Source organism: Candidatus Binatia bacterium, from assembly GCA_023150935.1.
In the GTDB taxonomy this organism is placed as follows: domain Bacteria; phylum Desulfobacterota; class Binatia; order HRBIN30; family HRBIN30; genus JAKLJW01.
In genome coordinates, this window is record JAKLJW010000002.1 from 57,032 (window position 1) to 172,374 (window position 115,343).

The following is a 115,343-nucleotide window of genomic DNA, read 5'->3' on the forward strand; positions in this document are numbered from 1 at the left end:
CGATCTCGCGCAGACATGGGCCCTCGGCTACGCGTATGGGATCGAGTTCCTCGAACTTACCAAGGGCGAGGCCGCGGAGCTCGACGCGCCGGGCGACAACACCTGGAGCCTCCACGGCAACGCCATTCTCAGCCGCTGGCCTCTCGTTGCGCCACGCGTGGTTCGACTGCCCGTGCACTGCACCTGGGCCGAAGGTACACAGGCGCGCGTCGGCGGCCGCATGGCGCTCCTCGCCGAGATCGAAACGGCGGCCGGCGACGTTACCCTGGCGTCAGTCCATCTCGAGAACCGCACCACTCCGGCGGGCCGGCGGGAACAGATGGAGGCCGTGCTGGCGTCGATTCCCGCCGGTGCGCCGGCGATCGTCGGGGGCGACCTCAACACGGCGACCGTGGACGGAGGTCGCGACGAAGAGATCTTCTCGATTCCCGACCTCCTGAAGCGCGACCCTGCACGGTTGCGCCACCCGGAACCGTACGAGCCGCTGTTCGCGTCGGTCAGGGAGGCCGGCTTTCTCGTCGACGAAGTCAACGCCCCCGATATCCCCACCTGCGTACCGTTCGGCATTCGCGACCCCGCGTACTGGCTCAAACTCGACTGGCTTTTCACTCGCGGGGTGGTGCCGCGTACGGATCGCATGGCGCCGTCGGTTGTTGTCGCTGCCGTCGGGGATCTGCGCGTCTCCGATCACGACTGCATCGTCGCCGACCTGGAGCTAACCGCAATCGGGAAGTAACTTCACCAGAACCAGCGCGGTACGCTGGTCGTGTAGTCGGCGTACGCCGAACCGAACAACCGCCGCAACGTCGGCTCTTCGTACAAAACCACGAAGCTCTGGAACACGATTCCCATCGCCGCCGCGTATAGCAGCAGCCAGGCCGACGCGAAAAACATCGCCTCTGCCGCGATCATGCAGAACACGGCGACGTAGAGCGGATTGCGCGTCACCCGATAGAGCCCACGGACCACCAGCTCTTGCGGCGGATCGACCGGCGCCGGCGTACCACGCCCCACCACCATAAAGTCGTACACGCACCAGACGTAGATACCCACCGCGGTCACCGCCGGAACAACCGCCAGCACCTGCAACCACCCGACGGCGGGAATCGCGTCACCCCCGGTCCAGACCAGTATCCGCCACGGCAACAACCCCACCACGGTGCCCGGTGCCAGCACGGTGAAGATCACGTTCTTGAGAAGCAACCACATCCCGGTGCCCTTCATGCCACGCCCGTGGGTTACGCGACAACAGATACCCGTCTACCCAAGTCCGGCGCTAACAGATGTCCGCATGCCCGTAAGCCGTCACCCCCGCGAAGCTTGTCCCGGCGAAAGCCGGGAGCGGGGGGTCCAGGAAACCACAGCCCACCTGGATTCCCGCTTTCGAGTCTGTCGATAAGCGGCCAAACCCGGCTTCGACAAGCTCAGCCTGAGCGGTGGTGGAATTGATCTCATTGGGCTTTCCCCGCTCACCCTGACTTAACGATTTACGAGTTTGCGCGCACGGCGCGAAGGAATCGGATGGGGAGGGCGAGGCTCCTGGCGAGCCGTCGTCAGGCCGCTGCGGCTCGGCGGGAGCCTCGCCCTCCCAAAGGCATGGCTGATGGGGCCATTGGGTTGCGGGTGGCCGCCCGCGCTAAGGCGGTGGAACGCGGACCCAGGCTCACAGTTGACGGCGCAGCGTCTCGACGATCCGCGCTCGGCGGTCGCTGCCGCGGCCGTCGAGGCTGACGACGAAGCGCACCGTCCCGTGCCGCGCGGTGTCGAGATAGCCCACGACGGAACGCGCCGCCTGCAGCGTGCCGGTCTTGTGCCGCACGCCGTCGACTTCCTTCAGCAGGTCTCGGTACGGCGCAAACAGATCGAGCAACGCCGCCATGGCCGGCGCGGTGGCGCGGTTGTCGTACGACAGACCCGAGCCTTCGACGACCTCGATCCCGTCGAGCTCGGGGTGCGCGGCGAGCAACTCCCGCGCCGCCACGGCGCTCTTCTCCAGCGACGCAGGCGCTCCCTCCGCCTTCGCGCCCACCGCGAGGAAGACCTGGTTGGCGACGAAGTTATTCGAATGCTCGAGCAACGCGCGACAGACCGCGGCCAGGGTGCGGCTGTTGTGGTGCACGTAAAACGGCGCCGCAGAGGGCGCGGCCCGCTGCCCCGTCGCCTTACCCACCGTGACTCCCGCGGCGCGCAGCTTGGCCGCAATGACCTCCGCGGCGTAACGGGCGGCGTCACCGTTGCGGTGACCGAGATTGAAGCGCAGCGTACCGTCGATCTTGCGCTCGCCCGCCAGCGTCAGCGCCAGCGGTGTCAGCGGCGTTTGCGGCTCGGTGGAGCGGATCGCTCCCCCGCGGCGATCGAGCACGATGGTGTTGAAGTTCACCGCCGTGGCCGAATTCGGCGCGTCGTACGGATTGGCAGAACCGCCGACTCCGGGAATGACGATGGCCGGAGCAAAGAACGAGTCGTCGACGGCAATCCCGGCCAGGCTCCGCGCGCCGAGCCGAGCCCGGAGCGCGGCCGCGACCGCGTCCAGCTCTTCCGATACCAGGAAAGGATCGCCCCGCCCGCGTACAACCATAGTGTCGCCTTCGAGGAAGAACTCGGTGGTGAACCGGTGGTCCATGCCGAGCCGCCGGGCTGCCAGCAGGGTCGTGAATACCTTGATGGTCGATGCCGGGATGAACGATCGGTCGCCGTTGTGGTCGACCACGACCCGACCGCCGCTATCCACGACGTAGACAATCTCGCTCGGGCCCAAGGGTGCACCGAAGTCGACGCGGCGGTCGGCGCGGGCCGCCCGCCAGCCGCCGAACGCCAGCACCAGCGCAAACGCGACGGTCGCAACAACGATCTCGCCGGCCCAACGGCAATCCGCGTTCGTTGCTCGGTAACCCATTCGCGTACTCGATAAGCACCTATCGCACCCTGGTGTCGAGCGGGCAAGACGACAACGGGCGGTTTGGCGCGACGGCGGACTGTGGTACTGCCAGAGACGGCCGGCGAGCGGCCGGCACTCGATCGACCGAGGAGGATCGTGACCATGTCAGGGTTGAAGGAGAAGTTCGAAACCGCTCAACAGGACGTACAGAAACTGTCAGAGCGGCCGGATAACGACACCCTGCTCGCGCTCTACGCGCTCTTCAAGCAAGCGACCGCCGGAGACGTAAAGGGCAAGCGACCGGGTTTCATGGATTTCGTCGGCCGCGCGAAGTTCGACGCCTGGGCCGCCAGAAAGGGCACCACCGCCGACGCGGCAATGCAGGCCTATGTCGATCTCGTCGCCAAACTCCGCAAGGGTGCGTGAGTGGCGGACCTGCGTGACCGTCTCTGTCCTGGAGGGAGATATGCGCGGTAGTTGCCTGTGCGGCGCCGTGACCTACGAAACCGCCGCCCCGGTCGAGCGGCTCGGCCACTGCCATTGCGGCATGTGTCGCAAGGCGCACGGCGCGGCGTTCGCGACCTACGGGCGCGTTCCCACAGGAGCGTTCCGGTTCACCGCCGGCGAGAGCCGCGTGAAGCGATACCAGTCGTCCACCCCGGTAACGCGATCGTTTTGTGCCGACTGTGGATCGAACCTGACCTTCGCCTACTCGGCGTTGCCCGACGTTCTCTGGGTCGCCGCCGGCTCGTTCGATGAAGACCCGGGGGTGCGACCGCTATGGCACGGCTTTGTGGCCTCGAAGGCACCGTGGCATGAGATCAGCGACGACTTGAAACAGTTCCCGGAGTTCCCGGAAGCCGGGGCGTATTGAGCGCTCCCGGTGTCCGTGCGTCCCGCGAGCGAGTCCGTAGCTCGGCTCCCCCATCGAATGAGATCCTGTCTCTTACCCGCATTCTGCCGTCAAACGACCCGCGTTCTGACCTGGTCGCGGGTTCTAACGACGAGGTGCTCGTGACCACAGGCGAACGGACTACGGATCACGCCGCTCTCTCCGAGACCGAAACTCAGTTGCGCGTCTTTACGAGCCGCCTGCCGGGCTTTTTCTGGACGACCGACACCGAGATGCGGCTCACCCTGCGCCTCGGCCGAGACATGGAACCCATCGATGCCCAGAACGAGGAAGTTCTGGGCCGGCACATCGGCGACTTCATAGGAACCAGGGACGAGAGTGCTCCCTGCCTAGCGGCGCATCGACGGGCCCTGGGTGGCGAGATGGCGACGTACGAGCAGGAATGGGAAGGGCGGTGTTACAGTGCCCAGGTCGAGCCGTTGCGCAGCGAGGACGGCAGCATTACGGGGGTTATCGGGGTGGCGTTCGATATCACCGAGCGCAAACAGGCGGAACAGGCGCTGCAAGCGGCAAGGGCGGAACTGGAAACTCATGTCGCACACGCTCTGCGTGTCAGCACCCTGGGCGAGATGGCGGCGGGCCTGGCCCACGAGATCAACCAGCCTCTGTCGGCGATCGTCAACTACGCCCGCGGCTGTGTGACGCGTTTGCGCTCCGGCATGGCCGAGCGAGAGGATCTCCTGTTCGCGATCGAGCAGATTGCGGCGCAAGCGTTGCGCGGCGGCGAGATCGTCCGGCGCTACCGGCGCTTCCTGCGGGCGGGTACCGCGCACCGCGAACCGGTGAACGTCAACACCGTCGTCGAGAACGTCGTCCGATTCATGCAAACGGAAGCGCAGGCGGACGGGGCAGTAATCAGGCTCGCTCTCGCGGAGCAGTTGCCGGCCGTGCCGGGCGACGGCGTACAACTCGAACAGGTGGTACTGAATCTGACCCGCAACGGCCTGGAAGCCATGCGGGACGGCAGTCCGGCAGAGCTGTGGATTCGCACCTCCGTCGACGCCTCGGAGATCGCGGTAGCCGTGGAAGACCGCGGCCGGGGTGTACCGCAAGACCTGCAAGAGCGCATTTTCGACGCTTTCTTCACCACCAAACCCGACGGTCTCGGCATGGGCTTGTCGATATGCCGTACCATCGTTGAAGCGCACGGCGGCCGTTTGTCGGCAACCGCGAATCCGGAAGGCGGCACGACCTTCCGGTTCACTTTGCCGCTGCCCAGGAACGGCGATGCCGGAGGCACCCGCGGCGTTGCCGAGGATGGCGCCGCGTCCGCGCCCACCGGGTAGACCGTCACAGGGTTTTGCCGCCTTACCTCTGTGGCCGGCGCGGCCCGGTTATCTCCTTGCCTCGATAACAAGCCGAATCGACAAGCCGGGTCTTTCCCGCGCGCGATACCGGAACTTCCCAGAGCCGCAAAACCCCTCGTCGGCATGGTCACGGACAAAGGCGGACAGCGAAGACCGGGCGGGCTGGTATGGCATTCGCATGAGCGAGTGCGGGGTTGGGCTGTTGCGACCGGCGGCGAGACCTCAAAGGGGTGTCAAGGAGAACGAACGCGGTTAGCGGCGCGGCAAAGCGCCAGCGGAGAAAGGAGCCGATGTATGTTGAAACGTGTCTTGTCGATAGCAGTTCTCGGGCTCACGTTGCTCGGCCCGGGGGCGTGGGCGGTCGACAATCCCGCCGACCAGGATCCGTTTCACGGATTCATCAGCCCGGTGTCCAACCCGACGATCTTCGAGGATCCCAGGTCGCTGACCGAAGTGCGGCCGATCTTCGTCTACCACCAGATTCCCAGCACCTTCCCTGTAGCCAATCTCGGCGGCGGCGATGCGTACGTCGTGGCGGCGCAGCTCCGGCTGGCGATCACGGACCGTTTCAGCTTCATCGCCACCAAGGACGGCTACACGTGGGTGAATCTGCAGAACCGACAACTGCGCCAGGCGGTGGCTGCGGCCAATCACGGATCGTCCAACGGCTGGGCGAACCTGGCGTTCGGGTTCAAGGGCACGCTGTGGCAGCACGCCGACGAGGACAATCTGGTGATGGTGTCGGCGGGACTGCGATACGAGGCCCCGGCGGGTAACAAGTCCGTCTGGCAGGGCTACGGCAAGGGTTTGTTGAACCCGTTCCTGTCGGCGATGTGGGGCAATGACCGGCTGCACCTGATGGCGTATACCGGGCCGCGACTGGCGCTTTCCGGGTTGAACTCGAGCTTCTACGACCTGTCGGTTCACGCCGACTATCGGTTCGAGAGCTTCTTCCCGCTGGTCGAAGTGAACTGGGTGCAATGCCTGACGGGCGGCAACGGCGGCATTCCGCTTTCCGCGGTGGTCGACGGCGAGGGCTTCGACTTCTTCAACTTCGGAGCGACGGAGGCCGGCGGTACCGGGGTCGCGACCATGGCGCTCGGTGCCCGGTGGCGGGTGACGGATCACAAGGCGCTGTGGCGGCCTATCGAGCTGGCCGACCGCGTCGGGTTCATCGACCTGGGTGCGAGCGTCGAGTTCCCGCTGACGTCGCAGAAGTGGTTGTTCGACTGGCGGGTCACGACGGACCTGATCTTCCGCATCGAGCCCGGTGCGTTGTTGGTGTTCTGAGCGGTGGCGGGCGGCGTAGCGCCGCGCCGGTCTCGTCCCGCACGCCCGCCGCCGGTCATGCCCTGGCATGGCCGGCGGCGGGGTGTGCAATCGAAGAATGCCCGGCGGATCAGGTGCCGGCGGTTCTCGCGGCGTTGAGCGCCGCTTGCAGCTTTTCCTCTTGTTCGTGGCTCAGCGAAGTCTGCACGACCTTGCCCCCCGTTCCGCGCAGTTCGGCGAGCACCTTGTCCGGAGTCGCCTTGCGCACCAGGACAAACAGCGCCGAAGAGCCGGCCTTCAGGTTCTCGGCGATTCCCTTCATGAACTTGTCGTCGAGGCCCACATCGGTAAGTGCCCCGGCCACCGCACCCGACGCTGCGCCGACCGCGAGGCCGAGAAGCGGACTGAGGAAGATGAGACCGATCAGGGTGCCCCAGAAGCCGCCGGTCGCCGCTCCCGCCGCCGTGAGGTTGTATACCTGGTGCAACTTCACCTTGCCTTCTTTGTCCTTGGTCGCAACCACAGCGTCGGCGAGATCGACAAGGTACTCCTTCTGCATCTTCAGCAGTTGCAGGCGGACTTCCTGCGCCTTGAACTCGTCTTCGTAGCCAATCACCACAAGGTCAGCCATCTCGCTCCTCCATCATGATTTCGGTTTGTACCGCACGACACGACGCGGTTGCCTCAACGGTACTAGACGAAGGGGCGGTTCGGAAGAGGTCCACCAACCGCGGCCGCCCGAAAGGACGAAGTCGCTTTCCCGGTCTCGAAAGGGGGCTACGGGGATCGATCCGTGCCCCGGGGCTCGGCGACCTGGCGCAGCAGTTGCCGCGCCTGCAGGTCGTCAGGTCGCAGGGCCACGAGGCGTTCGGCATAGCGGCGGGCGGCCGTCAGGTCGCCGCGGTCGCGGCCGATCGTGGTTAGCGCGTAGAGAAGCTGCCGGTCGCCGGGAAAGCGCTCGTGAGCGGCGTTCAGGACGGCGATGCCCCGGGTCGAGTTGCCGCTCGAATTGAGCGCGACCCCGTATACGTACGCATAGATCGGATCGTTCGGAGCCAGCTCCGCGGCACGTCCGAGTTCGACGCCGGCTTCGTCGTACTGTTGCCGGCGGACCAGAGTCAGACCGAGGGCATGGTGCAACTCCGCCGAGTCGGGCGCCTGTGCGAGTCCGCGACGCAGCACGGCTTCAGCCTCCGCCTCGCGCCCGAGAGTGCGCCAGAGGTCGGCGAGGTTGACGTACGCAGGGACGAACTGGGGTTCGATGCGCATCGCAGCTTCGTATTCGGTGCGAGCGGCGTCGTGTTTCCCGAGGTCGGCGGCAAGCAGGCCGAGGTTCAGGCGTGCGTCCGGTCGGTCGGCGTTCTCGGTCAGCACGGAACGGTACTCATCGAGGGCGCGCGCGCGGGCCGCTCGATGAGCCTGCGGCAGCGCCGTCTCGGGCGCGGCGGCGAGTGTCGCGGCGGTTGCGGTGCGCACGGCGCGGCGGGGATCGTCGAGCAAGGGCGCGAGGACGCGGAGACGCTCGGGTGCGGGCAGCATCGCCGATGCGTCGACGGTGGCCAACCGCACCAGTGGATCGGGGTCGCCGGCAGCGCGAGCAATCGCGGCGGCGGTGCGCGGGCCGGGGTAACGCGGCAGCAGGCTTACCGCGGTGGCGCGCACTATCGCCGGCAGGCTGGAGTCGGCGCCGAGGAGATCGAGAAGCGCCGCCTCGCCATCGGCTCGATAGCGGCGCGCTGCCTGAATCGCCTGCCCGTAATGCGGTTCGCGCCGCTTCGGTTCTCCGTACCACCTGACGATCGCGCTCGCCGCCCACGCCGGCTCGCGGTCGCGATGGCAGTCGGTGCAGGTGTCCGGGCCGCCGGTCTGTTGCGCGAGGTCGGGGCGCGGAACGCGAAAGCTGTGATCGCGGCGCTCGTCGACCGTCATGAACGTGCGAGCCGGCATATGGCAGGCCACGCAGCGCGCCCCGCCCGACTCGGGAAGATGGTGGTGATGCGCCGGCGTCGCAAAGCGCCCGGGCTCGTGACACCGTGCACAAACCGCGTCCCCGACGGCCCGCAGCCGGGCACTGTGCGGGTCGTGGCAGTCCGCGCAGGTGACACCGGCGCCGTACATCCGACTCTGCAGGAACGAGCCGTATTCGTAGACCTCGTCCTGCACCTGTCCGTCGGCGAAATACAGACCCTCCTCGAGGAGTACGGGACGATGGCTATCGAGAAACGGCTCGCCCGGTCGATAAGCATCCGTGAGCGTGGTGCGACGGGAATGGCAGGCCGCGCAGGTTTCGATCTCGGCCCGGGAGTGTCGCGGTATCGAACGTCGTGCCGTGCCGCTACTCCGGTCGGCGATCCACGTCTGGGAGCCGTCGCTGCCGAAGTCGACGACGAGGCCCTTACTGGCGCTCGCGACCGGCGAAGGGCCCGCACTTCGGGCAGCTTCGGCCCAGCGCACGTGTTCGGCAGCGGGACCGTGACACCCTTCGCAGCCGACATTCGGTTCGATCCAGGTCGTGGCGTAACCGTCGTGAGCGGCCTCGTAACCCTTGCGCAGCCCGGTGACATGGCACTCGGCGCAGCGGTCGTTCCAGTTCTGCGCCGGCCGAGTCCAGTGCAGGATGTCGCCATGGTCGACATGTTCGTCGCCGTAGAGATGAAACCAGCGCTTGCCGTGAGTGTCCCAGGCGACGGACAGAGCCTGCAGTCGGCCCGCGGCCAGGGGCAGCAGGTATTGCTGCAAGGGGTCGACGCCGAAGGTGTACGGCACGGGAAAGTCCTGCGTTGCGCCGCCGGGCCCGGCGGTACGAACCGCGAGGGTATCTCCGGCACGCATGAAGTGCGTGACGTCGGCGGCGCCGCGAAAGACCGCGCCACCGAAATCGCCGCGCACCGTGTCGGGGGTAGCGGGCTCCATCGCATGGCGGTGATCCGAGGTCAGCCACGCGTCGTAGACCGCGCCGTGGCAGGGGCGGCAGGCGGCACTGCCGGCGTAAGCGGAATCGCTGCGACGACCGGGAGGTCGCGGCGGCCCGGCAAGGACCGGCCCACCAGCAAGCACGAGAGCGAAAGCGAGCGACGGGAATAGACGACCGGAGACGGCGAGAACAACAGGATTCGGATGTCCACCGGAACGACGACTTCCCGTCATGATCGACTTCCCGAACCGGCTAAGTACTCCGGTTCATTAGTCCGGCGACGTATTCCGTTCGTCCCGAGTAGCGCCATCTTTTCGGCGGCGTATCGAGGGGCGGGGCCGCAAAGCCGCTCGCCAGGCTGCCCCTCGATACGCCCCTGAGAAAACGGGGCTACTCGGGGCGAACGGGAAGCGTCGTACGGAATACGTCGCCGTAATTGTGCCCATCACTACTAAGGCGGATTGCTCGTAAACCTCGATACGGCCCCTAAGAGGACGGGGTCCACCCTGGGGCGAACGGGTGGGGTTACTCACGCTCAGCCGGTTGCGTGCCCCTGCATCGCCGCCAGCCGCGCCAGTGCCGCGTCCAGCCTCGCCATGGTGCGGTCCTTGCCCAGCACTTCGAGCACTTCGAAGATCCCCGGGCTCACGGCGCCGCCGGTCATCGCGACACGCACCGGCTGCGCCAGCTTGCCAAGCCCGAGCCCGAACTGCGCCATCACAGTTTCGAAGACGCCTTTGATCGGGTCGTGGCTCCATGCGCCGAGATCGGCCAGACCCGCTCGCAACGCCGTCAACGGCTCGCGAACCTCGGCCTTCAGGTGCTTCGTCACCGCCGCCGGGTCCATCGTCAGTTCGTCGACGAAGTAGCACGTCGCCGCCTCGACGATCTCTACTAGCGTCTTACCGCGCTCCTGCACGGTGACCATTGCCCGCGCCAGCCACGCGTCGTCGCCGCGAATCGTCCAGCCCTTTGCCGTCACGTGGGGCTTCACTGCTTCTGCCAGCGCCTCCGGCGACAGCGCCTTGAGGTACTGGAAGTTGACCCACTCGGCCTTCTCCTGGTTGTAGACGCCGGCGGCGGTGCCGACGCTGTCGAGCGAGAACTTCTCGATCAGCTCGGCGCGCGTGAACAGCTCCTGATCGCCGTGCGACCACCCTAGCCGCACGAGGTAGTTCACCAGCGCGTCCGGCAGGTAGCCCATGTCGCGATACGCCATCACCGACGTCGCCCCGTGCCGCTTGCTCAGCCGCGACCGGTCGAGTCCGAGAATCAACGGAATGTGGGCGAACGCCGGCACCTCGAAGCCGAGGGCGCGGTACATCTGAATCTGCTTCGGCGTGTTGGTGAGATGATCCTCGCCGCGGACGATGTGCGTCACCGCCATCGCCGCATCGTCGACGACGGCGCAGAAGTTGTACGTTGGCGTGCCGTCGGAGCGCACGATGATGATGTCGTCGAGTTCCTGGTTCTGGAAGACCACGTGCCCCTTGACGAGATCGGGCACGACGGTGTCGCCGTCGAGCGGGGCCGCAAAACGAATAACGGCCGGCCGCCCCGCAACGGGTTCCGACCGTTCCCGGCACGTGCGATCGTACATCGGCTTGCGACCGGCCTGCATCGCGGCCTCCCGCCGCGATTCCAGCTCTTCGGGCGTGCAGTAGCAGCGGTACGCTTTGCCCGCGCTCAGCAGGCGCTCGGCCTGGGCGGTATAGACGGTACTGCGCTGACTCTGGAAGAACGGCCCCTCGTCCCACTCCAGACGTAGCCAGGCCAGGGCATCGAGAATCGCCTGGATCGACTCTTTGGTCGAGCGCTCGCGGTCGGTGTCCTCGATGCGCAGGATGAACGCGCCCCCGTGATGGCGGGCGAACAGGTAATTGAACAGCGCCGTGCGGGCACCGCCGATGTGCAGGTAGCCGGTCGGGCTGGGGGCGAAACGGGTGCGGACGGGCGACATGGCAGTCCGAGGCGGGTAACAAGGCGGCCAGGCAGTGTCAACGTTCCAGTGATGAGCGCGGCCACAAGACCCACCGCGCCTTCACCCCGATTACGCCGGTTGCAGCCCGGCGAACTTGAGCAACAGTTTCTTTACGCCCACGGACTGGAACGTCACCGTTGCCTTGCGGCTCTCGCCGCTGCCTTCGAGTGCGCGCACCACACCGACGCCGAACGCCGCGTGGCGCACCCGGGCACCGACCCGCAGGCCGTCCTCGCCATCGTACACCACACGCACGTCGTTGTCCTCGGGCTCGGCGTGTACCGGTTTGAGCGACGGACCCGTCAACACGGTCCGCTGCGCCCGCAGTTCGTGCAGCAGGTTCGGCGGAATTTCATCCACGAAGCGGCTGCGCGGGTTGAACTGCGCGTCGCCGAACACGCGCCGCCGGCGCGCGTGGGTCAGGTGCAGCCGCTGCATCGCCCGCGTCATGCCGACGTAACAGAGACGCCGTTCCTCCTCGATATCGTCGTCCGCGACCCGCGCGTGCGGAAACAACCCCTCCTCCATCGCGGTCATGAACACCACCGGGAACTCCAGGCCCTTGGCGGCGTGCAGGGTCATCAACGTCACCCGGTCCGCACCCGTGTCGTAGGCGTCGAGATCGGTCACCAGCGCCACTTCCTCGAGGTACTCCTGCAACGTTTTGCCCGCCGCCGCCTGTTCGGCCATGCCGGCGAGCAACTGCTCGAGGTTCTGCACGCGGTCCTTGCCGGTATCGCTGGTGTCCTCGCGCAGCATTTCCCCGTATCCGCTGTCGGCCACGATTCGCGCCGCCAGTTCGGGAAACGGCACCGCATCGACCGCCGCGCGCAGTCCGTCCATCAGCGCCACGAAGGCGCGCACCTTGTCGAGAGCCTGCGTCTTGAGGACCCCGCGCGCCACCGCCAGACCGCACGCCGGGAGGAAACCGCCCGCTTCCTCTTCGAGTGTCGCGATGCGTTCCACGGTCGTCGCACCGATGCCGCGCGCCGGCGTGTTGACGATGCGCTTCGCCGCGATCGAGTCGGCCGGGTTGAGCAGCAGCCGCAGGTACGCGAGCACGTCCTTCACCTCGGCCCGGGCGAAGAACTTCACGCCGCCGACCATGCCATAGGGAATCCGATGGCGGACGAGCGCCTCTTCGATCGGCCGCGACTGCGCGTTGGTGCGGTAGAAGACCGCCACGTCCCGCAACGCCATGCCGTGGCGGTGCAGGCGGGCGATCTCCCCGGCCACGTACCGTGCCTCCTCGAGGTCGTCGGGCAGCTCGGCGAGGACGATACGCTCGCCGCGCGGGTTCTCCGTCCATAACCGCTTGCCCTTGCGCTGCCGGTTCTGCGCCACCACGGCGCCGGCGGCTTCCAGAATCGTTTGCGTGGAGCGGTAATTCTGTTCCAGCCTGATCGCCACCGCATCGGGGTAGTCGCGTTCGAAGTCGAGGATGTTCTTGATGTCGGCGCCACGCCAGCGATAGATCGACTGGTCCTCGTCGCCGACGACGCACAGGTTGCGATAACCGGACGCCAGCAGATTGGTGAGCCGGTACTGCACCTGATTGGTGTCCTGGTACTCGTCGACGAGGACGTGCAGGAAGCGCTGCCGGTAGCGATCGAGCACGGCCGGGTGCTCCTCGAACAGGCGCACCGTCAGGAGCAACAAATCGTTGAAGTCGAGGGCGTTGTTGCGGCGCAGCTTATCCTGGTAGCGCACATACACCCGTGCCGCCCGCTCCTGCCAGACGTCGGTCGGAGTGCAATCCGCCGGTCCGATACCTTTGTTCTTCGCCGCGTCGATAAACGACCCGGCGCTGCGGGCGCTGAGGACCTGTTCCGCCACTTCCAGGTCGCGCAGGCACTCGCGCAGCAGGCGTTCCTGGTCCTGCTCGTCGTAGATGACGAAGTCGCGGGTATAGCCAAGCGCCGCGATGTCGCGGCGGAGCATGCGCACGCACGCCGAATGAAAAGTCGACACCCACGGCGGTTCCGACGAACCGAGCAGGCGTAATACCCGCTCGCGCAGTTCGGCGGCGGCCTTGTTGGTAAATGTGACCGCGAGGATCCGCCACGGCGGCACGTTGCGCGTCCCGATAAGATGCGCCACGCGGTGCGTCAGGGTTCGGGTCTTGCCGGAGCCGGCACCGGCGAGAATCAGCAATGGCCCGTCGCCGTGCTCGACGGCCTGGCGCTGCATGGGGTTGAGCGACGAGAGATCGGCGTACCTACGATCGGCGGAACGCTCGCCGTTCGTGCCGAGCGGCACCGTCTTCTCAGGCGCGGTAGAGGTCATGGGTACTCCGGGCTTCGCCGCCACCTGCGGACCGTCGTCGCCGCCAGATCCAGAGCGGCACCGCCGTGAGGAGCGGCCAGGCGGCACCGCTAGCGGCGTGCATCTCGCAGCCGCCGTCGTCTCGTGGTGCCGGGGTCGTTGAGGTCGGCGTGGGGGTTGCCGCAGGGGGCGTGGGCGTCGGGGTCGGGGCATCGAAACCGACCGGGCCGAGTTGCGCGATCGCCGATCGGTTACTGGCCTCATCGGATACCATCATCGCCAGGTGGACGGTGCGGTCCGCGAAACGCCAATCGGCGATCGTCAGCACACCCGGTCCGCCGGCGGTGGCCGCAGCGGTGACAACGGCAGGGGCCTCGGCGGCCGTGAACTCTGCGAGCGATGTGATTGGCGCGCCGGCGAACCGCACCGCAATTCTCGCCGGCATGCCGCAAAACAGGTCATCTCCGGGCGTGCGGGCTAACTCGACGCGGACCTCGGGTATGCCGTGCCACCGGCGTTGGGTGACGCGTACAACGTCCGCCGCGCTCAGTGACGCCGGCGGACGCGCGTCGGTGTGGTAATTGCCGCTGCCATGCTCGTCGTGGTGGAAACGCCGCCACGGCAGCGGGGCGCAGGCGTCTCCGAGCGTACGCCATGCGAAGAGCTGCCCTTCGCGGATGACTGCAACGACTTCCAACATACCGTCGCCGTCGAGATCGCCGACCGCGGGCGAGGCGACCATCCAGCCGCCCGTGAACTTCGGCCAGCCCGGCGCGACACGGCCGTTACCGTCGACCGCATGCAGGTCGGAGACTCCACTGCCCGCCAGGACTTCCGGCGCGCCGTCACCGGTGATGTCAGCGACACTGGCGGCACCGAAGAACATCAGGTCGTTGACGACACGCGGAAACCCCGGCCGGAAACTCCCGGTCGTCGGCCGCCCGTCGGCCGTGGTCACGTCCCATGCGCTCAGTTGCGATTCGGACGGGGTCTGCCAGGCCGCGAGCTGGTTGTCGACGAGCTTGCCCAGGCCCGCCGTCGGGGCGACCACTTGAAAGCCCCGGCCGGGCCCGTCCAATTCCGCAAACACCGGACTGCCCAGAGAACCGAAGGTTGGCGCGTCCGCCGCCGGGCTGCCCGGCCCGAGCACGTCCATGGCGAGCGTGGAGAATCGCAGACGGTTGCTGCCGAAGAAGGATTGCCCGTCGGCGGTCAGCACATACACCGGGCCGATGGCGGATCCCGTCGTCACCTCGAGTCGGCCGTCGCCGTCGACGTCGGCGAGAGCGGGCGGGCCGTTGCTGCCGGTGCCCACGAGCGGCAACAACTCTGTGGTGAGCAACGCCGTCTTCGCCGGCCAACCGCTAACGAACGCGCCCGGATTCCAGCCGCGCAGGAGTTCCGGGTCGTTGTGGGCGACTCCACCGGCGTGCACCGCGTAGACACGCGTGTTGCCGGACTGCAGGGCACCGGCCGCGCGATACAAACCGATCGTCAGATCGGTGAAGCGTACGTTCGGATCCTCGCGATAGCCCTCGTTGACGACGGCGACGACCTCGATGTCGCCGTCGCCGTCGAGGTCGCCGACGGACGGCGGGGCGATGATCTTGCTCCCGATGACCGCGTCGCTCTTGTCCGCGAGCCGCACCTCGTCGGTGACCGGATCGACCGCGGCTACCCGGGCGGGATCCTTCAATAAAACCGGCCAGCCGGGCACCGGCTCTCCCGTGTGTCGCCACGCGTACAGATGACGGTCGAAAGCGCCGGCGACAATTTCCAGCGAACCGTCCTCGGAGCCGTCGAGGTTGGCGAGCACCGCGCCTCCGCCCAGTGCACGGCCCACCCGATTGTGGCGGTTATGGCGATTCGTACGGTCCGGCACCTGCCCCTCGGGCGTCGACGGATCCCGTTCGGAGCGCCAGGCATGCGAGTATTGCGGCAGCGTCTTGACGGGAAAACCCTCGCGCCGCCGGCCGTGCCGGTCCCAGACGTAGAGCTTACCGACCAGATCGGTAGCGACCACCTCGAGCGCGCCGTCGCGATCCAGGTCGCCGGCGACGACGCCACCGAGCACCGCTGCCGGCACCGGCGTGGCGAGAGCGCCGCCGGCAAACGCCGGTGCATCCATGTGCAGTTCGAGCGGGTCGGTGGAAACCGGCCAGCCCGGAACTTCGGTTCCGTCGGCTTTGTACGCATGCACGGCGCCCTCGGAAGTGCCGAGGACGATCTCTTCGCGCCCGTCGAGATCGAGGTCGGCGGTGAGGGGTGCAGACACCCCGTCGCCGCCGAGAGGAATGGGAAAACCGGGGAGCAGGTCCGGCTCGTGGTGCAGGGCGAAGGTGCGGCGGTCTTCCCCGATCCGGCCCGCCGCGTCCATCACGCGCAGGCGGACGGTGAACGTGAAACGGTCGGGGTCGGGAGCCCCCGCCTCGTCGATCGGGGGACCGGTGGTGCCGTCGGGCATGCGGGCGGCAAGCCGGTCGAGGTCAATCGTGCCCAGAGTACCGTCGAGGGCGCGATCGCGTGCGGTCGATGCGACTTCGAGCGTGAAGTCGGTTTCGCGGGGCTGAATGCCCGGGGCGACCTCGATGGTGTAGGTGTACGATGCCGCGCGGTTGGCGGCGGCGCGTCCGCTGATCGGCAGGGTCGCGGTCTTGGTCGGGTCGATGGTCGAGAACCAGGCCGGCGCGGCAATCGACGCCTCCGGCGGAATGTGACCTGCGGCCACCCGGGCAACGGCGGCCGCGGCATTGAGACGGCCGTACCCGAAGTACTGGTCCCAGCCGGCGATCGACGGATAGCGCTGGCTCTGCCCCACGCCCGGGAAGGGACTGGATGTAAAGTAGTTTTGCGGCAGGGGCGGTTCGGCATCGGGATGGGCGTCGAAGTCGATGTCGTCGGCGGTTGCGGTGAGGATCTGTTTCGTCTCCTCCGCCGATAGCGGATACGGGGCCGGGGAGCCGTCGTCGCGCCGGTAGGTTGTCAGGACGCCCTGGTCGATGGCGTTGAGAGCGGCGGAGACCACGAGGCCGGCGACGCCGGCGCCGCGACCGGTCGCTTCGGACGAGCAGGACGACGACGGCACCGACAGGGCGATGTGGCCGCCGAAGTTCGTGCAGCCATTGAGGTAGAGGTACGATGGCGGGGTCTGCACGACGCCGGCGAGGTCGTTGAATTTGGTCACCGAATTGACCACGACGGTGTGCGCGTAGGCCGCGGGGAAGTTGTGGTGATTCGACGCTTCGTCGGCCGCCGAGGCGATAACCACGGCGCCGTTACGGTAAGCGTAGTCCACGGCCCGCTGTCCGAAGCTGGTCTGGTTGAGTGTACCGAGGGCCTCCTGGATAACGCGAGCGCCGCTGTCGACGGCGAAGACGACGCCCTGCGCAAACAGATTGACGTCGGTAACGAAGCTATCGGCGACGCGGACGGGTAGCACGAGGCAGTTCGGGCAGGTACCGAGTTCCCCGCCGTTATCGGCCTCGCCGCCGGAATCGTGCGCTTGCCCGGTCCCGTGGCCGTAACGCACTTCGTCGAGCGGGTCGTTATCGTCCTCGTAGAAGTCCCAGCCGCAGATGTCGTCGATGTAGCCGTTGTGGTCGTCGTCGGCGCCGTCGGAGAAGCGGAGGATGACGTCCTCGGGATCGACTGCACCGTTGTCGTTGAGGTCGGAGACACGACTGTCGGCGACGTGCCGTGGGCCGGCGAGATAGTCGGGCACCGTGAACAGGCCGTCGCCGTTGCGATCGTGCGGGTCGACGGGGTTGTCGCTGCCCTCGGGAACGGGCAGCTCGCCGCGATTCAGGTACAGTTTGTTAACGAGGTCGGGCAGTGGTTCGGCCCAGCGAATGCCCGAGTCGAGAACGGCGATGACGACGTCGGGGCGGCCGGTGGTGATCTGCCAGGCACGGTCGACGCTGGCGCCGCGGACGCCGAAGAGTTCCTGCGGGTTTGCATCGATGGTCGGGTCGCCGGTGGTGCCGCTGGTGAACTTCCAATCGTCGTTGAAGTCGTTGGGAACGGTCGGAGGTTCGGTCGCCGGCAGGAAGAGATAGCGGGAAAAATCGGTGGCCCCGAAGCACGGACGGTCGAGGTTCGGATCGCCACATGGTTGCGGATTCGGAGGGTAAGGCATTGCCGCACCCGCAACGCCGGTGACCAGCGCGGCAAGAGCTACGCCGGCAAGTGCGCGCCGAGACGCGGCGATCAGTCCGATTGGCATCCTTAACGCGTACCAGACGGGAGCGTTTGTGGACAATGGGGAAGTGGTGGGGCTTGGGGTGAGATGTTCATTGACTTTGGGGCTGGGACTTGGGACTTGGGGTTCGTATATGCTTCGTCTGCGTCAAGTCGCTCTGGCCGCGCGCGATCTCGAGTCGGTGGTGGACGACCTCTGCGCGGTACTCGGGATCGAGGTAGCGTATCGCGATCCGGGGGTGGGTGTTTTCGGCCTGCGCAATGCGGTCATGCCGGTCGGCGACACGTTTATCGAGGTTGTGTCGCCGGTGCAGGAGGGGACTACCGCCGGGCGCTTTCTCGATCGTCGTGGCGGGGACGGCGGGTACATGGCGATCTTTCAGTGCGACGACCTCGACGTTGCCCGCGTGCGGGTGGCGGCGGCGGGGGTAAGGATCGTTTGGAGCATAGATCTGCCCGAGGCGCGGACGATTCACCTGCACCCGCGCGACGTCGGGGGTGCGATCGTGTCGCTCGACACGATGGTGCCGCCGGCGTCGTGGCAATGGGCAGGTCCGCACTGGCGAGAGCGGGTGCGCAGCGAGGTGGCGATCGGGATCGTCGGGGCAGAGATCGAAGCCGACGACATCGAGGCGACGGCGGCGCGTTGGGCGGCGGTTCTGGGAGTCGGGGTCACGGTCGAGGGCGAGTCGCGGCGGGTGACCCTGGATGGCGGTGAAGTGCGCTTCGTGCCGGCAGCGGCGGGGCGGGGTGATGGTATGGTTACGGTCGACCTCGCGGTAGCCGATCTGGCTCGATTGTTGGGGACCGCTCGCCGCCGCGGTTTGGCAGTGACCGGCAATCGCGTTCGTATCGGTGGGGTTTCGTTCAGGGCCGTGGCCGCGGAAGCGGTTCGCCCTTGATACCGCAGGTCATCCGTGACGTGTGCGGGAGGTGGAAGGTTGCACTCTGGCAGCATCCGCCCTCGCCGGCGAACCGTCCGCGGGGCGGATCCGGAAGTGCGGTATGGGCATGAGTGGTGCTTGGCGAAAGGCAGTGCTCCGGTGGAGCGGGTTGGTTTGCGCGCTGCAGTTACTGCTACCGCAGGCGGCGGTGGCGGTGGATGTGCTGCTGCGTTGGACGGTGCCGCCCGAGCACGACCTGGCCGGATATCGTCTGTACCTTGGGAGTGAGTCGCGCGCGTACGAGACGCGGCTGGACGTCGTCCCTCAGGCTGCGACGGTGGCTGACGGCGTGGTCGGCTACGTCCTGACGGAAGGTCGCGCGGAGTTCAGGTACGCGGCCGTGACGGCGGTTAACCTGGCGGGCCTGGAGAGCGACTATTCCAACGAAAAGCACTTCTCGGAGACGGTGGAACGGTTGCCGCGGGCCGATGCGGGGCCGGACCGCTCGGTCAATATGGGCGCCGTCCTTGTTGTGGGTTCGCCGGCAGAGCCGGGCACGACCTACCTCTGGCGGCAGATTGCCGGTCCGCCCGGACTCGCTTTCGTGGCGCCGTTCGCCAGCGAGACGGAGGTTCGCGTTGCCAGTCCCGGCACGTACGAGATCGAGGTTGCTGCGGGGGACGAGCGTCAGGGGTTTGCCAGCCGTGACCGCGTGGTGGTGTCTGTGAGGAATGCGGCGACACCGACGGCCGCGCCGCAAGTGGCGACCCCAACCCCCGTGGCAACACGGAGTCCGAGTCCGGTGTCGTGGCCGCCCCCCGGGGCGAGCATGTTCGGGGAGATCTTGTATTACGGTGGCAGCGTGCCGGTCGGCGATGTGGAGGTAGAGGTTTTCGACGGGCAGTCGCCGGGATGGCCGCGGGCAGCCTCTGTGCGCACGGACGGCGCGGGACGGTTTGCCGTCTTCGGATTAGCGAGTGGAACGTGGCTGGTGCGGCCACGATCGAATGCAGGCACCGAGGGGGCGGTTACTGCACTCGATGCGGCCTACGTGTTTCAGGCGGTTGCGGGGACCCGCGAACTCAATGCGTTGCTGGAGACGGCGTGCGACACGGACGGTGACGGCTTCCTGACGGAACTCGATGGACGGTTGATTATGCAGCGGGCGGTGGGCACGCTGGCAAACCTCCCGGTGAGCGCGTTATGCGGTGGAGAGTGGCTGTTCGATCCCTTCGGCGGCGAGCCCGGAGAGGCCCTGCACGCCGGCGTGGCTCGGTATTCATGCCAATCCGGGGCGTTCCGGGTCGACACCGCCGGGCTGCCGGTCGGTCCATTGCAGTTCCGGGCCGTACCGCTGGGCGACTGCACGGGCGGTTGGCACTGGATGATCGCGGACGGGCAGTAGCGGCCGGGGGCAGAGCCCCGGCCCCGCCTGGCGGGCGCAGTTCGGGGATGCGAGCAGGGGGTATTTGCGGTATCTAGTTGGAGCAGGTGGGTTGGCACCTGGCAGGGATACCGCATGACTCACGGGGAGGATATCCGATGGTGACCGGGGAAGGGGCGTACCCACGGGTTGGTGGGTGGGTGTGATCGACCTGCGATCGGATGGGCGGGTCGCCGGCATTACGGACATCCGGGTCGCCCTCGCCGTACTACTGCTGGTGTTGGTGGGGGCGGCGCTTTACCGCAATGTTCTGCCGCTCTGGGTGGCAGATCTCTGGGTCGACGATAACTACTCGCACGGGATAATTGTGCCTTTCGTGTCGGCGTGGTTGGCTTACGACCGGCGCGACGATCTGGCCCGACTGGTCCCTCAACCAAGCTTGGTCGGCCTGGCGATCGTCCTGGGAGGGGTCGGTCTGTTGCTGGTCGGTCGGTTGGCCGCGGAACTCTTCACGATGCGTCTTTCGCTGGTGGTCGTGATCGTGGGCGTGATTGTCTCGGTTCTGGGCTGGGGATACGCCCGGATACTGGCGCTACCGCTGGGGTTCCTGCTGTTCATGGTGCCGCTGCCGGCGGTGGTGCTCAATTCCGTAACCCTGCCGTTGCAGTTCGCCGCCTCCGAGATCGCGGTAACGGCGTTGCACTGGCTGCGCTTGCCGGCCCTGCGCGAGGGCAACATCATACTGTTGCCGAACACCTCGCTGGAAGTGGTCGAAGCGTGCAGTGGGCTGCGATCGCTCATTTCGTTGGGGGCGATGGGTGTCGTTGTGGCGGTCCTGTTTCTTCGCGGCACTGGACCGCGAGTGTTGTTGGCGGCGTTGAGCGTTCCGATTGCCGTGCTGATGAACGGCGCACGAGTGGCGGGCACCGGCGTCCTGTCGTACTACTACGGTTCGGAGGTCGCCGAAGGCTTCTTCCACACGTTTTCGGGTTGGTTAGTGTTCGTCGCGGCCCTGGCGCTCCTGGCCGCGGCTGCCATGGTGGTCCGTCCATTGGACCGTACCAGTGGGTGAGGTGGCCGTGGGAGCGGTCTGGCGACACTACTGGATCACGATCGGTGTGCTGCTCGCCGCCGTACCCCTGCCGGGTTTACTGGGGCGCAACGATCCCGTCCCGTTGCGGCGCCCACTGGACTCGATGAGCGTCGAACTCGAGGGCTGGCGTGGGCGCGACGAAGCGATTGGCGAGCGCGTAGCGCAGCGACTCGGGACCCGCGACGTTCTGCTGCGCGAGTATCGAGATGCGGCGGGAAATCGGGTGTGGCTCTATGTCAGCTATTTCGCGCGCCAGCAGCAGGGCGAGCAAAGTCATTCGCCGAAGAACTGCCTGCCCGGAGCGGGTTGGCAGCCGATCGAGGATCGTCGGGTGCCGTACCCTTTCGGCGGGCCGGCGGCGGGGGAAATGAACGAGATAGTGTTCGCTAAAGGGGATCACCGGCAGCTCGTGTATTACTGGTTCAGAGAGCGCGACCGGATCGTTGCCAGCGAGTACCTGGTCCGCTGGTACATGATCGTAGATGCGGTCATGCGCCAGCGAACCGACGGGGCACTGGTGCGCGTTTCTACGCCGGTGGTTCGGAACGAGGCGGAGGCGCAAACGACGATTGCCGCGTTCATGCGAGTCGCTATGCCGGCGCTCGATGCGGTATTGCCCGAGTAGGAGAGAGGTGTGTCGACGATGACGACGGAGCTTCCGGACACGGCAAGCGACAAGGCGGTATTGCGGGGGCGCACGATGCGTGCGCTAGGGGCCGGTGTCCTCCTGGGGCTGGCGTTCCTCGGGGCGTGTGCAAGTAAGGAGCAGAGAGCCGCGGACCATGTCAGCCGAGGCCGGGAGTACCTTGCCGCGGAGAAATATCGCGAGGCGGAGATCGAGTTCCGCAATGCGCTGCAGATCGATCCGAAGGACGCGGCCGCGCACTACCAACTCGCGCGGGCCTATCTGGGCATGAACGACCTGAACAACGCGTTCGCCGAACTCCAACGCGCGCTGGCCCTGGATCCGAAGCTGCGCGACGCGAGGCTCGAGCTGGGCCGTCTTTATTTGGCCGGCGGCGACGGGAACAAGGCGGAGGAGCAAGCCCGCAATCTCATCGAGGCGAACGCCAGGGATGTCGATGCGTATCTCCTTCTGGCTACGCGATTCATGATCGAGGGCCGGACGGAAGACGCCACGAATGCCGTAAAGGAGGCGCTGGCGATAGCGCCGAACTCGGCGGCGGTGCGCCTGACCGAGGGGCGCTTGTTGGCAACGCAGGGCAAGCTCGAAGAGGCCAAGCAGGCCATGGCGCAAGCAATCGCGCTCGATCCCGACAAACTCGATGCCTACACCGCCCTGGCCATGTTCGACCGACTGCGCGGCGAGAATGCGGCCGCCGAGGAAGTGCTGAAACAGGCCATCGCGAAGTTTCCGAAGAACAGCGCGCCGTCGTTCCAGTTAGCGGAACTCTACCTCGCCGAGGCCAAATTCGACGAGGCGGAGGCGATCCTCGATCGGATGGCAAAGGACGGCCCCGACACCCTCGCGGCGAAACGGCGACTTGTCGACGTCTACCTCGAACGCGGAAAAATGCCGGAGGCCGAACGCGGCGTGACAGAACTGGTGGCGGCGAACAAGGACGACCTCGAGACGCGCTACGTCCAGGCCCGGTTGCTGGTCGCCAGGGGTGATGTGCAGAAGGCCGCGGCGGAACTCGAACAGATCCTCAAAGAGTGGCCCGGCTTCGTACGGGCCCGCTATCAGTTGGCAATCGCGCGCGTGCGCGAAAACAAGCTCGACCAGGCAGTGCAGGAGCTCACCACCTGCCTGCAATACGAACCCGGTTTTCTCGCCGGCCGCATGCTGCTGGCGAGAGTCTATTTTCAGAAGGGATCGGCCGACCTGTCGCAGGAAGAGGCCAAGCGCGTGCTCAGGGCGGCGCCGCGGAGCGTCGACATGCAGCTCATCGTAAGCGACACCGCACTCGCCCGCGGTAACTTCCCGGAGGCCCGGGCGGCGGCCGAGGCGCTGGTGCGGGACTTCCCGGACCGTGCACAGGGATACCACCGCCTCGGGCGTGCACTGGCGAGTGAAGGCAAGCACGCGGAGGCCGTCGTGCAACTCGAGCGCGCCCTCTCGTTGAGTCCAACCTCCGCGGATATTCTCGCCGACCTGATTACCGTCATGGCCGCCGAGGGCAAGTCGGAACAATTGCGCATAGATCGGGTGCGCCGGCACGTGGACGCCAATCCGGAGGTGGGCAACGCACGACTGGTGCTGGCGCAGTTGCTCCTGGCCAGCGGCGACACGGCGGGCGGAACGGCGACCCTCGAGGAGACCATCAGCCGGAACCCTGACCTGCTGGCGGCCTATTTCGTCCTTGGTTCCGTGTACGGCCAGGGTGGACAGCTACCCCAGGCCCGCGCGCAGTTCGAACGCCTCGTTCAGCGCGACCCCAAAAGCGTCGTCGCACACATGATGCTGGGCGTCATCGACGAAATGGAGGGGAAGTACGCGGACGCCGCGCAGCAGTACAAGCAGGCTCTCGACTTGCAACCGGAATTCGCTCCGGCCGCAAACAATCTCGCGTGGCACTACGCCGAGCGCGAAAACAACCTCGACATCGCTCTGGAACTGGCCCGTAAGGCGCGCGCAAAGTTGCCCGACGACCCCTACATCGCCGATACCCTGGGCTGGATCCTTTACAAACGTAACCTGTTCGGGGCGGCCATCGAACAACTCAAGGAGAGCGCCGGCAAGCTGCCCGATAATCCGGAGGTCCGCTACCACCTCGGTATGGCCTACTTGAAGAACGGAGACACGGCCAGAGCGCAGGCGGAACTGACCGCTGCCCTGGAGCAGAAGGGCCAGTTCCCGTCAGCCGACGCCGCACGCGCGGCCCTGAGTGGCATCGAGGCGGAAGAACCCAGGCCTTAGTAGTGATGGGCACAATTACGGCGACGTATTCCGTACGACGCTTCCCGTTCGCCCCGAGTAGCCCCGTTTTCTTAGGGGCGTATCCAGGGGCAGCCTGGCGAGCGGCTTTGCGGCCCCGCCCCTCGATACGCCGCCGAAAAGATGGCGCTACTCGGGACGAACGGAATACGTCGCCGGACTAATGAACCGGAGTACTTAGGAGCCAGGAGCCTGTCGGAACCTTCCTCGGCGCGCCCGCTCGGCAGCGCTTGCGACACGCTCGTGACGGGGCGGCTACGGACCCGTCACGGACGGATTGCAGTGGCTCCGCGGAGCAGAGTCGGCCCCCTTTTCAGCGGCCGGGTCGGTAGGCTACTCGATTAGCTCATGCGATTGGCGCGCCATGGCTTTCGGGTGCCGGCCATTGCCGTGGCACTCGTGCTGGTCGGGGGCGGCACCGCAGCTCGGCTGTCGGCGCAGGTTCCTCCGCCGACGTGGAGTGCCGCGTTCTCGACACCAACCGCGGACGCCGTCTTGTCGGGAGGCGCACGCAACGTGATCCTCTTCATCGGCGACGGCATGGGCGATAGCGAAATCACCATGGCGCGCAACTACCACGTGGGAGCTGCCGGGCGGTTGCACATGGACCGCCTGCCGCACACCGGCGCCATGACGACTTATGCGGTGAGCGAAGCCCAGCCGCCGCGGCCGGAATACGTTACCGATTCCGCGGCCAGTGCCACCGCCTGGGCCACCGGACGGAAGACGAGCAACGGCCGGCTTTCCACGACCACGGGAGGCGGAGAGTCGCTACCCACCATTGCCGAGATGGCCAAAGCCCACGGGCTGGGGACCGGCAACATCTCCACCGCGGAGTTGACCGACGCGACCCCCGCTGCGCTGGGAGCGCACGTCAACAGCCGCAAGTGCCAGGGACCGGCCGATATGGCGCCCTGCCCACCGTTCAGGCGAGCCACGGGCGGTCCGGGGTCGATTGCGGAACAACTCCTGGATCGCGATTTCGATGTGTTGCTCGGCGGGGGGAAACAACGGTTCGCCCAAGCCCTCGATTCGCCGGAGAGCGATGCTGCGACCGTCCTCGAGGCGGCCCGGAGGCGGGGGTACACCGTGATCGAGGACGCCTCCGGCCTGGCCGCGGCCCCACCGGAGGGTAAGGTGCTCGGGCTCTTTGCGGCGGCCGAAATGACCCCGGAATGGACCGGTCAGCCGGCCACCCGATTCCCCGGCACCGGGCCACAACGCTGCCGCACCGGGCAGCGTCCCGCCCGGCAACCCAGCCTGGCGGAGATGACCCGCGTTGCCATCGATCGGCTGCAGCGGGCTCAAGCGGGGAAACCCCGGGGATTTCTGTTGCAAGTCGAAGGGGCCTCGATCGACAAGCTGGGCCACCTCGCCGACCCCTGTGCGCAGATTGGCGAAACCGTCGCGCTGGATGCGGCGGTCGGGGTAGCATTGGACTTCGCCGCCGCGCACCCGGACACGCTGGTTATCGTTACCGGCGACCACGGCCACGCCGTACAAATTCTACCGCTGCCGGACTGGACGGATCACAGTCCGGGCCTGCTCAGCACCCTGCTGACGGCGGACGGCACCCCGATGCACGTCGCCTACGCCACCAGTGCCACCCCGGGGCGCTACCAGGAACACAGCGGCACCCAGGTGCGAGTCGCCGCCCAGGGCCCCTCCGCAGAAAGGGTCCAGGGTATTATCGACAACACCGATCTGTTCACCCTCATGCGCGACGCCCTTGGCCTCCCCGCCCCCAACGGCACGGGGGTTAGGTAGGACGGACTCACCGTTCCCGACTCTACTTCGGCCTGGCCCGATACAAGGGACCCGGGGTGGTGCCGGACAGCGCAGGTTGCACCGGCACTAAGCGTGATTATCGGACATTGCGGGTGGCGGAGAAAACCCATCGAAAGGAGCAAGACCCATGACAAACCTGACTCTCTGGAGACCGCACCGCGAACTGTTCAACCTGCAGCACGACATCGAGGAGATGTTCGACCGGTTCTTCGATGTCGACCGCGCCCGGCCCGGCGGAGGCCGGCGGACGCCGCTGATGCCGGCGATCGAGACTTTCACCCGCGATGACCGGTTGGTGGTGAGGGCCGATCTTCCCGGAATCGACCCGGCGCACGTGGAGATCGCCGTCGAAGGTACCCGCCTGACCATCAAGGGCGAGCGCAAGTGGACGTCCGAGCGGACCGCGCCCGAAGGCGGTTACAGCGAGGTGACGTACGGCAGTTTCGAACGCGCCCTGACCCTGCCCGAGGGTGTCGACCCCGAGTCGGTCGAGGCCTCGTACAAGGACGGAGTCCTCGAAGTCACGATGAAGACACCGGCGAACCTTGCTCCCCGCAAGGTCCCGATCACCGTGCACTGACCGTACGAGTTCACCCGGGCGCCCGGTGGATGCCGGGCGCCCGGGTTTTCGCGGTGGATCGGCACCGACGCCTTGACAGCCCCAGATGCGGTGGTTAATCCGGGCTCGCGTTCGGACCGGAAAGTGCCGGCCGCCTGCGGCCGGCAGGTCCGGCTTAACCGAACGAAATCTTGGTAGAAGTAATCAGGAGGTAGCAGCATGGGTATGCGTGTGCGGCCGCTGCAGGACCGGGTGATCGTCAAGCGCATTGACGAAGAGCAGAAAAGTCCGGGCGGGATAATCATTCCGGACACGGCTAAGGAGAAGCCACAGCAGGGCGAAGTGGTTGCGGCCGGCCCGGGCAAGCGCGACGAGAACGGCCACCTGCAGGCCCTCGACGTCAGGCAAGGCGACCGCGTCCTCTTCGGTAAGTACGCGGGGACGGAGATAAAACTGGAAGGAGAAGAACTGCTCATCATGCGTGAGGACGACATCCTCGGCGTTATCGAGCGCTGAACGTCCCACGTTCCACCAGGCGGCATTTGCCCCACACGTACACAGGAGGACAAACACCAATGACAGCAAAAATCGTGGCGTTCGGCGAGGACGCCCGCCGCCGCATCATGCAAGGCGTCAACACTCTGGCCGACGCCGTGACCGTAACCCTCGGCCCCAAGGGACGTAACGTCGTGATCGAGAAATCGTGGGGCGCCCCGACGGTGACCAAGGATGGCGTCACGGTCGCCAAGGAAATCCAGCTCGAAGACAAGTTCGAAAACATGGGCGCGCAGATGGTCAAGGAGGTCGCCTCGAAGACCTCCGACGTTGCCGGCGACGGTACGACCACCGCGACGGTCCTGGCCCGGGCCATCTTTACCGAGGGCTCCAAGATGGTGGCCGCCGGACACGATCCGATGACCATCAAACGGGGCATCGACAAGGCCGTCGCCAGGGCACTGGAGGAGCTCAAGAGCGTTTCCAAGTCTACCAAGGGTCGCGAGGAAATCGCCCAGGTCGGCACCGTTTCGGCCAACGGCGACACGACCATCGGGGATATCATTGCCGAGGCCATGGACAAGGTCGGCAAGGAAGGCGTGATCACCGTCGAAGAGGCCAAGAGCCTCGAAACCACCCTCGAAGTCGTCGAGGGGATGCAGTTCGACCGCGGTTATCTCTCGCCTTACTTCGTCACCGATCCCGAGCGCATGGAGACCGTGCTCGAGGATCCGTACATCCTCATTAACGAGAAGAAGATCAGCAACATGAAGGACCTGCTTCCCATTCTCGAGCAGGTTGCGAAGTCGGGCCGGCCGCTACTGCTGATCGCCGAGGACGTCGAAGGCGAGGCGTTAGCAACCCTGGTGGTCAACAAGATCCGCGGCACGCTGACCGCGGCGGCTGTAAAGGCGCCCGGATTCGGCGACCGCCGCAAGGCCATGCTGGAAGACATCGCCATCCTCACCGGCGGCCGCCTGATTGCCGAGGAACTGGGTATCCGACTCGAAAACGTCAACCTCAAGGATCTCGGCCGCTGCAAGCGCGTAGTCATCGACAAGGACAACACGACCATCATCGACGGGGCTGGCAAGAAGTCGGACATCGAGGGGCGCATCAAGCAGGTTCGCGCCCAGATCGACGAGACGACCTCCGACTACGACCGCGAAAAGCTCCAGGAGCGCCTTGCCAAGATGGTCGGCGGGGTCGCGGTCATCAAAGTCGGAGCCGCCACCGAAGTCGAGATGAAGGAGAAGAAGGCGCGTGTCGAGGATGCCATGCACGCCACGCGCGCGGCCGTCGAGGAGGGTATCGTTCCCGGCGGTGGTGTCGCTCTGGTGCGGGCCGCCGCTACCCTCGACAACCTCGAAGCGACGACCGAAGAGCGCGTCGGCGTCCAAATCGTCCGCCGCGCCATGGAGGAACCGACACGCCGCATCGCCGCAAACGCCGGTACCGACGGTTCGGTGATCCTGGACAAGGTGAAGAACGGCAAGGGCGCCTTCGGATTCAACGCGGCCAGCGAAGAATTCGGCGATCTCGTGAAGGAAGGCATCATCGATCCCACCAAGGTCGTGCGCACCGCGCTGCAGAACGCCGCCTCGGTGGCCGGCCTGCTCCTGACCACCGAGGCGGTGGTCGCGGAAAAACCGGAAAAGAAGGAGGCCGCCCCGGGCGGCGCACCCAACTACGACGACATGTAGGTCGTGCGAATCGAACGCGCGTCGCAACTGGCGCGCGTGAGAGTGTGCCGCGAGCGCCCGCCCCGGACCCCCGGGAGCGGGCGCTCGCGCTTTCGGCCTCGCCGTCGAGGGTCGCCTGGGCGCGCCCGAATTCCTTGCCGCCGAGACGGCAGATCGTAAGACTACCTCACCGTCGGAAGCGCCGCGGCGCGCAGCTTGCACCGCTCGATGTACGCGCGCCGGACCAACTGCGTGTCCTGCACGAAGTACCCCAACTCCTCGAGGAGCAACGCCTGCGGCCCGTCGCACAGAGCCTGTTCGGGCCGCGGATGGAAGTCGACCAGTACCATGTTGGCGCCGGCGATCACCCCCTGCGCCGTGACATGTTGGATGTCCAGAATACCGTCCGGCGCCACCGCCTTCTTGCCCACCGCGTGCGACGGATCGATGCATACGGGCAGACGGGTAAGTCGTCTCACCACCGGCACATGACCGAAATCGACCAGGTTGCGGTGCGGGTCGCCGAGTTGGGTCTTCATGCCGCGCAGACAGAACACGATGTTGCTGTTGCCGGCCGTGGCAACGTACTCGCAGGCGTTGAGCGACTCGTCCAGGGTGATGCCCATGCCGCGCTTGAACAGCACCGGGAACTCCCGCTGCTGACCGACTGCCTTGAGGAGTTCGAAGTTCTGCGCGTTGCGCGTGCCGATCTGCACCATCACCCCGGTGGGATGACCGGCGGCCGCCAGCGCCTCGCGAATCTCGTCGATCTGATCCTCATGGGTGATTTCCATCGCGACGATCTCGATGCCGTACTTGCCGGCCAGCTCGAACACGTACGGCAGACACGCCTTCCCGTATCCCTGAAAATCGTAGGGGCTGGTCCGCGGTTTGTACGCCCCTGCCCGCGTGGTGCGAATGCCGGCGGCCTGTAGGGCCCGAAACATCGCCTCGGTGCTCTCTCGCGAGTCGACGGCGCACAGCCCCGGAAAGACGTGGAAGTCCTCCTGACTGAACCGGATGCCGCGGTACGTGAACCCGATCGCTTCGACCTGTCCCTCGTGCCGGCCGATCGACCGGTAACGCTCGCGGATGCGAATGACCTTCTCTACCGCCGGGAACTCCTCGAATGGCTCCATCGGCATGGTGGCCGTCGATCCCAACAGGTAAACCTCGGTCAGGACGCGCGTGGCGCCCTGGATCTGGCGGGCCACTGCCGTGACGTCCGGATACCGCTCGGCCAGCCGAATGACCTGAGCCACCTCGGGCGACTCCGGCAGGATGTCGGCTTTCATTACGATGATCATAATCGGCGCCTCTTCCGCTGTGCGTACCGCGCCGGCAGGGGAGCGGCCAGCGTCAGCCGATAATGTCAAAGGCGCAACCGGGCGGCAACGGGAGGCCGCTGAGGGTCAGGGTCACGGCAAAGTCGCTGACAGTGCCTCGATACGCCGCCAGAAGAAGGCGGCTACTCGGCTCGAACGGTTCAAAACCTTGGAAACCGTTCGCCCCGAGTAGCGGCCCGTTCCTTGGGCCGCGTATCGAGGGGCCGTCTGACGCCCCCGTGGACGACTTTACCGTGGCCCTGGCTGAGGGTGGGCGGCCGGGAGGCGGAGACCGGAAAAGAGACGGGGGAGCTCGGTGCGCAGCGAATGACCAACGGCGACCCGTGCAAGCCCGGCAATGACCGACGGGCCCCCGCCTTGACCCTTTCTTCGCTGCCCCGGTATCGTCGCCGCCATGGGCAATCTCGATCGCAAGACCGCGCCATGGCGCGAACTCCGACGCCCGCACCGGAATCGATCTCGCGCGCGGACCCTGCGCAGCCCGCGCTGCGGAGACCGCGTCTGAGCAACCCGGGCAACCGAGGTCTTCTCGGTCGGTGTGTCGAACGGTTCGGGAGTCGCCTAACTTACCGACACGGGAGTTGGGAGTCGTCGCATGGTACGTACTGTCGAGTGGCGCAACGGCGCCGTGGTTCTCATCGATCAACGTCTGCTGCCCGGGCAAGAGGTCTACCGCGTCTGCCGCGACTATCGGCAAGTGGCGGCGGCGATAACGAACATGGTCGTGCGCGGCGCCCCGGCGATCGGCGTGACGGCGGCCTTCGGAATCGCGCTCGGCATGCGACAGGCGAAGGGAAACCTGCCGCAGTCGATGGAGCGCATCTGCGACACATTCGCTCGCACGCGGCCCACGGCCGTCAACCTCTTCTGGGCCATCGAGCGGATGCGCAACGTCCTGACGCGACTGTATACACAGGACCCGGCGGCGGTCCGTGAAGCGTTGCTGGCCGAAGCGCGAGCCATCCACAGAGATGACATCGCTGCCAATCGTGCGCTCGGACGGTACGGCGCCGAACTGCTGCCGGACCCCGCAAGGGTCATGACCCACTGCAATGCCGGCGCCCTGGCCACCGCCGGCTACGGGACCGCTCTCGGGGTCATTCGCGCCGCGCGTGAGGCGGGCAAGCGGGTTGCCGTCGTGGCCACGGAAACCCGCCCGTTCCTCCAGGGGGCGCGCCTTACGGCGTGGGAGCTGAAAAAGGACCGCATCCCGGTGACGCTGATTACCGACAACATGGCCGGCCACGTGATGCAATCGGGGACGGTGTCGTGCGTTGTCGTTGGTGCCGATCGCATTGCCGCCAACGGAGATGTTGCGAACAAGATCGGTACCTACACGCTCGCCGTGTTGGCGAAGCGGCATCGGGTGCCGTTCTTCGTGGCCGCACCGACGTCGACGGTAGACCTCGCCTGCCCCGACGGCGGTGGAATTCCGATCGAAAGCCGCGACCCTCGCGAGGTGACCCACGTACAGGGGCGGCAGCTCCCACCCAGCGGCATCAAGGTCCTCAACCCCGCCTTCGACGTCACCCCACACGACCTGGTCACCGCGATTGTAACCGAGGCTGGCGTTGCCCGCCCCTCCTTCGCACGCCACCTGCGCCGGCTCGTCAATGACGCCGCCCGCAACCGTACCGGCGCCGTCACCGCAACGCACCGAAGCCACGGAGGTCGTCAGGCACCGCACGTCGTTCGTCGCTGACCACTCTTCGGCCGGTTTTCCTGCAGTGCCCGGTCGCCGTTGAACGCCTGCCGGGCGTCGGCTATCGGCACCGCCACGGAGGGATCCGCATGCTCCGACACTACGAGCTCATCCACAGCTTCAGCCGCGCGGCGGCCAACGCGCAAATGGCCGTCTGGGGATACCCGTCCCCACCCCACCCGCTGCCGCCGGCGTCTTGCGGCGTCGACGTCTACCGGGTCGTCCACACAACCGCAGATCGCGAGGGTCGCTCGGTACCGGCGTCCGGACTCCTCGCCGTACCGACCGGCCTGGACGGTCCGCGCCCGCTGATCGCTTTCACGCACGGCACCGCGACGCAGCGCATTTCCGCCCCGTCGACATTCAATTACCAGGTGCAAACTCCGGTGTTCGCCTTCGCCACCGGCGGTTACGTCGTCAGTTGCACCGACTATCTCGGCCTCGGGTCGAGTCCGGTCATGCACCCGTACGTAATCGCTGACGCCAACGCGACCGTGGCGGTCGATATGCTCCGTGCCTCTCGTGAACTCTGCGCCCGGGTAGGTATGCCGCTTGACGGCCGGCTCTTCGTCACCGGTTATTCCGAGGGCGGACACGCGGCGATGGCGTTGGCGCGAGCCGCCCAGGGCGCGGCCGACAGCGGAGCGACCGACCTGGCCGTGGCCGCTGCCGCACCGCTGGCGGGTGTGTACAACCTGACGGTCGGTGCCGCTCCCGAACTGGCGGCCAAGGCGCCGCCGGGCACCGGCCTGCTGTTCGTCTGTTACACCCTGCTGGCGTGGCAATCGTACTACGGCGACCTCTACCGCTCGCTCTACGATGTGCTGCGGTTCCCGTTCGCTGCCATGGTGCCGCGGGTCTTCGACGGTACGCTCTCGCTGGACCGCACCCGCGAGGCCCTGTACGCGGCCGCACTGGAACAGTACCGGATCGATCACGACGACCGCGGCGATCCACCACCGGCGATCACGACGTTCGATGTCATTACGCCTGATTTCGCCGCGGCCTTCCTCGATCCGGCGTCACCGATCGGCCGCCGCATTCGCGAGAACTCCGTGCACGACTGGACGCCGCGCATGCCGATGTACCTTGTCGGTGCGCGCAACGACACGCAGGTGCCGTTTGCCGGCACGCTCGACGCGGTGCGCACGATGCGAGCCCGCGGCGTGAGCGGCACCACACTGAACTTCCACGACCAGGGCCCCGAGTACGATCACCTCACGGGGGTCGCCGGCGCGTACGCGCTGGCCCGTTTGTTCTTCGACGGCGGCTTCGCGGCGGTGCCGAAGGACCCCGACCCGCGGTAGGACACGCGCCCAGGCGGTACACCCGAGGGTCAGCCGGCAGGCGCGATGTTCACCCGTTGGCCGTCGCGGAGTGGGGGATCGCCGATCACCACGCTTTCGCCCCCACTGAGTCCCTGTGCAATGCGCACGTTCGGCCCGACCTCGCCCGCGGTCTCCACCGTCGTTTGCTTCGTACGACCCCCGGCGACCACCCAGACGAAGTTACCCCCCGCGGAGGCCCGGTGCAGCGCGCTCACCGGCACGAGGACCGTGGTGGCCTCGGCGGCTCCGTTATCCGGGCGCGCGGAATCCAGGAAGGTGACCCTGGCGCTCATGTCCGGGAGCAGCTTGTCGTCGGGCGCCGTGATCTGGACCTCGACCTTCAGGGTTCCCTTCTGGCGGTCGACCTGCGGATACAGCTTGACGACCCGTGCCGGGTAGCGTCGGTTCGGATAGGCATCGGGGGCTACTTCGGCCGGCTGACCGATGTGGATGCGACTCAGGTCAGCTTCGTTGACATCGACCTCGGCCCGGAGGTCAGACATGTTGGCGAGCCTGATCAGGTCGCCCGAGCCGGCGAAGCCGCCCGGAACCGCGATCTCTCCCACCTCCTTGAGCTTGGCGAGGACGACACCGTCGGTAGGCGCGCGCAGCGTCGTGTAATCGAGGTTGACCCTGGCTTGCTGCAGTTCCGCCTCGAGTTGCAACAGTGTGGCGCGCGCGACGGCGGCCTTGTTTTCGAGCACGTCGAGTTCCTGTTGCGAAATCACGTCCTTGCCGCGCAGCGCCTCGCCGCGCCGCAACTCCGATTCGGCGAGGGTCAGGTTGGCACGGGCGACCTGCAACCCGGCTTCGATGCGCGCCAGTGCGGCTCGGTAGTCGCGGTCATCCAGTTGGACGAGCGGGGCATCTCGACGTACCGACTGCCCCTCTTCGACGAAGTACCGGTCTATACGCCCGGGAACCCGAACTCCCACCTGCACGTAGCGGTCGCCCGTCACCACGTATCCCGACCCCGACAGAACCGGTGCCGGGCCGGTTTGTGCCGCGCTGACGCGCAGCGCCGTCGCAACGGCGACCACGGGAATGCGGCCGAACAGCATCCAGACGCCGCCGCCGAGCACGGCGGCGATTCCGGTCGCCGCCGCCACCCACCGCAACCACCGCCGGCGCACCCGCCGCGGCGGGCTTGCCCCGACCGGCGGACGGTCGATCTTCAGAGAAGCCAGGTCGGCCCGCAATTGGTCGTCGTTGCCCATCGCCTTATCGTCTCGATCCACACCAGCATACCGTCCCCTCCCCCAACCCCCAAACCCCCGTCAAGCCTTCCGCAACGCCTCGATCGGCCGCAGTCGTGCCGCGCGCCAGGCCGGTCCGAGACCGCCGCAGAAGCCGATGAGACACGCCAGCCCCAGGGCGCCCACGAGGTCGCCCGCGCCCACCCGCAACGTGACGACATTGGTGGTGAACGTAGACGCGCCAAAGGCGACGCCTCCGAGCCAGGCGTCCACCGCTTGCGACAAGATCGCCGCCCCCCCCGCCCCGACGAGGAAACCGATCGCCGATAGCACCACCGCCTCGATCTGGAACGCCGTCAGGATCGCTCGGCGAGAAAAACCCAGTGCCCGCAGCGTCCCGATCTCGGCGGTGCGCGCTTGCACGGCGGCGTACATGGTGTTTGCCGCACCGAAGCCGGCACCGATTCCCGCCAGCACCGCTATGCCCACGACCAGCACGTACAGGGAATTGGCGGACTCGGACTGCTTGGCATAGTAATCGGTCTCGGGCTGCGCCTCGAGCGCCCAGCGCGGATCGTTCCCGATGCGCTGCACCAGAGCATCCATGGCGGCTGGCGAGGTGGTGCGCAGCCGTACGCCCGAGTACGGGAACACCCGCTTGGCGTCGTTGCCGAGTTCGCGGACGTCGACCCACACCTCGCTCTCGAACGACGACCCGCCGGCGTCGAAGATGCCCACCACTTTCCAGGCGCCGCGGCCGAACTCCAATTCGCTGCCGATCTCCGCTCCGGCGTAGCGGCCGGCGACGCCTCTGCCGACGATTGCCTCGTGCGCGCTCGGGTTGAACATGCGCCCGTCGGCGATGCGGACTGCGTCGTGCACCTCCAGAGCCACCGGCTCCACGCCGCGGACGAGGACGTTCTCGCGCCCTCCCGCTTTGGTCCGGAAGAACGGCTGCACCACCAGCTCCGGCGAGGCCAGAGGTCGATCTTCGGCGTCGCGGGCGATACCGTCGAAATACTTGAGCGCTTGATGCGCGGCGAGCGGAACCTGACTGGCCCCGTCGTTGTCCGATCCCTTGCGCATCACCACGAGATTGCGCGGATCGCCGCTGGTTACCAGGGTGCGCTTGAGACTCGAGATGAGGCCGAGAAACAGACACGAGGCGATAACGACCAGCGCTATGACCCCGGCGGTCATAACACTTCGCCCCGGCCGGGCGGCCACGTTGCGGATACTGTAAGAGAGGGGGAGGAGCATGGGGGCGTGGGGGATCGAGCGTGCTCGGCGCGGCCGATTGTCGGGGCGGTGCCTGCGGGGAAGGACTCCGGCACCTCCCTAGAACACCTCGTGCAGCGCGGTCACCACCGATTTACGGGCGGCCCCCCAGGCAGGCACCACGCCGGCGAGCATACCGACGACCAGCGAAAGGAATAACCCATTAGCGACGACCGGGGCGGTGATAATGAAACTACCCAGTGGTCCAAGCGTCGGATTGGCGCCCGCGGCGGCGCGCAACATACCCGTGGCGCCGAGCGACATCAGAACGCCGGCGACCCCCGCGACGATGGCCAGCAGGAGCGCCTCGGCAAGCAGGGTGGCGAAGATCGCGCGCCGGCCGAAGCCGATGGCCTTCAATACGGCGATCTCCCCGGCCCGTTCTCGGACTCCCATCGAGGCGGTGTTGGCGGCTATGAACACGATGCACAGTGCCACCAGCCCGGTGACGATGAGGACGATCGTGACGAAACCCTGCAACGAACCGAAGAAGTTCGAAAAGAAGCTCTTCTCGGTTTCCGACGCCGTCTCAGCGTCGCTGTTGCGCGACATTTCGTCGACGGTGCGCATGATCGCGTTAACCTTGGCCGGGTCGCCGGCCCGCACCCAGATCATGCCGACGATGCCGAGACCCTTGCGCCCCTGCGCCTTCAGGGCCTGATCGAGGTACTCCTGGTTGAACCAGAGCAGCGGAGCGCGTTCGCTGGCGATTTCTCCGACGATCCGCAGGTCGAGGTTTACCGGCCACACGGTGCTCTTCAGCGTGATGCGATCGCCGACCTTCCAGCCGTAGCGTTTCATCACCTGCCGGCCGACGATGGCACCGTCTCGGTAACGCTGGAAATCCGCCAGCTGTTCCGGGGTGATCGGCCAATCGGGATACACGGCGCCGACATGCTCGACCTCGACGGCGAAGTTCGGAAAGGTCACCTTGCCGGCCTCCTCGTAAGCGCCGCCGAACCACACCTGACCCATGGCAGCGGCCACGCCGTCGATCTGCCGAACCTTGCGGGTGAACGATGCCGGCATCGGGTAAACCACTCCGGCCTTGTTGTGCACGGAGATGCGGGTGTTGTTGGCCATGCTGTCGAGAATGGCGTTGAGGCCATCGGGCATCGTCAGCAGCAGGCAGACGAGGGCCACCGCAAGCGCGACCGCGCCGCCCGTCAACGCGGTGCGCAGCTTGTTGCGCCAGAGATTGGCCCAGATCCAGCGGGAGTAGGTCATGGCGCCGGCGGGCTAACCGTGGACGTCGGATGAGCGCCGGCAGCCAGAAGCAGGGCGGCCTCGGCGCGTTCGGCGTCGTCGCCTTCGAGCAGTATGCCCTTGTCGAGGTGGAAGGCGTCGTCCACAAAACGCAGGGCCCTGGGATCGTGCGTGACCATGACGATCGTCTTGCCGAACTCGTTCTTGAGCTGGCGCAGGAGGCCGAGTGTGGCCTCGGCGTTACGGGCGTCGAGATCGCCAGTCGGTTCGTCGGCGACGATCAGGTCGGGGTCCGTGACGATCGCACGCGCGATGGCTACGCGCTGCTGCTCGCCGCCGGAAAGCGTGCGCGGGTAGTGGTCGAGGCGGTGTTCCAGGCCGACTATGCGCAAGGCGGTTTCGGCCCGGCGGGCGCGCTCGGGCTTGCCCAGATGAGTCAGGAGCAGGGGCAGGGCGACGTTGTCGCGCGCGTTCAGTACCGGGATCAGGTTGAAGAACTGGAAGATCAGGCCGACGTGCCGGGCCCGCCACGCCGCCAGGTCGTCCTCCGTCAAATCGTCCAGACGGGCCCCCGCGACGATGACCTCTCCCGAGGTCGGCCGGTCGATGCCCGAGACCAGATTCAGCAGGGTCGACTTGCCGGAACCCGACGGGCCCATGAAGGCGACGAAATGCCCGCGCGGCACCTGCAGCGAGACATTATCGAGCGCGTGTACGTCGTCCACGCCGCGAATGTAGCGACGAGACACATGGCGAATCGCGACGAGGGCACCCTCGCCGGTGGGGGGCGGCGTTCCGTACATGGCCTGCACGTCGAGATTACCCGACGTGCGGCGGCGATGGTAGGGACGGAGGGGCGTTAAGTTAACGGCCTCACTCCGTTGCGAACGCTGCCACCTTCGGCTGCACCAGCCGGACGAAGTCGGCGTACTTCATGCGCACCGTCTGCGTGTGCGTGCCGGCGTTGAAGACGATGTCCTCGTCGCGCGTCAGGCTCTGGTCGACGAACACGGGCAGGTTGTAGAGGTTGCCGAACGGCGGCATGGCACCGGCTTCGCACTGAGGGAAGAGACCGGTGAATTCCTCCTCGGTCGCCAGGCGCAGATCGTGACGACCGACCACGCCTTCTGCGAGGTCGAGATCGACGCGAAGCGGCGCCGGCAGCACCGCCATGAAGAACTGGCTGCCGCTGCGCAGGATGACGACCTTTGCCAGCTCCTTGCCCTTCACGTGTTGGGCCTCGGCGACCTCCTGCGCCGTAAACGCTTGACGGTGCGACAGCACATCGTACTTAACGCCCGCACTGTCCAGAAACTCCCGCAGCTTCGTGAGGATCGGCATGGCAGTCCTCCTCGGTCCATAAAATTGGCGAACCACGAACCGTGCCAGCCTCCGGCGCCGGCGCCGACAGCCCGGTGAGTATGCCCGAGAATGCGTTCGCTTCCCAGTCGTGCCACCGCCTTCCGGCGGTTGCGAAGGCACGCGTTCGGGCCTCTCGATCAGGTCCGCTTCCCCACCGAGCGTTCCAGTTCGGCGGCGGTTTCGCCTGCCACCCAATGATGCGCACGGTTGCCGATCCGGTGCGGGCGCTTACTTCGGCTGGGTCTTCAGTACAGTCAGCCGTTCCCGGGCGCGGGCGGCCTGTTCGCTGTCCGGATATTCGGCGACGATCTGCTCGTAAAGCTCGCGCGCGTGTTGCGGGTTGTTCTGTACTTCCTCGAATTGGGCAATATCGAAAAGCTGCGCCGCCTTGTCCTGGCAACCCCCGGCGGCCAACACCGCCACCAGGCACAAGGTCCGTATCGAGCCGTGCATCGACATCGCTCTCGGCCCGGTTTCTTATGCCGCGGGACGCCGATCGGCAAGTGCGGGGCGTACGACAAATTCGTGAGATAGCCTCACGCCGCACGCTCCGTCGATGGTGCGCCGGCGGCCGGATGTGGTAAGGCGCCGGGACGCGACATGGCCGACACGCAGCTTCCCCGGAAGGCGCCACGGTTCGTTTTGCTTGCGGGTCTACGCCCGCTCGGGCGCGCCGAAGCGCTGCGCGATGCGCTGGCCGGCGTCACCCTGGCGGCGATGAACGTGCCGCAGGCGCTCGGCTATGCGCGCATCGCCGGCATGCCGCTGATCACCGGTTTGTACACGCTGCTGCTGCCGCTGGTGGCGTTCGCAGCCTTCGGATCGTCGCGGTACCTCGTGGTCGCTGCCGACTCCGCCACCGCCGCCATTCTTGCCGGTGCCCTGGTGCACATCGCGCCGCGCGGCAGCGACCAGTACGTTGCGCTCGCCGGTATCGCGGCGTTGTTGACGGGCGGCCTGCTGCTGCTGGCCCGGCTGTTTCGACTCGGGTTTCTCGCGGACTTCCTCTCCCGTACGGTCCTCGTCGGCTTCCTGACCGGCGTCGGGCTTCAGGTCGCCATCGGCGAACTCGGAGACATGCTCGGCATTCAGGCGGACGCCCACGGCACCGTCGCGCAACTTGTGCAGGTCGTCGCGGGGCTCGGCCACCTGCACCTGCCGACGCTCGCGGTGTCGGTGGCCGTCATCGTTTGCGTGCTCGGATGTCGCTACGGGATGCCGCGCATTCCGGGGCCGTTGATCGCCGTCGTCGGGGTGCTGGTGGCCAGCCGCACCTTCGATTTCGCCGGCCGCGGCATTCAGGTCATCGGCGCGGTGCCCGGTGGGCTGCCCCATCTGGCGTTGCCGGCGTTGACCTGGCGCGAATTCCTCGAGCTGCTGCCGGCGGCAGCCTCGTGTTTCGTGATGATCATCGCGCAGAGCGCGGCGACCGCCCGTGCGTACGCCCTGCGTCACCATGACGCTCTCGACGCGGACACCGACCTCGTCGGTCTCGGTGCCGCCAACGTAGCCGCGGCCTGCACGGGCACGTTTGTGGTGAACGGCAGCCCCACCCAGACGGCGATGGTCGAGCGGGCCGGCGCTCGCAGTCAGACGGCGCAACTTGCCACGGCGATCGTGGTGGCCGGCTTGCTTCTGCTGGCGACGGGTCCACTGCAGTACCTGCCGCGCGGTGCGCTCGCCGCCATCGTCTTCACGATTGCAATCGGCCTGATCGATGTGCCGGGATTGCAGGCGATCCGCCGAGAGAGCCCGGGAGAGTTCACCCTTGCCCTTACCGCAGCCGCCGTGGTGGTGCTCATCGGCGTACAACATGGCATCCTGCTGGCGATGGTGCTGTCGCTGCTCCGGCACGTGCGGCACAGCTACCAGCCCAGCACCTCGATCATGGTGCCCGACGAGGGCGGTCGATGGATACCGGTGCCGGCGGTGCCCGGTGTGGTCACCGAGCCGGGCCTGATCGTCTACCGGTTCGCCGCCGACCTGTTCTACGCCAACGTCGAACACTTCACCGACGAGTTGCGCAACCTCGTGACGGCACCGGCCGAACCGGTTCGCTGGGTGGTGATCGACGCCGGTGCGATCACCGACATCGACTACTCGGCCGCCGCGGCGCTCCGGGAGTTGCTGCCCGATCTGCGCCGCCTCGGACTGACGCTGCTGTTCGCCCGTGTGCGGCCCGAATTGGAAACCGACTTTGCCCGCCACGGCATCGTGGAAGCGCTCGGGCGGGAGCGGATCTTCCCGACTCTGCACGAGGCACTCGCCGCCGTTCACCGGGGTCTTTCGTGACCCCGGGGGACGCGTTGGAAGATGCCCTTCCGATGTGTGCCCTGGACTACGATCGCCCGGCCATCACGCGCTCCCTTGCGCGTCGCGTGCTGTGACTTGTCCGGCACTCCATCTGCGGGCGCCGCCGAACCGGCCTCTCCTCCGTACTCGTTCACGTACTCGTTCACGGCCGCTTCCTCGTAGGCGTCCAACCGCTCGTTGTCTAACTTCATCGCCGCGTGCCCTCAGTCCGTGCACGAGTACGTGTACCGCTTCGCTGAGTACGTGTACGGAATGGAAACCCAACTTCGAGTTTACGGGCACGGTGCGAGGAAATCGGATGGGGAGGGCGAGGCTCCTGCCGAGCCGAGTGCTCACCGGCGCGGCTCGGCGGGAGCCTCGAGAGGTCCCCCGCCCGCCGGCGTGGCTGCCGGCAAAGTCACACGAAAGCAGGTGCCGCCGTCGGGACGGGCTTCGCAGAGTGCTTCGCCGCCGTGACGGCGTGCGATCTGGCGCACGATGGCGAGACCCAATCCGCTGCCGCCGTCGCCTTCACGCTGGCCGGGAAGACGATAGAACGGTTCGAAGATACGCTCGCGTTCGGACACGGGAATGCCCGGTCCGCGGTCGCACACGGTCAGTGCCGCGTCCTCGTTGACGCGGGTTACCGCAATGTCGATGGGAGCTCGACCGTAACGCTGCGCGTTGTCGAGCAGATTGCGGATCAAACGCCGCAGCAGTCGGGTCTCGCCGCTCACCTGCACGGGCGTGCCGGTTACCGACAGATCGCGACGCGCCGCTTCTTCTGCGACCAGACCGAGGAGATCGACGGGTTCGACAGATCCGTGCTCGGGTGTCGTGTCCAGCCGGCTGGCGAGCAGGATCTCTTCGATCAGGGCGTCCAGTTCGGCGATGTTACGTTCCACCTCGACTCGTTGCGCGGCCGGAATATGGGTGTGCAGCAGCTCGATCGCTACGCGCAGCCGTGCCAACGGCGAGCGCAGCTCGTGGGAGGCATTGGCAAGCAGCGTCTTGTGCGCCGTCACCAGAGCTTCGATACGCGTCGCTGCCCGATTGAAGCTCTCCGCCAGTTGCGCCACTTCGTCGCGACCCTCGACCGGTACGCGGGCCCGTAGGTCGCCGGCCCCGAGGGCCTCGACACTTGCCTGCAAACGCTCCAGCCGGCGGGTAATACGGCGGACCGCCGGATACGCGGCCAGGGCGATCAGTACCAGCACCCCGATCGGTCCCCAGTGTGGCCGGCCGGCCGGCCGCGGCTGCACCGCCAGCCAGCGACCATCGGGCAGGCGGCGCGCCCACACCTGCCTCCGGCCGTCACGGTAACGCTGCACGTCCCTGCCCGCGGGCCGCGGCGGAGCCGGCAACGCCGGGCCGCTGGCAGCAACGAGCCGAGCGTCGGCGGCGAACAACGATACCCGCCCGCCCAGGCGCGCCGCGAGGCGATCGAGGGCGCGCTGTTGCACGCGTGACGGCGCGCCGGGTGCCGGTATCGCCGCAGCGGGCAGGTCGGTGAGAAACAATGCCGGCTGCCGTGGTCGGGAGGACTCCTCCGTCAGCCGCCAGAGGCCGTTAGCGATCGCCGCAAACACGGCCAGTGTCACCACCAGCGCGAAGTAGATCTGCAGATAAAGGCGATGGCGCGGCCCGTGTCTCCGGCTCATGATGGCTCAGTCGTGCGGGTGGCGTGCGAACACGTAACCGGCGCCGCGAACCGTCAGCAGGTGCCGCGGCTTCCTGGGGTCGTCTTCGATGGCGGCGCGGATGCGGGAGACGTGCACGTCGATCGACCGGTCGAAGGCTTCCAGCGCTTCGCCCTTGACGAGATCCATAAGCTGCTCGCGCGTCAGGACGCGCCCGGCGTGCTCGGCAAGGGCGAGGAGGAGCGCGAACTGGTATCCGGTCAGCGTTCGTTCCGCGCCGTCGACCCGAATCACGCGGGCGCCACGGTCGATCTCGAGCCGTCCGAAATGCAGGAGGTCGCGGGCATCTCCCGCAGGCATGCGCCGCCGCAGGATGGCGCGCAGCCGGGCCAGCAACTCCCGCGGCTCGAAGGGTTTGGGGAGATAGTCGTCGGCCCCGAGTTCGAGGCCCACGATTCGGTCGGTGGCGTCACCGCGGGCGGTGAGCATGAGCACCGGCACGGTGCTGATGCCGCGCAAGCGCTTGAGGGTTTCGAAGCCGTCGAGGTCGGGCAGCATGACATCGAGGATCACGGCATCGACGGGCTCGCGCGCCACGTGCTTCAGGCCGCTGCCGGCGTCCGTGGCCAACGTGACGCGGAGCCCGGCCGCACCGAGGTACTCGGCAACCATGGCACCGAGCCGCGCGTCGTCATCGATCATCAGGATGCGGTCGGGCATCGACGTCAGCAGTGGTTCGCGATCCGGGGTTCCGGGGCCGGAGTTAGTGGTGCGTTTACTGTCGTTCGGCGTTCGCGATTCCCTCCAACAGCCTAACAGCGAACCGCCCGGCAGCCTAACCGCGGAGCGCTGCAATCCGCTACCTCCGACGACCTGCCCCGGCAGCCAATATCCCCCCAGCCTCAGAGCGGGCTGCCGCCCGCAACCCAAAGCGAACAACCAGTCCGTTCGCCCCGAGTAGGAGCCCTTCCCCCGGGCTCCGTATCGAGGGGCGCGCCCGTGCCGAGCCTGTCCCTCGATACGCCGCCTGAGAAGACGGCTGCTACTCGGGACGAACGGCGGGGCACAGCCGCGCCATGGCCTGAAGATTTCTTCGCGCCGCACGCGCATCCGCGGAAGTCGTCGATCAGAACGGCCCGCGATGCCGTCCGTGACGCTTCGCGAGATGGTCGGCCAGCGCGGTGCGTTGCTCGGGAGTGAGCACCTCGGCGATGTCGGTAAGCGCCTGCGCGAACCGCTTCGACACCGCCTCGAAGTTCTGCACCTGTGCCGCACGCAGGCTCTCGATTGCGTTGCGGTCGATGGAGGGCTGCGTCAGGATTTCCCGCGCACGTTTGCGTGCCGTGTAGCGTTGTTCTCGATACGGCTCGATTTCGTCGAACGCCTGCTTGCCGATGGCCAGGATGCGCGTCTCCTGCTCCTCGGTGGCGTCGATTCTGTTCAGCAGGCGCCGCAGACGTTCTTCCATGTGCTCACGCATCTCGGCGGGGTCGCGATGGCGCCAGCGTCCGTGCGGACCGTCTCCACCGGCCCAGCCGACGGCCATGCGGGCGATGAAGCCGAGAGCGATGCTGCCGAGCATCGAGCCCAGAAAGATGCGGCGCCAGCGGTTCCGCGGGGCGCCCGTTGCCGTTGCGGCATTCTGCGTCTGACCCATGAGAATCTCCTTTCGTTCCTGCGACGGTTTGGCGAGCGGCACCATGCCGCTCACGGAACGAACGGTAGGCCTGCCGCGTAACCGGCGTGTGTCGCGCAGGTAAAGTTATGTAAAGCTGCGCGGACCGCGCCCCCATTCGCGCCGATTCTACCCCGGCAGCGGCGGACGGCGCGTATGCCAATCCGTCTCTCGTTGGTAGGCGTGGCCGACCCGGCAGAGCGTCGGCTCGTCAAGGTGACGGCCGACGAACTGGACACCGAACGGCAGACCGTCCGCCGTGAAACCGCAGGGTACCGAGAGGGTCGGGTTGCGGCTGAAATTGAACGGCGCCGAGTAGCGCATGAACGGCGCCAATTCATCCGAGAACGGCGCCTCCGGGTCGACGAGATCGGCGGGCGGCGCCACGCCGAACGACCCCGGACAGACGAGCACATCGGCGTGCTCGAATACGTCCTGAAACGCGCCGGCGAACTCGATGCGTTGCACGTGCGCGGCGGCGTAATCGGCGGCGGTCAGCCTGGCCCCGAGCTCCAAGAAGGTGCGAAACATCGTCCCGTACTCGCCCGCGCGCCGCGGATACGTGGCACTGTGGGCGACCAGCGCTTCGGCAGCGCAGATGGGGCTCCATGCGTAAACCACGGGGTCGATCGGTGGTAGCCGGACCGCAACCACCCGGGCGCCCTGTGCGCGGAGGACTTCCACGACGCGCATAACCGCCTCCACCGTGTCGGGTTGGCACCCCGAGGCGATGTACTCGTCGTCGACACCGAGACGCAGGCCGCGGACACCGCCTTCCAGTTCCACTGTGCATGGCGGCGCCGGCTCTCGCAGCGATGTCGGATCCCGGGGGTCGAACCCCGCCAGCGCCTCGAGCATGGCGGCCGCGCCGGCTACGCTGCGGGTCATCGGACCGATGTGGTCGAGCGACATCCCGAGCGGAAAGACGCCGAACCGACTGACGCGCCCGTAAGTCGGTTTCAGCCCGACAACGCCGTTCCAGGACGACGGCAGTCTGATCGACCCGCCCGTGTCGGTGCCGATGGCCCCAACACAAAACCCGGCGGCAACGGCAACGCCCGAGCCGCTCGACGAACCGCCGGCATGACGTTCGAGGTTCCACGGGTTGCACGGTATGGGCAGGTCCGGATGATACCCGGCAAGGGCGAACTCGGTGAGGTTGAGCTTGCCGAGGATCACCGCGCCGGCCGCTTCGAGGCGTGCGACCGCGGTGGCGTCGTAATCGGGTACGTTGTTGGCGAGCACGATCGACGCACAGGTCGTGCGGACACCGCGAGTTGCGCACAGGTCTTTGACGCCGAGCGGTATGCCGTGCAGTGGGCCTCGGTAGTTCCCGGCGGCGATTTCGTCTTCGGCGCGTTGGGCAGCACCCAGGGCGCGCTCAACCAGCACGGTGATGAAGCCGTGCAAGCGGCCGTCGAGGGCGGCGATGCGTTCGAGCGCGGCGCGGGTAACTTCGACCGGCGACACCTTGCGGTTGCGAATCAGTGCGGCAAGCTCGGTGAGATCGGCGAAGCAGATGTCGGTAGCGTGCATGTCGGTCTCCGCGGGAGGATGTGGACAGCGTTCTGGCAGATTGCCGGCGCCTTGGCGAGCATTCGAGTTCGGCTGGCTTTCCTTCCCGGCGTCGACGGGCGATAACCGGCGCGTGATTGCCGCGGTGCGCGAGGTCCTGGGAACGCTCCGGTGGGCCTATTTGCCGGTGCTGGCGACGTACTTCGCTTACGGTGCCAGTGCGATTGCCAGCGTCGCGCTGCTGTATTTCCAGAAGGACGTAATCGGACTCACTCCGGCGCAGGTCGCGCGCGTTGCCTTCTGGGCGAATCTGCCGTGGAGCATGAAGATGGTTGTCGGCGTGGCCTCGGATCGTGTGCCGATCGCCGGCAGCCGGCGCAAGCCTTATCTAATTTTGGGGGCGCTGCTGTCACTGGTGGGATACGCGGCGATGGCCGCCTGGGTGACGACTCGCGGCGGATATCTCGTTGCGATGGTATGCATCGCGGTTGGGTTCATGGTGCAGGACGTCATTGCCGACGCGCTCAGCGTGGAGGTGGCGGAGACGGACGAGGAGTTAGGGCAGGTGCAGGCGCTGGGCCGGATGGCGCTGTTGATCGGGAGCATCAGCGTGGGATACGTCAGCGGCGTGCTGGCCGCGGCCATCGGGCCGCGTGCGGTGTTCGGGGTGGCCATGGCGCTACCGGTACTGGTCGTCGTCGGCGCGCTGTTCGTGCAGCCGCGGCGCCGGCCCGATCCCGTGTCCGAAGACGGTCCGCTGGGGCACGGACGCGCGTGGCTGGTGATGGCCACCGGGTTGGGGTACGCGGCGTTGGGCGTGGGGCTCGAGTTCTTCGAGGTGCCGTATTCGCAGGAGTTGATCTTGTTGGTGTCGGCGGCGCTGCTGACACTGCTATTCCGCGAAGTCGGCGTGTCGCGGCACGTCATCGTAGCCGCGGCGGTGATTTTTCTGTTTCGGGCGATGCCGGGAGTCGGGCAGGGCTACAGCTACTGGGCGATCGACGGTCTCGGATTCGATCAGACGTTTCTCGGCCTGCTGGCGCAGGTGAGCTCGGTCCTCAGCCTTGTCGGTCTTCTGGTCTTCCGCAAAGCGATCACGGAGCGGCCGGTAAGTTTCACGCTGGGGTGGGTGATAATAGCCAGTGCGATTCTCTATCTGCCGAACGTCGGTCTGTTCTATGGTTTGCAGGACTGGCTTGGCGTGAGTGCGCGCACTCTAGCGTTGATCGACACGACCATTTCGGCGCCGCTGGGGCAGTTGACGATGGTGCCGATGCTGGTGCTCATCGCGCGCACGGCGCCGGCCGGGGCGGAGGCGACCATGTTCGCGATCATGGCGTCATTGATGAATCTCGCCCTGTCGGCGAGCGAGCTGTTTACGCGTTATCTGAACGAGTTCTTTGCGGTTACGCAGGAGGACTATTCCCGACTCGGGCGGCTGATGATCACGGTAATGGTCATCGGCCTGGTGCCGTTGCTGGCGTTGCCGGTGTTGCGCCGGCACGAGGGGCAGTTGTCGCGACATGATTCGGACAGCGCGTAAACGGGTCCCGGCGGGTCGGGGTAACAGGCGTAGCTTCATCCGCGTCGGGACCGGGAGGTGCGCCCTGGCGGTGGGCCTGACGTTGGGGCTGTTTGCCGTCGGTTGTTCGCGTTACCGTCCCGAACCCGTCGATCCGATCGAGCTTGTGCGGGCCGGGGCCACGGATACGGTGGCGGGCGTGCGGGTCACCGTGACGGTGCCCAGCGACGAAGAAGCGGCAAGAGTCTTCGGCGTCGATCTGGCCGGAGCACGCATTCAACCGGTGTGGTTGGATATCGTTAACGATACGGAGGCCGAATACTGGTTTGCGCCGGTAGCGCTCGACCCTGGGTACTTCACGCCGCGGGAGGCCGCACGACGTTGCGAGTTGCCGTTCGGCGGGTCGGCGAACGCGCGCATGCGGGAGGACTTCGTCAGGGCTCAGGTTCCAACCTTCGTGGCGGGCAATGGACACGTCTCCGGGTTTCTGTTCACGCGGCACGAGCATGGCATGAAGGTCGTCAACGTCGACCTGATCGGTCGCGCCGGCTTCCGCCACTTCCTGTTCATCGTCGAAGTGCCGGGTTTTCGTCCCGACGCGAGTCCCGGCGAGATCGACCGGCTCTATGACGCCGCGCAGTTACGTGATGTTGACGAGACGGCGCTGCGCACCGCTCTGGAAGCGCTGCCCTGCTGCGCGACGACGGAGGACGGCACCGGCACTGAAGACCCGCTGAATTTCGTCCTGCTCGGCGACCGGCGAGCGATCTTCGCCGGTTTGTTGCGGGCGGGGTGGAAGGTCAGCGAGGTGCTGGATCGCCGGTCAGCGTTCCGGTTGTTCTATTCCTACTTTTTCGACGAGACCTACCTGCACGCTCCGATCAGCTCGGTTTACCTTTTCGGACGCCGCCAGGATCTCGCCATGGAGAAGACCCGCGAGACGGCGCGCGAACGCAACCATCTGCGCGTATGGATGACGCCGCTGCGGTTTCGGGGGCATCCGGTCTGGATCGGACAGATCAGTCGCGACATCGGGCTTTCGTATAGTCTCGGATCGTTTCTGGGCCACGAGGTCGACCCGGACGTCGACGAGGCTCGCGGGTACCTGGTACAGGATCTGTTGTGGACGCAGCAGATGCGCCGCTTCGGCTGGGTGACGGGGGTCGGTCCGAGCTCGGTCGCGGCGCCGCGGCGCATGGCCGATGGCACGCCTTTCTATACCGACGGGTTACGCGCCGTAATGGAGTTTGGGGACGACTGGACGCCGTTCGACGAGATCCAGTTTTTCGACTGGGAGCGTGCGACGCCGGCGGTGCAGTCGAAGCCGACCGGAAGATAGCGGCAGTCGAGGGGCGGGAGTCGGCAATTCTGTCGGGCGCCGCGTTGCGCTGGAGGGGAGCGGGGGATGGACGGTATACGGGCACTGCGGACCGGGTTGCGGACGGCGCATCTCCTGACGTTTGCGGCGTTGTACGGCGGCCACGTGTACGACGTCGCTCCCGAGCGGTTGCACGGAGCGCTGGCGGGAACGGTGTTGACCGGTCTTGTGCTGGCGGCAATCGATGTCGTGCGCAACCCGATCTGGCTGGTCCAGGTGCGCGGTCTGGCAACGATCGCGAAGGTATTACTGGTGGCTCTCGTCCCCGTGTGTTGGGCGTGGCGCCTGTGGTTGCTGACGGCCACCGTGATTGTTGGCGGCGTCAGCTCCCACATGCCGGGTAACTACCGCTACTACTCGGTGTTGCACCGGCGGGTTGTCGGCAGCCAGGACCGCGGTTAAAGATGCTGGCCGGACGGCGCCGGTGTCCCCTTGACCGGGTGGTGTCGTCTGCGCCATGACGCACGGCATGACCGATCGCGCGCAAGCCCTCACACCCGAGCTTTTCATCGAACGGTTCGGCCGCTACTTCAATCGCACCCGGGTCGACGCCATCGCCAACCTCGGTTTTCTGTTCGTCGAGGGGCGGGCCGAGGGCGTCTATTTCGAAGACGCGCAGGGGCATCGTTTCCTAGACATGTGGTCCATGGGGGGTACTTTCAATCTCGGGCATCGGCACCCGGCGGTGGTGCAAGCCGCCCAGAGAGGTCTGGCGAGCGACGATTTCGGCAGCCTCTTCTTCTTCAGCGAGGCAAAGGGGTTGCTGGCGGAAAAGCTGGCGCGGTGTACGCCGGGACGACTGGAGACCACGCATCCGGTCGTTACCGGCGGAGAGGCGATCGATCTCGCCATCAAGCTGGCGCGCGGCTCGACCCGACGGAGCGAGATCCTTTACGCCGACCACGCGTACCACGGCTGTACCGGCTTTGCGCTGTCGATGATGGCCCGCGGCGAGATGCGCGATTTTGCCGAGCCGCTGGTGCCTGACTTCCACGAGATTCGTTACGGGGATGCTGCCGATCTGGCGGCGAAGATCTCCGACCGTACGGCCGCGGTAGTGTTGGAGGCGGTGCGCACGGACGCCGACATGGCGGTGCCGCCGGCGGATTACTTTGCCGAGGTCCGGCGACTGTGCGACGCGCGGGGTGCGAAGCTGGTTATCGACGAAGTTGTCTGTGGGATGGGGCGGCTCGGAACGCTCTGGGGGTGCGAGTACTGGGGTGTCGAACCGGACATGCTGGTTACGGGTAAGGGCTTCAGCGGCGGGGTGTTCCCGATGTCGGCGGTGGTCACCCGTCCCGAGTGCCTCGATTTCTTTGCCGAGTCTCCGTATCGGACGATTTCCTCGTATGCCTGGTCGAATGTCGGGGCGCGGGTGACCCTTGCCGCACTGGAGGAGACGGAGCGTCTGCTGCCTGGACTGGCCGCACTGGGAGATCGGATCGAAGCGGATCTCCGTACCCTGCAGAGCCGTTACGGAGCGCCGCTGCGCGGGGTCCGGCGCGCCGGGATGATGTTTGCTCTCGACTTTGCCGACGCGGCCACGGGGATGGCGTTCCTGGGTCTGATGTTCGGCCTCGGCGTGCTCGTCGTTGCCTCCAGTCAACGGATGGACATCGTCAAGTTGTATCCGCCGCTCATTATCGAGCCGGCTCACGTGGCGGAGTTCAGCGAGAAGATGGAGACGGCGCTCCGCTCCCTGGCGTAGGCGCGACTTCTTCCAGCCCCCGGGTCTGTCGATGGTGGTCGGTCGGCCCGACCGACATCCGTTCAGTTGATCGTGGTCGGCTCGGAGAGGGTAAACGGGGCAATCTCGGCGTCGAATCGTTCGTCGTTCGACGTGACCATGCGGTAAGTGCCCTGCATGATGCCGAACGGCGTGGGTAGCGGGCAGGCGGATGTGTATTCGAACGACTCGCCCGGCGCGAGAACGGGTTGTTCGCCGACGACGCCGGGTCCGCGCACCTCCTGGGCATGACCGTCGGCGTCGGTTATGATCCAGTGTCGGCTGATCAGTTGGGCCGTTTCAGCACCCTCGTTCGATATGCGCACGCGATAGACGAAGAACCAGTGGCGCTGGTCCGGCTGCGAGCGCTCGGGTACGTAGGACGATTGAACCCGGATGCGGATGCCCCGGGTGACGGCTTCGGAAGTGAACAACGTTGCGGGCTCTCCCGTCGTTGTGTTCGGTTACCTGTCGCCTCCCGTCTATGCCCGGAGCGATTTGACTTACCAACCCGCGAACGGGTGGCTGTTGACCACCGTATACGGGTTCAGATTGATGCGTTTGGGCCCGACAATCTGACCATTGACGGTGCCGTGACCCGCAACGAAGATGCGATCGTTCGCGAACAGAGTGCCATTGAGAGTGGAGAAGGGTCCGAGAAAAGATCGATGCGTTACCATAAACACGACCTGCTCCGGGGTGAGACCTTCGAGCGTTATTGAGGATCGGCCCGCCAGGCGCAGCCCACGGGTGCCTTTCACACGTACGACCACGAGTTGCGTAGAGGGGGTGCCAACGAGCTTGAGGATGCCGTAGGGCCTTACGCTAAAGTCGGCGGTTTCGATAACCACGACGCCCGGGCCGACGTTCATGCTCTGTGTGCTTCGCGCCGGGACCCTGACGAGTCCCAGCGCCATGCCCGTGGTTACTGGTAGGGCGTTGAGGCTCGTCCATCGTGCCTCGGCCTGGCCGATGGCGGTGAGGCAGCGCTGTAATTCGATTGCCGTACCGGTTGTGTCGATGCCGCGTCCGGAGGTGACCCTGGAGCTACCAAGGATCGTCGCGCCACCGGTGAAGATCCCGCCGGTCACCAGGCTGTCGAACCCAAAACGCATGCCCTGAATGGGGGCGGGACGCGGCACCACCGCGTCGCCGTCAATGACGCCGAGTTTTCGCAGGGTGATGTAGTCCGTGCAGACGTGACCACCGACCTGGACGTGGCCGCGCAGGAAGGTCGTGACGTCGGGTGGGCCGGCGACGGGCCAGCGCAGAATTGCGTAGTCGCGCAGGTAGTTCACTTCGACACATGTTCCGCTGCCGTCGCAGGCGCCGGTTAGCAAGCCGATGCCCGGATCGCACGGGGTATCGGCCGGATCGAAGCAGGATCGCGTCGCTTCCTGGCAGGTGTTGCACTGGGTGCCGGGACACGGGTCGCCGCTGTGCAGATTGCACTGACCCGAGCTGTCGCAGGTATCCAACCCGTTACAGAAGATGCCGTCGTCGCAAGAGGAGCCGGGGGGCGCGTTTGCATCGAGTACGCAGGCCCCGGCGCCATTGCAGACGTCCACGGTGCAGAGATTGCCGTCGGCTTCGCACGGCGTCGCGGGAGGAGCCAGCGGTCCAGATTGGCAGGTGCCGGTTAGCGGATTGCACGCCTCGCTGCCGTTGCACAGGTTGCCGTCATCGGAGCAGACCACGGTCGAAGCCGTGGCGCAGGCGCCGCTGCCATTGCACTGGTCCACGGTACAGAGGTTGTTGTCGGTCTCGCACGAAGTGGTGGCTGCTGCCGGCGGTCCAGATTGGCAGGTGCCGGTTAGCGGATTGCAGGTCTCGGGGCCGTTGCACAGGTTGCTATCGTCGGAGCAGACCACCGTCGACGCGATAGCGCAGGTGCCGTTGCCGTCGCACTGGTCGACGGTGCAGAGGTTGTTGTCGTTGTCGCACGGGGTCGTAGCGGCCGGCGGCGGACCCGACTGGCAGGTGCCGGTTAGCGGATTGCAGGTCTCGGGGCCGTTGCACAGGTTGCTGTCGTCGGAGCAGACCACGTTCGACGCTGTGGCGCAGTTGCCACTGCCATCGCACTGATCGATGGTGCAGAAGTTGTTGTCGGCTTCGCACGGGGTCGTGGCCGGAGTCGGCGGTCCGGATTGGCAGGTGCCGGTCTGGGGGTTGCAGGTCTCAGGGCCATTGCACAGGCTGCCGTCGTCCGCACATGTCGTCAGGCCACCGGCCAAACACGTGCCGAGGCCGTCACAGTGGTCTGCCGTACACAGGTTTGCGTCCAGGTCGCACGCGGTACCGGGAAGAGCCGGCATGGTATTTTCACAGCCTGGGACGGCGTTGCTCAGGTAGCCATCTTGAACCGCGGCGGCAGTGAAGGCCGCCGGCGGCTGTGCTGCCGTGAAGATTGTCAGTTGGATGCGCCCGCTGAACGTTGGCGTCGGCATACCGTAGAAGTTGCGCAGCGGGGCCCTCTTCTCGTCCATCAAGTCGGCGGTCAGTTGGTAGCTAATGGGTCCCGTGCGCTTAAGCATTGCCGGGCCTCTGAAGGTCCCGTCGATGAGCAAGGTGCTCGCGATGTCACCCGGACCGATCACGTTGTCACCGTCGAAATCCACCGCCCCGGTCACCCGGACGATGCCGCCCGGACCGAAGGTCCATTCGTCGACGGTGGTTCCCGTGAGTCCACCGGTCTGGAAGTTCAGTCGGCAGCCGATGCAGGTGCCGGTCACTCCGGCATTTGATGGCGTGCCAACGCCGGTAACGGCATCGGTTTCGACGTTCGTACCGACCAGTGCGCCGCTACCGCCCGCGTAAGACAGCGTACCGGTGGTCGGCGGCCCGAGGGTAAAGACGATGGCCCCCGGCAGCGTGCATACCGTCGCGTTTGCCCGCACGCAGGCGCCACCGACACATACCTCCTGGCCGTCACAGACGTTCCCATTACTGCAGACGCTACCGTCCGTGGCCGTGCTGGTGACGCACCCGCGCGCATCGGCGCCCGGGTCGCCAGGCAGGCAAATCGTATCGGTGCACTCCAGGGCGTCGTCGCAATCGAGATCACTCTGACACATTGCTTGCGCCTGCTCAGCGGCACCGCCGGACGGTGCGCAAATCAGGAGCGCCAGCGAAATCAGCGTTGGGAGCAAGGTCGGGCTAAGCCGGGTCACCTTGCGTCCAGCGCCACACCGAATGCCTGCCGATTTCGATTTGGACATGGCCCAATACATCTCTCTTCCCAGGGCTCCCCCCGGCATCGTGACGCCGGTCCCGCCGACCCATTCCTGACCGTCGGGCCTCCACGCGGGACCGGACGTCTGCGTGGATGTCGCCGTTTGCCCTCCTAGCGCAACCGAGGCCTCCGCGTCAACAGAAAGGTGGCGTTATGTCCGAACAAATCCGCTGCAGAGCCGAGGCCCCCCGGTTCTGGGGGACGTCGGGTGGCCGGCGACGCGGCGGGTGGCGGAAGAACTGTCGCTTGTCACGGTCCTGGCCCCCGACTATTTTTGCCGCTGATGGCGTCGCCGATGTTGCGTTTCGCGCTCGTGTTCTTCCTCAGCCTTGTGGGTTTCAGCGTTGTCAGTGTGGCGACGAATCTACAGAACCACTTGCAGGTCGCGGAGCGTGCCATAGCCGCGGCCGCCACTTGGATGGCGCACCTGGTGGGCAGTGATGCCGTACGCGCGCAGGGCAACCTGATTTCCGCCGGTGGCGTGACGCTAAATATCAATCACGAGTGCACGGGGGTATTCGTCCTCTTCGTCCTCGTTAGCTTCCTGATCGCCTATCCCGCGTCGGCGAAAGCGAAGTTGCTCGGCATGGTTATCGGCGTGAGCGTGCTCTCGCTGATCAACGTCGTCCGCATCGCGACCCTGGTGCGGCTCGTCGAGTTCTACCCCGACGCCTTCGTCTATTTCCACGAGTACGTCTGGCAAGGCGCCTTTCTAATGCTCGTGACGCTCTACTCGATCACCTGGGTGGAGTGGGTGCGACGATGAAGGGCCGATTTGCGGTCCGTTTCCTTCTCGCTTTTACCTGCCTGGTCGTATTCTGGTGGCTGGTCGATCTTGGCGATCTCTATCGGACCGCGGCGCTGACCGCGGCGCAAGCGTTGAGTCCGTTGGTCAATGGCTGGTGGCTGGAGTTCGACCGCCCGGGCCTCGCGGACCCGGTGGTGTACCGGCGAGGCAACGAGCAACTGCCGATGCTCTTACAGTTGCCGGCCCTGTCGATGGCGCTCATGCCGTTTCTGTCATTGGTTGCGGCGACACCGGGCCTCGGCTGGCACCGCGGGCTGGTGGCTGCGGGCGTCGGTTCGCTGCTGTTCTTTGCCATCCACGTCATCATTGTGTTGATCTATCCCCTGGTCATGAGCCATCCGAATTTCGTCAAGGATACCATCGGCGTATTTTCGGGCATGGTGGCGTTCGTCGTCGCCCCCCTGGCTTTGTGGTTCGCACTGACCTACCCGGCGCTGCGAAACCTGTGGCAGTTGTCGCCGATAGCACGAGCCGGACTACGCCGTGAGCGTGCCTGAGAATGCCGTTCGGGTCCTGACACGGCCCTGAAACCCTTCGACAAGCCGATCAAGAAGGCGGCGGCCGGTCAGGGTGGTCGGGTTGTTCCGACGCTGCCCTCTCAGCGAGGGTGGGTGCCTGCGACCCAGGATCTGAGCAAACGTGCCCTTCTGACTTCTTCGCACCTTGCGCGCGAACTCGGAAATCGTAAAACAGGGCGGACGGCGGGGTGGTCACCCTCCGTGTCCAGCAAGGCAGAACTTGGGGCACGCTCAGGTTACGGGAGCGAGTCATCCTGAGGGCCCGGCCGTCAATCAATACGGATGGCGATCCGGCTTGTTCATCCAGACCCGGTAAGCCTCCAGACAGACGTCTGCCGCGAACCCCGGAACGATCTCGATCCGCCGCTTGTCCCACGGCTGGGCGAAGTCTTCGTACTGGAAGGCGTCGTCGAAACCGATCTCGCGGGTCTGCTCGAGGCTGGCGCCGAAGTACACCCGGTCGATACGCGACCAGTAGATCGCGCTCATGCACATCGGGCAGGGGGCGCCGTTGATGTAGATCTCGCAACCCTGGAGCATGCGGGCGCGCATCGGCACCGGGTCGGACGACCCCGGGGAACGCGGCACCGTCTCCAGGACGGTTCCGGCGTGGTACTCGCTGCCGAGCAGTGCCTTCGGATTCAATCTGGCGCAGGCGTCGACGATCGCCGTGATCTCGGCATGGTAAACCGGGCAACCGGTAAGCAGGACGCGGTTCTGCCCGCGTCCGACGATCTCGCCGTCTTTGACGATCACCGCGCCAAACGGCCCTCCCCAACCCTTCTCGACGGCCTCGATCGCCAGGCGCGTGGCCTCCTCGGCGAATTTCCGGTTGCCAGCCATGGTCGCTCCTCTCTCCGGTTCGTACCGGTATCGATACGAGTTTACGGTCGCCGGGCCCAGCCTTCCGCGAGCGGGGCGATGTGGAAGAGGATGGCTTTGCGGTCCTCGATGGCCGCGAGTCGCTCCTCGATCGTTGCGGTCATTGTCCCCCGCGGCTCTCCGCGAGCAGCGACGCGCCGATCTGCGCGAGGAAGGAGTTTTCGCCATCGGCAACGGTCAGTGCGGTGGCGTCGCGCAGGAACATCTCCACGGGGTACTCCCGGGTCATGCCGTTGCCGCCGTGGAGCTGTACGGCCAGCGTCGCCACTTCGTGGGCAGCCTGGGTGCAGAAGACCTTGGCGGCGATCGAGTGTTCGAGAGCGGCTCGGCCACCGGTAGCGATTTGGGTTGTGTTATAGACCCAGACGTTGCGCGCCAGCGTTCGCGACGCCTGCACGAGCTGAAACATCCGGAACAGCCGCGCGCGCACGGACTGATGTTCGAAGATTGGTCGGCCGCCCTGGACGCGCTCCCCCGTATACGCCAGCGCGGCTTCGTACGCGGCGCGCGCCAGCCCGGTAGTGATTATGCCGACGCCGGCGTTGAAAGCGGAGAGGTGGTTTTCCATGTAGGCGGCGTACCCGTCGGCCTCGATCACCATACTCCAGCGAGGCACCCGCACATCGTCAAAATACAGCGGCCCTTGCGGCAACGACCGCAGGCCATGCTTTTCGAGTGCCGGGCCGTGCGAGACACCGGGCAGATCGAGCGGCAGCAGGCAGATCCCGCCGCGGTCCATCCCGGCCTCCGGTTCGAGGTGCACGTTCAGCATGGCGTGGGTCGCGATCGGGCCGTTAGAAACCCACGCCGACTTCTGGCCGCGCAAGATCCATTGGTCGCCGTCGCGGCGCGCCACCACCTGACCGGGTAACTTCACGACCAGCTCGGGCCGCATGACCCCGAGTGTGTCCGAGCCGTGATCCGGCTCGGTGATCGCCCAGCAACCGCGGATCGAAGCGTCGTTGGAACGGTAATACGGTAGCGCAAAGGCCTCGATGGCTTCCGGTCGTCCGGTCAGCAGGGCGACATTGGCGTGTGTGCCGGAGAGGAAGAACGTGCCCGCGAGTCCAAGGCTGCCGAAGGCCAGCTCTTCGAGCACGATGGCGCTCGTCAGCGGCGACAGATTCAGGCCACCGAGTTCCTCCGGGCCGGCGAGCCGCGTGTAGCCGAGGGCGGAAGCCTGACGCAGCACCGAGAACAGCGGCGATTCGGGAGCGGCCGCCGCGGCCGCTGGCAGACGATCGATGGCCAGCCCCGCGGGCCGCATCACCTCCATTGCGAACCGGCGCGCCGCCTGCTGCAGTTCGCGTACCTCGGCACCGACGGAAAGATCGTATTCCAGAAAGCCCACCGTTGACCTCCGGTTTGGCGCCGACCGAGTTCCCGCCCACCGAACCAAATGGATGCACGCGCCCCCGTGCCCGACGGGTGCCGCGACCGGACTACTTCGCCTCGCCGCTCTCGGTATCCGGCGTCATCATCTCCTGAATGATGTTCGGGACTTCGTCGCCGAACACTTCCGCCAGACCGTACTGGTGCTGCAGGAAACCGAGTTCCTCGCGGCGATACGGCAGCGGTGCGGGCCGGCAGAGCATCCTGGCAGCCTCCAGCTCCTTTACGACTGCGGGGTCGCGAGGAAACGGATTGTCCCAACTGTTCAGCGAGAACCGCTCCTCGAACGGCAACCGCGGGCGCTGACCGCCCCCCTCCGGATCTTCAGCCGGGTAGCCGACGGTCTGAAGAACGAGCACCTTCACATGGTCGGGCAGTCCGAGGGCGCGCCGCAGTTTGCGATCGTTCGGGCAGCCGAGCAGGCAGGTTCCCAGTCCCTCTTCGTAGGCGACCAGGGTTGCCTGTGCGATTCCCTGGCCGCAGTCGAGCTCGGTGATGCCGCCCTGCTTGATGCCATCCATCGCGGCGCTGAAGAACGGAATGAGCGTCGAGTCGAGGTAGTTGTGGCTTTTCTCGAGGTCGACGCCGAGGGCCCCAGCATCGACCAACTCGTGCAGGCGATTACCCTGAACCGAAAGCAGCGACCAGTCGAGTGTCCAGACGATAACCACCGGAGCCATGCGGAACTGGAAGCCGCCGATGGCGGTGCCGGCCGGCAGGGCGGCGACCACCTTGGGCGGCGCCGTGGCGCGCTCGATCACCACCGCGCGCAGGGCCTGAACATTGCCCCAGAACGAGGCGAGGCGAGCCGCTTCGAGCATCTTCTGGATCTTCTCGCGCTCGACCGGCTTGTACGGCCGCAGGAACCGCATCGAACGCCGACGACCGATCACTTCCTTGAGTTCCATCCGGTTAACCTCCTGCGCCTTGCTACCTCATGGGCGTCCGCAAACGCCAGCCCCCCCGCGCCGATGCCGCCCGCCGCGTGCATACCCGGACCGCTCGCCGATGTGCCTTTACTGCCAGCCGATCGGATCGTAGCCTTTCTTTTCGAGGCAACGCTCGACGAATGCACTCCATGTCGGCGGTGGCTCGTTCGCCTCGAACAGCCCGTAGAGGAGTCCGCCGGCCACGCCGGTCGCGGCACCGATCGCGGCGCCGGTGCCCGGGTCGCCGGCGATCGCGCCGCCGATCGCACCGATCGCGCCTCCGGCCGCACCCCCGACGAGCGTGTCCTTGCCGACCGTCTCCGCCTGCGGTCTGGTCTGGATGTACTGATTAGCTAACGCTTCGCAGTAGGCGATGTCGGCTTTTGCCTGCACCTGCCCCACTTTGTCGAAATACGCGTTGGGGTACAGCACAGGGTGCGGCGGCTGCGATGCGCAACCCGCCAGCGCCACAACCGCCGCCAAACCGACAAGGGATTTCCGCAGTTTCATCGTCATCCTCCTCCCTCGGGCTATAACCCGAATCGGCCACCCATGACCACCGGGAGCACGTCGACCTTTCTCCGACGGACCCGCGTTCGTGAGGTCGCAGAACACAGGCCCTTCCGGACGCAGGTGCAGTAAGGAGTGCCCATGACCCGGCGGTCGTCTCTAGACGATGAAAGCAAGGTCCCCTCTGCGGGATCGGGATCGGAATCGGAATCGGGATCGAGGGACTCGAATCGATACCGATACCGATTCCGATGGCTGCCCGCCGTTGCGCCTGGTCGGGCGTTTCCGCACCCCACTCACCGCCGGTCATCGCCCCGCCCCGATTTTCGAAGCAGAGGAACCCGATCGGGTCACGGAGTGTCTGGCGGCGAGCCCGGGCCCATGAACCCTCAAAACGGGTTCATGGGCCCGGCGAGCCGGCTCCTCCCGGGGGACTCTCGGCGCGATCGGCTGCGCGGTCGCCTTTCGTGTCCAGCGAGGTCAGACTCGGGTTAGGACCGCTTCGGGCGGCAGACGATCGTCCGCGCCGCGTGCTTCACTTGCCGCCGGGCATCGGTTTCATCTCCGCCACCGGGGAGATTATCTGCTGAGCGGCGCGCGCCACCTTCGACCACCGGCGCGGGGCAGCGGCCTTGACGCGCGGGCCGACGCCGGCGGCCGCTCCCGTATCGAGGAACTCCATGCGACGGCCCCCTTCGGGTGTGGTGCCGAGGCGCACCCGGCGCAGAAGCTCCTGCCGCGCGGGCAACGTCTTGCCGTTGTAAGCCGCGCCCGGACCCGTCGCGCCGGTAGCCGCGCTTGCCGACGATTCCGCGCTCATACCGTTGCCACCATCAATGCCGATCGTTCCCCACGACAGAGACGCGTTGTTGATCTCGTTCGACTCGGTCAGCCAATTGTTAGGGTCCAACCACATCGCGATGTAGTACACGCCGTCCGGAACCCGGTTGCCGAACTGGTCGAAGTAGAGGAGGAAGCCTGCCGCCGCCGACTCGTCGCGGTACAGAGTCGTGCCCGGGTCGACCGCGAAGCCGGCCGGTTCCGAGAACAGTAGCGTGTCGTCGCCGTCGCCGATCACGTCGTTCGGACTCAATGCGAGTGAGATGGTCCAGCCCGCAGGGGCGGTGCTGGCACCGTAGTTGGCGAGTTCATAGGTGAGCGCGCCCATCCCCCACTCGTTCCAGGTCGCGTACCAACTGACGATTTGCATGTCGGGCAACGTATTGACGATGTCGACTTGCGACGCCGAGGGCGAGATGTTGTCCCTTTCGTTCCACTCCTCGATGTCGTCCCAAACATCTGCCCAGACCGCCATGTAGTACCGGCCGGGCTCCAGGTTGTCCGGAAAGTTGAATGCGATGGAGTTCTGTGCGTCGCGATACGCCGTGGTTCCCGGCGCCATATCGAACGGGATCTGCTCGTACACGACCAACGTATTGCCCGCCGCAAACGTCGGGCTCCGCGACACAAGCAGCGCAATGTAGGCGCCCGCCGGAGCGGTCCCCACGCCCGTGTTGGTGACAGTGTACTGCAGTGCTCCGGAACCACCCGGCCTGCCGTCGAAATCCGCCAGCCAGTTGGTAACCTGCAGGTCTGGCAAGTCCCCGGTGGGTTTCGGGTCCACCGGGTCCGGCCCCGGCTCTTGCGGGGTGGGTAAGTCCTCGACGACGACTGCGCCGGTAAGCACCGGAGTCGGCCCATAGGCTGTGGCGACGACGTGATTTGTCGCTGAGTAGGGGATCCAGAAATATCCGCCGTCGCCCCAGTTTTGTCCCCATGAATTCATGATCCGGAACGCACCGCCGTAACGGTTGTCGTCGTAGCCGACGGCGGCGACCCCATGACCGATCTGCCAGGCGCCGTTGAACGTGTTGTACACGGAATCCGGTCCGTGCAGGGCGTAGATGTCGTCGAGCAGCTGAATGACCATGAATACGGGCAGGCGATTCGCGAGCGCGTTTTTCACTTCCAGCACGCCGTTAGCGACGCTGAAACTCTTGGCCTTGAACCGCGACGCTTCTTGACGCGATGCGGCGGTCGGCTGGGTCAGAAAATCGCTCGAGTCGTAGGGCATACGGGCGAGCGTAGCGACGCCCTGATCGACCACGAGATTGAGGCCGTCGATGTACGGGATGCCGCCATCCTGTCCTCCATTGAGCTGGTTGTAGATGTAGGCCGGGCTGAAGCGGCGCTCGGCGGGTTCGAGCGACCAGCCGTGCTCGACGCGCTCCTGGTAAGTCTTGATCGCGTAGCCGAGCGCCCAGCCAACGCAACTGTTCTGGTTCCCCTGATTGCCCGGCAGGGGATAGTCGCTGCTGAGATCGACCTGTGAGGGCAGGGTCGGACCGCTTCCGGGCGCGCCCAGAACGCCTCCGTTGTAGAAACCGCGTGGGTGTCGGGCGTACTCTGCCGGATCGATGTTGTCGAGGCCGCCCCTGCGGGACGGGATGGCCGCCTGCACGGTAAGTGTCGCGGTGGCGGCGGCGCTGAAAAGCTGCCCGTCGGTGACCCGGTACGGCAACACGACCGAGCCCTGAAATCCCGGCACCAGGGTAAGGTAAAGGACGCCCGATTCAGGATTCACGTACGCGAAGCTGTAGCCGGCGCCCGCCTCGTCCGCGACCAACTCGTAGGTAATGGCGTCGTTGTCGGGATCGGAGCCGATCAGTTGCTTCTCGACATAGGGAGTAGCGGTGTCGGCGCCGAAGGAGACCGCGCTCGCCTGCGGCGCGCGATTGGGCGGCGCGTCGCACCCTGCCATTGCCGTGCGCACCCCGGCGACCAGTTCGTCGACCGTCACCTTGTCGTCACCGCTCAGATCGAGTGCGCGACACTGATCGACCGACATGGTATCGAGCGCGATGTTGACCCCGGTGACGAGTTCGTCGACGGTCACCTGCTCGTTCCGGTCGCAGTCGCCGGCGCAGGTGGCTTCTTCGGCCCAGGCAACGGTGCGGTGGCCCGACGATCCGAAGCCGAGTGACGACAGGATCAGGACCGCGCTGACAAACCCTGGCTGCAGTTTCATCGATCTCTCCTCCTTGTTGAGCCGTCTTCCGCAGTGGCCGACTTATCCGCGCTGCCAACCCTCCGCGTGCCCCGTGCGCATGACACGGGCAAAAAACGCCAGCAGGTCCTCGGGTGACTCGAACCGGGCCGCCTCTCCGCTCGTCGCGTGCTCGACCCGACCGGCGAAGCGCGGGGCTTCGCCCTCACGCTCTTCGCGGAACTGCACCACGAAGGCTCGGGTCGGCGAAAGCAGCCGTTCCTCGGGTGCGAGCCGCGGGAGGCGCCGCGGCGTTTGCGAGGTCGTTCTCGCGGATCGTTGGGTCGGGATCATGCGGGCGAGCCTAAGACGCGCCCCGATGAGAGGCTATTAAACGGGCGTGCGAAAGGCGTGCAATCCGCGTTCAAGTGGCGTGTAATTGCGCCCTGGGCTATCGTGCGCGCAGCCTGGGCGGCAAACCGGAGCCGGGATGCAGGACTTGCAGTTCGTTTTCCCTCCCTTCAGGTTGGACCCCGCCAGCCAGCAACTCTGGCATGGAGAGGCGCTCGTCGCACTTCGTCCGAAGCTCTTTGCCGTCCTGCGCTATCTGGTGGAGAACTCCGGCCGCCTGGTGACCCGGGCGGAATTGTGCAGGGCGGTCTGGCCGGCAACGGCGATCAGCGAAAGCGTGGTTCGCGGCACGATTCGCGAGTTGCGCGAGGTGCTGGGGGACGAGGCCGCCGCCGCCCGTTTCATCGAGACCGTTCCGCATCGGGGCTACCGATTTGTCGCCTCGGTGACCAGCCGGCGGGCGGCTCGCGGCGATTCTCGTGCCGGCCCGGAGGAAGCACCGGGCGGCGGTTCGTTGCTCAGGGACTTACCCCTGACCGGTCGAGACCGCGATCTCTCCTGCCTGCAGCAATGGCTCGATCTGGCCAGTCGAGGAAGCCGACAAGTCGTCTTCGTCACCGGAGAGCCCGGGATCGGCAAGACGACACTCGTGGATGCCTTCCTCGGTGCAGCCGCCGCGGCGGGAAACGTCGCGGTCGTGCGCGGGCAATGTGTCGAGCAATACGGGTCCGGCGAGGCGTACTTGCCGGTGCTCGAAGCGCTGGGGCAACTCTGCCGCCGGTCCGATGGCGCGCAGACGCTCGGCGTCTTGAGCCGGCATGCCCCGAACTGGTTGGTGCAGATGCCCGGGCTGCTTGGTGACCCGGAGCTGGAGGCACTGCAACGACGGGTGCAAGGGGCAACCCGCGAGCGCATGCTGCGCGAGCTGGCGGACGCAATAGACCTCCTGACGGCGGAGCGAACCCTGGTGCTCCTGCTGGAGGACCTGCACTGGAGCGATTACTCGACGCTGGATGTAGTCTCGTTCCTGGCGCAACGGCGAACGCCGGCGCGGTTGATGGTGCTCGGCACGTATCGCCCGGCCGACGTGATCGTGAGCGACCATCCGCTCAAGGCGATCAAACAGGAATTGCGTGTCCACGAGCAATGCGAGGAGCTACCGCTGCGGTGTCTGACGGGCGGCGAAGTGGACCGGTATCTGGCGGCCAGGTTTCCCGGCGGGCATCTACCGCCCGGACTTGGGGCGGCCATTCACCACAGTACGGAGGGTAACCCGTTGTTCGTGGTCAACGTGGTGAACTACTGGCTGAGCGAGGGCCTGCTGGTCGACGCCGGCGGTCGACTGCGGTTGATGGCAAGGCTCGATGAGGTTGCGGCCCGCGTACCCGATAGCCTGCGTCAGATGATCGAGAAGCAGATCGGCCGGCTTACTTCAGAGGAGTGCCGTGTGCTCGAGGTTGCCGGCGTGGCCGGCGCCGATTTCACCACTGCCGTGGTTGCGGCGGGACTCGCCGATGACGGTGAGCGAGTCGAAGAGCGGTGCGAACGGCTGGCGCAGCGCCAACAGTTCCTCCGCGCCCGGGGCACCGAGTCCCTAGCCGACGGAACCGTGACCGGTCGCTACGGGTTCCTTCACGCGCTGTATCGGCAGGTGTTCTACGAGCGCGTCGGGGCCGCCCGGCGGGTGCGCCTGCATCGTCGCATCGGCGACTGGGAAGAGCAGGCCCACGGGCGAGAGGCCGGCCAGATCGCTGTCGAGTTGGCGATGCATTTCGAGCGTGGGCACGACACCGAGCGGGCGCTGCACTATCTGACTCGGGCCGGGGACAACGCTTTGCGGCGTTCCGCTCATCCGGAAGCGGTCGGTCTGTTCACCAGAGGGTTGGATCTCCTGATGACGTTACCGGAAACCCCGGAGCGTACGGGTCACGAGATCGCGCTGCGGAGCATGCTTGGCGCCGCATTGGGCGTCATGAAAGGCTATGCGGCGACGGAAGTGGGAAACGCCCTCCAGCGGGCGTTCGAGTTGTGCCAACAGGCGACTGAGCCTCCGCAGGTCTTTCCGGTGGTGGCCGGTCTGTGGGCGTTCCGGTATCAGCGCGGGGAACTGCGGGCGGCCGAGGAGTTGACGGAGCGGCTCTTCCGCGTCGCCCAATCCACCGCGGACGCGGCGCTCTTGTTGTGGGCTCACGCGTTGAAGGGTCTGACGTTGTCGATGCTCGGACAATTGTCGCCGGCCGTGCGGCATCTGGACGAGGGGATTGCGCTGTACGATCCGCAACTCCACGGACCGGATCGGACACGGGTCGGCGCGCAGGACCCGAAGGTGCTCTGCCTTTCCTTCGCCGCCACGACGCTCTGGCGTCTTGGGTATCCGGACGAGGCGCGGCGGCGGGTCGACGAGGCGCTCGCCTGGGCGCAGGAGCTGTCCCACCCGTTTAGCCTGGCGTTTGGCCTCGGCCACGGCGGCGCCGGGGTCGGAATCTTCATTCGGGATATGTCCGCAGTGCGGGCACACACCGACGTGCTCGCGCAGGTTTGCGAGAAGGAGGGGTTCCGGTACTGGCTCGGCTGGGGTCGTGTCTGGCGGGGCCGCGCGTTGGCCGAGGAGGGCGAACCGGAGTCGGCCATCCGGATAATGCACGAAGGCATGGCCACCGTGCAGCAGACCGGCGCCTGGCTGGCGATCCCGTATGTCCTGGGTCAGCTGGCCGAGGTGCACGGGATGGCGGGGCAGATTGCCGCAGGGCTGGAGTTGCTGTTGCAGGCACGCTCGCTGATCGAGGCTACGGGCGAGCGATGGTACGAGGCGGAGATCCATCGGCTCATGGGAGAGCTCCTGCTCCAGGCGGCGGATCCCGCGCACCCCGCGGTTCCCATTCCGAAGCGGACCGGACGAACGGCGGCTGCCCCGGCCGCGTCGGCGCGTCGCCGGGCGGTCACCCGCCTGCACGAAACCGTCGAGACCCACTTTCGCACCGCCCTGGACGTGGCTCGACGGCAGCAGGCCAGATCGCTCGAACTTCGCGCCGTCATGAGTTTGAGTCGATTGTGGGAGCAACAGGGTAAACGGCGCCAGGCCCGCGAGAGCCTGGCTGACGTTTACGGCTGGTTCACCGAGGGGTTCGACACCCCCGATCTACGTGACGCCCGAGCGCTGCTCGCCGCGCTCGCCTGAGTTGTTTCCGTTCTGGCGCCCGTGCGCACCGGGCACTGAGCCGGGTGCGCAGAGCACGGAAACTCGATGGCGCGCCTTTCGGCGGCGTTCGAGTCCGTGCTCCGTGTTCGCGCTATTTGTGCTCCGGCGAAGACTCCCGCTCAGCTCGCCTTGCCCTGATTACGGACGATGATCCGCAGGGCCTTGATGACTTCGGGCTTGTTGGCGAGGTCGGGGTTTCCTGGCATGAGTGGGCTCTTGCCGACGGCCGGACCCCCACTCTTGATGATCTTCTCGATGGCGTCGTCGGTGACCGACTTCTGCCACGCCGCATCGCTCATGTCGCGCGGCTTCGGGTTCAGCCCCGCGGATGCTGGCCCGTCGCCCTTGCCGGTTGGCCCGTGACACGTGCTGCATCGCGTCTTGAAGATGCCTTCGGCTTCCGTCATCGTTGCCGCCGGCACATCGTCCGCGGCAGCGACCGAGGTGGCCCATGCCGCACCCACCGCACCGCAGGCGAGGGCAACGGCCGCCACACCCAGCAATTGCTTCACTTTCATTCTTCTCCCTCCTGTATAGCCTGACCACGTGTCAGTACCGCGCAAACCCGTTTGCGACGGCCCACCCATCGCTCCGGTTTTGCTCACCCATCGATCGCCGGCAGAGCAGCAGAGTCCTGCCGACCTGACAACCGTACGCTAGCGCGTTTCACCGTTACGGGAAAAGGGGGATGGCTTGCGGCAGCCGGCGGCGTATCGGCCGGTCGAAGGGCACCCTCCCGCGCCCGGAGGCGGCGCGCCGGGAGGAGTCCTGTCTCCCGGGATTCAGAGCAAACCGGCGCGGAACACGGCGCGATAGCCGACGAGACCGCGACCCGGTTCGAGGGAGAGGGCAACCTGCGCATCGAAGACGAAATGGATCTGTCCGTCGACCGCCTCGGCGCCGGACGGCGGGTTGCGGTCGAAGAAACCCTCGCGCACCGCGGCTTGCAGGTTGCGGTCGGTGCCCAGCCCGCCGCTGGTCGAACGCTCGCGCACTTCGATCGATACGAGTTGCCCCTGGCGGTCCATCACCGCCTCGATGCTGGCATACTCCTGCGAGGAGTCGAAGCGGCCGGCATCGACGCTGCGGCGCAGGTTGATGCGGAAATTCTCGAACACGCGCACGGCGACGCGCCGCACAAAGGGGGCGAACTGCTCGGCCTTCGTGTTGAGCATGGTGATGTCGCCTTCACGGATGGCGGGCAGGAAGTCGAGCGTGGCGCCGCTGAGACCGCCGCGGCGCCAAGGATCCCCGTAGCGCAATAGATCGTCGCGGGGGATGGCGGCGTGCTGTTCCGCCGGCGGGTCGACCGCGCGCGGGACGGGTTCGCGGGGCGCGTGGCGTGCGAAGTCCCCCGGCTGCGGCAGGAGTTGCTCCAGTCCCGGCAGTGCCGCTCGCTCGGCGGCGCGCGGTGCGCGCTCGGCTCGCGCCGCCGGCGCGCGGGGCGGCAGGTTCCGTCTTGGCGCGGCGGCGGGCGGCGCCGCTTTCTTCGGTTCTTGAGCCACGACCGGCCGCGACTTCGCGTCGGGATCGCCGGGGGCCGGGTCGCCGCGTTTCACCGTCTCTTCCGGCACCGTGACATCGCGGTCGCTCAGCAATCGCGTTTTCTCCGGCACCCGCTCCTCGCCGTGCTCGGATGGGCTGACGATTTGCCGTTCCGGCAGGGTGATCGGCGGCGGTGCAGGCGCGGCGGCGGCCGGCGGCGGCGCCGGTCTGGCCGCTGGTGCCGGAGCGGGAGCAGGAGCCGGAGGCTGGAACATATCCACTTCGATGAGGGGGGGCACGGACACGTCGAGTGACGGACGCCACAGCGAAGGCAGGCCGGCGACAAGCAGCCCGTGCAGGAGCAGCGACAGCGCCAGTGCCCAGGTGAGCCGCGCCGAATCGCTCATGACCCGATGTTAGCGGTCTCCCGCGCGCACCGGCAAGGCGCCCGGTGTGGCTTGCGCCAACCCGACGGCATCACCTATAAGTCCGGTAGCGAGGAACCCTGATGTTTGGATTCGGCATGGGCGAGATCCTGCTCGTCCTGGTGATCGTCCTGATCATCTTCGGTGTCGGCAAGTTGCCCGAACTTGGCGAGGGGATCGGCCGCGGCATTCGCAACTTCCGCAAGCAGATGAAGGCGCCGGACGAGATCGATATCACTCCCAAGCCCGAAGAGACCGGCGACGAAAACCGCAAGCGTCAAACCTGACGGTGGGCCGCAACCACCTGCGCCGAGAACGACACCGCTCCTTTCGGCGGGTCCATGAAGACGATCACGAACGTCGACGACGCTCCCGGCTCGATCGTGAAGCGGCTCGGCGGATTCAGCTTCTGGAGTACGGAGAGTTCGCGTGGCGTGAGGTCCTTCAAGACACGCGTCGAAATGACGTTGCCGCAATGAATAACCTTCTCGTCCAGACCCATACCGGCCGCGTCAAAGAGGCGTCCCGAGATTTGCACGCCCTGTAACGGTACCGGGGCGGTGTTCATAGCCTTGCCGCTGATCACGAAGACGTCCTTGCCGTCCCGGATGCGCTGGTACATGCCGTCCACCTCGGACAGCGTGACCTTGCGGGTCAGCAGGCGATCGTCGCGCAGACTTCCGATCCAGGGAAGGTTGCCCACCCATTGCTCCGTGAGTCCAGGGCTGGCAGCCAACGCCGCGGCCAGCACGGCGTACCCGACGGTTACCACGCCGACGAACCAGAGAATGGCCACCATCTTGCCCCGATCGTCGTCCGCCATTTGTGGATCCCGCCCACGCCGTCCGCGCCTGGGCGGCTCGCCGATGCCAATTACGAAGGGGGCTTCCTCGATCATGTCCGGCGGCGGTGTCGCCGCCGGCGTTAACATGGGTGCGGCCCTGGCCGGCAGCGCGAGCGCCGACGTCTCGCCGTCGGTCCGGGGCGACATGCGCTCCACCGGAGGCGGATCGCCATCGCTGTCGAGGGACTGCGGTTGTTGCTCTGTCCCCGTCCCGAGGGTGAACTCCTCTTCCGTGTCCGGGACCACGAGGCCCGACTCCGCGGAAACCTCGCGGTCGGTGTCGCCCTCGTCTTTCCAGCTAGCCTGTTCAAATGGTAACGTCAGGCTCTCCGCCGCCGCGGGCGGAGTACGTTCCAGCCGGCCGGAACTGGTGGCCTTCTCCGTACGGGAGGACGATCCACCAGCGCGTTTGCTAGCCGCGGGCGCCGGAAATATGTGCTGGCACCGGGAGCAGCGAAGTTTCGCACCCGGGGTCGCGAGACGCGTCGCCTCGACCCGGTAGCGCGAGGCGCAGTATGGACATTGAACGATCACTGCATTGAGCCAGGAGCGAGTGAGATTCTATGGGGAACGCAAAGGAAAGCAAATCCGCGCCGTCGGCCGTGCAAGCACTGTCGGTCGTACTGCCCGCTTATAACGAAGAGCCGAACATCGAGCGGGTGGTCGGCGAGTGCGCCAACTACCTGGACTCGCGGTTGCCCGACTACGAACTCGTCGTCGTCGATGACGGCAGCGCCGATAGGACCGGCGAGATCCTGCGGCGCCTGACCACGACGTTCCCCCGTTTGCGGCCGCAACATCACGAGCAAAACCGTGGCTACGGCGCGGCACTGCGAACCGGCTTTGCCGCCGCCACCAAGCCCTTCGTATTCTACATGGACGGCGACGGCCAGTTCGACATCCGCGATCTGGACCTCCTGCTGCCGCTGGTAACCGACGATCGCAACATCGTCACGGGCTACCGCATCGAACGCAGCGACCCGTTCATTCGCCGGCTCAACGCCCGGCTGTTCGGCGGGTTCCTCGTCCGGGTAATGCTCGGAGTCCATGTGCGCGATCTGAACTGTGCCTTCAAGATCATTCCCAAGCGCATCCTCGACAGCATCGCCCTCGAGTCCACGGGCGCGTTGATCAATGCGGAACTCTACGGGCGCGCGGTACGCCGCGGCTTCGGAATCAAGGAAGTCGGCGTGCATCACTATCCTCGCACGGCCGGTGTTCAGACCGGCGCGCACATCTCGGTCATCGCGCGCGCCTTCTACGATCTGTTCAGGTTGCGACAGAAGATCGTGCGGGAAGGCTGAAGGCTGGCGGGAAACTCCGGGCTGGCAAGCTAGCCCGCTTTACCTTCCGTCAACACGAACTTCTGCACGCGATTGTTCAGCGTGTCGGAGACGTACACGGCACCCTGCGCATCGACAGCCACGCCGATGGGGCGGTTGAACTCGCCCGGCCCGGTGCCGCTCTTTCCCCATGCCTGCACGAGCTGACCCTTGCCGTAGCGGGCTACCCGGTGCAGGTACGAGTCGCTGACGATGACATCGTCGCCTCGCATTGCCAGATACGGCTCGGTGTAGAACTCCTCCCAGCCGTATACGGCGAACTCGCGCAGGAAGGTGCCCTGCCTGTCGAACACCTGGATACGCCGGTTGCCGGTGTCGGCGACGAGAACTTCGCCGGCACCGTTCACCGCGATGCCCACGGGTTCGATCAGCTCGCCGGGCTTGGAGCCCTCCTTACCCCAGCTTTTGAATTGCGTACCATCGCTCGTGAACGCCACCACGCGTTTGTTGCCGGTATCCGTAACATAGACATTCGCGCCGTCCGGCGAGACGGCGATCCCACGCGGTCCCCAGAAACCCGGTTCGGCCTTCCATTCCTTCACGAACGCGCCGCTGCCGTCGAACTTCTGAATCCGGTGGTTCCAGGTGTCGGCAACGTACAGCGCACCATCGGGGCCGACGGCGGCACCGCACGGGTCCTTGAACTTGCCGGGTTCGCTGCCTTCGCCGCCCCACACCGTCAACGGCTTGCCGTCGGGGCCGAGTTTCTGGATCCGATTATTCTTGCTGTCCACAACAAAAAGATGGCCACCGGCATCGACGGCGAGCCCGCGCGGCTCGTCGAACTGCCCCGGCCGGGTACCCTTCTCGCCCCACACTGCCGCCGGGGCAATGACCTCCGGTGCGCGCGGGTAGCCGCGGGCCGCCGGGGGCGGGTTGACCGCAATGGCGCCGAAGGTCTTTCCGGGCGTCAGATCCCGAGCGACGTACATCACCGCGTCACTCGAGCCGACACCGCTGAACGGCCGCCGCTTCAGCAGGAAGGTTACGAAACTGGCCGGATTGAGTTTGCTCCAATCGGGTTCCCACCAGCCGCGAATTTGGAACGGGATCTTCTCGTAGGCGTCGCCGATCGCCTGGTCGATGGCGTTGGTCGCTTCCTTGTCGACGATGACCAGTGCCGTGTCGACCTGGCGCACGTCACCGCTCCAGTTCACCGGGTAGTGCCGCAAGTACCAGCTCAGCGGCCAGGTGGAGTTGCCCGAGACGGCGAGACGGGTTTTCAAGCCCGTGCCGAGTTTCTCGGCCACCTCCTCGACCTTGAGCATCACTTTCTCGTGGATGTCGTACGTCGACTGCACGTAAGCGAGGAGTTCGGCGGTGCGTGCGTCCGCCTGCTCGGACGGTCGCGGCGCGTCGGTGAGGTAGTTGCTGGCGATCAGGTTCCATCCGGTCAGCGCCCCGAGCGCCGCCAGGGCCAGTGCCGGCCCCGGCCGGGAGAAAGTTCCCGCCGCGACCCGGTCGCGGAACCACATCGCCGCCAGCAGGGCCATCGGCAGCAGGATCGGCACCAGCAACCAAGGAACCTTTTCCTGCGCCCAGGCATAGAAGCCGAAACTGCCCATCGCCCAGATCACGGTGAAGCGCGTGAACCGATCCGGCATCCAGGCGCGCATCAGGGTGAGACCGGCGAACACCAGTGCGCCCAGCAGCACCGCCGGGGCCCGTTCCGGGGCCGCCACCAGCGAGACGAGAAAGCCGGCGAACACCGCCCAGGTCGCGTACCAGAGGTAGCGGCTCGATGCCCGCCCGTCGGCGGGTGGCCGCGTCAACGGCGCCAGCAGAAACAGCAGCGCCGGAAAGAAGATCAACGGCTCGTAAGTCACGAGGTGCGGGAAGTAGTACCACCACGGCCCGCCGATACGTTTGATCTGGTGCTGGCCCCACCAGTAGCTGAGCGCCCGCTGCACCGCGTTCCAGTGCTCGTTGTGGGTACCGAACGACGTGTAGAACGCCAACCAGATGCCCAGAAAGATGATCAGCGCGGTTACTAGCGGGACAATCGAGGAGCGAACGAGATCCCACGTCTCCGCCCACGCGCCACCGAGCGCCGCCCGCCAGTCGCGGCTGTTGACGACCTCCCACAGCAGCATGAGCCCGGCGCTGGCGATAAAGACCGGGCCGAGGGCATACATGTCCTCTTTGGTCGCAAACGCCAGAGCGAGCGCAGCGGCGGCCAGGTAAAGGTGACGCAGGATGCGGGTCTCGGCGTACCGGAAGGCGAAGTAAACGAATCCCAGGTTACACGCGGCCACGTAGATGTCGTGGCGCTGGAAGCGGGTGAAGTACGTAAACGCCGGCGACAGGGTGAGCAGCGCAAGGAACGACAACGCCCCCCAGCGACCGAGGTAACGGCGCAGCGGCCACGCCAGCGCCAGCACGCCGAATCCGAAGAGCACCGCGCTCAGGCGCGCCGTGAAGTCCGTATCGCCGAGCAGCCACATTACCGCCGCAGTGGCATAGTAGAGAACCGGACCGTGGTAGACGGGATCGTACTGGTAGGCGCGAACCCCTTCGTCCACGATCTTCCAGGAGAAGAAGGCGTGAATCGATTCGTCGTGGTGAAACGGCCGCACCCCGAGGATGTAGAGGCGCGAGGCCACGGCGATAACCAGCAGTACGATGTACAGGACTTGCTCGACGGTCAACGAACCGATGACCCGCCGATCCAGTGCCCCCGGCGATTCGGGCGCCGACGCTACGGGCGGCGCATCAGTAAGGTTGCGAACGGTCGCTCTCTCTGCCATAGAAGCCGCTGTTACGCGATGATTTCGGGTGTCGAAATCCGCTAGTTCCTATCCGCCGCCTGCAACCTTGTCAACCAACGACGGCACCATCCGACTGCTCCGACGATGAGGATTACGGTCGCGATTCCCGCATACAACGAGGCCAAGCGCATCCTGCCGTCGCTGGAACGTATCGTCGCCTACATGGAGAAGCGGCATCCGGGCTACGACATTCTGGTCGTCGACGACGGCAGCACCGACGACACCGCCGGGGTGATCGAACGCCGCTTCGGCCCGCAGGTGGCCGTGAGGTCGTGCGGCAGCAATCGCGGTAAGGGCTACGCCTTCCGCCAGGCCATGCGGGAGGCGCAAGGTGACCTGGTGCTGTTTTCCGACGCCGACCTGTCGACCCCGATCGAAGCGCTCGAAACGATGCTGCCGCGTATCGCCGCGGGCGACGATATCGTCATCGGCAGCCGGGCCGTTCTCGGCGCGCACATTCACCGGCACCAACCATGGTACCGGGAAGCCGCGGGCAAGCTGTTCAACCTGATCGTGCGGCTCGTCGTGATGGGACAGTTTCACGACACGCAGTGCGGTTTCAAGTTGTTCCGGCGCGAGGCGGTGCTGCCGCTGCTGCCGCACCTGCGGGTCGACCGCTGGGCATTCGACGTCGAGGTCATTGCGGTGGCACAAGCCGCCGGACTCCGCCTTAGCGAGGTGCCCGTCGATTGGACGAACTCGCCGAAGTCGACCGTCGACCTGGCCGGCGGTCTGAGCGCTTTCCTCGATCTCGTGCGGATTCGCGGGCGGGCCAGGCGGGCCGGTCTCGACCTCGCGGCAACGCGCGGCCCGGCCGGCGCCGTCGGAGGTTCGCGCTGACCATGGGCCGTGCCGTCGTCCCGCCGGTTGTCGGGGTCCCGCGAACCCGCGCCCTGGCAGTGAGCGGTGTATGAGCGGGATCGTCGTCGCACTCCCGGCTTACAACGAAGGCTCTCGCCTCGAAGCCTTGCTCGATCGCGTCCGGACGGCGCTCGCCGACCGCCCTTATCGCATCGTTGTCGTCGACGACGGGAGCCGCGACAATACCGCGGCGATTCTGCAGCGGCGCAGTCGGGACCTGCCCCTGGCGGTGGTCACGCATGCCGTCAATGCCGGTCTTGCCGACACCCTGCGCGACGGCCTGAAGTGGGTCGTCGACAATTGCGGCGACGACGACATCGTGGTCACCATGGATGCCGACGACACGCACGATCCGGCTTGTATCGGCGCCATGACGGCGCGCCTGACCGACGCCGTCGACGTGGTCATCGCCTCGCGTTTCCAACCGGGATCGCAGGTCGTAGGGGTGCCGTGGCACCGCCGCCTGTTCAGCTGGGGCGTGTTTGCCCTCCTCAAGGTCCTGTTGCCGATTCCCGGCGTGCGCGACTACGCCTGCGGATACCGGGCCATGCGGGTGCGCACCGTGCGCGCCGTGCTGGCGCGGTATGGCGACGACCTGTTCCACCTGCGTGACTGGGGCTTCATTTGCACCGCGGAACTACTGTGGAAACTGCACACGGTCGGCGCCCGGTGCGGCGAGGTGCCCTTTATCCTCCGCTACGATCTAAAGGAGAGCGTCAGCCGCATGCGCGCCGGGCGGACGATCGCGGGCTATGGCCTGCTGGTGTGGCAGAGCCGGCGCCCACCCTTCCGGAGGCTGTGAACGGCATGCAACGTCGATCCGTGCAGTGGGCGGCGCTCGCCGCCGTCGTCCTTCTCGCCGCGGCATTGCGGGTCTACGATCTCAAGGACGTTCCCGCCGGCCTCTTCTGCGACGAAGCCGCGCTGGGTTACAACTCGTACGCCCTCGGCACCGCCGGTATCGACGAGAACGGCCGGGCTCTGCCGCTCTTCGTGTGGTCGTTCGGCGGTTACAAGAACCCCATTTACATCTACGCGGGCATCCTGCCGGTGAAGCTGTTCGGGCTTGACGAGTTCAGCACCCGGCTGACCGCGGCGCTGTTCGGCATCGGCGGTATCGTCGCCATGTTTTTCCTCGGTCGCGCGATATTCAACCCCTGGGTGGGTCTCTTCGCGGCGTTGTTTCTCACTCTCTGTCCGTGGCACCTCCACTTCAGTCGCATCGGTTTCGAGCTGATTTCTTTTCCCTTCCTGTTCACCGTCGGGCTGACGTTGCTCGTCAGGTACACGCAGGGGCGGCGAACGTTGGCGGCGGGGATGTTCTTCTGCGCCCTGTGTCTGTATGCCTACGCCATCTCCGCCGTGTTTGTACCCTTGTTCCTCGTCGGCTTTTCCCTGCTGTACTTGCCGACCCTGCTGCGGCGCTGGAAAGAAACGCTGCTCGCTCTGGCCGTGATCGTGGCAACGGTGGCTCCCGCCGGCATCTTCTACCAACGTCATCCGCAGGCGACCGGATATTTCCGCAACACCACCATGCTCGCCCCGGGCCGCGACCTGCGCGCGCAGGTGGAGCAGCTCGCCGCCAACTACGCCGCCTTTCTGTCGCCGCGTTTCCTGTTCGAAAGCGGCGACTCCATAACGCGCCACGCCGTGCGCGGCTTCGGCCAGCTGCTCCCCGCTACCGCCCCGTTTATCGTCCTCGGCGCCCTGGTGGCTCTCCTCCGGCGCGACCGCGCCAGCAAACTCGCGCTCTGGTGGGTCGCCGTATACCCCATCGCGCCGAGTCTGATGACCGAGATCCCGAGCGCCTCGCGCGGCATCATGGGTGCGCCGGGCTTCAGTCTGCTTGCCGGTATCGGCCTTGGCGCCGCGCTGCACGGACTGGGTTGGATAATGCGCCGGCGACCGCTCGCGTTGGCCGCTCAGACCGCTGCGCTGGCCGGCCTGGGCTACATGCTGGTGCCGCAGTTTACTCGCTACCTGCACGCTTACTTCGTCGAGTACCCGAAGTACTCGGCCCCGACGTACGGCGGCTTCCAGTTCGGTTACCGCGACTCGATTCACTACATGGAGAGCCAGCGCGACAAGTTCGACCTGCTCATGCTCACCGCCGTGGAGGTCAATCAGCCGCAGATATTTCCCCTCTTTTACAACGCCGTCGATCCGCGCCAGTGGGCGGCAAGCCCGCACTCGCCGCGCGATCTCGGCTACCTGATTCTCGACCCCGCCGAGTACAGCCGCTACGGCGTCGACCAGCGCGTCCTCTATCAATTACGACCGTCCGACCTCTATTACTTCACCGACTACACCATCCATAAACGCATCACGACACCCGCCGGTCAGGACGAGTTCGTCATCGCCGAGGTGCGCGACCGCAAGCGCTTCCTGACCAACTGGCTGGTCGTCGGACCTTTCGACAACACCGGTGGCAGCGGCGAGCGCAAGGCGTTCATCGACGTCAACCACGTGACCCGCAACCAGCAACCCGGCACGCTCGGCGACGGTTACTGGCGGCCAATCAATCCGCAATTCGTTCGCGTCGACCTGAACCAGTTCTTCGCCGCTCGCGACCCGCGCCACCCGGGCAATCCGGAGGAGGTCTGCGCTTATGCGGCAATGACCGTCCAGTCGCCGACGGCGCACAGCGCGTTCCTCGAACTCGCCGGCACGCAAGACTCTCTGGATGCGTGGCTGAACGGCCAGCGCCTGACGCCGGGGCCCATGGTCCTTTCCGACGCTCCGAGACGGCGGCCCATCGAACTGCGCGCCGGCGACAATCTCCTGTTGGTGAAGAGCTGCGAGAACATCGGCAGCTGGTACTTCACCGCACGGATCACCGACGAGAACGGACGTGACCTTACCGACATCTCCACCACGGCATCGATTCCCGATACGCCGCCGTCGGTGGCGCCGGCAGCGGCGGGGGCGTCGCCGGCGCTGCAGATCGTCGAAGGGTTCGACGGCCCCATCACCTACAAGCACACCCAGTCCCCGTATCCGGACTACCGCGGCGGTACCGAGTCGTGGTGGACGAACCTCCGCGACGCGCAGGCCGAGCTGGTGTGGCGCAGCGCGCCGGTGCCGAAGAAGGAACCGACCGTGCTGGCGTTCACCTTCTCGCATTCCGAGGCCAGCGGCGAGGCGGAACTGTACGTAAACGGCAAGTACGCTCTGACCTTCGCGGTCGGCGACGTGCGGCCCGGGGACGTCTATCGGCGCGGCCCGTATCGTCTGGTATTCCTGCCCCGCGCCCACATCGCCGGTAATTCCGGTGTAATGCTCCTGCAGATCCCCGCCGACGATATCACTCCGGGTCAACCCGTGGAGCTGCGGGTCATTCCGGTCCGCGGCGACGAAGCCCCCTGGGTGATGATCAAGGGCTACCGCGACACGGTCCAGCACGAACAGCTCAGCCCGGATACCGTTGCCGAGTTGCTCAACGCCTCGTGGACAACCTCGGCGCGGCAGTAGGCGATAACGCCGGTCGGACCGGCGGTCCCCGGCTCGCTTACCAACGGCCCACGAAGGCCTGACTGCGACAGGCGGTGGGCGCGTTGACGGGGTTGCACCTGGCGGTAGTGCCGCCGGGGATCTCGACGAGATAGGGCGTGCCGAAGACCGGGCTCGGCACGGGAAAGTCGGTGCTCACGAACTGCGCGCCGCTCGCCAGCGCGGCATCGCGCTTGGCGGTGTCGTTGGCGCGCGCCTCGGTAGTGTCGGCATCGGCGCGGGTCCGCACGATGTACCCCGACGCCACTAGGTTCTGGATTGCACTCGGGTCCGGCAACGGATCGTTCATCTTGACGAAGGCCGCTTCGGGCGATCCGGTCGGGGAGTCGGTGAACATCACCCTCCCCTGCAGCGCCGGATGACCGGCGACGTAATCTGCAAGCTTGCTGCCGCCGTTGTCGAGGGCGAAGAGGAACTTGCCGCGCGCCTCGTTCAGGCTCGGCCAGCCGAGCTCCTGCACCGCCTGCTCGATCGTTGGCCGGCCGCGGCGAACGCGGTCAGGCGTAATCAGGCGGTTCTCTCCGAACACCGACCTGATCTCGGCATCGACCGCGTCGAGTTCGGCCGCCCCGATCGGTACTGGAATGGCAAAGCCGAAGCTATACGGATCCGGGATGGTGTCGTCCTTCGCCTCGATCAGTACCATGATCGGCAGGTGGCCGCGGTTGCGGTTCGACCAATGCCGCATCCTCTTGAGGCAGTCGACGAAGGTATGGCAGGTCGTCCCGAAATCGATGTCCTGCACGTGCAAGACCTTGAAGCCGGGCTCGTAAAGCTCCGGGATGTCTGTTTGCGGGTCCTGACCGATGGCGATCAGGCCGCCGCGACGCGCGTAGAGACCGCCCGCCGGGTCGGCGAATATGTCCAGCTCGATCTGACGGATGCCCTGAGATTCGAATTGGTCGTAGAGGTCGATGTGCGTGTACTCGATGCCGAGGAACTGCGGGTCGAAGCCGATAAGAATGCTGAGCAGCGCCGGCTCCGGTTGAATGTGGTAGCTGTTGTGCGTCCCGATCGCCTGGACCTCGTTGAGCGCCACACAGTGCCGCGCCAACCAGTTGCGCACGCCTCGCAGACGTCGCTCCGTCGCACCCTGCTGTTCGAGTTCCACCAACTGGGCCTCGACGGCAGGGCAGTTCTCGCGCTTCCCCTGGAACTCCCTTGCCGGCACGAGATTCGGGATCAGGCCAACACCGATGCCGAAGACGATGGCATGCAGCAGACGTACGTGCCTCATAATGACCTCCCCGCCGGGCGCCCGAATCCGTCCGATACGACCGGCCCTAGACCGGTAGCACGGACCGCGGCGTTCAAGAAAGCGATTTCGACCGCAGAGGTCGTAGACCGGACCCGCGCCCGGATTTTGGCCTTGTCCGATTGTGATCCTTCCCCGGTTTGTGTTAGATGACCAATCGCTGAAAGGAGTGCTCATGCGGGGTTGGATCTATGCTGCGGTTGGTTTCGGTCTCGTGTCGTTCGCTTCGGCGGCACAGGCGGGGCCGTTCGTATATGCGGCGAACGCGGACAGCAACGACGTCACGGTGATCGATGCGGCTACCAATCTCGTGGCGACGACCGTCAACGTCGGCAACGAGCCGCGCAACCCCGCGGTCAGCCCCGACGGCTCGCGGGTTTATGTGCCGAACCGGTTCGGCGACAACGTCACAGTAATCGACGGATCGAACAACACTGTACTTACCACCATCGCCGACTCGGGCTTCGACGAGCCGTATGCGGCGGCGGTGAGCCCCGACGGGTCACGGGTGTACATCGCCAACAAGGAAGGCGGCGGGAGCAGCACCGGCAGCGTCACGGTGATCGATGCCTCCGACAACACCGTCATAACGACGATCGACGACACCTGCTTCGTGTCGCCGGAGTGGGTGACCGTGAATCCGGCCGGGACGCGCGCTTACGTGGTGAACCGCCAGGGGAACAGTGTCTGCGTCGTAGATACAGGCACCAACACCGTCGTGGACGACGTGACCGTCGGCAGCGAGCCGCGCTCCGCCGTCGTAACCTGCGACGGTGCCTTCGTCTACGTCGCGAACAACCTCGGTTCGCCCGCCGTGTCGAAGATTCAGACGTCGGACAACACGGTCGTCGGCGGCATAAACTTCGGCAGCGGCACTCCACGAAATATGTCGATCACTCCCGACTGCAGTAAGATCTACGTCCCGCTACAGAACGACAGCGTCGGCGTGATTGACCGGACGGCAGGTGACGCCACAGCGCTGATCGCTGTCCCAAATGGCGATCGGACATACGGCAGCGCGGTGCTCGACAGCGGCACGAGCGTCTATGTAACCGACGAGGATGACGACGAGGTCGAGGTGATCGACGTCGCAACCGACACCGTCCTGAGCGGGCCGGGCCTGCCGATTCCAGCGGGCAGTACGCCTCGCGGCATTGCGACCGGTGGCCAGGCCGTCGTTGTCGCGCCAACCCCGCTGATGTCGCCGCTCGGGCTCGCGCTCATGGCCGGGCTGCTGGCCGCCGGCGGTGTGGTCGTCGCGCGACGCCGCTCGGTTGGTTGAGGTCGGTGCCTTACTCGACGGAGACGTACGCGTCGGGGTCCGCAGCAGGCATCACGAGGGCGGATACGCTCGCCGCTGCCGCCAGACCCGAGTAAGCCGGCACCAGCGCGAACACCACCTGCATCACGGTGTCGCCGAGCCAGTGAAGGCCCGCAGTGTAGTTGCATACTAGGACGCCGACGACGGCGAAGTTGGCGATGCCGCCGAGGTGCCCGACCCACGCGCCCCGGCGCGGCGTCCGAGGCGACCGCGCCAGCCATGTCGCCGCCACGTAGGTCCCAAACGCCGTCGCCATTGCCCCCGGCACCCACCACGGCGCCACGCCGAGCGCCACGTACGCGCCCAGCGCGGAGACCAGAAAGCCGATATCCGCGAGGTGATCGAACACCCGCCCGGCACGACTGGCCGTACCCGCCCGCCGCGCGAGGCGCCCGTCCACCACATCGCTCGCCGCCACCAGTGCGAAAACCGGCACCGCTAAACCACCCCACCACGCCTCTGCATCGCCGACGACCAGAAAAACGAACACGGGCGTGAGCGCTACCCGCAAAGCGGTCAGCGCGTTGGCAAGGGTGAGTGCCGATGCCGGCAGGTTGCTGGCCGGGCTCATCGAGTCGCGCCGCCCTGGCGTTCAGGTCCCGGGCTTGGCCAGGACGAGCTGTGCGTCGCCGATGTGGCGCACGGCGAATGCCGCTTCGCAACTGGCCAGGTAGAGCTCCCACATGCGCACGAAGCGCGCATCGAAACCGAGCGCCGACACGGCTGGCAGATTGGCGAGAAACCGCTGCCGCCACGCCCGCAGCGTCAGCGCGTAGTGTGGGCCGATGTCCCGCAGCCATTCGAGCCGCAGGTCGGTGTGCCGCCGTATCGAATCGATAATCGCCGCCACCGACGCCAGCAGTCCGCCCGGGAAGATGTGTTTGCGAATCCAGTCGAACTCCCGCCGATAGGCATCGAAACGCTGGTCGGGGACCGTGATCGTCTGCAGGAGCATGCGGCCCGCGGGTGCCAGCAGGTTGTTGCACGCCTCGAAGAACGCGGCGTAGTTTTCGTATCCGACCGCCTCGAACATCTCGATGGAGACGATCCGGTCGTAGCACCCAACGGCGCAGCGGTAATCGCACAGCTCCAGGGTGACCCGATCGGCCAGGCCCGCCGCGGCCACGCGCTCCCGGGCCAGTTCCAGTTGCCGATCCGACAACGTGATTCCGGTTACCTGGCAGCCGTACTTCCCGGCCGCGTGCAGAGCCAGAGCGCCCCAGCCGCAGCCGATTTCGAGCACTTTCATCCCCGGCCGGAGATCCAGTTGCCGGCAGATTTCGTCGACCTTCCGTCGTTGCGCGACTTCGAGCGGTTCGTCGACCGCGGCGAAAACCGCACAACTGTAAAGCATGTCGTCGTCGAGAAAGAGCCGATAGAGATCGTTGCTCAGGTCGTAGTGGTAAACGATGTTGCGGCGGCTTCCCCGCAGAGTGTTGGCGCGTGCCCATTGGAGGCAGCGGTGCCAGAGCCGGGCCGGGAGTGTCCATGCGGTGCGGTGCGGCGCGAGCGACTGATCGCGTAGGAACACCATGCACAGCGTCACGAGATCCGATGCCTCCACCTCGCCCTCGATGTACGATTCCGCCACCCCGATCTCACCGGCGGCCAGAACCCGCCGGAAGAACATCCAGTCGCGGATCGTAACCGTCACTTCGGAGGCGCGCACGGGATCACCGACCTCGACGGCTTCGCCGTTGGGCAGGATCAGGGTGAGCGCTCCGGCTCGCCAGCGGCGCATGGCCGCGAGGACAACCCGCGCAGCCACGCGCTCAACCCACGACACCGAGGACTCTGTACCCGTAACGGCGGCGGTTGCATTCATCGCGCGGCCTCCTTTGCGGCGAGACGGCCCCATACGGCGTCGGGTGCGCTGGGCTGCCGAAGGTTCGGGCTGCCGGCGGCAAGAGGCACCTTTGCGGTTCAGCGGCAACGCCACCCGCGCATCGCGCCTCCGATCTTGAGCGCGTGCCGTGGAAAGCGCAAGCGCAACCGCACCGGAGCTCCCGAGCCCGGCGGCGCCGCAATCGGCGATGGCGGCGCCGCCGCGAAGCCGGACACAGCGGACTCCGGTAAGTTCAGGCCGCGTGCCGGTGCGCCGAGCACTGGCGGTACACCGTCGGTGGCGCCTGATCGAGCCAGCGGCGCACGACGACGCGAACATACGCGGGCTCCAGCCCGAAGAGATGGCACAACGGTACGAAGCTGAACGGCCACCCCGTGTCGTCCGAGTCGATCCAGGCGAGGCTTTCGGCCACGCGCCGGCGGTACTTGGGGTCGCCGTTGCGATCTCGCACTTCAATGAGTGCTTGCGCCAGGACGGCGCCGGCGAGCTTGCGCTCGGGCGACCAGTTCGACCGCCGCGGCAGTTGCGCCGCCACCATTTCTCCCCCGGCCAGCAGGTGATCTATTACGCCGAGGTCTAGGCCATCGGATCCGAAACTTGGCATAGCCATCTTGAAGCTCCTTTCCTGAAGTCTCCGTCCTCAACGGTGCAGAACCAGGTTGTCGCGCAGCCGCACGCTCTCGAGGTCAAGTTTGTCCAAGTCGTCGATGACGATTCCGCGACGCGAATCGCTGCCGGCGGCGACCGCGCGGGCTTCCCGTCCGCCCAGCCAGAGATCCACCCCGGGCGGTAGCAGCGATTCGATGTGACGCACCTCCTCCACCGCCCGGGCGCGGTTGTTGTCGTTGACGAACCCGAGCCCGAGCACGCTGACGTCCGGCCGCCGCGCCGCAGACAAGATGTCCGCGGCCGGTACGTCCGGTCCGAGGCAATGCACCCCCACCCCGGCGTCGCGTAGCAACAGCGATACGATCCATAACCCCAACTCGTGACGCTCTCCGCCGGGGGTGGCCAGCACGACGGGCGCATCCCGCGACACACCTTGCGCCCGAATCATGCTCCCGAGCAGGTTGCGCAAGAGGCCGCTGGCGAGATGCTCGGCACCGACGGTGAGGGTCCCAGCCTCCCAGCGGTCCCCGATTTCTGCCAGCAACGGGGACACCACCTGACACACGAAGTCGCGGTGACCGAGCACGATCAGGGCATCGCTCAGCCGGGCTTCGAATGCTGCGGCATCGAGTCGCTGGAGCGATTCCAGCAGGCCCTCGCCCGCCCGCGGCAAGGGCGATGAATCGGGGCGAACAGCGGCGGAGCCGTTTGCGGGCCCCGGGGCCGTTGCCGGAGGCCGCGCGTCAACCAGGACACGCAACTCCGACACCCCAAGACGCGCCACGTCCCCGATCGCCCTGCCGCTGGCAACCACCTGCGCCAGGAGCCTCAGATGCGCGATATCGGCAGCGCTATACAGCCGCGATCCGCGCGGGCCCCGAACGGGAGCCACCACGCCATACCGCCGCTCCCAGGCCCGAATCACATCCGCCGACAGCCCGGTCATCCGAGACACCGTGCGCAACGGATAGGCATCGTGCGGCTCTGGCTTGACCGCCATCAGCGGTACCCTCCCCGACTCATCCCCCCCCCTGCATCGATGAAACCCGATTCGTTCATTTGTCCGATTCTGTAAGCCTCCTGTCTGGACATGTCAAGGCAGGAATCGTCGCTTCCTTGCGATATCCTCACTTGGGCTAAATTGCTAAGTTTTTCAGTGCGGGAGCGGGAGGTGATGGCCTCCGCAGCGATTCGTTAGCGGGGCTGTAAGGCTTTGTACGGGACAGTCCCCTTGCCGCGTGGTGGGGGACTGAAGAGGTCAGTCGGCGCCGTCGAGTACGGCGCGGCGCAAGGCGCGAATGACGTCCTCACGGGAGACGATCCCGACGACGCGGTCGCCCTCGGTTACCGGAAAGCTCTTGCTGCTCAGGTCGACGAGCATCTGCAGTACACGGGTCAGGGGGTAATCGGGCGAGACGGTGACGACGTCGCGCTGCATGATGTCGCGGACATGGCGGCGCATCAGATCGTCGTAATGAGGCAGCACCGAATCGGGCGTGAACGTGAAGGTACGCAGGAAGTCCAGCTTGGTAACGATGCCCTCCAGCCGTCCGTCACGCACAACGGGGTAGCTGTTGTAGTCGTAGCGTTCGATCAACTGCTCGAGGTCGGCAATCGTCAGGTCGGCACTCACCGTCACCGGCGCACGCGTCATCGAATCGCGGGCTTTCAGTTGGATGATACCGCGCATGGGTACGCCTCTCTTGCCGCCAGAAGGTAGCACAACCGACCCGGCGGACGTAGAGGCTGGCGAGATCTCCCGCGGACAAATCCTCGGACTACGGGATTGCGCGGACGTGGCGACAGACCACACCATGCCTGCGCACGTACCGGCCACACCATCGCTGGCATCGGGACGGCTGCCGAGCCCGCGGGGGCACAATACTCGGGGCGCGGCATAGGGCGCCATGAAGGCAACCGACCTCACGCGTGGTTCTCAGCCGGGTCGCTGACCGGTCAGCCGGATTGCCCCGACCGCACGCGCCGGCATCTCTCAGTGCCGGGTGTCTGGCAAGTGTTCGGTGCCGGCAGGTTCGGTGTGGGCAGGCTGCGCGGGCGCCGTTCCCAGGGCGGCGGCGGCGCGGGCGCCGTAGCGCACCATTCCGAGGTCGCGAGCGAGGGCCAGGGCCTGGCGCAGTCGCCAGGCGCCGCCGACCGTATCGCCCCGGCGCTGCGCCAGCACTCCGGCTCCGAGGCGCGCGCAGACCAGCATTCGGCGGGCACCGGTGGCTTCGGCGAGGTCGGCTGCGCGATCGTATGCGTCGGCAGCGGTGTGCCACTCGGCCGGGCCGGCCGCACTGAGCGCATCGCCCAGGGCCACTGCGGTAATCATCTCCGGCACGCGGCCGCTGGCCCGCGCCGCGGCGGTGCGGGCATGGCTGACCGCCCGCTCCACCTCGCCGATTTCCAGGAGCGCATCGACGATCGTGTGGGTGCCGATCTGACCGTCGCCGGACTGGCCGACGTACTCGTCGATGAGTTGCGCTTGACGACGCTCCGGTACAGGCTGGCCGAGCAGGCGCCGGGTGGCGAGGAACAGCGTTGCTTCGAGGCGCATCGCCACCACGAACCCCAGCGCTTCCGTTACTTCCAGTCCACGTTGCGCCCAGTGGAGCGATTCCGGGTAATCCCCGCGCTCGAAGGCGAACTGGGCGAGCATTGCCGCCATGCCCGCTTGCACTGTGCGGTTGCCGGCCGACACTGCGAGATCGTAGGTCTCGCGGGCGGCAGCCTGCGCTTCGGCGGCGCTTGCCGCCCACATCTTGATTCGTTCCCGCAAGTAGCGGGCACCCAGGTACACGTCCGAGTGACTCCGGTCATGGCCGGCCTCTTCCATGCCGGCGACCACCCACTGCATGGTCCGCCAGGCGACGTCGAAACGGCCGTCCAGGAAGTAAGCCCACGCCAGCGGACGCAGCATGGACGGCGGCACCGGGCCGGCACGCTGGGCGATTGCCAGGGCCTCCTCGACCAGCGCCAGACCGGCAGCGAATTCGCCGCGGCGTCGGGTGAGCATCATTCCGAGATAAGAGAGGATCTCGGCCCGTTTTCTCGGATCTCCCAGGGTGGCGGCGTACGTTTCCGCTCGTTTCAGGATCTCGGGTGCGTCGTCGAGCCCCGGAACTTCGTAAATCACCGCCATGCGGGCGAGACCCACGGCGGCATCGAGGGCGAGCCTGGTCGTGCCGACCCCCGCATCCCCGGCGTCGGCAGTGGCGATGTTCCAGGCGTGCCGATAAAAGTGCGCAGCGCTTGGATACGACGGTACCCTCTCCGCGCTGCGGGCAGCGCCCAGCAGCGCTTCGAGGGCCCGCCCGCGGTTGTCGCTGCGGCTGAAATGGTGCGCGAGCTGCGCCCAGCGCTCCGGATTCGCTTCCCCGCCTGCTGCCGTGAGCGCCTGACCGATCCGTTCGTGAAGCTGCCGGCGCTGTTTCAGCAGCAGGCTTTCGTACGCGACTTCCTGAGTCAGACTTTCGCCGAAGCGCAGCTCGTCGTCGGCAAAAAGGTTCTTGCGGTGGATAACGCCACGACGCTCTAGCTCCTCGATCGCCGCGCCGACATCGATACCGTCGTCGGCCAACAACTCGGCGAGGCGATCGCGGCGGAATTGCCGTCCGAGCACCGCCGCCACCTGCAGGACCCGCTTGGCATCCGGCCCGAGTCGGTCGAGACGGGCGGCAATCACCTCCTGCACGGTATCCGGAATCTGGATTTCCTCGACCGGCCGCGTCAGGCGGTGGCCGCCGTCGATACGTTCCAGATAGCCACCCTCCAGCAGCGCCCGGGTGATCTCCTCGGTGAAAAACGGGCTGCCCTCTGCCTTCTTGAGAATCAACTGTTCGAGGTCCTCGGGCAGCGCGCCCCCGGCCACCCCTCGCATGACCGCAACCGCCTCGGGATCGGTGAGCCGCCGCAGGTTGATCACGGTCAATACTGCGCCGGGTCGCCACCGCGGTTGGCATTCGGGTCGGTGCGTGACCACCAGCATCACCGGCGCGCACACTATGTCCGCCACTGCCCGGTCGAGCATCTCCCGCGACGACTCGTCGATCCAGTGCAGATCTTCCAGCAGCAAGATCACTGGACCGCGCCGGCTCTCGGCCTTGATGAGCTTGCCGACCGCCTCGAAGTGTTCCCTTTTGACCTCGTCGGCCGGAAGATCGCCCGCGTCGCCCGGGCCCGACAACATCCGCGTGAGGACCGGTTCGGCGCACCGGAGATCGGCGGGCCACTCTCCAACCCGGGCCGCAACCCGCGCCGCCGTCGCCGCTGCATCCTCTTGCGGTCCGATCCCGAAATAGGCCCGCAACATGGTCGTCCACGGGTGGTAAGGCGCCATCTGATCGAGCGCCGAACAGCGGGCTTCGAGGATGGCTGCCGAAACTCCGGCGAGACGCTGCTTGAGTTCGTAGAGCAAGCGAGACTTGCCGCTGCCGGCTTCCCCGACGATGGCGACCACCTGAGGCAGCCGGGCAGCGAGCTGGGCGTAGCACGCCTCGATCTGCGCCAGCTCCGCCGACCGGCCGACGAGCGGCGTAAGCCCGTGCGCGGTCGCCAGTCCTATCGGTGTCGTGGCGGTGCGGGGGCCGAGTACCTCGTACGCGATTACCGGCTCACGCTTGCCTTTGACCTCGACGGGATTGCGGCGCTGCAAGTCGAAGTGGCCACGCACGAGCCGAAACGTCGCCTCGCTGACCAGAATGCCACCCGGCTCGGCCAGGGTCTGTAGCCGCGCCGCCAGGTTGGTGGTGTCGCCGATGGCCGTGTAGTCCATCTTGGCGTCGTTGCCCATGGTGCCGACTACCACCGGGCCGGTGTGGATACCGATACGCGCCGCCAGATCGATGCCGCGTTCCGCCTTCAGGCGCGCGCCCAGACGGCCGAGTGCGCTGCGAATGGCCAGGGCGGCGCGCACCGCTCGCTGGGGGGCGTCCTCGTGCGCGACCGGAGCGCCGAACAACGCCATCAAGCCGTCGCCGGCCATCTGCGTGACCACGCCCTCGAAGCGGTAAACCTCGGCAAAGGCCGGGCCCAGATACTCCTGCAAGATCTCGTGGTACTCCTCGGGATCGAGACGCTCCGCAATGGCTGTCGATCCGACGAGGTCGCAGAAGAGGACGGTTACCAGCTTGCGCTCGCCGTCTCCCGCCTCGATGCCGGCCCGCAACGGCGGCCCCGGGGGCGGCGAGTTAGCGGCTTCCGGCTGAGGCTCCGGGTTGCCCCGGTTCGGGGCAACCGGTCCGGGGGGTACCGGCCCGGGGACAGCCGGTGTGCCGACCGGCGCTCCGCACGCGGGGCAAAACCGAAAACCCGCATCGATCGGCTCGCCGCACTGCACGCACGTCTGGGCGACGCGGGCGCCGCAGCCGGGGCAGAACGGCTTGCCGGGTATCGACTCGGTGCCACAACGGGCACAGCGCATAGCGTGACTGTCGCGTCAGTGCGACCCTGAGTCAACCGGAGGGCGGAACGACGGCGGACAGACCATACCGGCCATGCCTATCTGGTTCCTTCGCGCCGCGCGCGCATCCGCGGCAATCTAACCCAGCACCCTCGTGCCCCCCCGCACGTCGACATCATCTCCGCCTCCGCAACGCCCCGAGTCCGATGGCGCCTACCAGGCCGAGCACGGCGGCGAGTGCCATTGTCAGCGGAGCAGAGGCCGCCGGGGCGGGCTTGAAGCACAGTAGCGAATTGGCGCAGGCGGGGTCGGCGCAGTCCGTGTATCCGTTGTTGTCGTTGTCGATACCGTCGAGGCATCCACGGTTGGGGCCGCAGTCTTCGCACTCGGAGGGCGTGCGAGTTGGCGTGTGCGTGGGCAAGGGCGGGGTCGGGGTGACCGTTCCGGTCTGCGTTGGCGTCGGCGTTACGGTACGGGTCGGGGTGATCGTCGGCGTGTTGGTGACCGAAGGCGTGGCAGTGCGGGTCGGGGTGACCGTCGGTGTACCGCTCGGGGTCGGTGTCGGTGTGCGGGTTGGGGTGTTAGTGACGGTCGGCGTCGACGTCGCCGTATCGGTCGGCGTCGCGGTGGGGGTGGAGGTCGGGGTCTCGGTGGGGGTGTGCGTGGGCGTGTCGGTTGGAGTCGGGGTCGTCGTGGGAGTGTTGGTTGGGGATGCCGTGGGCGTATCGGTCGGCGTCGCCGTGGGGGTATTGGTCGGCGTGTCGGTTGGCGTCGTCGTCGCGGTTTCCGTCGGTGTGGCCGTAGCAGTGGGAGTCTCGGTCGGGGTCGCCGTCGGGGTGAGGGTCGGGGAGTCCGAAGGGGTGGCGGTGGCGGTTTCAGTCGGGGTCAGAGTCGGCGTATCGGTCGGAGTCTGCGTCGGGGTCGGGGTAACTTCGGAGCTCTGTTCGTTGGAGACGTTGCCACTGAATATCTGAGTGCTCGTGAAAGCCGCCGGCGGGTTAGCGCTGGACTCGAAGGTCAGATTGAGGTCGCCGATGAAGGTGACATCGGGGAGTCCGAAATAGTCCAGCAACTGCTGATTCTTATGGTCGCCCACCGTACCGGTCGCGAGCCGCACGGTACCCGTTACCACGGAGGCGAGAGCCGAACTCGTAAACGGGCCCGACAGCAACGTCGTTCCCGGGGGGATGTCCCCTGGACTCGACAGGCCGTCATTGTCCAGGTCGACACCGCCGATTATCGTCATCGAAGCACCGGCACCGAAAATCCACTCGGTTGCCGTGGTGGAGGACAGTGCTCCCGTCGTGAAGGCAAGCTTGCAGGACACGCAGGTCCGCGTCACCCCCGGGTTAAGTGGAGTCAAGAGGCTGACGACGCGGCCAATATCGATGTCGGTCCCGACCAGCGGGTTGGCGCCACCGGCGTAGCTTATGGTACCGCCTGCGGGTGCGACGATTTCGAAACTAAGCGTTGGGTTCTGGGTCTTGCCGGTACCCGAAGCCGGCGCCAGGGCGGCCCGGGCTTTGCCACGCACGGGCGCGGTGCCCTGCTCTCTTGCGTCAACGGTAGCGGCGAGGAGCAGGACGGCGACCGCCGACAGCACGCAGACTGCGGCGCACTTGCTCACTCGGTGCGCGGGACCAAGAACGGCGCTCGGCGCCATACGGGCTATCCGGTGACCCATCCCGAACCCTCCATCGCTGCCCCGGACCCCCTCGGCGCAGCCCCGTTGCCGATAAGCTCGAATACGCGCACTCGCGAGCTTAACAGACCACTGACGGATACCCCCAACCTGTGCACCTGTCAATGAACCACTGTTTCGTAACCGCCCACCACGGTCCCGGTCAGTGGCGGCCATCCTCAGAGGTCGGACTTCGCTCGACATTCCGTTAACCGGTGCGCTTGCCTCGCGGCGCTCCGGCGAGTCGCTCGAGGAAGTCGACGATCGGTACCTCGATCCGGCTCCCGCTCACTGCGTTTATCTGCCGCGCGGCGGACGGACTGGTGACGTTCACCTCCGTGAGCCAGCCGTCAATGACGTCGATCCCTGCCAGCCACAGCCGCCGGGCGCGCAGGATCGGCCGCAGTGCCGCGACGATCGCTCGTTCCCGCGGCGTTATAGTGGTTGCGGCCACGCGTGCGCCCTGGTGGATGTTGGCGAGCCGGTCGGGGCCGAGGGGGACGCGGTTGACCGCGCCGATCGCCTCCCCGTCGAGCAGGAAGATTCGCTTGTCTCCCGCCGCGACGCCCGGCAGGAAACGCTGCGCAACGACGTACCGGCCCTGCTGGGCGCTGACGAAAGCGCGCAGCGTCGCCGGGGCCTCGCCGGCCGCCACCACGGCGATGCCCCGGCCGCTGCAATCCGTGAGCGGTTTCACGACGATCCGCTCGTGCTGCGCGGCAAACGCCGCGAGGCGGTCGGGGTCGTTGCTGACCAGTGTGGGTGGAGTGAATTCGGGGACCTCCAGGGCCAGGAGCTTCTCGTTGACCGTACGGAGGCTGGCCGGATCGTTCACCACCGGGACGACGGCGGCGGCCCGATCCAGGATCAGGGTTGCGGTCACGTAGGCTTCGTCGACCGGCGGATCCTTGCGGAACAGAACCAGGTCGAAGGCTTCGAATTCGCACTCGCTTGCCGCGCCGAGGCGGTAGTAAGGCCGCTGCCCCAGATCCAGGGCGATCGGCTGCGCCCGCACCCCGGCGCCGTGTTCGGTGAGGTAAAGGTCCCCGAGCGTGGCCACGGCACACCGATGCCCGCGCCGGGCCATTTCCTCGATCAGGAGCAGGGACGTTTCGGTCGTCAGATTCAGGGAATCGAGTGGATCGATGACTACCAGGACGTCCACGCGCTGCCTCTCTCGACGCGACTATGGTTGGTTGACGCCGGCGAGTTCACGAGTTCGGTCAGGTATGCTCCAGGTCATCGGCGCGCGCAACGTGGGGGAACGGTCGGCCCATGCACCGGACTCTACCAGCGGCCCGTCGAAAAAGTCGACGAAGAAGGGAAATTGTCCTGACGGCTCCTGCCGGGTGACGGACGAGAGCCTTGTTCACCGGGCGGCCAAGTCAAACGCGTCGCCCGCGCAATTTGCTTGTTAGGCCCTCGGAAATTCGTTACGAACGCGAGGGTTGACCGGAAGGCGATGGTGCACAGGCTGAGTGGGAAGGTTCTCGCATTTATTCGCAGCCAACCGGTGGCCCGTGTGGCTACCGTTGGGGACGGCGGGGTGCCGAACAATGTTCCGGTATGTCCGGTGGCTCTGAACGGGCGACTGTACTTCGCCAGCCCGGCCGCGGCGCGTAAGGTGCGAGATTTACGTTCCAACCCGCGAGTGGCGCTGGTATTCGATGTATACGCCGACAACTGGAAACGGCGCACGGGCGTGATGATTCGCGGTTCGGCCAGCATTATCGACCAGGGTGCCGCCTTCCGGCGGGTGCGGCTCGCCCTGTATCGCAAGTACAAACCGTACCGGCGGTTGGCGCCCATCACCGAGGGCCGGAGCGTCGTCGTTTGCATCACGCCGACGTCCAGTCTTTCGTGGGGCCTATGAGGCGTCGCCTGGCGCCGGAAAGCGTCATGGAATGATTACAGTCGTTCGTCGCACGCGGTTCGGTCGATGGCATCGAGCTGCGGTTCTGGGGCTGCTCTCGACAGTACTTTTGGCAGATCCCGCCACCCGCGCAGAAGCCCAGCCGTGGGTGCAACAGAACCCGCGCCCGACGGTGGACGATTTCTACGGTGTCAGCTTCGTGACCGGCGGGGCCGGCTGGGCGGTGGGGATCTTCGGGCAGGTCTTCCGCACCACCAATGCCGGAACGAGCTGGGTCGAGCAGACCTCCGGCGTGGACGCCGATCTGTTTGCGGTTAAATTCGTCAACGCCCAGACCGGGTGGGCGGTGGGCGACGGGGGTACGATAATCGCCACGGGCAACGGTGGCGCGCTCTGGACCAAACAAACCAGCGGGACCACGGCGGCACTGGCGGCGGTGTCCTTCGCCGACGTGCAGATCGGCTGGGTTGTCGGGTCGGACGGAACCATCCTCGCAACGACCGATGCCGGCGCCACGTGGACTCCACAGGCCAGTGGCATAAGCACGGGACTCACAGGGGTGAGCTTCGCCGACGCCAGTAACGGCTGGGCGATTGGCGACGTCGACCCAACCACCAGTCGGGCGGTCATCCTGCACACCGAGGACGGCGGTGCGACCTGGGCGGCGCAGGTCTCTGCCACCGACCGATCCCTGGTGGCCGTTAGTGCCGCCGATGCCCAGCACGCCATTGCGGTCGGTGAAGACGGCGTTGTGCTGTACACGACCGACGGGGGCCTCGTGTGGAAGCTCGGGGCGAGCGGCACCGAGTCGCTGCTCTGGTCGGTCTTTATGCTCGACACCCAGAACGGCTGGGCCGTCGGCGACCCCGACTTCGAAACCGGCGAGGGAGAGATCATTCGCACGGCCGACGGCGGAGCGACCTGGGTGTCGCAGCCGTCGCTCAACACCAATCCGATGTACGGGGTCGTCTTTCTCGATGCGCAGAACGGCTGGGTGGTCGGCGCCGCCGGCACTCTCCTGCGCTCCACCAACGGCGGCGCCGCCTGGCACCTCCTCAACCCGGCCCCGACGAATACCCTGTTCGGGCTCGCCTTCCCGACGTCTTCCGACGGCTACGCCGTGGGCGACTTCGGCACGATCGCGCGCACGGACAACGGCGGCCTGACCTGGAGCGCGCTGGACTCCGGCAGCACCGCGGGGCTTTTCTCCGTCACCTCGCTGGACCCCCAGGTGGCGTGGGTCGCGGGCGATTTCGGTACCGTTCTGCGTACGCAGGACGGCGGCGTGACCTGGAGCCCTCTGGACACCGGCACTTCGGCGCCCCTGTTGAGTATCCGGTTCGTCGATGGCGGCACCGGGTGGGCGGTTGGCGGGATCGCCACCGGGGTTTGCGTCGGCGACTGCAGCGGCGACGGCGAGGTCACCGTCGACGAGATCATCATCGGCGTCAACATCGCAAACGGCCTCGCGCCGGTGAGCCAGTGCCCCGCCATGGACCCGGACGATACCGGGACGGTCACCATCGACGAGATCATCCAGGCGGTGAACAACGCGCTCGGAGGTTGCCCCGCCGGCAGTGGCGGCGCCACGATCATACGCACCACCGATGGCGGCAATTCGTGGACTCCCCAGACGAGCAACACCACACAGACCCTCAATGCGGTTGCCTTCGTAGATGCGCAAAACGGGTGGGCCGTCGGCAATGCCGGAACGATCGTGCACACCAGTAATGGTGGCACAACGTGGACGGCGCAGGTCAGTGGCACCACGGAACCGCTTTACGGTGTGACCTGTGTCGGGCAGACCTGCTGGGCCGTAGGGGGGACTCCCGACGACGAAACACCCCGGCAGGTCATCCTCTACACCAACAACGGAGGATCGACCTGGGCCCCGCAAGACGGCAACGTCGATCCGCCCGATCCGCTCTTCGGCGTCTTCGCCCGGGACGCGCAAAACGTCTGGGCCGTCGGCGACTACGGCCTGATCATGGGTACCACCGACGGCGGCACGACCTGGGAACCGCTCGAGAGTATCACGTTCGACCCCCTCGGCGCGGTGGCATTCGTCGATCTCGAGACCGGTTGGGTGGCCGGCGACCGCGGGATGATTCTGTTTACCAGCAGCGGCGGACGTTAACCGGGTGCCGATAAGCTCGGGAGCGCTCATGGACCCATTACGGCGCGGTTAGCGCCGGGCGCTGCGTTCGACGGCGTCCCGACTCTTCCGCAATCCCAAGTTGCAGACCCGCGGGGACCTGCGCTACTCTCCGCCCTCCGGGAGACGTTGTCGTATGGCTCACGCGCCACGCAATCTGGACTCCACCGCTGCCCTGCCCGTCGAGGCCTTCATGCGAGCCGTGCACTTGCTCTGGGGGTTGGTGGCGGACATTTACATCTTCTTCAGCACAATGTTCATGGGGACGGCGGCGCTCGGCCTGACCCTCGCATTGCGCGAGCCTTGGCCGGTCGACGTGCTCGGCCGATTCTGGGCCCGCTGGATGTTGAAGGTCTGCGGAATCAACGTCGATGTCGAGGGCCTCGAACGTCTCGACCCCAAACGGTCGTACGTGCTGGTCTCGAATCATCTCAGTAACTTCGACATCTGGGCGACGCTCGGCGCCTTACCGCTCACCATCCATTTCGTGGCCAAGAAGGAGTTGCTCAGCCTGCCGTTTCTCGGGCAGGCCCTCGCGGTCAGCGATCACATCATCATCGACCGCGCCAACCCGGAAGCGGCGGTCGCCTGCATCAACGAGCGCGTCGCCGCGCAAATCGACAAGGGCTTCTGCATTCTCTTTTACGCCGAGGGCACGCGCAGCCCTGACGGTAAGGTCCATGCGTTCAAGAAGGGCGGCATCACGCTGGCGCTGCGTACCGGTCTGCCGATCGTGCCGCTCAGCGTAAGCGGCACGCGGAAGTTCCTGCCCAAACGGCGAATGATCATCAAGCCGGGCGGACGCGTGAAGCTGGCGCTCGGCGAGCCGATCGACACGCGCGCCTATACCCTCGACCAACGCGACGAGTTGACCGAGTACGTTCGCAAGATCGTCATCCAGAACTACATCGAGGACTATTAGAGGGTCGGTCGAGAGTCGAAGAGTAGAGACCAGGTTCCGGAGCCCGCACACGCCCTGCCGTTAGGCGGCGCGCTCAACCGTCTTCTCGCGGCGCTCTTCGTGTCTGGTACGTGCAGAACTCGGTCGACGGCATCCGCGAGGTGATGCCGTGATGAGCCCCGACGATTCCCGGGCCCCGAGAGCCGAACATCCTGCCGCCGCTGGCGTGACCCTGGGCCTTACACCGGGCGGTCGCCGTCTGCTCGGTGTCCTGCGGGCCGTGGCCTCCGGCCTGGCGCTCGACGAGACCGTGCGCGTCCTGCCCTGGCTGCGGCGCGCCACCCAGGCACGCGACGATCGTCATGACCGATTATCGCCATCGCGGGCGCGAGACATCGCCTTTGGGATCGGGATGGCCGGTGTGGTTGGGGCCGATGGGGTGTCTCTCGACTGGCTTGGCCGCCTGCGGCAGCGGCGCGACTGTCTCCTGCGCGAGTTGGCGAACGCCGAACGCGCGCCGCTCGGCGAACGTCGTCGCCGTGCCCTCGATAATCAGGCCGCCCGGCGTTGGCTGAAGGACGTCGAGCCGATACTGCCCGGGGTCGCCGCACTGCAAGAACTCGCCGCCTGCTGCGCGACCGCCGCTTCGGTGACAGTCGCTGCGGCGGCGGTGGCCGACTTCGCGCGGCGCTCGGTGCGCATGCCGGCCGACCCCCCTGACCTGCCGGACGTTCTCCGGACCGTCGTCGCTGCCTCGATGCCCCCGGCCGATGCTGCCCCCACTGTGGGCCGTGATGCCGTGCACGCGCTCGCCGCGGCCGTTCTGGGTTTCCCGCTCGCCCTCGGACGAATCGAGAACGCGCGGGAGAAGCCCGGTGAGAGTGCACCGGCAATTGCTGGCGCCGAAGCCGTCGATGCGGGCTCAGCCGACCTTTCCGCCGGTCCGCGCGCCGCAAACGTCGAGAGCGTGGTGGCGGCGACGCGGGTCCAGGCGCTGCTGGCAGCTATTGCAGCCAATACTTCAGGCCCACTCGATGGGTTCATCGAAGCCGATGCCTGGGCAACCGTGGTGCCGCCCGGCTTGACACCACAGCGCCCACTGTCGGCAACTGCGGTCGCCGCCCTCCTTGCTTGTCCGTACCGATTCCTGCTGGAACGTATCCTTTTCCTGCGCGAACCTCCGGCGCGACCGGCCGCCGATACGGTGTCGCCGATCGTTTACGGCCAACTCTTCCACACTGCGGCCGAGAGGTTCTTCGCCGTTGCCGGTCCTGCCCTTTGCAAGCGGGAAGGATCGCTGGACACCTGGTGCGCCGTGGCCGCAGGGACCCTGAGCGACCTGCTCGACGAGCAGTTTCTGGCGCAGCCGCTGCCCGTCGCCGGGGCCGCCGAGGCGGTACGGGAACGACTGGGGTTGCAGATGGCGCAGCTCGTTCGCCACGAATGGCTGCTGCCGCCGCGCGCCTTCGTGGCCAGCGAATCGACCTTTGGCGACCCCGAGCCCGTGGCGCTCGAGGCCGGCGCGGCGACCCTGTACTTGCGTGGCGCGGTCGACCGGCTGGACCGGCTGGCGTCGGGCGAGCTGGCACTGCGCGACCTCAAGACCGGCCGCTTGTGGCCCCTCGATGCGGAACCCCTCAACCCGACCCGCGACCTGCAACTGGGCACGTACGTCCTTGCTCTGGAAGCCTGCGACCGGCAGGGCGGGGAGCGCATTGCGACGGCCGCATATGTATCGCCGGCGCTGCCCGAGACGGTGCAGCGGATCTTCGAGGGGCGGCAATTGGAGGAGCTACGCCGGCGGACGCGCGAGTGGCTGGGCGTGGCAGGTGCGATGTTGGCGGCGGGCACCTTTCCACGCACGGTGCGCGGAGGCGACTGCGTCGCGTGTGCTTTCCGTGTCGTCTGTGGCGACTCGGCCTGGGCCCGCAGCGCGCTGCGCCTGTCGCGCCTGCCCGCGGAGCACCCGGCGGCGCAATTCGCCCGACTCCGGGGTTCCGATCCGAAAGCGATACCGGGTACTGCCGCCGGCGACAGCTTGCCGACCCGGCCGGCGTGGTTTCTGCGGCGCTTCCTCCTCGGGCTGCGTGCGCTGGCCGATCGCGACGACGGGGTGGCAGAGCTGGCCCTGCTGGGGCCGCCGTTTTTCGCCGTCGATCTTGCCGATCTGGTCACGGAACGGGCCGCCCACGGCGTGCCGGTACCGCCGGGACGAGCGTTGCGTATGGACGCCGTGCGGGCCGTCGTCGACGTCTTGCGGCTGTATCGGCACGATCGCTCCCCGGGGACGGCCGCACGCGACCTCGTCGACCGGTCCGGACTCGGGCGGACAATCGCTACCGGGGCCGGCGCCAGTGAGAGCCGGCGCCTGCTGGATGAGGCGGTCGCTCAACTCGACCGCCTGGCGAATCGGAACGGGCTCGATTTCGACGCCGTTACCGAACCGGTGCGCGATTGGCTGTCGGCACCCGATTGGACGGCGTTCGGGTGACCTGCCCGGGAGGCGGCGGAAACGCCGCCGCTCGATGCCGCGATGCCCGCCGCGTCGTCGTCGGCGACGTGGACGTACACTGTGCTAGGCTTGCGCGGGTGAGGAACGGATAAGTGGATAACCTGACTCATTCTCTTTCTCTCGTGAAGCGCCTCAACGACCTGGCGCGCAACCTGTGGTGGGCGTGGCAGCCCGAGGTCATCTCCCTGATGCGCGATCTCGACCCCGGTCTGTGGCGCGCCGCGAATCACAACCCGGTCGCTTTCGTAAGCATGCTGCCCCCGGATCTACTCGCCCGGCGCGCCGAAGAAACCGCGCTCGAAAGCCGTATCAATCAAGCCTTTCGCCGTCAGGGGGAATACCTGCGCGACCGAACCGCCTGGGGGAGCGTGGCATGCAACGCTCTGCGGACCCGTCCGGTCGCCTATTTCTCGGCCGAGTTCGCGCTGCACGAGTCGTTGCCGATCTATTCCGGCGGGCTCGGGGCGCTCGCCGGCGACCACCTCAAGGGCGCCTCCGACCTCGGCGTGCCGATCGTCGGTGTCGGTATCTTTTACGGTCAGGGCTACTTCCGGCAGCGCCTCGACGCCAGCGGATGGCAATTCGAAAGCTACGGACAGGTCGACTTGAGCCAACTGCCGTTGCGGCGCGTCGTCGTCAGCGACGGGGCCCTGTTCCCCGGTTCCGGCCCGACCTTCAACTGCAACGTCGGCCTCGATGCACTGCCCTTCCGTCGGGCGGCAGCGGAAGGTCCGCCGCTGGTCGTCCAAGTTCCGCTCGACGGCGACGTCCTCTGTGTCGGCGCGTGGCTCGCCGACGTCGGGCGGGCGACCCTGCTTCTGCTCGACTCGGACGTCGACGGCAACTCGCAGGTGAATCGCGCCCTGACCGCGCAGTTGTACGGCGGCGACGAACGTACCCGTCTCCGCCAGGAGATTGTTCTTGGCATCGGCGGCACCCGAATGCTGGAGACGCTCGGGATCTCGCCGGCCGTGCTGCACATCAACGAGGGCCACAGCGCTTTCGCCGCCCTCGAGGTAGCGCGCCGGCGCGCCGCCGCCGAGGGTATCGGCTTCTGGGCCGCGCACCGCGAGGTTGCCATGCGCACGGTCTTCACCACGCACACGCCGGTGCCGGCCGGACACGACCGCTTTCCCCCCGCACTGGTGCTCGAACATCTCGGCTGGCTGCAACGCGAGGTCGGCATCGGCCCGCAGGACCTGCTGTCGCTCGGGCGGGTCAACCCGGCCGATCCGCACGAATCGTTCTGCATGACCGTGCTTGGATTGAGGTCCGCACGCTATGCCAACGCCGTGTCCGCGCTGCATGGGCACGTCTCTCGCCAGATGTGGCAATGCCTGTGGCCGAACCGTCCCGAGCAGGAGGTGCCGGTCGGCCACATCACCAACGGCGTCCACGCGCCTTCGTGGATCTCGCCCGCCATGTCCACCCTGTACGAAAGATACTTCGGCCGCGACTGGCAGTGCCGCATCGCCTCGCCCGAACTGTGGCAGGTCGTGGCGGACATCGACGACGCCGCCCTGTGGGAGGCGCACCAGGTGCAGAAGCGCCGCCTGCTCAACTACGTCGTGCGACGGTGCGAACAGCAGGCCCGGGAGAACCCCGATCTCGACCCCTACGTTCCGGCCCTGGACGGCGACGTCTTGCTGGTGTCTTTCGCCCGCCGTTTCGCCGAGTACAAACGGGCCGGCTTGCTGTTTGCCGACCCCGACCGGCTGGCGCGCATCGTCAACGGCCCCGGCCGACCGGTGCAGATCATCCTCGCCGGCAAGGCGCATCCGCGCGACGATAACGGCAAGCGCGTTCTGCAGCGCGTCATCGAACTCTCGCGCGACCCGCGCTTCCGGGAGCGCGTCGTGTTCATCGTCGACTACGACTTCAACGTGACGCGCCATCTCGTGCAGGGCACCGACGTGTGGCTGAACACGCCCCGCCGCCCGCTCGAAGCCTGCGGTACGAGCGGCCAGAAGGCGTTGCTCAACGGGGCGCTTAACCTTTCCGTACTCGACGGCTGGTGGGTCGAGGCTTACGACGGGGAGAACGGTTTCTCGATCGGCAACGGACTTACGCACAGCGATCCGATCCGACAGGACGCCAACGACGCCGCCTCGCTTTACGACGTACTCGAATACGAGGTCGTGCCGCTCTACTACGACCGCGGCCCCGACAACGTCCCACACGGCTGGGTGGCGCGCATGAAGCACGCCATGATCACGCTCGCGGCGCGGTTCAACGCCGATCGCATGGTGCGCGACTACGTCAATGCCTGCTACCTGCCCGCCGCCGGCGTACTCACCTCCGTCATGCCGCGCGGCCGTTGATAGAGTGGCCGGCCCCGCGCGGCGCAGGCCTGAAAACCGGCACCGGGGTTATCCGCCGACCGCCAACCCGGACTGGACTTACGCGCCCTTTAGGTTTCTAAGGTCGGATTGGAATGGCCCGGGTACACAGGAAGGGCGCGGTTACCAACGACGCCGGCGCCGGTGAAGAACTCCGCCGCGCCAAGGAGCGGCTGGAGCTCGCCCTGCGCGGCGCCAACGACGGCATCTGGGACTGGGACCTCGCGACCGGAGAGATGTACTTCTCTCCGCGGTGGAAGGAGATCCTGGGTTACGCCGATGCGGAGTTGGAGAACCACATCGATTCGTGGCGCGCCCTCGTACACCCTGACGACACTCCGGTAATCGCCACCGCAATGGCAGAGGTGACCCGGGGAAGGACCGACAAGGTCGAGCTGGAGTACAGGCTGCGGCACAAGGACGGGTCATTCCGTCACGTCGTGTCGCGGTCGTTAGTAGTGCGCGATGCCCGGGGAGACGCCGTCCGGGTTGTCGGTACGCACTCCGACATCACGGATCGTAAGGCCGCCCAGGCGAGTCTCGCGTCCGCGGCTTCGCTCTTGCGCGCCACGCTGGAGTCGACCGCCGACGGCATCCTGGTTGTCGATCTGGACGGACGCATAAGCGCGTACAACCGGCGCTTCGCCGATATGTGGCGTATTCAAGAGGAGGTGCTCGCCTCCACCGACGACTCGACGGCGCTGAACTTTGTACTCCCTCAACTCGTCGACCCCGAGGGGTTCCTCGATAAGGTCCACCAGCTCTATCGCAACGCCGATGCCAGCAGTTTCGATGTGCTCCATTTCAAGGACGGGCGGGTGTTCGAACGCTACTCGCAGCCGCAGCGCCTGGGGGAGGACATCGTCGGGCGCGTCTGGAGTTTCCGCGACGTCACTGACGCGCGCCGCACCGAAGAGTCGCTGCGCCGGGCGCAGAAGCTCGATGCCCTGGGCACTCTCGCCGGCGGTATCGCCCACGAGTTCAACAACCTTCTGCTGGCAATTACCGGCAATGTGCACCTGGCGGTGGCGGATCTACCCCCGGGCCACCCTGCGCACACCAGCCTCGCCGAGATCTCCCGGGCAAGTACGCGAGCCATCGAGCTGGTTCGGCGCATCCTCGCCTTCGGCCGCCCTGGCGAACGACGCGGCGAAGCGCTCGACCTCGGCTCCGTCGTGGAAGAAGCGTTGCGGTTCGTGCGCGCCACCCTGCCCGCGATGATCGACATTGGTATCCAACGTGCGCCAGGCCTGCCATTGGTGGTCGCCGATGCCGGCGAGATGCACCAGATTATCGTCAACCTCGCGACCAACGCGGCGCACGCCATAGGACAGCGGCGCGGCCGGATCGCCGTCACCCTCGACCGTGCAGACGGCGCCCCGTCGCTGCCGGCCGAGCTGGCCGCCGGCGACTACCTTCACCTGCGCCTGCAAGACAATGGGTGCGGCATGGACAGCTTAACCCTCGAGCGCATCTTCGACCCGTTTTTTACCACCAGGCCGACCGGGCAGGGCGCGGGTCTCGGTCTGTCGGTCGTCCACGGCATCATGAAGAGCTGCGGCGGTGCGGTGGCGGTCGAGAGCCAGCCGGGAGTGGGTTCGACCGTGCATCTGTATTTCCCGAGCGCCGGCGCACCGAAGGGTGCCGCGGCGCCTTCGCTCCCGGCTCCCGCCAGGGGACGCGGGCAGCGCGTGCTCTACGTCGACGACGACGATGCCCTTGTGTTCCTCGTTACCCGCTCACTCACCCGCATGGGCTATGCGGTCACCGGATGTCAGGACCCGACGGCGGCCCTGGCCCAGTTCCGGGCAGCACCGCAGGAGTTCGACGTCATTGTGACGGACATCGCCATGCCGGTGCTCTCGGGGTTCGACCTTGCGTCCGCGGCGCGGGTGGCGCGGCCCGACATCCCGATCGTCATGACGTCCGGTTATGTGCGCGCCGAAAACCGGGAAACGGCCGCCCGCCTGGGGGTCGAGGCCGTGATCCCGAAGCCGGATACCGTCCACGAGTTGGCCCGCACTCTCGCCAACCTGTTCGACGGGCGCGCCAGCGGGCGGTTGGGGAATTAGGGTTTTCCGCAGTCGGGACGTCGGGGCAAGCGACCGGGAGTTCGATGCCCCGGCTCAGTGCCACCGTCCGTCGTCGATGCGGGCCCGCACCAGACGCGGCGGCGCTGCACGATCGCGGTCGCCGCGGACATCCACGTACAGCAGGGGGCCGCGTTCGGCGTCCATGCCTGCCGCCGACGCCAGAGCTATGCGGGTGCGGCCGGCGGGGTCGACTGCCGCCGCGACCGCCGCTCCGGCCGCCGCCGGACCGCGCCTGACCCGTGCCAGGTTCGTGCCGGATACCGCCTGAAGCTCCAACTCGACGGCGTGGAATGGAGCCGCCGCATCCACAACGACGGGTACCACCAGCCGATCGGGTCGGCGCAGCGGGTGGCCCGAACGTACTCGTGCCGCCGTTGCTGCAACGCCGCCGGCAACCGCTGCGCCCGTCGGTGTCCAGTTGCCGCTGCAGTCGCCGAAGACCACACCGGCGAAGTCCTGCCCCGCCGCGGGGCCGCTCAGGGGTTCGTAAGCAATGGCGCCGGCCTGGCAACCGCTCACAGTGACGGGCGGCACGAGGCGCTGATTGGGCGCCGCTGCCGGCATGGGCACGAAAACCCACTCGCTGCCACACGCAGTCTCCACCGGAAACGAGCCGATCAGCCCGATCGTCTTCTGCAGAATCAGCGACGCATCGAGCGCACTCAACGCTCCGTTGCCCGTGATCTCGCACGCCAACGCCTGCTGCGCGTCGAAGACCCTTATGCCGACGACGTTCTGCAGGACGTAGGCGGCGTCGAGGGCACTGACCGCGCTGCCGGTGTCGCCGTGCTTGCCTGGAGTCAGCGTCGTCGTTCCGGGTAACGCCCCGGCGCACGCGTACCCGCCGTCGGCGGCGGTGGTGGTGGCGACGGTGGAGGGCCCGACCAGCTCGACTGCCGCGTTGGCGATCGGGTGACCGCCGGCGTAGTAGCTCACAGTGCCGCTCACGGCCCACGTCGGGGTGGCGGTAGGGGTGGGAGGCACGGGCGAGGGCGAAGCGCTCGGGGTCGGCGTGGCGGTAGCCGTCGGCGTCGCGTTCAGCAGACAGTCGCTCAGATGCACAAAGGTTCCCAGCGCCGCCTTCGCGAACTCCGTCATGTACGGGACATCGAGCGTTGCCAGCGTGTCCGACGTGGTGTGGTAGTAGGGCGTCAAGCCGTAGGTGAGCCCCTCGATGGCCAGGATCGACGCGTAGCCGTACGTCCAGAACGAGGCGTTGTCGCTGTAGTTACCCACGTTGTCGTCAACTCGCTTCAGCGGCGCCAAGTCGAGGTCGTAAGCGTCGATCACGTCGGCGAACAGGTTCATCATGGCCTCCGAGCCCGGCACGCCGCTGCGTGATATCAGGGAGATCTCGCCGTAACCGCTGGAGTCGTATCCGATCATGTCGAGGTTGAGATAGCCGCGGATTGCCTCGCTGCGCCCGAACGCTCGCTGCGCATACGCACGACTGCCCAACAGCCCCTGCTCCTCGCCGGTCCAGAGCGCAAAGCGCAGCGTACACGCCCACTGGTACTGGCTCAGGACGTCGGCCGCGATAAGCACCGCGGTGGAGCCACTGGCGTTGTCGTCGGCCCCGGGCGCTACCGACCCGGCCGGCATGTCGTCGAGATGAGCGCCGATGACGACGATGTCGGCGGGGTTGGTCTGACCCGCAATCTCGCCGATCACGTTCGGATACGTTGCGGAGTTCCAGTTGTGGTACTCGACGCTCAAGCCGCGGGCCGCGAAACGCGCCCCGACATATCGGGTCGCTTTCTGGATCGGCGTTCCGCTCAGCGTATGGCGGGTGCGGATCGTATAGGCCGCGCCATCTATGACCGGCGCCACGACCCCCGTCAGTTCCTGTTCGTAAGCGGTGACGGCTGCGGTGCTTACCTGATCGAGCATTGCCTGAACCGCGGAGTGTGGGGTCACGGCCAGAGTGGCCGCCGCCCCGCCGGCGGGCGGCGGCAACGCCATCGGCTGGAGACGAATCGCGGCGATCTCGGCCCCCGCGGCAGCGAGCCGCTCGGCATCCGCGGCGCTCGTGCGCAGCAGGACGTTAGTACCGTCGTCATGGAGCACACGGCCGAAGGCTGCCCAATCGACCGCCGGCCGTGGCGGGAAGACGGTCGCCAGGTAATACGTCGCTCCCGTCGTATCCGCGTCGAGCAGGTGTACGGGCAGGCCGGGTTCCGGCAGCGAACCGTCAGGTCTACGGACGATTCCGGCAACCGCGTAGTCGCCGTCTGCGCCGCTGATCTGAAGGTACGGCTGCATTCCCGCCGCAGCGATGGCGCGGACCGTGACCTGGCGCGTCACCGGCACGCGCACCAGCGCCAGGCCGTCGCCGGCAACAGGACCGGCCTGTACTACCGGCACCGCCAGCGCCAGGAACCCTCCAAGGAGCGTAAGGAGCCGCAGCGCGACCATCGCGACCTCACCTCGATGGTGGCTCTCCTGGGCCGCTCAGGCAAGCGCAGGTTGTCGGGCCCGTTCGGTCAGTTGCGCCGATCGGCGGTCCGGGGGGTACGCTCCCGCCGCTCAGCTTCGCCGCACCAGTTTGAGTAGTTCGCGGACACGGACCGGGCGGCCGCGGCCGAGGATGTGCCACCAGAGCAGAGTCGTCCAGCCTCCCACCGACAGCAGCAAGGTAACGGTGCAGAGAAAGCTGCCGAGCTGGGAGTGCGACACGGTGGGGACGAGCAGGGCGGTGCAAATCGACATCGACGCGGCAAAACCCGCCAGCGACAGGCGACTGGCAAGCTGATGGATACGCTGGGGTAGATCGTCGAGCCCCGGCGACACAGCGCGCACCTGCAGGCTGCCCTGTTCGGCGTCCTGCAGGATCTGTTCGAGTTGGGCCGGGAGGCTGCGCAGCAGGCTGCTGACCTCGGTGGCGCCGCCCATGGCGTTGGCGAGCAGCCGCGTCGGTCCCCAGCGCGCGGCGACGAGGCGTTCGGCGGTGGGTCGTGCGATGCCCACGAGGTCGACGTGCGGGTGCCACGTGCGGACGATGCCTTCGAGCGTTGCCGTGGCCTTTACGAGAACGGCGTATTCGGGCGCGAGCTTGATGCGGAAGTCGTTGGCCGCGGCGGCGAAAGCCTCGACGAAGCCGCCGGAATCGACATCCTCGATCGACGCGACGGTGAGATAGGTTGTGCGCAGACGGGCCACTTCCGCCCTCAGCTCGGCGATATTGACGCGCTGCGTGGGCGTGCCCATGCGCAGCAGAACGCGCGCGATCGAGGCGTCGTCGCCGAGGATGAGCGCGAAGATGAGCGTGACCAGGTCGTCGCGCTGCGATTGGTCGAGACGGCCGGTAAGACCGAAGTCGATCAGGCAAATCCGGCCGTCGCCGTCTACCAACACATTGCCGGGGTGCGGGTCGCCGTGAAAGAAACCGTCGACGAACACCTGCTTGACGGCGGCGTGCACCAGCTCCTCGACGACGCGCTTCGCGGCGTCACTGTGGGGCGTGAGGGTGCGCAACGATGCGCCGGGGAAGAACTCCATGGCCAGCACCGTGCGGCAGCTATATTCGCGGTGCGGTGCGGGGACGACCAGGGCGCGCACCGGGTCGAGAAGTCGGCGGGCAGTCTCCAGGTTTTCGAGCTCCGAGGCGAAGTCGAGCTCGCGCAGCAGCCCCCGTTCGAACTCGGCAATGACCTCGGAGACGGCGGCAAGCTGCATTTCGTCGATTGCCGATTCGAGGGCGCGGGCGGCGATGTAAAGGATGTTGAGATCGCCGCGCAGGATGCGTTCGATGCCCGGACGCTGGACCTTGACGACTAGGGGCGTGCCGTCGGCGGCCGTGGCGCGGTGCGTCTGCGCGATCGATGCAGTGCCGAGCGGGCGTTCGTCGAAAACCGGGAATACCTCGGGAAGCGAACGGCCGAGTCCGACCTCGACCACCTCGCGGACGGCGGCGAAGGGGACTTCCGGGGCGTTGTCCTGCAGCGACTCCAGGGCGGTGATGTATTCGGCCGGCAGGAGGTCGCGGCGGATGGAAAGCACCTGCCCGAGCTTGATGAACGTGGGGCCGAGGTCGGCCAGCAGCCGGGCGAAGCGTTCCGCGTGCGAAGCGGCCGGGGCGGCATCGCCGTCGGCGCGGCCGGCCAGAGCCCCGAAACCGTGGCGCACGAGGATGCCGGTGACGCGCGTCAGGCGTTCGATGTCGCGGGCTGCGATACCCAGCAGCGAGTCCTGAGTCGTCGTCGACAGCGTCGTCGTCCCCTGGCACCCCCTCATAGCACGAACCGGTCTTTACCCAAGTTGTTGCGTGCCGGTCGCCGACCCTTGACTGTCCGGCATCCGGATCAGACCGGCCGTTGCGACGCTGCATCCTTGTCGACCGCGGACAACGGGCGGCGCAAGGCCCTCCGTGTCGGCAAGCTGCCGCAGAACGGCGAGCGGCCGGCGATGGTCGACGAGGGCCCCGGCGGACCCCGTGCGTGGCTACAAGCTCATCGCGGCGAAAACGGTTGACGTGTGTGGCGACGAGTCTACGGTGGTGCAGGAACTGAATGGAAAGGAACTCGCGCGATGAAGAAGTCCCTCCTCGACAGGATCGAAGTCAATCCGGAGGTCATGGTATGCAAGCCAGTCATCCGTGGCACCCGCATCACCGTAGAGATCATCCTCGAAAAACTTGCGGCGGACATTCCGATCGAGGAGATTCTTGAAGACTATCCTCGTCTCTCCAGGGACGATGTCTTGGCGGCCATCGCCTATGCGCGCGAGGTCGTGGGCACGGAGGAGATCGTTCCGCGGGTGCGCGCAGTTCGATGAAGCTCCTCGCTGACGAGAGCATCGAATCCGCGATCGAGAGGACCCTCCGCGATGCAGGGCACGACCTCGTTTCCATCGCCAAGGAAAGTCCGGGCGCCGAAGATCGGGAGGTCCTCTCGCGCGCAAGACGGGAAAGGCGGATCCTGCTCACGAACGACAAGGACTTTGCCGAAATCGCGTTCCGCCAGCGCACGGCTTCGGCGGGAATTGTACTGGTGCGACTTCCGCGCTTGCGGGCAGTGGTCAAGGCAAGGCGGATCGCCGAGGTTGTTCGCGAGCAGGGACGCTCGCTCTGGAAGACGATGACGGTGGTCGAAGCGCACGCCATCCGCCGCCGCCCGCTTCCGGGGCGGTCGCGATAATGCGGTTCTGGCGAGCGCCAAGGCGCGCGTCCAACGGTTCGCGAACAGCGTGCGCGCTACCCGCTCTGCACCAACGCCCGTGACCACAGGTCGTTGGCAAGGACACCGTCGGGGTCGAGTCGCTGCTTGATGGCCAGGAAACGCGCCAGCCGATCGCGGCCGTAGGCCCGCTCGACGTCGGCGGGCCGAAGGACGGCGTCCTTGGCGAAGTAGAACCGGCCGCCCGCCGCCAAAACACGCTCGGTAAGCCGCTCGGTCAGAGCCCACAGGTCGGCGCGTTGACCCGCCCGTACCGGGAAATCGAGCGCCAGCGACCAGCCGTCGACCGCGTGCGAAAGCAGAAACTGATCGGGACGATGCCGCTTGAGTACGCCGAGGTACGAGCAGCGGTTCTCCTGCCGGCAGAGTTCGAGCACGTCGCGGACGCACGCGCGCGCCTCGGCGTGGGGGACGAAGATCTGGTACTGGATGAAACCCTCCGGCCCGTAAGCGAGTCGCCAGTCGGGAACGTAGTCGAGGAGGAATGCGAAGGCGACGTGCGATTGCAGATAGGTGTGGCCGTCCTGCAGCCGCGAGGTGAAGAACTTCACCGCGTTCACCAGCGCCACCCCCGGATCGTTGGTGAACAGGCGCATGATTCGCCACAGTGCGCTGCGCGGGAAACCGAGGATTCGCGGCGGCAGGCCCTGCCTTTCGACGTGCAACGATACCGCCGCTTCCGGGTCTTCGCCCGCCCTGAGGTAGTTGGCAACGTGGATGATACCGCGGCCCAGTTCGGCAGCACGAGCGAAACAATCTACCCAACCGACCACGTAGTCGCCGTGCGGCAGGTGCGCTTCGAAACGATCGAACAGCTCGTCCAGATTGCGGGCGGAAAGCGCCTCGACTCGCAGGCGGCCGCTCTCGACCGGCTTCAGTTGCAACCTCACCCGGGTGATTGCGCCGAGCAGGCCGAGCCCGCCGACAACGGCGAAAAAGACGTCGGGGTTTTCGTCCCGGCTGCAACGCACGATATCGCCGGCGGGGGTGAGCAGGTCGAGATCGAGCACGTGGTCGCCGAACGGTCCGGCGCGGAAGTTGTTCTTGCCGTGGACGTTCATCGACACGCAGCCGGCGAGCGTTGGGTGCATGGTTCCGGGCACCACCGCCGGCCAGTAACCGTCCTCGATGGTACGCCGCCACAGTCCTTCGATGGTGACGCCGGGACCCGCGTCGATGATCCCGGTTGCCGGTTCCCAGGCGGTGACACGATCGATTCCGGTCGTATCGACAACCAGTCCGCTGGCGTTAAGCGCGGCGTCGCCGTAGCTCCGGCCGGCGCCGCGGAACGCGATCGTGAGTCCCTCGGCCCGCGCCCGTTGCACCGTGAGCGCCAGCTCCTCGACGGTGCGCGGCGCGACGTACCGGCACACCGCCCTGACCGCCCGGCCGAAGCCCTCGAGAACCCGCAACTCCGCGGTGTGGCGCAACGACGTTCGCTTGAGAAGGTTCATTAGAAGTTCAGGTGGCGGAAGACGAAGGAGGGCAGCGCCCGGACGATGCCCGCAACGAGCGCCCAGCGCGGCGGCACAAAGCCGCTGGCGCTATTGCCGCGGCGCGCGAGCGCAATCGACTGCCGGGCCGCCTCGTTGGCCGACACGAGCCAGAACAACCCCGGCATGCCGCGCGTCATGGCGGTATCGACGAAGCCGGGTTTTACGGTCACGACGTTGACCCCGTAGCGCGAACACCGATTGCGCAGCGACTCGAGGTACGTCGATAGCGCCGCCTTCGACGTGCAATAGGCCGGGTTGCCACGCCGCCCGCGCTCGCCGGCGATGCTCGATATACCGAGGATGGTGCCTCGCCGCGCCGCCTCGAAGTGTGCCGCCGCGAGGTTCATCCACGCCATGGCGCCGAGCAGGTTGACGACGATCATGTCGCGGTCCTTGGGAAAGCTGTACTCGCCCTCGGCAATCGGTGGCATCGTGCCGGCGGCGTAGATCAGCGTGTCGAGTCCGCCAAGCTTTTCCACGATCCGCGCGAACAGCTCCGGGACCGCATCGGCGTCCGCCACGTCGTGCACGAACGGAGTCAGCTTGCCCGGCAGGGTGACGGCAATCCGCTCCAGCTCGTCGGCGCGCCGGCCGAGAATGGCGACGTCGGCGCCGCCGCACGCGAGTTGCACGGCGATGGCCTCTCCGATGCCGCTGGAGGCTCCGACGACGATGGCTTTGGCGAATTCGACGCTCATACCCAATTCTGTAGAGCAAGATCTACTCAAAGGCCACGCACGGCTGCAAGAAGCGCGGCGCAACGATCCCATGCTCGGAACCTCGTCCCCCTGGCGCGTGCGATTTCGTCGCCATCGATTGCGGCTCGGGAAATGGCCGGAAACAGGCCACCGCAGCTTGCGCGATTCGACGGCCGGACGTCAGCGGTCAAGCTCTTTTGGGTCCGGGCAGTTCGCGAACACCGTGTCACCGCAGACGGTCAGGGGCACCCGAATGAGGAACTTGCCGCACGGTGGGCCGGCAACGCACTCTCCCGTGTCGGGCAGGTAGCAGGCGCCGTGAGTGGCGCAGAGGATGAACCGCTTGTCTTCCGTAAGAAACCGGTTGTCGGTCCAGTCCATGGTCATTGGCACGTGCAGGCAGCGATTCACGTAGGCGTAGAGCCTGCCATCGTGATTGACCACGAACGCCTCCTCCTCCCGCCCGTCGCAGGCAAGGAGGAACTTCTTCGTTTCGCCGGGTTGCAGTTCGCCGACGCGAACCACCGGTTGCCGTTGCCCGCGCGGGCCTTCCGTCGTTGGGCACATGGGAGAATCGGACGACAACGTACTGCGTAGGCCTTCGCGGCGAAAGACCGCCGTGGCGTCCGCCGCGCAGTGGTTCCCGGAGGCGCCCGGCCTAGCTGCCGGGCGCCGGCAGGAAGTTGTACTGGAAGATGCCGAAGTTGCGAGGCGGCACGAGCGCGCTGCCGGGGGGAAATAGCTCGCCCTCGCGTTCGCCGAACGTGTCGAGAAAGTCGATAAAGGTCGCCAGAGTCCACGTACCGAAAGCGTCAATCTGGCCGCACTTGCCGTCCTTCGTGTCGGGCGCGATGCATTTCCCGTTGTCGATGTTCTCGACGCTGAACAGGAGCACGACACGCGCCGCGGTGGCGGCGTCGAGCGATACGTTCCGCCAGAGGTTCGGCGGCGCGGCAAGCAATCCGGAGAAAGCGGAAAAGATCCCGCTCGGCTCGTTGCGGTTCTCCGTATAGATCGTCGTCGTGCTTCCCGTCTGTGCGTCGTACTGCGGCGGCTCGGTGGACGTGTAGATGTTGTACGCCTCGACGTAAACCTCATCGAGGGGGTGTGCGGCGCCGGCGGCCAGATAAGCCAGCGACTTATGGAACTCGTCGGTACCGAACGTCATCCCGATACGCACCGACGGGGGTAGGTACAGCGCGCGTTGGGCGTTCATCTCGTCGATGAGCGCGACTTTCTCCGCCGCCGTGCTGCCGTCGGGATCGAGCACGAACCCGGCGATCTTCGGCTTTCCCTCCGGAATGACCGCGTTGATCCGACTTACCCAGAACATCTGCTTACCGATTGGGTCGCCGATGTCGGGCGCGAATGTCCATGTGTCGTCGCTCGGCAGCACGAACAGTTCGTAGTCTGCAGGTAGTCGTCCGACGAGATCCGCGACGAAATCCGCATCGGGCGCCACACGCCACGGCTGCTGGCCGCCGGCCCAGGTCACTGCGGGGTCCTCGATTCGCACGACCACGCGGTGCGTGGCGATTTGCGTCTGACTGGTGCCGTTCAGGTAGTCGGTGAGCGCACGGTACTGCGTTGCGAAGAAGTCGGGCGCGTAGCCGATGGTCGGCTGCTCGAACCACAAGACCAGCGACGGAGGGTCTTCGGCGCTGACGTCCGATCCCGGAGCCGTACCGTCGCCGGCGCAGGCTCCGGTCAGAATCGCGAGCACGAGAAGCGACAGGCGACCGACGCACTCCACGGACCGGAGGCAGATCGCCGCAATACGGTTCCGGTAGCCCGGGCAGGTTGCCCGCAGGAACGTTCGTTGCGACATGCCCTTACAATATCAGACATCCCCGCTCCTACCGCGACTACTGGCGCCGGCAGACACGTGCCGCCCTTGAAGATACGGCCAGCCGCGAAGCTCTGGAGATTCGGCATGCATCCACGGCGAACGGCGGGCGCGCTCGGGTGCGGGCGCGCCCTTCTTACCGGCGGGATTCCCCGTGCCGCGAGATATCGCCCCGCGCGGTTTCTGCGATCCGTTCGAGCCGCCCCGGGGTTCAGGACTTCGCCTCGAACTGCATGCCGTCGTTCCCGGTCACCGGCCCCGGCGTGAAAGCCGTCTCGTAACAGTTCCCGGTGTCGCTGTGCAGTTGGGCGCGCACCCACGAATCGAGGCCGAGCGGATAGAAATCGTCGTCCCAGCTCCGATCCGGGGTGCAACTCGCCGGCGCCATAACGCGAGGATCAGGCGCGGGCGCGCCCTCCGTTTTGAGTTAGGCCAGCTGCGCCGCGAGGACTCTCCGCGCAACAAGAGGGACCTCCACGGAAGCGAAGTAGGCGGCCGGATAAAGGTAATCCTCGCCCGACTCATCGACGACGCGCAGGTAGCCGTCCTTCGCGGCCGCGGCATCCGGAAGAACCGGATAGACCTTGCGGACCTCGAGATCGATGCAGTCGTCGTTTCGCAAACAGATGACGAAACTCATCCTTCGTCGTTTCATACCTAGTCCAAGTACCGCTTGACCTTCATTCCCACCCTACCAACGCCGTGCGCTTCATACCAGTGAATCTCGGCTCGATGAACACCACCGGTCGACAGCCGCACCATCGCCACGCCCTTGAGCTTGCGCCATTGGCCAGCTCCAAACCGCTTGCGCAAGAACGCGCGTCGACGCACCGATCTTCCCCGAGCGATCACCTCGATTGCGTTGATCTCGCCGAGCAACTCCAATGTCACGGCTCGCCATATGCCACGCCTCGACCAACAAGCCGAACGCTCCGGTTGAGGCGCGGCGGCGCTCCCAGCCGGAAGCTCCCGCCGCCGTCGCCGGCAGCCGCTTGATCCCGGCGGCGCTCACCGCCGGTCGCCTTGCCGTTCCCCTCGGCGATATTCAGCGGGATCGCTGGCGATGCTCGCAGCAACTGCTCCTTCGCGTTTCGCTGCCCCTTGATGCCTTCACAGAGCCGATACGCCCAGCCAACGTACTCGATGGCCGCGCGATATACCTCAAGTCGCTCGTGGCCGAAGATCATCGTGCTGTCATCGATTCCGATGCCGATTCCGACCCCGACCCCGATCGATCAAGCCGAACTCCGCTCTAACCCGCGGGGTCGTAGGCGCGACCCTTGTCCAGCCAGCGTTTCCGGCGCCGGCTCGCTCGCCCAACGGGCGAGAATCTCTGCTCCGATATGGAACGTGGCGCGTCGAGTCCCGCCCTTTCAGGGCTCGGTGTCCACGCTCGCCTTGACCCGGACGTTGCTCCGGGCTGATGCCCTTTGCCCCTTCGGGGCGTGCGCGCGAGCCGACGTTCCGTCCGATGCTCAGGCCCGAAGGGACGGCCATTCACCAGCCCGGGGGGCAACGCCCCGGGGAACGATTCGAAGACAGGAAACCGAACCCCCCGAAAGGGCGTCATGCGACGGCGAGCCACATCGCACAGAGGCCTGCACGCACAATGGCCGGCGTCCTTTCGCAAAAGAACCGTCCCTTAAGAGCGGAGTTATGGCGGCGGCCGGACGATTTCACAATCGCGCCGGCAGGGGTAGACTGGTCGACGATGGATGCCGACGCATTGCGCGCCTTTGCCAGTCGGGATTGGGAGGCGATCGCCGCGAGTAAGCGCAGGCACTGGGCCCATGCGCTGCGCAGCCGCGGGCCGGAGGCACTGTTTCAGGTGGCGCTGCGGCTCCGCGACCATGCGCGCGCGCTTCAGCCCGACTGGCCGACCGCCCACGAGAGAGCGCGGGACCTCGCTGACCACATCGAGCTCAAGCAGCTCCTCGATCGCGCCGCTCATGCGGGCTCCACTGGTTGAGCTCTTCGCGGCGCTGAAGGAGACCTTCGATCGTCTCCACATGCGCTGGTACGTCTTTGGGGCACAGGCCGCGATTCTCTACGGCTCGCCGCGCCTCACGGCCGACGTGGATATCACCGTCGACATCGCCGAGCGACCCACCGCGGCGCTGATCGACGCGCTGGCGCGTTCCGGGTTCCATCCGCGGGTCGATACACCCATCGAATTCGTCGAACGTACGCGCGTGCTGCCGCTCGAGCACGTGGCATCCGGGATCGCCGTGGACGTGGTTCTCGCTGGACCCGGGCTCGAGGAGGTATTCTTCGAACGCCGCCGTGAGGTGTCGATCGAGGACGTAGGCGTGCCCGTCGCCAGCGCCGAGGACATCGTGATCATGAAGGTGCTCGCCGGTCGGGCCAAGGATCTCGACGATGTCGTGGCCATCGTGACGGCCAATCGCCGTCATCTCGACACGGCACACATCCGACAGACGTTGCACATGCTGGAAGAAGCACTCGATCGTCGGGACCTACTTGCGGCGTTCGAGCGTGCGCTCACTCAATGTGCCCGCCAACCCCGTTGAGGAGATGCTGCAGGAGACCAGCCCGGTCAGGCTGCCGTCTCGGCGCGGGCGCCGTCACCGGCGAGCTTGCGCGACCGGAACTCGATCGCGAGCTTGGCGACCTGGTCAAGCGCGGCGCCGGTCCTCGACTCTTGACTTCACCGCTCGCCGTCTGAGATGACGTGCGTCCACAAGGACTTCGGGTGTTCGTCAGGCGCTTCAAGCGCGGGGCCGTCAGCCGGCTCGGTAACGAGCCGCGAATCGTGGGGGATACGATGATGTCGTTCGCGCGCTCACTCGGTTTTTTTCTGGTGGTCTTCACCGGAGTTCCGGCGCTGGCCTCGGTAACGCCAGAGTCGACCCTCGAAAAGTGCCAGAAGACGGTCAAGACGGAGGGCGCCGGGTTCGTTGCCCGACGCACCAAGGCGATCGAGACCTGCTTCGCCAAGGTCGCGAAGGAAATCGTCGCCAAAGGAGCCGCCAACGTCGACGGCGCCGTGAGCACGTGCGTGGCCGCGCTGCGTAAGATCGAAAACGCCGCCGATCCCACCAAGACGCTCACGGCGAAGATGACCGCCAGGGTGACCGCCCGGTGCGGCGCCGGTCCCGACGTTCTCCACACCCTCGGCGACATCCTCGGCACCGGCGCCACGGTGTCCGAACCCCTGGCCGCCGGTAACCTCGGGTCGTACTGCAAACGCCACGGGGGCGATGGCGCGATCGACTCGCTAGAGGAATGGCTTGCCTGCTTCCGCGCGGTCGGCGAATGCGCTTCCAATGCCAGTGTCGCCGCGCATTACCCGCGGGCGCTCGAATGGATCGACGAGATCCAGACGGCGATGTCGGCATTGTCGCCGGCGCCGACCGACGCCCTGCTGGCGCTGTCGCAGATCGAGCAGGCGATCGAAGGCTCCGTCGACGACAACGAACCCCAGATTCGCTGCGGCGATCCCTTTCTGCCGGCGACCGGACAAACCACCTGCTGGGACGTCGGCACTCACACTACGACGGCGTGCGCCGGGACGCAGCAGGACGGCGAGGTGTTGGCGGGCATGCCCCTGGCCTACGTCGACAACGGCGATGGGACGGTCAGCGACCTGACCACCGGGCTCATGTGGGAGAAGAAAGGGGATGACGGCAGCATCCACGACTACAACAACCTTGCGATCACCTGGGCTAACGCCTTCAGCTACTTCATCAACCGGCTCAACAACCGCTGCAAGAACGACGAATCGGTCGACTGCTCCGCCGGCGGCGACAGCGACTGCTCGGGGGTGGGCGGCCCGTGCGGCTTCGCCGGCTATCGTAACTGGAGGGTGCCGAACATGCGCGAGTTAGCCAGCATCATCGACTACTCCGCTCAGAGCCCGGCCGTGAAACCGGTATTCCACGACTCGATCGCCTGCACGCCGGGTTGCTCGCACCTGACTTGCAGTTGCACCAATAACGGCGCGCACTGGACATCGACGACTTACGTGGCGACGCCCGGATCGGCGTGGAATATGACCTTCGGCCAGGGGAATACGGGACCGAGCGTCAAGACCACGGGCATGCAGGTGCGCGCGGTACGCGGCGGAACCTGATGCCCCCGCCAGCCCGGCTGCGGAGACGGGCCCGCGCCACGGCATTGCGCCGCCGTTTGCGTGACACATCCATGGCGATGTGTGCCATCAGGTGGCATGCCGCCCATGCCGGGAAACTTACACCCAATACCAACTGGCGACGGTACCTGTGGGCACGGATCTGGCAGCTTACTCGCCATCGATGAGGCGGTCGCCACGGTCACGTCTTCTCTGCGCCCTGCTTCTGCTCTCGGCGGGCATACAGGTTTGGCCTGCGTGTACGGCGCAGGGCGCGGAGCTTCCTGTGGGGGCGGAGAAGTGGCCCGCCGTAACCGACCGGGCCGCACTTAGCGAGGCGGACGTCGCTCTCTTCCTGAAAGCTAATGCCGTTGCCGAGGAACTGCGCCACGCCGCCGAGGAGCGCTTCGTGGCGGACCTGCCCAGGTACGAAACTGGCCGCGGCAACTCGCGCGATCCCCTGTCCGGCATCGATTTCGTGCGGGCAATCGAAGCGGTGGAACGAGCCCGCGCGGGAATCGAAGCGGCCGCCTGCGAGAAGACCGGCGTCCCACTTGCCGAGTACCAGTCGACCTACAAACGACTGCTGCAGGTGAACGATCTGACGCTTCTGGAAGTCAGAACCGCGACGACCCGCGAATCCGTCGCCCGCCTCGCCGAGGACAATCTCAACGCCATGGCCGAGGAGGCCTACAGGTTTCAGCGCCAGCGCGAACGCCAGGACCTGCAGGCCGAGGCGGCGCAACTCGCGCAGCGGCGCACCAGGTCCCACCAGCTCCGGGAAGGGCAGAGAAAGCGAGAACGGGCCCGCATCGAGGACCGCCTGCGGCGCCTGCCGGGCCAGGAACAGAAACTGCGCGACCGTCTCGCCATGTACGGTCAGGTACGCGATCACCAACGCGGCATCGTCGACCGACACACGGCGGCGGTGCGGGATCGGCAGCGCGCCGCCGCGGCGGGCGTCATCCCGGCTGCGCCGGACGACCGACAGGAAGCGCAGATCGCAACAGCGGTGGCTGCGAAAACGACCCGTCTCGATACGGAAATCGACCGCACCGAGAAGCGCCTGGCACAACTCGCCTTCGAGCGTCACGAGCTCGAGGCCGCCCTTGCCCGCCTGCCCCCGGCCGGCGAGCAGGAACCTGACGACGACGAGCGCGATCTCGAGGCGCAGCTCGCCGATCTCGACCGCAAGATCGCTGCCTTGGACGCACAGATCGAGCACGGCGGCTCCGCCGACGAACTGGCGCCGCTGGTCGCTACGTTGCGGGCCCAGAGCGCGGATAAGAGGCACGAACTGGCGCAACTGGAACGAGAACTCGACACGCCGGCGATGCGCCAGGCCGAGCGGGATCGTCCGCTGGCGCGTCGGCACACCCACGACCTGGTGGCGTCCGGAACGCCCATTCTCGTCGAGCTGCCGCCGGCGGCGCAGCCCTAGCGTCTCGCTGTCCTGCCGCCCCCGGCCGGGCATGTCGGTGCCGACGTCGGGAGCCGGTCCCGTTGGAACTCCGCCCCCGCGCACCTTGCCTCGACAGAGCCGCCGCCATTGCGGGAGTCGCGGGACCGCCGCCCCGGCTAAGGCGGGTCCTGCAACGTGACCCGCACCTGGCGCACTTCGCTGCTCTGACCGGTAGTGTCGGTTACCACGGCGTCGTACCGGTATACCCGCGAGCGGCACGGGGCGGTGCAATCGGTTAGGATCGGAAAGCCAATGACCCCACTCGCGGTGGGCGGATCGATCGCCTCGCCGCCGATCTGCAGTCGCACATCGTTCTCCAGGATCCAGAAAAGCTGCCAGGACGACGCGTCGCCGTCCGGGTCGACGAAGCTGAACCGCAACTCGTAGGGCTCGCCGTAGTTGACGCTGCACGCGACCTGGCCCTTGCACGTGAACGACGTTACCGCCGGAGCCGTCGAGTTGACCTGCAGACACCAGCGCTCCAGCGTGCCGACGTCGCTCCCGGACCGGTCCGAGACATTCAGTCGCCACGAGCCTGCCAGGTTCTCCCCGCCGAACGCGGTCAGGGCATCGTTGGGAGCGAGACGACCCCCGAGGGCGGGTGGGTTGTCGGCGCAGGCGTCCTCGGCGGCCGCCGCGGCGGCGTCATCGAGCGTCGCATCGATGTCATCGTTGCTGCAGCCCAGACTGAGCGGCGGCACTCCGGGGCGGTCGATCAGCACCACCGTCGAGCCGCTGTTCTCGTGCGTCAGCGAAACCCGCAGATCGCCGACCCAGGTATGCCTGATGGCGAGCTTCACGTTGAGATTGTCGATGAACGTTTGCGTGCCGACGGTCAGCCGACTGTCGATTCCGGTCGGATCGTTATCGGGGA

The 115,343-nt window shown here is 66.6% G+C and carries 92 protein-coding genes (2 of these 92 running past the window's edge); 42 read left to right on the forward strand and 50 right to left on the reverse strand.

The genetic code is table 11. The annotated features are described in order from the left end of the window. A protein-coding gene (locus tag L6Q96_02490; protein MCK6553444.1) for a hypothetical protein crosses the window boundary here: on the forward strand, positions 1-736 show its 3' portion. The gene continues 311 nt to the left of window position 1, outside the view; only the last 736 of its 1,047 coding nucleotides appear in the window; the start codon falls outside the window, past its left edge; its stop codon occupies positions 734-736. Between the two features lie 2 nt (positions 737-738). Here L6Q96_02490 and L6Q96_02495 read toward each other — a convergent pair whose 3' ends face one another. Together L6Q96_02495 and L6Q96_02500 are read right to left on the reverse strand one after the other, a co-directional pair. Continuing rightward, complete coding sequence (locus tag L6Q96_02495) at positions 739-1,224, reverse strand: isoprenylcysteine carboxylmethyltransferase family protein (protein ID MCK6553445.1); 486 nt, start codon at positions 1,222-1,224, stop codon at positions 739-741. Between the two features lie 439 nt (positions 1,225-1,663). Continuing rightward, the gene (locus L6Q96_02500; protein ID MCK6553446.1) at positions 1,664-2,896 is read right to left on the reverse strand and encodes a D-alanyl-D-alanine carboxypeptidase; all 1,233 of its coding nucleotides are present in this window, start codon (positions 2,894-2,896) and stop codon (positions 1,664-1,666) included. A gap of 144 nt (positions 2,897-3,040) precedes the next feature. Between L6Q96_02500 and L6Q96_02505 the strand changes: the two genes are divergently transcribed. From L6Q96_02505 to L6Q96_02520, 4 genes are all read left to right on the forward strand, one after another. Then, a complete protein-coding gene (locus L6Q96_02505; GenBank protein MCK6553447.1) occupies positions 3,041-3,304 on the forward strand; it encodes an acyl-CoA-binding protein in 264 nt (87 codons plus the stop codon). A 13-nt stretch (positions 3,305-3,317) separates the two neighbouring features. Further along, positions 3,318-3,752 carry a GFA family protein gene (locus L6Q96_02510; protein ID MCK6553448.1) on the forward strand — a complete coding sequence of 145 codons (435 nt, stop codon included), beginning with the start codon at positions 3,318-3,320 and terminating at the stop codon, positions 3,750-3,752. Positions 3,753-3,892: 140 nt separating this feature from the next. Further along, positions 3,893-5,077, forward strand: a complete 1,185-nt coding sequence (locus L6Q96_02515) for an ATP-binding protein (GenBank protein MCK6553449.1) — start codon at positions 3,893-3,895, stop codon at positions 5,075-5,077. A gap of 315 nt (positions 5,078-5,392) precedes the next feature. Then, on the forward strand, positions 5,393-6,388 hold the full coding sequence (locus L6Q96_02520) for a hypothetical protein (protein MCK6553450.1): 996 nt from the start codon (positions 5,393-5,395) through the stop codon (positions 6,386-6,388). A 109-nt stretch (positions 6,389-6,497) separates the two neighbouring features. Here L6Q96_02520 and L6Q96_02525 read toward each other — a convergent pair whose 3' ends face one another. The 5 genes from L6Q96_02525 to L6Q96_02545 form a co-directional block, all read right to left on the reverse strand. Next, entirely contained in the window at positions 6,498-6,998 is a 501-nt protein-coding gene (locus tag L6Q96_02525; GenBank protein MCK6553451.1) for a DUF1269 domain-containing protein, read from the reverse strand. A 146-nt stretch (positions 6,999-7,144) separates the two neighbouring features. Next, positions 7,145-9,514 carry a tetratricopeptide repeat protein gene (locus L6Q96_02530; GenBank protein MCK6553452.1) on the reverse strand — a complete coding sequence of 790 codons (2,370 nt, stop codon included), beginning with the start codon at positions 9,512-9,514 and terminating at the stop codon, positions 7,145-7,147. A gap of 302 nt (positions 9,515-9,816) precedes the next feature. After that, entirely contained in the window at positions 9,817-11,241 is a 1,425-nt protein-coding gene (gltX, locus tag L6Q96_02535; GenBank protein ID MCK6553453.1) for a glutamate--tRNA ligase, read from the reverse strand. Between the two features lie 90 nt (positions 11,242-11,331). Then, positions 11,332-13,452 carry a UvrD-helicase domain-containing protein gene (locus L6Q96_02540; GenBank protein ID MCK6553454.1) on the reverse strand — a complete coding sequence of 707 codons (2,121 nt, stop codon included), beginning with the start codon at positions 13,450-13,452 and terminating at the stop codon, positions 11,332-11,334. 76 nt (positions 13,453-13,528) lie between these two features. After that, positions 13,529-17,749: a S8 family serine peptidase gene (locus tag L6Q96_02545; protein ID MCK6553455.1), complete on the reverse strand. Its 4,221-nt coding sequence runs from the start codon at positions 17,747-17,749 to the stop codon at positions 13,529-13,531. Positions 17,750-17,858: 109 nt separating this feature from the next. Between L6Q96_02545 and L6Q96_02550 the strand changes: the two genes are divergently transcribed. From L6Q96_02550 to groL, 9 genes are all read left to right on the forward strand, one after another. After that, positions 17,859-18,626 (forward strand): VOC family protein, encoded by a 768-nt coding sequence (locus L6Q96_02550; protein MCK6553456.1) that lies wholly within the window; start codon positions 17,859-17,861, stop codon positions 18,624-18,626. Positions 18,627-18,735: 109 nt separating this feature from the next. Next, the gene (locus L6Q96_02555) at positions 18,736-20,013 is read left to right on the forward strand and encodes a hypothetical protein (protein ID MCK6553457.1); all 1,278 of its coding nucleotides are present in this window, start codon (positions 18,736-18,738) and stop codon (positions 20,011-20,013) included. Between the two features lie 175 nt (positions 20,014-20,188). Continuing rightward, positions 20,189-21,064, forward strand: coding sequence for an exosortase (gene xrt, locus L6Q96_02560; GenBank protein ID MCK6553458.1), 876 nt, complete (start codon positions 20,189-20,191; stop codon positions 21,062-21,064). Further along, the gene (locus L6Q96_02565; protein ID MCK6553459.1) at positions 21,057-21,710 is read left to right on the forward strand and encodes an EpsI family protein; all 654 of its coding nucleotides are present in this window, start codon (positions 21,057-21,059) and stop codon (positions 21,708-21,710) included. Before xrt ends, L6Q96_02565 begins: the two co-directional genes overlap by 8 nt. Before the next feature lie 18 nt (positions 21,711-21,728). Then, on the forward strand, positions 21,729-23,966 hold the full coding sequence (locus L6Q96_02570) for a tetratricopeptide repeat protein (protein ID MCK6553460.1): 2,238 nt from the start codon (positions 21,729-21,731) through the stop codon (positions 23,964-23,966). A 366-nt stretch (positions 23,967-24,332) separates the two neighbouring features. Then, entirely contained in the window at positions 24,333-25,751 is a 1,419-nt protein-coding gene (locus L6Q96_02575; GenBank protein MCK6553461.1) for an alkaline phosphatase, read from the forward strand. Positions 25,752-25,899: 148 nt separating this feature from the next. Next, on the forward strand, positions 25,900-26,352 hold the full coding sequence (locus L6Q96_02580) for an Hsp20/alpha crystallin family protein (GenBank protein ID MCK6553462.1): 453 nt from the start codon (positions 25,900-25,902) through the stop codon (positions 26,350-26,352). 204 nt (positions 26,353-26,556) lie between these two features. Then, positions 26,557-26,847 (forward strand): co-chaperone GroES, encoded by a 291-nt coding sequence (gene groES / locus L6Q96_02585; GenBank protein ID MCK6553463.1) that lies wholly within the window; start codon positions 26,557-26,559, stop codon positions 26,845-26,847. A 59-nt stretch (positions 26,848-26,906) separates the two neighbouring features. Then, on the forward strand, positions 26,907-28,529 hold the full coding sequence (gene groL / locus L6Q96_02590; GenBank protein MCK6553464.1) for a chaperonin GroEL: 1,623 nt from the start codon (positions 26,907-26,909) through the stop codon (positions 28,527-28,529). A gap of 161 nt (positions 28,530-28,690) precedes the next feature. Here groL and L6Q96_02595 read toward each other — a convergent pair whose 3' ends face one another. Continuing rightward, positions 28,691-29,815, reverse strand: coding sequence for a 3-deoxy-7-phosphoheptulonate synthase (locus L6Q96_02595; protein ID MCK6553465.1), 1,125 nt, complete (start codon positions 29,813-29,815; stop codon positions 28,691-28,693). Positions 29,816-30,449: 634 nt separating this feature from the next. Between L6Q96_02595 and mtnA the strand changes: the two genes are divergently transcribed. Continuing rightward, the gene (gene mtnA / locus L6Q96_02600; GenBank protein ID MCK6553466.1) at positions 30,450-31,556 is read left to right on the forward strand and encodes an S-methyl-5-thioribose-1-phosphate isomerase; all 1,107 of its coding nucleotides are present in this window, start codon (positions 30,450-30,452) and stop codon (positions 31,554-31,556) included. 89 nt (positions 31,557-31,645) lie between these two features. Next, the gene (locus L6Q96_02605) at positions 31,646-32,863 is read left to right on the forward strand and encodes a hypothetical protein (GenBank protein ID MCK6553467.1); all 1,218 of its coding nucleotides are present in this window, start codon (positions 31,646-31,648) and stop codon (positions 32,861-32,863) included. A gap of 29 nt (positions 32,864-32,892) precedes the next feature. On the opposite strand, the gene L6Q96_02610 is transcribed toward L6Q96_02605, so the two are convergent. The 6 genes from L6Q96_02610 to L6Q96_02635 all read right to left on the reverse strand — a co-directional run bounded on the left by L6Q96_02610 (position 32,893) and on the right by L6Q96_02635 (position 38,385). Next, positions 32,893-34,122: an efflux RND transporter periplasmic adaptor subunit gene (locus L6Q96_02610; GenBank protein ID MCK6553468.1), complete on the reverse strand. Its 1,230-nt coding sequence runs from the start codon at positions 34,120-34,122 to the stop codon at positions 32,893-32,895. Positions 34,123-34,161: 39 nt separating this feature from the next. Then, on the reverse strand, positions 34,162-35,280 hold the full coding sequence (locus L6Q96_02615) for an FtsX-like permease family protein (GenBank protein ID MCK6553469.1): 1,119 nt from the start codon (positions 35,278-35,280) through the stop codon (positions 34,162-34,164). A 138-nt stretch (positions 35,281-35,418) separates the two neighbouring features. Then, positions 35,419-36,585 carry an ABC transporter permease gene (locus tag L6Q96_02620; protein MCK6553470.1) on the reverse strand — a complete coding sequence of 389 codons (1,167 nt, stop codon included), beginning with the start codon at positions 36,583-36,585 and terminating at the stop codon, positions 35,419-35,421. Beyond that, on the reverse strand, positions 36,582-37,367 hold the full coding sequence (locus L6Q96_02625) for an ABC transporter ATP-binding protein (GenBank protein ID MCK6553471.1): 786 nt from the start codon (positions 37,365-37,367) through the stop codon (positions 36,582-36,584). The genes L6Q96_02620 and L6Q96_02625 overlap by 4 nt, the downstream gene beginning before the upstream one ends. A 70-nt stretch (positions 37,368-37,437) precedes the next feature. Further along, on the reverse strand, positions 37,438-37,905 hold the full coding sequence (locus L6Q96_02630; GenBank protein ID MCK6553472.1) for a YbaK/EbsC family protein: 468 nt from the start codon (positions 37,903-37,905) through the stop codon (positions 37,438-37,440). Between the two features lie 249 nt (positions 37,906-38,154). Then, positions 38,155-38,385, reverse strand: coding sequence for a hypothetical protein (locus L6Q96_02635; protein ID MCK6553473.1), 231 nt, complete (start codon positions 38,383-38,385; stop codon positions 38,155-38,157). A gap of 141 nt (positions 38,386-38,526) precedes the next feature. Here L6Q96_02635 and L6Q96_02640 point away from each other — a divergent pair, with 141 nt between their 5' ends. After that, entirely contained in the window at positions 38,527-40,218 is a 1,692-nt protein-coding gene (locus L6Q96_02640) for a SulP family inorganic anion transporter (protein MCK6553474.1), read from the forward strand. Between the two features lie 353 nt (positions 40,219-40,571). Here L6Q96_02640 and L6Q96_02645 read toward each other — a convergent pair whose 3' ends face one another. From L6Q96_02645 to L6Q96_02660, 4 genes are all read right to left on the reverse strand, one after another. Beyond that, entirely contained in the window at positions 40,572-41,879 is a 1,308-nt protein-coding gene (locus L6Q96_02645) for an ATP-binding protein (protein MCK6553475.1), read from the reverse strand. Positions 41,880-41,885: 6 nt separating this feature from the next. Beyond that, a complete protein-coding gene (locus tag L6Q96_02650) occupies positions 41,886-42,578 on the reverse strand; it encodes a response regulator transcription factor (GenBank protein MCK6553476.1) in 693 nt (230 codons plus the stop codon). Between the two features lie 406 nt (positions 42,579-42,984). Further along, the gene (locus L6Q96_02655) at positions 42,985-43,515 is read right to left on the reverse strand and encodes a Spy/CpxP family protein refolding chaperone (protein ID MCK6553477.1); all 531 of its coding nucleotides are present in this window, start codon (positions 43,513-43,515) and stop codon (positions 42,985-42,987) included. Between the two features lie 147 nt (positions 43,516-43,662). Continuing rightward, positions 43,663-45,069 (reverse strand): amidase, encoded by a 1,407-nt coding sequence (locus L6Q96_02660; GenBank protein MCK6553478.1) that lies wholly within the window; start codon positions 45,067-45,069, stop codon positions 43,663-43,665. Positions 45,070-45,181: 112 nt separating this feature from the next. Here L6Q96_02660 and L6Q96_02665 point away from each other — a divergent pair, with 112 nt between their 5' ends. The 4 genes from L6Q96_02665 (at position 45,182) to L6Q96_02680 (ending at position 49,656) form a co-directional block, all read left to right on the forward strand. After that, on the forward strand, positions 45,182-46,591 hold the full coding sequence (locus tag L6Q96_02665) for an MFS transporter (GenBank protein MCK6553479.1): 1,410 nt from the start codon (positions 45,182-45,184) through the stop codon (positions 46,589-46,591). Positions 46,592-46,661: 70 nt separating this feature from the next. Continuing rightward, on the forward strand, positions 46,662-47,909 hold the full coding sequence (locus tag L6Q96_02670; GenBank protein ID MCK6553480.1) for an LssY C-terminal domain-containing protein: 1,248 nt from the start codon (positions 46,662-46,664) through the stop codon (positions 47,907-47,909). Between the two features lie 66 nt (positions 47,910-47,975). Next, positions 47,976-48,350 carry a hypothetical protein gene (locus L6Q96_02675; protein ID MCK6553481.1) on the forward strand — a complete coding sequence of 125 codons (375 nt, stop codon included), beginning with the start codon at positions 47,976-47,978 and terminating at the stop codon, positions 48,348-48,350. 67 nt (positions 48,351-48,417) lie between these two features. Continuing rightward, entirely contained in the window at positions 48,418-49,656 is a 1,239-nt protein-coding gene (locus tag L6Q96_02680; protein ID MCK6553482.1) for an aspartate aminotransferase family protein, read from the forward strand. 62 nt (positions 49,657-49,718) lie between these two features. Here L6Q96_02680 and apaG read toward each other — a convergent pair whose 3' ends face one another. Together apaG and L6Q96_02690 are read right to left on the reverse strand one after the other, a co-directional pair. Continuing rightward, positions 49,719-50,108 carry a Co2+/Mg2+ efflux protein ApaG gene (gene apaG, locus L6Q96_02685; protein MCK6553483.1) on the reverse strand — a complete coding sequence of 130 codons (390 nt, stop codon included), beginning with the start codon at positions 50,106-50,108 and terminating at the stop codon, positions 49,719-49,721. 69 nt (positions 50,109-50,177) lie between these two features. Further along, positions 50,178-52,748 carry a hypothetical protein gene (locus L6Q96_02690; GenBank protein ID MCK6553484.1) on the reverse strand — a complete coding sequence of 857 codons (2,571 nt, stop codon included), beginning with the start codon at positions 52,746-52,748 and terminating at the stop codon, positions 50,178-50,180. 453 nt (positions 52,749-53,201) lie between these two features. Between L6Q96_02690 and L6Q96_02695 the strand changes: the two genes are divergently transcribed. Next, positions 53,202-53,672 carry an archaeosortase/exosortase family protein gene (locus tag L6Q96_02695; protein MCK6553485.1) on the forward strand — a complete coding sequence of 157 codons (471 nt, stop codon included), beginning with the start codon at positions 53,202-53,204 and terminating at the stop codon, positions 53,670-53,672. Further along, complete coding sequence (locus L6Q96_02700; protein ID MCK6553486.1) at positions 53,669-54,211, forward strand: hypothetical protein; 543 nt, start codon at positions 53,669-53,671, stop codon at positions 54,209-54,211. The genes L6Q96_02695 and L6Q96_02700 overlap by 4 nt, the downstream gene beginning before the upstream one ends. Positions 54,212-54,505: 294 nt before the next feature. On the opposite strand, the gene L6Q96_02705 is transcribed toward L6Q96_02700, so the two are convergent. The 6 genes from L6Q96_02705 to L6Q96_02730 all read right to left on the reverse strand — a co-directional run bounded on the left by L6Q96_02705 (position 54,506) and on the right by L6Q96_02730 (position 61,285). Next, complete coding sequence (locus L6Q96_02705; GenBank protein MCK6553487.1) at positions 54,506-55,075, reverse strand: nucleoside deaminase; 570 nt, start codon at positions 55,073-55,075, stop codon at positions 54,506-54,508. Between the two features lie 139 nt (positions 55,076-55,214). Continuing rightward, positions 55,215-56,465: an acyl-CoA/acyl-ACP dehydrogenase gene (locus L6Q96_02710; GenBank protein MCK6553488.1), complete on the reverse strand. Its 1,251-nt coding sequence runs from the start codon at positions 56,463-56,465 to the stop codon at positions 55,215-55,217. A gap of 91 nt (positions 56,466-56,556) precedes the next feature. Further along, the gene (locus L6Q96_02715) at positions 56,557-57,414 is read right to left on the reverse strand and encodes a nitroreductase family protein (GenBank protein ID MCK6553489.1); all 858 of its coding nucleotides are present in this window, start codon (positions 57,412-57,414) and stop codon (positions 56,557-56,559) included. A gap of 108 nt (positions 57,415-57,522) precedes the next feature. Then, positions 57,523-57,945 (reverse strand): cell envelope biogenesis protein OmpA, encoded by a 423-nt coding sequence (locus tag L6Q96_02720; GenBank protein ID MCK6553490.1) that lies wholly within the window; start codon positions 57,943-57,945, stop codon positions 57,523-57,525. A 535-nt stretch (positions 57,946-58,480) separates the two neighbouring features. After that, positions 58,481-60,973: an Ig-like domain-containing protein gene (locus L6Q96_02725; GenBank protein MCK6553491.1), complete on the reverse strand. Its 2,493-nt coding sequence runs from the start codon at positions 60,971-60,973 to the stop codon at positions 58,481-58,483. A gap of 42 nt (positions 60,974-61,015) precedes the next feature. Next, entirely contained in the window at positions 61,016-61,285 is a 270-nt protein-coding gene (locus L6Q96_02730; protein ID MCK6553492.1) for a hypothetical protein, read from the reverse strand. Positions 61,286-61,421: 136 nt separating this feature from the next. Between L6Q96_02730 and L6Q96_02735 the strand changes: the two genes are divergently transcribed. Further along, positions 61,422-64,460 (forward strand): AAA family ATPase, encoded by a 3,039-nt coding sequence (locus L6Q96_02735; GenBank protein MCK6553493.1) that lies wholly within the window; start codon positions 61,422-61,424, stop codon positions 64,458-64,460. Positions 64,461-64,600: 140 nt separating this feature from the next. Here L6Q96_02735 and L6Q96_02740 read toward each other — a convergent pair whose 3' ends face one another. Continuing rightward, positions 64,601-64,999 carry a c-type cytochrome gene (locus L6Q96_02740; protein ID MCK6553494.1) on the reverse strand — a complete coding sequence of 133 codons (399 nt, stop codon included), beginning with the start codon at positions 64,997-64,999 and terminating at the stop codon, positions 64,601-64,603. A 264-nt stretch (positions 65,000-65,263) separates the two neighbouring features. Further along, complete coding sequence (locus L6Q96_02745) at positions 65,264-66,373, reverse strand: hypothetical protein (protein MCK6553495.1); 1,110 nt, start codon at positions 66,371-66,373, stop codon at positions 65,264-65,266. A gap of 101 nt (positions 66,374-66,474) precedes the next feature. Between L6Q96_02745 and tatA the strand changes: the two genes are divergently transcribed. Further along, on the forward strand, positions 66,475-66,678 hold the full coding sequence (tatA, locus tag L6Q96_02750) for a twin-arginine translocase TatA/TatE family subunit (GenBank protein ID MCK6553496.1): 204 nt from the start codon (positions 66,475-66,477) through the stop codon (positions 66,676-66,678). Here the strand turns inward: tatA and L6Q96_02755 are convergent. Further along, positions 66,669-67,481 carry a DUF3426 domain-containing protein gene (locus tag L6Q96_02755; protein MCK6553497.1) on the reverse strand — a complete coding sequence of 271 codons (813 nt, stop codon included), beginning with the start codon at positions 67,479-67,481 and terminating at the stop codon, positions 66,669-66,671. The two genes, tatA and L6Q96_02755, sit on opposite strands and share 10 nt — an antisense overlap. Positions 67,482-67,798: 317 nt before the next feature. Between L6Q96_02755 and L6Q96_02760 the strand changes: the two genes are divergently transcribed. After that, on the forward strand, positions 67,799-68,539 hold the full coding sequence (locus tag L6Q96_02760) for a glycosyltransferase family 2 protein (GenBank protein ID MCK6553498.1): 741 nt from the start codon (positions 67,799-67,801) through the stop codon (positions 68,537-68,539). Between the two features lie 29 nt (positions 68,540-68,568). Here the strand turns inward: L6Q96_02760 and L6Q96_02765 are convergent, their stop codons facing one another. Continuing rightward, positions 68,569-71,325 carry a TIGR03663 family protein gene (locus L6Q96_02765; protein MCK6553499.1) on the reverse strand — a complete coding sequence of 919 codons (2,757 nt, stop codon included), beginning with the start codon at positions 71,323-71,325 and terminating at the stop codon, positions 68,569-68,571. Positions 71,326-71,430: 105 nt separating this feature from the next. Between L6Q96_02765 and L6Q96_02770 the strand changes: the two genes are divergently transcribed. From L6Q96_02770 to L6Q96_02780, 3 genes are all read left to right on the forward strand, one after another. After that, positions 71,431-72,186: a glycosyltransferase family 2 protein gene (locus tag L6Q96_02770; GenBank protein MCK6553500.1), complete on the forward strand. Its 756-nt coding sequence runs from the start codon at positions 71,431-71,433 to the stop codon at positions 72,184-72,186. Positions 72,187-72,256: 70 nt separating this feature from the next. Further along, a complete protein-coding gene (locus L6Q96_02775) occupies positions 72,257-73,009 on the forward strand; it encodes a glycosyltransferase family 2 protein (protein ID MCK6553501.1) in 753 nt (250 codons plus the stop codon). A 5-nt stretch (positions 73,010-73,014) separates the two neighbouring features. Beyond that, on the forward strand, positions 73,015-75,678 hold the full coding sequence (locus tag L6Q96_02780) for a glycosyltransferase family 39 protein (protein ID MCK6553502.1): 2,664 nt from the start codon (positions 73,015-73,017) through the stop codon (positions 75,676-75,678). Positions 75,679-75,715: 37 nt separating this feature from the next. Here L6Q96_02780 and L6Q96_02785 read toward each other — a convergent pair whose 3' ends face one another. Beyond that, positions 75,716-76,954: a phosphatidylinositol-specific phospholipase C1-like protein gene (locus L6Q96_02785; GenBank protein ID MCK6553503.1), complete on the reverse strand. Its 1,239-nt coding sequence runs from the start codon at positions 76,952-76,954 to the stop codon at positions 75,716-75,718. 193 nt (positions 76,955-77,147) lie between these two features. On the opposite strand from L6Q96_02785, the gene L6Q96_02790 reads away from it, so the two are divergent. Beyond that, the gene (locus L6Q96_02790) at positions 77,148-78,254 is read left to right on the forward strand and encodes a hypothetical protein (GenBank protein MCK6553504.1); all 1,107 of its coding nucleotides are present in this window, start codon (positions 77,148-77,150) and stop codon (positions 78,252-78,254) included. A 10-nt stretch (positions 78,255-78,264) separates the two neighbouring features. On the opposite strand, the gene L6Q96_02795 is transcribed toward L6Q96_02790, so the two are convergent. The 8 genes from L6Q96_02795 to gshB form a co-directional block, all read right to left on the reverse strand. Further along, on the reverse strand, positions 78,265-78,864 hold the full coding sequence (locus tag L6Q96_02795; GenBank protein MCK6553505.1) for a CDP-alcohol phosphatidyltransferase family protein: 600 nt from the start codon (positions 78,862-78,864) through the stop codon (positions 78,265-78,267). Between the two features lie 21 nt (positions 78,865-78,885). Continuing rightward, complete coding sequence (locus L6Q96_02800) at positions 78,886-80,118, reverse strand: cyclopropane-fatty-acyl-phospholipid synthase family protein (protein ID MCK6553506.1); 1,233 nt, start codon at positions 80,116-80,118, stop codon at positions 78,886-78,888. A gap of 253 nt (positions 80,119-80,371) precedes the next feature. Then, complete coding sequence (locus L6Q96_02805; GenBank protein MCK6553507.1) at positions 80,372-80,749, reverse strand: hypothetical protein; 378 nt, start codon at positions 80,747-80,749, stop codon at positions 80,372-80,374. Positions 80,750-80,779: 30 nt separating this feature from the next. Next, a complete protein-coding gene (locus L6Q96_02810; GenBank protein MCK6553508.1) occupies positions 80,780-81,748 on the reverse strand; it encodes a MerR family transcriptional regulator in 969 nt (322 codons plus the stop codon). A gap of 258 nt (positions 81,749-82,006) precedes the next feature. Further along, positions 82,007-82,438, reverse strand: a complete 432-nt coding sequence (locus tag L6Q96_02815) for a CBS domain-containing protein (protein MCK6553509.1) — start codon at positions 82,436-82,438, stop codon at positions 82,007-82,009. Positions 82,439-82,741: 303 nt separating this feature from the next. After that, positions 82,742-86,170 carry an AAA family ATPase gene (locus L6Q96_02820; protein ID MCK6553510.1) on the reverse strand — a complete coding sequence of 1,143 codons (3,429 nt, stop codon included), beginning with the start codon at positions 86,168-86,170 and terminating at the stop codon, positions 82,742-82,744. 154 nt (positions 86,171-86,324) lie between these two features. Further along, positions 86,325-87,833: a hypothetical protein gene (locus tag L6Q96_02825; GenBank protein ID MCK6553511.1), complete on the reverse strand. Its 1,509-nt coding sequence runs from the start codon at positions 87,831-87,833 to the stop codon at positions 86,325-86,327. Positions 87,834-88,038: 205 nt separating this feature from the next. Continuing rightward, a complete protein-coding gene (gene gshB, locus L6Q96_02830) occupies positions 88,039-88,995 on the reverse strand; it encodes a glutathione synthase (protein ID MCK6553512.1) in 957 nt (318 codons plus the stop codon). Between the two features lie 357 nt (positions 88,996-89,352). On the opposite strand from gshB, the gene L6Q96_02835 reads away from it, so the two are divergent. The 6 genes from L6Q96_02835 to L6Q96_02860 all read left to right on the forward strand — a co-directional run bounded on the left by L6Q96_02835 (position 89,353) and on the right by L6Q96_02860 (position 99,682). After that, positions 89,353-89,703, forward strand: a complete 351-nt coding sequence (locus L6Q96_02835; protein MCK6553513.1) for a pyridoxamine 5'-phosphate oxidase family protein — start codon at positions 89,353-89,355, stop codon at positions 89,701-89,703. Between the two features lie 148 nt (positions 89,704-89,851). Beyond that, positions 89,852-91,840 carry a YCF48-related protein gene (locus L6Q96_02840; protein MCK6553514.1) on the forward strand — a complete coding sequence of 663 codons (1,989 nt, stop codon included), beginning with the start codon at positions 89,852-89,854 and terminating at the stop codon, positions 91,838-91,840. A 154-nt stretch (positions 91,841-91,994) separates the two neighbouring features. Beyond that, positions 91,995-92,780: a 1-acyl-sn-glycerol-3-phosphate acyltransferase gene (locus tag L6Q96_02845; GenBank protein MCK6553515.1), complete on the forward strand. Its 786-nt coding sequence runs from the start codon at positions 91,995-91,997 to the stop codon at positions 92,778-92,780. A gap of 151 nt (positions 92,781-92,931) precedes the next feature. Then, positions 92,932-95,250, forward strand: a complete 2,319-nt coding sequence (locus L6Q96_02850; GenBank protein ID MCK6553516.1) for a PD-(D/E)XK nuclease family protein — start codon at positions 92,932-92,934, stop codon at positions 95,248-95,250. Positions 95,251-95,363: 113 nt separating this feature from the next. After that, positions 95,364-97,592, forward strand: a complete 2,229-nt coding sequence (gene glgP / locus L6Q96_02855; GenBank protein MCK6553517.1) for an alpha-glucan family phosphorylase — start codon at positions 95,364-95,366, stop codon at positions 97,590-97,592. Between the two features lie 113 nt (positions 97,593-97,705). Next, positions 97,706-99,682, forward strand: coding sequence for a PAS domain-containing protein (locus L6Q96_02860; protein ID MCK6553518.1), 1,977 nt, complete (start codon positions 97,706-97,708; stop codon positions 99,680-99,682). A 54-nt stretch (positions 99,683-99,736) separates the two neighbouring features. On the opposite strand, the gene L6Q96_02865 is transcribed toward L6Q96_02860, so the two are convergent. Together L6Q96_02865 and L6Q96_02870 are read right to left on the reverse strand one after the other, a co-directional pair. Further along, a complete protein-coding gene (locus L6Q96_02865; GenBank protein ID MCK6553519.1) occupies positions 99,737-102,118 on the reverse strand; it encodes a M28 family peptidase in 2,382 nt (793 codons plus the stop codon). Positions 102,119-102,229: 111 nt separating this feature from the next. Beyond that, positions 102,230-103,936: an AarF/UbiB family protein gene (locus L6Q96_02870; GenBank protein ID MCK6553520.1), complete on the reverse strand. Its 1,707-nt coding sequence runs from the start codon at positions 103,934-103,936 to the stop codon at positions 102,230-102,232. Between the two features lie 294 nt (positions 103,937-104,230). On the opposite strand from L6Q96_02870, the gene L6Q96_02875 reads away from it, so the two are divergent. Both L6Q96_02875 and L6Q96_02880 read left to right on the forward strand, forming a co-directional pair. Next, positions 104,231-104,476: a DUF433 domain-containing protein gene (locus tag L6Q96_02875; protein ID MCK6553521.1), complete on the forward strand. Its 246-nt coding sequence runs from the start codon at positions 104,231-104,233 to the stop codon at positions 104,474-104,476. Then, the gene (locus L6Q96_02880; GenBank protein ID MCK6553522.1) at positions 104,473-104,838 is read left to right on the forward strand and encodes a DUF5615 family PIN-like protein; all 366 of its coding nucleotides are present in this window, start codon (positions 104,473-104,475) and stop codon (positions 104,836-104,838) included. Before L6Q96_02875 ends, L6Q96_02880 begins: the two co-directional genes overlap by 4 nt. A gap of 56 nt (positions 104,839-104,894) precedes the next feature. Here L6Q96_02880 and L6Q96_02885 read toward each other — a convergent pair whose 3' ends face one another. The 8 genes from L6Q96_02885 to L6Q96_02920 form a co-directional block, all read right to left on the reverse strand. After that, positions 104,895-106,331, reverse strand: a complete 1,437-nt coding sequence (locus L6Q96_02885; protein MCK6553523.1) for an FAD-binding oxidoreductase — start codon at positions 106,329-106,331, stop codon at positions 104,895-104,897. Beyond that, a complete protein-coding gene (locus L6Q96_02890) occupies positions 106,331-107,071 on the reverse strand; it encodes an SDR family NAD(P)-dependent oxidoreductase (GenBank protein ID MCK6553524.1) in 741 nt (246 codons plus the stop codon). The genes L6Q96_02885 and L6Q96_02890 overlap by 1 nt, the downstream gene beginning before the upstream one ends. Positions 107,072-107,251: 180 nt before the next feature. Further along, the gene (locus L6Q96_02895; GenBank protein MCK6553525.1) at positions 107,252-107,638 is read right to left on the reverse strand and encodes a Rieske 2Fe-2S domain-containing protein; all 387 of its coding nucleotides are present in this window, start codon (positions 107,636-107,638) and stop codon (positions 107,252-107,254) included. A 91-nt stretch (positions 107,639-107,729) separates the two neighbouring features. Then, on the reverse strand, positions 107,730-108,899 hold the full coding sequence (locus L6Q96_02900; GenBank protein MCK6553526.1) for a hypothetical protein: 1,170 nt from the start codon (positions 108,897-108,899) through the stop codon (positions 107,730-107,732). Between the two features lie 229 nt (positions 108,900-109,128). Beyond that, the gene (locus L6Q96_02905) at positions 109,129-109,305 is read right to left on the reverse strand and encodes a hypothetical protein (protein ID MCK6553527.1); all 177 of its coding nucleotides are present in this window, start codon (positions 109,303-109,305) and stop codon (positions 109,129-109,131) included. Positions 109,306-109,344: 39 nt separating this feature from the next. Then, positions 109,345-109,557, reverse strand: a complete 213-nt coding sequence (locus tag L6Q96_02910) for a hypothetical protein (GenBank protein ID MCK6553528.1) — start codon at positions 109,555-109,557, stop codon at positions 109,345-109,347. Positions 109,558-109,574: 17 nt separating this feature from the next. Then, on the reverse strand, positions 109,575-109,808 hold the full coding sequence (locus tag L6Q96_02915; protein MCK6553529.1) for a hypothetical protein: 234 nt from the start codon (positions 109,806-109,808) through the stop codon (positions 109,575-109,577). Then, complete coding sequence (locus tag L6Q96_02920; protein ID MCK6553530.1) at positions 109,805-110,104, reverse strand: four helix bundle protein; 300 nt, start codon at positions 110,102-110,104, stop codon at positions 109,805-109,807. Before L6Q96_02920 ends, L6Q96_02915 begins: the two co-directional genes overlap by 4 nt. A 524-nt stretch (positions 110,105-110,628) precedes the next feature. On the opposite strand from L6Q96_02920, the gene L6Q96_02925 reads away from it, so the two are divergent. From L6Q96_02925 to L6Q96_02940, 4 genes are all read left to right on the forward strand, one after another. Beyond that, a complete protein-coding gene (locus tag L6Q96_02925; GenBank protein MCK6553531.1) occupies positions 110,629-110,886 on the forward strand; it encodes a hypothetical protein in 258 nt (85 codons plus the stop codon). Continuing rightward, positions 110,867-111,448 (forward strand): hypothetical protein, encoded by a 582-nt coding sequence (locus tag L6Q96_02930; protein MCK6553532.1) that lies wholly within the window; start codon positions 110,867-110,869, stop codon positions 111,446-111,448. Before L6Q96_02925 ends, L6Q96_02930 begins: the two co-directional genes overlap by 20 nt. A 182-nt stretch (positions 111,449-111,630) precedes the next feature. Next, the gene (locus L6Q96_02935) at positions 111,631-113,010 is read left to right on the forward strand and encodes a DUF1566 domain-containing protein (GenBank protein ID MCK6553533.1); all 1,380 of its coding nucleotides are present in this window, start codon (positions 111,631-111,633) and stop codon (positions 113,008-113,010) included. Between the two features lie 283 nt (positions 113,011-113,293). Further along, positions 113,294-114,448: a hypothetical protein gene (locus L6Q96_02940; protein MCK6553534.1), complete on the forward strand. Its 1,155-nt coding sequence runs from the start codon at positions 113,294-113,296 to the stop codon at positions 114,446-114,448. 137 nt (positions 114,449-114,585) lie between these two features. On the opposite strand, the gene L6Q96_02945 is transcribed toward L6Q96_02940, so the two are convergent. Beyond that, a protein-coding gene (locus tag L6Q96_02945; protein MCK6553535.1) for a beta-propeller fold lactonase family protein crosses the window boundary here: on the reverse strand, positions 114,586-115,343 show its end. It continues 3,982 nt past the right edge of the window; the window shows 758 of its 4,740 coding nt (coding positions 3,983-4,740); its start codon lies beyond the right edge, outside the window; the stop codon is at positions 114,586-114,588.

What these genes read in the sequence shown, in the direction of transcription:
- L6Q96_02825 (MCK6553511.1), bottom strand. Translation starts at nt 87,833, where the DNA reads ATGGGTCACCGGATAGCCCGTATGGCGCCGAGCGCCGTTCTTGGTCCC.
- L6Q96_02555 (MCK6553457.1), top strand. Translation starts at nt 18,736, where the DNA reads ATGAGTGGTGCTTGGCGAAAGGCAGTGCTCCGGTGGAGCGGGTTGGTT.
- L6Q96_02635 (MCK6553473.1), bottom strand. Translation starts at nt 38,385, where the DNA reads ATGTCGATGCACGGCTCGATACGGACCTTGTGCCTGGTGGCGGTGTTG.
- L6Q96_02625 (MCK6553471.1), bottom strand. Translation starts at nt 37,367, where the DNA reads ATGTACGGAACGCCGCCCCCCACCGGCGAGGGTGCCCTCGTCGCGATT.
- L6Q96_02920 (MCK6553530.1), bottom strand. Translation starts at nt 110,104, where the DNA reads ATGATCTTCGGCCACGAGCGACTTGAGGTATATCGCGCGGCCATCGAG.
- L6Q96_02910 (MCK6553528.1), bottom strand. Translation starts at nt 109,557, where the DNA reads ATGAGTTTCGTCATCTGTTTGCGAAACGACGACTGCATCGATCTCGAG.
- L6Q96_02890 (MCK6553524.1), bottom strand. Translation starts at nt 107,071, where the DNA reads ATGAGCGTCGAATTCGCCAAAGCCATCGTCGTCGGAGCCTCCAGCGGC.
- L6Q96_02615 (MCK6553469.1), bottom strand. Translation starts at nt 35,280, where the DNA reads ATGACCGCCGGGGTCATAGCGCTGGTCGTTATCGCCTCGTGTCTGTTT.
- L6Q96_02925 (MCK6553531.1), top strand. Translation starts at nt 110,629, where the DNA reads ATGGATGCCGACGCATTGCGCGCCTTTGCCAGTCGGGATTGGGAGGCG.
- L6Q96_02810 (MCK6553508.1), bottom strand. Translation starts at nt 81,748, where the DNA reads ATGGCGGTCAAGCCAGAGCCGCACGATGCCTATCCGTTGCGCACGGTG.
- L6Q96_02815 (MCK6553509.1), bottom strand. Translation starts at nt 82,438, where the DNA reads ATGCGCGGTATCATCCAACTGAAAGCCCGCGATTCGATGACGCGTGCG.
- L6Q96_02730 (MCK6553492.1), bottom strand. Translation starts at nt 61,285, where the DNA reads ATGATCCCGACCCAACGATCCGCGAGAACGACCTCGCAAACGCCGCGG.
- L6Q96_02540 (MCK6553454.1), bottom strand. Translation starts at nt 13,452, where the DNA reads ATGCAGCGCCAGGCCGTCGAGCACGGCGACGGGCCATTGCTGATTCTC.
- L6Q96_02795 (MCK6553505.1), bottom strand. Translation starts at nt 78,864, where the DNA reads ATGAGCCCGGCCAGCAACCTGCCGGCATCGGCACTCACCCTTGCCAAC.
- groES (MCK6553463.1), top strand. Translation starts at nt 26,557, where the DNA reads ATGCGTGTGCGGCCGCTGCAGGACCGGGTGATCGTCAAGCGCATTGAC.
- gltX (MCK6553453.1), bottom strand. Translation starts at nt 11,241, where the DNA reads ATGTCGCCCGTCCGCACCCGTTTCGCCCCCAGCCCGACCGGCTACCTG.
- L6Q96_02650 (MCK6553476.1), bottom strand. Translation starts at nt 42,578, where the DNA reads ATGCCCGACCGCATCCTGATGATCGATGACGACGCGCGGCTCGGTGCC.
- L6Q96_02595 (MCK6553465.1), bottom strand. Translation starts at nt 29,815, where the DNA reads ATGATCATCGTAATGAAAGCCGACATCCTGCCGGAGTCGCCCGAGGTG.
- L6Q96_02770 (MCK6553500.1), top strand. Translation starts at nt 71,431, where the DNA reads ATGAGGATTACGGTCGCGATTCCCGCATACAACGAGGCCAAGCGCATC.
- L6Q96_02570 (MCK6553460.1), top strand. Translation starts at nt 21,729, where the DNA reads ATGACGACGGAGCTTCCGGACACGGCAAGCGACAAGGCGGTATTGCGG.
- L6Q96_02605 (MCK6553467.1), top strand. Translation starts at nt 31,646, where the DNA reads ATGCTCCGACACTACGAGCTCATCCACAGCTTCAGCCGCGCGGCGGCC.
- L6Q96_02880 (MCK6553522.1), top strand. Translation starts at nt 104,473, where the DNA reads ATGAAGCTCCTCGCTGACGAGAGCATCGAATCCGCGATCGAGAGGACC.
- L6Q96_02740 (MCK6553494.1), bottom strand. Translation starts at nt 64,999, where the DNA reads ATGAAAGTGAAGCAATTGCTGGGTGTGGCGGCCGTTGCCCTCGCCTGC.
- L6Q96_02725 (MCK6553491.1), bottom strand. Translation starts at nt 60,973, where the DNA reads ATGAAACTGCAGCCAGGGTTTGTCAGCGCGGTCCTGATCCTGTCGTCA.
- L6Q96_02875 (MCK6553521.1), top strand. Translation starts at nt 104,231, where the DNA reads ATGAAGAAGTCCCTCCTCGACAGGATCGAAGTCAATCCGGAGGTCATG.
- L6Q96_02520 (MCK6553450.1), top strand. Translation starts at nt 5,393, where the DNA reads ATGTTGAAACGTGTCTTGTCGATAGCAGTTCTCGGGCTCACGTTGCTC.
- L6Q96_02895 (MCK6553525.1), bottom strand. Translation starts at nt 107,638, where the DNA reads ATGTGCCCAACGACGGAAGGCCCGCGCGGGCAACGGCAACCGGTGGTT.
- L6Q96_02905 (MCK6553527.1), bottom strand. Translation starts at nt 109,305, where the DNA reads ATGGCGCCGGCGAGTTGCACCCCGGATCGGAGCTGGGACGACGATTTC.
- L6Q96_02525 (MCK6553451.1), bottom strand. Translation starts at nt 6,998, where the DNA reads ATGGCTGACCTTGTGGTGATTGGCTACGAAGACGAGTTCAAGGCGCAG.
- tatA (MCK6553496.1), top strand. Translation starts at nt 66,475, where the DNA reads ATGTTTGGATTCGGCATGGGCGAGATCCTGCTCGTCCTGGTGATCGTC.
- L6Q96_02800 (MCK6553506.1), bottom strand. Translation starts at nt 80,118, where the DNA reads ATGAATGCAACCGCCGCCGTTACGGGTACAGAGTCCTCGGTGTCGTGG.
- L6Q96_02850 (MCK6553516.1), top strand. Translation starts at nt 92,932, where the DNA reads ATGAGCCCCGACGATTCCCGGGCCCCGAGAGCCGAACATCCTGCCGCC.
- L6Q96_02690 (MCK6553484.1), bottom strand. Translation starts at nt 52,748, where the DNA reads ATGTGTCAGAGTGATCTCGATTGCGACGACGCCCTGGAGTGCACCGAT.
- L6Q96_02660 (MCK6553478.1), bottom strand. Translation starts at nt 45,069, where the DNA reads ATGCACGCTACCGACATCTGCTTCGCCGATCTCACCGAGCTTGCCGCA.
- L6Q96_02760 (MCK6553498.1), top strand. Translation starts at nt 67,799, where the DNA reads ATGGGGAACGCAAAGGAAAGCAAATCCGCGCCGTCGGCCGTGCAAGCA.
- L6Q96_02885 (MCK6553523.1), bottom strand. Translation starts at nt 106,331, where the DNA reads ATGAACCTTCTCAAGCGAACGTCGTTGCGCCACACCGCGGAGTTGCGG.
- L6Q96_02860 (MCK6553518.1), top strand. Translation starts at nt 97,706, where the DNA reads ATGGCCCGGGTACACAGGAAGGGCGCGGTTACCAACGACGCCGGCGCC.
- L6Q96_02735 (MCK6553493.1), top strand. Translation starts at nt 61,422, where the DNA reads ATGCAGGACTTGCAGTTCGTTTTCCCTCCCTTCAGGTTGGACCCCGCC.
- L6Q96_02675 (MCK6553481.1), top strand. Translation starts at nt 47,976, where the DNA reads ATGGACGGTATACGGGCACTGCGGACCGGGTTGCGGACGGCGCATCTC.
- L6Q96_02495 (MCK6553445.1), bottom strand. Translation starts at nt 1,224, where the DNA reads ATGAAGGGCACCGGGATGTGGTTGCTTCTCAAGAACGTGATCTTCACC.
- L6Q96_02865 (MCK6553519.1), bottom strand. Translation starts at nt 102,118, where the DNA reads ATGGTCGCGCTGCGGCTCCTTACGCTCCTTGGAGGGTTCCTGGCGCTG.
- L6Q96_02775 (MCK6553501.1), top strand. Translation starts at nt 72,257, where the DNA reads ATGAGCGGGATCGTCGTCGCACTCCCGGCTTACAACGAAGGCTCTCGC.
- groL (MCK6553464.1), top strand. Translation starts at nt 26,907, where the DNA reads ATGACAGCAAAAATCGTGGCGTTCGGCGAGGACGCCCGCCGCCGCATC.
- L6Q96_02580 (MCK6553462.1), top strand. Translation starts at nt 25,900, where the DNA reads ATGACAAACCTGACTCTCTGGAGACCGCACCGCGAACTGTTCAACCTG.
- L6Q96_02500 (MCK6553446.1), bottom strand. Translation starts at nt 2,896, where the DNA reads ATGGGTTACCGAGCAACGAACGCGGATTGCCGTTGGGCCGGCGAGATC.
- L6Q96_02930 (MCK6553532.1), top strand. Translation starts at nt 110,867, where the DNA reads ATGCGGGCTCCACTGGTTGAGCTCTTCGCGGCGCTGAAGGAGACCTTC.
- L6Q96_02745 (MCK6553495.1), bottom strand. Translation starts at nt 66,373, where the DNA reads ATGAGCGATTCGGCGCGGCTCACCTGGGCACTGGCGCTGTCGCTGCTC.
- L6Q96_02790 (MCK6553504.1), top strand. Translation starts at nt 77,148, where the DNA reads ATGCGGGGTTGGATCTATGCTGCGGTTGGTTTCGGTCTCGTGTCGTTC.
- L6Q96_02805 (MCK6553507.1), bottom strand. Translation starts at nt 80,749, where the DNA reads ATGGCTATGCCAAGTTTCGGATCCGATGGCCTAGACCTCGGCGTAATA.
- L6Q96_02900 (MCK6553526.1), bottom strand. Translation starts at nt 108,899, where the DNA reads ATGTCGCAACGAACGTTCCTGCGGGCAACCTGCCCGGGCTACCGGAAC.
- L6Q96_02700 (MCK6553486.1), top strand. Translation starts at nt 53,669, where the DNA reads ATGAAGGGCCGATTTGCGGTCCGTTTCCTTCTCGCTTTTACCTGCCTG.
- L6Q96_02715 (MCK6553489.1), bottom strand. Translation starts at nt 57,414, where the DNA reads ATGGAACTCAAGGAAGTGATCGGTCGTCGGCGTTCGATGCGGTTCCTG.
- L6Q96_02645 (MCK6553475.1), bottom strand. Translation starts at nt 41,879, where the DNA reads ATGAGCCGGAGACACGGGCCGCGCCATCGCCTTTATCTGCAGATCTAC.
- L6Q96_02575 (MCK6553461.1), top strand. Translation starts at nt 24,333, where the DNA reads ATGCGATTGGCGCGCCATGGCTTTCGGGTGCCGGCCATTGCCGTGGCA.
- L6Q96_02680 (MCK6553482.1), top strand. Translation starts at nt 48,418, where the DNA reads ATGACCGATCGCGCGCAAGCCCTCACACCCGAGCTTTTCATCGAACGG.
- L6Q96_02720 (MCK6553490.1), bottom strand. Translation starts at nt 57,945, where the DNA reads ATGAAACTGCGGAAATCCCTTGTCGGTTTGGCGGCGGTTGTGGCGCTG.
- L6Q96_02545 (MCK6553455.1), bottom strand. Translation starts at nt 17,749, where the DNA reads ATGCCAATCGGACTGATCGCCGCGTCTCGGCGCGCACTTGCCGGCGTA.
- L6Q96_02785 (MCK6553503.1), bottom strand. Translation starts at nt 76,954, where the DNA reads ATGAGGCACGTACGTCTGCTGCATGCCATCGTCTTCGGCATCGGTGTT.
- L6Q96_02655 (MCK6553477.1), bottom strand. Translation starts at nt 43,515, where the DNA reads ATGGGTCAGACGCAGAATGCCGCAACGGCAACGGGCGCCCCGCGGAAC.
- mtnA (MCK6553466.1), top strand. Translation starts at nt 30,450, where the DNA reads ATGGTACGTACTGTCGAGTGGCGCAACGGCGCCGTGGTTCTCATCGAT.
- L6Q96_02630 (MCK6553472.1), bottom strand. Translation starts at nt 37,905, where the DNA reads ATGCCGATCCTCACGAAGCTGCGGGAGTTTCTGGACAGTGCGGGCGTT.
- L6Q96_02640 (MCK6553474.1), top strand. Translation starts at nt 38,527, where the DNA reads ATGGCCGACACGCAGCTTCCCCGGAAGGCGCCACGGTTCGTTTTGCTT.
- L6Q96_02845 (MCK6553515.1), top strand. Translation starts at nt 91,995, where the DNA reads ATGGCTCACGCGCCACGCAATCTGGACTCCACCGCTGCCCTGCCCGTC.
- L6Q96_02820 (MCK6553510.1), bottom strand. Translation starts at nt 86,170, where the DNA reads ATGCGCTGTGCCCGTTGTGGCACCGAGTCGATACCCGGCAAGCCGTTC.
- L6Q96_02695 (MCK6553485.1), top strand. Translation starts at nt 53,202, where the DNA reads ATGTTGCGTTTCGCGCTCGTGTTCTTCCTCAGCCTTGTGGGTTTCAGC.
- L6Q96_02620 (MCK6553470.1), bottom strand. Translation starts at nt 36,585, where the DNA reads ATGACCTACTCCCGCTGGATCTGGGCCAATCTCTGGCGCAACAAGCTG.
- L6Q96_02505 (MCK6553447.1), top strand. Translation starts at nt 3,041, where the DNA reads ATGTCAGGGTTGAAGGAGAAGTTCGAAACCGCTCAACAGGACGTACAG.
- L6Q96_02705 (MCK6553487.1), bottom strand. Translation starts at nt 55,075, where the DNA reads ATGGCTGGCAACCGGAAATTCGCCGAGGAGGCCACGCGCCTGGCGATC.
- L6Q96_02550 (MCK6553456.1), top strand. Translation starts at nt 17,859, where the DNA reads ATGCTTCGTCTGCGTCAAGTCGCTCTGGCCGCGCGCGATCTCGAGTCG.
- L6Q96_02870 (MCK6553520.1), bottom strand. Translation starts at nt 103,936, where the DNA reads ATGAGGGGGTGCCAGGGGACGACGACGCTGTCGACGACGACTCAGGAC.
- L6Q96_02765 (MCK6553499.1), bottom strand. Translation starts at nt 71,325, where the DNA reads ATGGCAGAGAGAGCGACCGTTCGCAACCTTACTGATGCGCCGCCCGTA.
- L6Q96_02780 (MCK6553502.1), top strand. Translation starts at nt 73,015, where the DNA reads ATGCAACGTCGATCCGTGCAGTGGGCGGCGCTCGCCGCCGTCGTCCTT.
- L6Q96_02530 (MCK6553452.1), bottom strand. Translation starts at nt 9,514, where the DNA reads ATGACGGGAAGTCGTCGTTCCGGTGGACATCCGAATCCTGTTGTTCTC.